Source organism: Hymenobacter amundsenii, assembly GCF_002204745.1.
Taxonomy (GTDB): Bacteria; Bacteroidota; Bacteroidia; order Cytophagales; family Hymenobacteraceae; genus Hymenobacter; species Hymenobacter amundsenii.
Map to the genome: position 1 here is coordinate 55910 of NZ_NIRR01000006.1, position 96295 is coordinate 152204.

General features: G+C 62.9%; 81 protein-coding genes, 2 pseudogenes and 1 riboswitch (1 of these 84 only partly in view). Of the genes and pseudogenes, 41 read left to right on the plus strand and 42 right to left on the minus strand.

Annotated features, from left to right (window positions below):
- The 4 genes from CDA63_RS05950 to CDA63_RS21845 all read right to left on the minus strand — a co-directional run.
- Positions 1-290, minus strand: partial view of a hypothetical protein gene (locus CDA63_RS05950; RefSeq protein WP_088463538.1) — the 5' portion only. The gene continues 235 nt to the left of window position 1, outside the view; the window shows 290 of its 525 coding nt (coding positions 1-290); the start codon lies at positions 288-290; the stop codon falls past the left edge of the window.
- A 187-nt stretch (positions 291-477) separates the two neighbouring features.
- Positions 478-2958 (minus strand): multicopper oxidase domain-containing protein, encoded by a 2481-nt coding sequence (locus CDA63_RS05955; protein WP_199797502.1) that lies wholly within the window; start codon positions 2956-2958, stop codon positions 478-480.
- Positions 2959-3157: 199 nt separating this feature from the next.
- Positions 3158-5128 (minus strand): molybdopterin-dependent oxidoreductase, encoded by a 1971-nt coding sequence (locus CDA63_RS05960; protein ID WP_242434568.1) that lies wholly within the window; start codon positions 5126-5128, stop codon positions 3158-3160.
- Positions 5059-5334 carry a hypothetical protein gene (locus tag CDA63_RS21845; protein ID WP_394335383.1) on the minus strand — a complete coding sequence of 92 codons (276 nt, stop codon included), beginning with the start codon at positions 5332-5334 and terminating at the stop codon, positions 5059-5061. The genes CDA63_RS05960 and CDA63_RS21845 overlap by 70 nt, the downstream gene beginning before the upstream one ends.
- Before the next feature lie 195 nt (positions 5335-5529).
- On the opposite strand from CDA63_RS21845, the gene CDA63_RS05965 reads away from it, so the two are divergent.
- Positions 5530-6129: a TlpA family protein disulfide reductase gene (locus CDA63_RS05965; RefSeq protein WP_088463539.1), complete on the plus strand. Its 600-nt coding sequence runs from the start codon at positions 5530-5532 to the stop codon at positions 6127-6129.
- Between the two features lie 145 nt (positions 6130-6274).
- Here the strand turns inward: CDA63_RS05965 and CDA63_RS05970 are convergent, their stop codons facing one another.
- Both CDA63_RS05970 and CDA63_RS05975 read right to left on the minus strand, forming a co-directional pair.
- The gene (locus CDA63_RS05970; RefSeq protein ID WP_088463540.1) at positions 6275-7156 is read right to left on the minus strand and encodes a DNA/RNA non-specific endonuclease; all 882 of its coding nucleotides are present in this window, start codon (positions 7154-7156) and stop codon (positions 6275-6277) included.
- Positions 7157-7301: 145 nt separating this feature from the next.
- Positions 7302-8729: a T9SS type A sorting domain-containing protein gene (locus CDA63_RS05975; protein WP_088463541.1), complete on the minus strand. Its 1428-nt coding sequence runs from the start codon at positions 8727-8729 to the stop codon at positions 7302-7304.
- A 422-nt stretch (positions 8730-9151) separates the two neighbouring features.
- On the opposite strand from CDA63_RS05975, the gene CDA63_RS05980 reads away from it, so the two are divergent.
- Positions 9152-11224, plus strand: coding sequence for a tetratricopeptide repeat-containing sensor histidine kinase (locus CDA63_RS05980; RefSeq protein ID WP_088463542.1), 2073 nt, complete (start codon positions 9152-9154; stop codon positions 11222-11224).
- Positions 11225-11595: 371 nt separating this feature from the next.
- Here the strand turns inward: CDA63_RS05980 and CDA63_RS05985 are convergent, their stop codons facing one another.
- Positions 11596-12606, minus strand: a complete 1011-nt coding sequence (locus CDA63_RS05985) for a chemotaxis protein CheB (RefSeq protein WP_088463543.1) — start codon at positions 12604-12606, stop codon at positions 11596-11598.
- 215 nt (positions 12607-12821) lie between these two features.
- On the opposite strand from CDA63_RS05985, the gene CDA63_RS05990 reads away from it, so the two are divergent.
- The 5 genes from CDA63_RS05990 (at position 12822) to CDA63_RS06010 (ending at position 22650) form a co-directional block, all read left to right on the plus strand.
- Positions 12822-15869 carry a CheR family methyltransferase gene (locus CDA63_RS05990; protein WP_088463544.1) on the plus strand — a complete coding sequence of 1016 codons (3048 nt, stop codon included), beginning with the start codon at positions 12822-12824 and terminating at the stop codon, positions 15867-15869.
- 302 nt (positions 15870-16171) lie between these two features.
- Positions 16172-16762, plus strand: coding sequence for a PAS domain-containing protein (locus CDA63_RS05995; protein ID WP_088463545.1), 591 nt, complete (start codon positions 16172-16174; stop codon positions 16760-16762).
- On the plus strand, positions 16762-18573 hold the full coding sequence (locus tag CDA63_RS06000) for a PAS domain-containing sensor histidine kinase (protein ID WP_088463546.1): 1812 nt from the start codon (positions 16762-16764) through the stop codon (positions 18571-18573). Before CDA63_RS05995 ends, CDA63_RS06000 begins: the two co-directional genes overlap by 1 nt.
- Before the next feature lie 312 nt (positions 18574-18885).
- On the plus strand, positions 18886-22221 hold the full coding sequence (locus CDA63_RS06005; protein WP_088463547.1) for a PAS domain-containing sensor histidine kinase: 3336 nt from the start codon (positions 18886-18888) through the stop codon (positions 22219-22221).
- Positions 22222-22236: 15 nt separating this feature from the next.
- Positions 22237-22650 carry a response regulator gene (locus tag CDA63_RS06010; RefSeq protein ID WP_088463548.1) on the plus strand — a complete coding sequence of 138 codons (414 nt, stop codon included), beginning with the start codon at positions 22237-22239 and terminating at the stop codon, positions 22648-22650.
- Positions 22651-22772: 122 nt separating this feature from the next.
- On the opposite strand, the gene CDA63_RS06015 is transcribed toward CDA63_RS06010, so the two are convergent.
- From CDA63_RS06015 to sdaAB, 7 genes are all read right to left on the minus strand, one after another.
- Positions 22773-23096, minus strand: coding sequence for a hypothetical protein (locus tag CDA63_RS06015; protein ID WP_199797503.1), 324 nt, complete (start codon positions 23094-23096; stop codon positions 22773-22775).
- A 106-nt stretch (positions 23097-23202) separates the two neighbouring features.
- Positions 23203-23607, minus strand: a complete 405-nt coding sequence (locus CDA63_RS06020; RefSeq protein ID WP_088463549.1) for a DUF4259 domain-containing protein — start codon at positions 23605-23607, stop codon at positions 23203-23205.
- A 150-nt stretch (positions 23608-23757) separates the two neighbouring features.
- The gene (locus CDA63_RS20775) at positions 23758-24207 is read right to left on the minus strand and encodes a hypothetical protein (RefSeq protein WP_088463550.1); all 450 of its coding nucleotides are present in this window, start codon (positions 24205-24207) and stop codon (positions 23758-23760) included.
- Position 24208: 1 nt separating this feature from the next.
- Positions 24209-25198: an NAD(P)H-dependent glycerol-3-phosphate dehydrogenase gene (locus CDA63_RS06030; RefSeq protein WP_088463551.1), complete on the minus strand. Its 990-nt coding sequence runs from the start codon at positions 25196-25198 to the stop codon at positions 24209-24211.
- Positions 25199-25377: 179 nt separating this feature from the next.
- The gene (locus tag CDA63_RS06035) at positions 25378-26778 is read right to left on the minus strand and encodes an efflux RND transporter periplasmic adaptor subunit (RefSeq protein ID WP_088463552.1); all 1401 of its coding nucleotides are present in this window, start codon (positions 26776-26778) and stop codon (positions 25378-25380) included.
- Positions 26779-26851: 73 nt separating this feature from the next.
- Entirely contained in the window at positions 26852-28366 is a 1515-nt protein-coding gene (locus CDA63_RS06040) for a TolC family protein (protein ID WP_165768213.1), read from the minus strand.
- 182 nt (positions 28367-28548) lie between these two features.
- Positions 28549-29229, minus strand: a complete 681-nt coding sequence (gene sdaAB / locus CDA63_RS06045; RefSeq protein ID WP_088463554.1) for an L-serine ammonia-lyase, iron-sulfur-dependent subunit beta — start codon at positions 29227-29229, stop codon at positions 28549-28551.
- A gap of 154 nt (positions 29230-29383) precedes the next feature.
- On the opposite strand from sdaAB, the gene CDA63_RS06050 reads away from it, so the two are divergent.
- From CDA63_RS06050 to CDA63_RS06065, 4 genes are all read left to right on the plus strand, one after another.
- A complete protein-coding gene (locus tag CDA63_RS06050; protein WP_088463555.1) occupies positions 29384-30373 on the plus strand; it encodes a tryptophan 2,3-dioxygenase family protein in 990 nt (329 codons plus the stop codon).
- Between the two features lie 223 nt (positions 30374-30596).
- A complete protein-coding gene (locus CDA63_RS06055; RefSeq protein WP_088463556.1) occupies positions 30597-33068 on the plus strand; it encodes a M1 family metallopeptidase in 2472 nt (823 codons plus the stop codon).
- Positions 33069-33215: 147 nt separating this feature from the next.
- Positions 33216-34211 carry an aldo/keto reductase gene (locus CDA63_RS06060; RefSeq protein ID WP_088463557.1) on the plus strand — a complete coding sequence of 332 codons (996 nt, stop codon included), beginning with the start codon at positions 33216-33218 and terminating at the stop codon, positions 34209-34211.
- 131 nt (positions 34212-34342) lie between these two features.
- A complete protein-coding gene (locus CDA63_RS06065; RefSeq protein WP_088463558.1) occupies positions 34343-35275 on the plus strand; it encodes a helix-turn-helix domain-containing protein in 933 nt (310 codons plus the stop codon).
- Between the two features lie 21 nt (positions 35276-35296).
- Here the strand turns inward: CDA63_RS06065 and CDA63_RS06070 are convergent, their stop codons facing one another.
- Positions 35297-35851 carry a DUF2911 domain-containing protein gene (locus CDA63_RS06070; RefSeq protein WP_088463559.1) on the minus strand — a complete coding sequence of 185 codons (555 nt, stop codon included), beginning with the start codon at positions 35849-35851 and terminating at the stop codon, positions 35297-35299.
- Between the two features lie 161 nt (positions 35852-36012).
- Positions 36013-36221, plus strand: a riboswitch (cobalamin riboswitch).
- 171 nt (positions 36222-36392) lie between these two features.
- On the opposite strand from CDA63_RS06070, the gene CDA63_RS06075 reads away from it, so the two are divergent.
- The 10 genes from CDA63_RS06075 (at position 36393) to CDA63_RS06120 (ending at position 46140) form a co-directional block, all read left to right on the plus strand.
- Positions 36393-36809, plus strand: a complete 417-nt coding sequence (locus CDA63_RS06075) for an acyl-CoA thioesterase (RefSeq protein WP_088463560.1) — start codon at positions 36393-36395, stop codon at positions 36807-36809.
- Positions 36810-36870: 61 nt separating this feature from the next.
- A complete protein-coding gene (locus CDA63_RS06080; RefSeq protein WP_088463561.1) occupies positions 36871-38460 on the plus strand; it encodes an NAD(P)/FAD-dependent oxidoreductase in 1590 nt (529 codons plus the stop codon).
- 59 nt (positions 38461-38519) lie between these two features.
- Positions 38520-38987 (plus strand): GNAT family N-acetyltransferase, encoded by a 468-nt coding sequence (locus tag CDA63_RS06085; RefSeq protein ID WP_088463562.1) that lies wholly within the window; start codon positions 38520-38522, stop codon positions 38985-38987.
- Between the two features lie 122 nt (positions 38988-39109).
- Positions 39110-39634, plus strand: a complete 525-nt coding sequence (locus CDA63_RS06090; protein ID WP_088463563.1) for a hypothetical protein — start codon at positions 39110-39112, stop codon at positions 39632-39634.
- Between the two features lie 546 nt (positions 39635-40180).
- Positions 40181-41860 carry a MutS-related protein gene (locus CDA63_RS06095; RefSeq protein WP_088463564.1) on the plus strand — a complete coding sequence of 560 codons (1680 nt, stop codon included), beginning with the start codon at positions 40181-40183 and terminating at the stop codon, positions 41858-41860.
- Between the two features lie 136 nt (positions 41861-41996).
- Entirely contained in the window at positions 41997-42731 is a 735-nt protein-coding gene (locus CDA63_RS06100; protein WP_088463565.1) for an SDR family oxidoreductase, read from the plus strand.
- Between the two features lie 236 nt (positions 42732-42967).
- A complete protein-coding gene (locus CDA63_RS06105; protein WP_088463566.1) occupies positions 42968-43327 on the plus strand; it encodes a CoA-binding protein in 360 nt (119 codons plus the stop codon).
- Positions 43328-43523: 196 nt separating this feature from the next.
- Positions 43524-44114, plus strand: coding sequence for an RNA polymerase sigma factor (locus tag CDA63_RS06110; protein ID WP_088463567.1), 591 nt, complete (start codon positions 43524-43526; stop codon positions 44112-44114).
- Complete coding sequence (locus tag CDA63_RS06115; protein WP_088463568.1) at positions 44095-44895, plus strand: hypothetical protein; 801 nt, start codon at positions 44095-44097, stop codon at positions 44893-44895. The genes CDA63_RS06110 and CDA63_RS06115 overlap by 20 nt, the downstream gene beginning before the upstream one ends.
- 27 nt (positions 44896-44922) lie before the next feature.
- On the plus strand, positions 44923-46140 hold the full coding sequence (locus CDA63_RS06120) for a porin family protein (protein WP_088463569.1): 1218 nt from the start codon (positions 44923-44925) through the stop codon (positions 46138-46140).
- A gap of 287 nt (positions 46141-46427) precedes the next feature.
- Here CDA63_RS06120 and CDA63_RS06125 read toward each other — a convergent pair whose 3' ends face one another.
- Complete coding sequence (locus tag CDA63_RS06125; RefSeq protein ID WP_088463570.1) at positions 46428-47174, minus strand: TrmH family RNA methyltransferase; 747 nt, start codon at positions 47172-47174, stop codon at positions 46428-46430.
- A gap of 47 nt (positions 47175-47221) precedes the next feature.
- Here CDA63_RS06125 and tamL point away from each other — a divergent pair, with 47 nt between their 5' ends.
- Positions 47222-49822 (plus strand): translocation and assembly module lipoprotein TamL, encoded by a 2601-nt coding sequence (gene tamL, locus CDA63_RS06130; RefSeq protein ID WP_088463571.1) that lies wholly within the window; start codon positions 47222-47224, stop codon positions 49820-49822.
- A 94-nt stretch (positions 49823-49916) separates the two neighbouring features.
- Here tamL and CDA63_RS06135 read toward each other — a convergent pair whose 3' ends face one another.
- Positions 49917-52106 (minus strand): alpha-ketoacid dehydrogenase subunit alpha/beta, encoded by a 2190-nt coding sequence (locus CDA63_RS06135; RefSeq protein WP_088463572.1) that lies wholly within the window; start codon positions 52104-52106, stop codon positions 49917-49919.
- 188 nt (positions 52107-52294) lie between these two features.
- On the opposite strand from CDA63_RS06135, the gene CDA63_RS06140 reads away from it, so the two are divergent.
- Complete coding sequence (locus CDA63_RS06140; RefSeq protein WP_088463573.1) at positions 52295-52822, plus strand: GNAT family N-acetyltransferase; 528 nt, start codon at positions 52295-52297, stop codon at positions 52820-52822.
- 57 nt (positions 52823-52879) lie between these two features.
- On the opposite strand, the gene CDA63_RS06145 is transcribed toward CDA63_RS06140, so the two are convergent.
- Positions 52880-54016, minus strand: coding sequence for an MBL fold metallo-hydrolase (locus CDA63_RS06145; RefSeq protein WP_088463574.1), 1137 nt, complete (start codon positions 54014-54016; stop codon positions 52880-52882).
- 209 nt (positions 54017-54225) lie between these two features.
- Complete coding sequence (locus tag CDA63_RS06150; RefSeq protein WP_088463575.1) at positions 54226-55254, minus strand: MBL fold metallo-hydrolase; 1029 nt, start codon at positions 55252-55254, stop codon at positions 54226-54228.
- A gap of 164 nt (positions 55255-55418) precedes the next feature.
- On the opposite strand from CDA63_RS06150, the gene hemF reads away from it, so the two are divergent.
- Together hemF and CDA63_RS06160 are read left to right on the plus strand one after the other, a co-directional pair.
- Complete coding sequence (hemF, locus tag CDA63_RS06155; protein WP_088463576.1) at positions 55419-56396, plus strand: oxygen-dependent coproporphyrinogen oxidase; 978 nt, start codon at positions 55419-55421, stop codon at positions 56394-56396.
- Positions 56393-56983: a phosphatase PAP2 family protein gene (locus CDA63_RS06160; protein WP_088463577.1), complete on the plus strand. Its 591-nt coding sequence runs from the start codon at positions 56393-56395 to the stop codon at positions 56981-56983. Before hemF ends, CDA63_RS06160 begins: the two co-directional genes overlap by 4 nt.
- Positions 56984-57069: 86 nt before the next feature.
- Here CDA63_RS06160 and CDA63_RS06165 read toward each other — a convergent pair whose 3' ends face one another.
- Complete coding sequence (locus CDA63_RS06165; protein ID WP_088463578.1) at positions 57070-57270, minus strand: hypothetical protein; 201 nt, start codon at positions 57268-57270, stop codon at positions 57070-57072.
- Between the two features lie 115 nt (positions 57271-57385).
- Here CDA63_RS06165 and CDA63_RS06170 point away from each other — a divergent pair, with 115 nt between their 5' ends.
- Positions 57386-57940, plus strand: coding sequence for a flavodoxin family protein (locus CDA63_RS06170; RefSeq protein ID WP_199797504.1), 555 nt, complete (start codon positions 57386-57388; stop codon positions 57938-57940).
- Positions 57941-57953: 13 nt separating this feature from the next.
- On the opposite strand, the gene CDA63_RS06175 is transcribed toward CDA63_RS06170, so the two are convergent.
- The 5 genes from CDA63_RS06175 to CDA63_RS06195 form a co-directional block, all read right to left on the minus strand.
- Positions 57954-59003: a serine hydrolase domain-containing protein gene (locus CDA63_RS06175; RefSeq protein ID WP_088463579.1), complete on the minus strand. Its 1050-nt coding sequence runs from the start codon at positions 59001-59003 to the stop codon at positions 57954-57956.
- Positions 59004-59068: 65 nt separating this feature from the next.
- Positions 59069-59659 carry a riboflavin synthase gene (locus CDA63_RS06180; RefSeq protein ID WP_088463580.1) on the minus strand — a complete coding sequence of 197 codons (591 nt, stop codon included), beginning with the start codon at positions 59657-59659 and terminating at the stop codon, positions 59069-59071.
- A 37-nt stretch (positions 59660-59696) separates the two neighbouring features.
- Positions 59697-60239: a hypothetical protein gene (locus tag CDA63_RS06185; RefSeq protein ID WP_126546751.1), complete on the minus strand. Its 543-nt coding sequence runs from the start codon at positions 60237-60239 to the stop codon at positions 59697-59699.
- Positions 60223-61344, minus strand: a complete 1122-nt coding sequence (locus tag CDA63_RS06190; protein ID WP_088463582.1) for an AAA family ATPase — start codon at positions 61342-61344, stop codon at positions 60223-60225. Before CDA63_RS06190 ends, CDA63_RS06185 begins: the two co-directional genes overlap by 17 nt.
- A 72-nt stretch (positions 61345-61416) precedes the next feature.
- Positions 61417-62835 carry a sugar transferase gene (locus CDA63_RS06195; RefSeq protein WP_242434569.1) on the minus strand — a complete coding sequence of 473 codons (1419 nt, stop codon included), beginning with the start codon at positions 62833-62835 and terminating at the stop codon, positions 61417-61419.
- A 203-nt stretch (positions 62836-63038) separates the two neighbouring features.
- Here CDA63_RS06195 and CDA63_RS06200 point away from each other — a divergent pair, with 203 nt between their 5' ends.
- The 4 genes from CDA63_RS06200 (at position 63039) to CDA63_RS06215 (ending at position 65854) form a co-directional block, all read left to right on the plus strand.
- A complete protein-coding gene (locus CDA63_RS06200) occupies positions 63039-63704 on the plus strand; it encodes a protein-L-isoaspartate(D-aspartate) O-methyltransferase (RefSeq protein WP_088463583.1) in 666 nt (221 codons plus the stop codon).
- Between the two features lie 64 nt (positions 63705-63768).
- Complete coding sequence (locus tag CDA63_RS06205; RefSeq protein ID WP_088463584.1) at positions 63769-64320, plus strand: acyl-CoA thioesterase; 552 nt, start codon at positions 63769-63771, stop codon at positions 64318-64320.
- Between the two features lie 125 nt (positions 64321-64445).
- On the plus strand, positions 64446-65258 hold the full coding sequence (locus CDA63_RS06210) for a hypothetical protein (protein ID WP_088463585.1): 813 nt from the start codon (positions 64446-64448) through the stop codon (positions 65256-65258).
- A 167-nt stretch (positions 65259-65425) separates the two neighbouring features.
- A complete protein-coding gene (locus CDA63_RS06215; protein ID WP_126546752.1) occupies positions 65426-65854 on the plus strand; it encodes a hypothetical protein in 429 nt (142 codons plus the stop codon).
- A 201-nt stretch (positions 65855-66055) separates the two neighbouring features.
- Here CDA63_RS06215 and CDA63_RS06220 read toward each other — a convergent pair whose 3' ends face one another.
- The 6 genes and pseudogenes from CDA63_RS06220 to alaS all read right to left on the minus strand — a co-directional run bounded on the left by CDA63_RS06220 (position 66056) and on the right by alaS (position 73286).
- Positions 66056-67210 (minus strand): TlpA disulfide reductase family protein, encoded by a 1155-nt coding sequence (locus CDA63_RS06220; RefSeq protein ID WP_206780451.1) that lies wholly within the window; start codon positions 67208-67210, stop codon positions 66056-66058.
- 149 nt (positions 67211-67359) lie between these two features.
- Positions 67360-67875, minus strand: a complete 516-nt coding sequence (locus CDA63_RS06225; RefSeq protein WP_088463588.1) for a peroxiredoxin family protein — start codon at positions 67873-67875, stop codon at positions 67360-67362.
- Between the two features lie 164 nt (positions 67876-68039).
- Positions 68040-69496 (minus strand): annotated as a pseudogene (gene gatB, locus CDA63_RS06230) (Asp-tRNA(Asn)/Glu-tRNA(Gln) amidotransferase subunit GatB).
- Positions 69497-70044: 548 nt separating this feature from the next.
- On the minus strand, positions 70045-70308 hold the full coding sequence (locus tag CDA63_RS06235) for a Txe/YoeB family addiction module toxin (protein ID WP_088463589.1): 264 nt from the start codon (positions 70306-70308) through the stop codon (positions 70045-70047).
- Entirely contained in the window at positions 70305-70538 is a 234-nt protein-coding gene (locus tag CDA63_RS21065; protein WP_088463590.1) for a type II toxin-antitoxin system Phd/YefM family antitoxin, read from the minus strand. Before CDA63_RS21065 ends, CDA63_RS06235 begins: the two co-directional genes overlap by 4 nt.
- 60 nt (positions 70539-70598) lie before the next feature.
- Complete coding sequence (gene alaS / locus CDA63_RS06245) at positions 70599-73286, minus strand: alanine--tRNA ligase (RefSeq protein ID WP_088463591.1); 2688 nt, start codon at positions 73284-73286, stop codon at positions 70599-70601.
- A gap of 245 nt (positions 73287-73531) precedes the next feature.
- Between alaS and CDA63_RS06250 the strand changes: the two genes are divergently transcribed.
- The 3 genes from CDA63_RS06250 (at position 73532) to CDA63_RS06260 (ending at position 76472) form a co-directional block, all read left to right on the plus strand.
- Positions 73532-73894 (plus strand): MerR family transcriptional regulator, encoded by a 363-nt coding sequence (locus tag CDA63_RS06250; protein ID WP_088463592.1) that lies wholly within the window; start codon positions 73532-73534, stop codon positions 73892-73894.
- A gap of 530 nt (positions 73895-74424) precedes the next feature.
- On the plus strand, positions 74425-75564 hold the full coding sequence (gene dprA, locus CDA63_RS06255; protein WP_088463593.1) for a DNA-processing protein DprA: 1140 nt from the start codon (positions 74425-74427) through the stop codon (positions 75562-75564).
- A gap of 74 nt (positions 75565-75638) precedes the next feature.
- Positions 75639-76472, plus strand: coding sequence for an aminotransferase class IV (locus CDA63_RS06260; protein WP_088463594.1), 834 nt, complete (start codon positions 75639-75641; stop codon positions 76470-76472).
- A 5-nt stretch (positions 76473-76477) separates the two neighbouring features.
- On the opposite strand, the gene CDA63_RS20780 is transcribed toward CDA63_RS06260, so the two are convergent.
- The 9 genes from CDA63_RS20780 to CDA63_RS06300 all read right to left on the minus strand — a co-directional run bounded on the left by CDA63_RS20780 (position 76478) and on the right by CDA63_RS06300 (position 81620).
- Positions 76478-76648 carry a hypothetical protein gene (locus CDA63_RS20780; RefSeq protein WP_165768214.1) on the minus strand — a complete coding sequence of 57 codons (171 nt, stop codon included), beginning with the start codon at positions 76646-76648 and terminating at the stop codon, positions 76478-76480.
- 398 nt (positions 76649-77046) lie between these two features.
- The gene (locus CDA63_RS06265; RefSeq protein ID WP_088463595.1) at positions 77047-77841 is read right to left on the minus strand and encodes a thymidylate synthase; all 795 of its coding nucleotides are present in this window, start codon (positions 77839-77841) and stop codon (positions 77047-77049) included.
- 148 nt (positions 77842-77989) lie between these two features.
- Positions 77990-79168, minus strand: coding sequence for an FAD-binding domain-containing protein (locus CDA63_RS06270; RefSeq protein ID WP_088463596.1), 1179 nt, complete (start codon positions 79166-79168; stop codon positions 77990-77992).
- A 26-nt stretch (positions 79169-79194) separates the two neighbouring features.
- A complete protein-coding gene (locus CDA63_RS06275) occupies positions 79195-79491 on the minus strand; it encodes a TIGR03643 family protein (protein WP_088463597.1) in 297 nt (98 codons plus the stop codon).
- A gap of 124 nt (positions 79492-79615) precedes the next feature.
- Positions 79616-79795 carry a hypothetical protein gene (locus CDA63_RS21270; RefSeq protein WP_088463598.1) on the minus strand — a complete coding sequence of 60 codons (180 nt, stop codon included), beginning with the start codon at positions 79793-79795 and terminating at the stop codon, positions 79616-79618.
- Between the two features lie 29 nt (positions 79796-79824).
- Entirely contained in the window at positions 79825-80193 is a 369-nt protein-coding gene (locus tag CDA63_RS06285) for a hypothetical protein (protein ID WP_088463599.1), read from the minus strand.
- Positions 80194-80264: 71 nt separating this feature from the next.
- Positions 80265-80747, minus strand: coding sequence for an SRPBCC family protein (locus CDA63_RS06290; RefSeq protein ID WP_088463600.1), 483 nt, complete (start codon positions 80745-80747; stop codon positions 80265-80267).
- Between the two features lie 2 nt (positions 80748-80749).
- Positions 80750-81226, minus strand: coding sequence for a TonB family protein (locus CDA63_RS06295; RefSeq protein ID WP_088463601.1), 477 nt, complete (start codon positions 81224-81226; stop codon positions 80750-80752).
- 142 nt (positions 81227-81368) lie between these two features.
- Positions 81369-81620, minus strand: a complete 252-nt coding sequence (locus tag CDA63_RS06300) for a hypothetical protein (protein ID WP_088463602.1) — start codon at positions 81618-81620, stop codon at positions 81369-81371.
- Between the two features lie 228 nt (positions 81621-81848).
- Here CDA63_RS06300 and CDA63_RS06305 point away from each other — a divergent pair, with 228 nt between their 5' ends.
- A complete protein-coding gene (locus tag CDA63_RS06305; RefSeq protein WP_088463603.1) occupies positions 81849-84143 on the plus strand; it encodes an efflux RND transporter permease subunit in 2295 nt (764 codons plus the stop codon).
- 115 nt (positions 84144-84258) lie between these two features.
- Positions 84259-84843, plus strand: a complete 585-nt coding sequence (locus tag CDA63_RS06310; RefSeq protein WP_088463604.1) for a hypothetical protein — start codon at positions 84259-84261, stop codon at positions 84841-84843.
- A gap of 91 nt (positions 84844-84934) precedes the next feature.
- Here the strand turns inward: CDA63_RS06310 and CDA63_RS06315 are convergent, their stop codons facing one another.
- Positions 84935-87556, minus strand: coding sequence for a M1 family metallopeptidase (locus CDA63_RS06315; RefSeq protein ID WP_088463605.1), 2622 nt, complete (start codon positions 87554-87556; stop codon positions 84935-84937).
- A 138-nt stretch (positions 87557-87694) separates the two neighbouring features.
- Between CDA63_RS06315 and pxpB the strand changes: the two genes are divergently transcribed.
- From pxpB to CDA63_RS06345, 6 genes and pseudogenes are all read left to right on the plus strand, one after another.
- On the plus strand, positions 87695-88528 hold the full coding sequence (gene pxpB / locus CDA63_RS06320) for a 5-oxoprolinase subunit PxpB (RefSeq protein WP_199797505.1): 834 nt from the start codon (positions 87695-87697) through the stop codon (positions 88526-88528).
- A pseudogene (locus CDA63_RS06325) lies at positions 88428-89449 on the plus strand (5-oxoprolinase subunit C family protein). Before pxpB ends, CDA63_RS06325 begins: the two are co-directional and overlap by 101 nt.
- 161 nt (positions 89450-89610) lie before the next feature.
- Positions 89611-90390 (plus strand): LamB/YcsF family protein, encoded by a 780-nt coding sequence (locus tag CDA63_RS06330; protein ID WP_088463606.1) that lies wholly within the window; start codon positions 89611-89613, stop codon positions 90388-90390.
- On the plus strand, positions 90387-91568 hold the full coding sequence (locus CDA63_RS06335) for an NRAMP family divalent metal transporter (protein WP_088463607.1): 1182 nt from the start codon (positions 90387-90389) through the stop codon (positions 91566-91568). Before CDA63_RS06330 ends, CDA63_RS06335 begins: the two co-directional genes overlap by 4 nt.
- A gap of 238 nt (positions 91569-91806) precedes the next feature.
- Positions 91807-93243, plus strand: coding sequence for an amidohydrolase family protein (locus tag CDA63_RS06340; RefSeq protein ID WP_088463608.1), 1437 nt, complete (start codon positions 91807-91809; stop codon positions 93241-93243).
- A gap of 229 nt (positions 93244-93472) precedes the next feature.
- Complete coding sequence (locus tag CDA63_RS06345) at positions 93473-95917, plus strand: TonB-dependent receptor (protein ID WP_088463609.1); 2445 nt, start codon at positions 93473-93475, stop codon at positions 95915-95917.
- Between the two features lie 132 nt (positions 95918-96049).
- Here the strand turns inward: CDA63_RS06345 and CDA63_RS06350 are convergent, their stop codons facing one another.
- The gene (locus CDA63_RS06350) at positions 96050-96265 is read right to left on the minus strand and encodes a transposase (RefSeq protein WP_394335384.1); all 216 of its coding nucleotides are present in this window, start codon (positions 96263-96265) and stop codon (positions 96050-96052) included.
- Between the last annotated feature and the right edge of the window lie 30 nt (positions 96266-96295).

A 96295-nucleotide genomic window follows, 5' to 3' on the forward strand; every position in this document is an offset into this window, starting at 1 on the left:
AGAAACCAGAGCGTGTGGAAGCTGAAGGGCATGATGGCTTTGGCCTCGGCGGCGTGGGCCCAGTAGTTTTCGGCCGTGGCCAGCACCGTGGCCCCGGCCCACACCCAGGCCAGGGCATTGCGCTTGTCGAGTAGCAGCGTCATCACCACCGGAATCAGCATGGCAATAATCCAGGTCCAGAGTACGGCACCGTGGCCGTGTTCCATTGTGCGGCCGAAATATTGGGTTAGCAGGTAGGCCACCGTGACGGTGAGGCCCCACCAGAGCAGTAAGGTTTGACGAGTAAACATGGGTAGAAAAACCAAGTAAAAGGCTGGAAAATAAGTATTTGTTCGCCCGGGAAAGTGTCTCCGGCTACTCCAGACTACGGCAGTTGCAACCGGCCGGCCGCTACCGTGCAGTTTAAATCATGCTGGCGGCTGAGTAGTAGTGCATAAATAACCGTAGCAAAAAAGACGGTTATTTATGCGTGATTACTTAAAACCGCACGCTCAGGCCGCCACCGCCGCCGAAACGGTTGTCGTAGCTGCCCATGAGCGAGAAATTGCGCGAAAGCATATACTCCAACCCAGTGTTCCAGACCACTTCCTTGCTGAAGCTGCGGTTGTTTTCCAGCTGGTTCACCCACCCAAAGTCGGCCTGAAACTCATAGTAACCGAAGGCCAGCAGGCGCGGAAAAATCATGATTTCGCGGCCCAGGCTCAGGCGGGGGCGCAGCTTGTTATCGATGCGGGCGTCGAGGCTGAACAGGTAGGGAGTGAGAAAGCGCAGGCCGGCCACGGCCGTAGTGGAGGTTTCGGTCATCATGCGACCGGGGCCCTGCTCGTTGGGAGCCGGCGCGGCGCGGCGGCGGGTACTTTCCACGTTCACGCCCCCAAACACGCGCAGGTAGTCGTAGAGGTAACGCTCGTAGGTGGCCTCGGTTTCCAGGTTGCGGTTCCAGCCGTACTCCACGCTCAGGTTGAACTGGTTGCGCAGGTCGGACGAGGTCAGGTTGAGACTACTCATATGCGAGGCTGCATCGAGCCTACCCCAGGTGTAGTAGCGGTTGGTTTCGGCCAGCAGCTGGCTCACCGGGTAGCCTTTCAGGCGTGGGTCGCGGGGCGTGTCGTAGCTCGCAATGCGGGCCATGCCACCCATCATGTGGTAAAGGATGTGGCAGTGCAGAAACCAGTCGCCCGGCTCGGTGCCCAACACCTCAATCGTGACCTGCTGCATGGGCGGCACGTTCACGGTGTGCTTGAGGGGCGAGTACTCCCCGTTTTTGTTGACGACCCGGAAAAAGTGCCCGTGCAGGTGCATGGGGTGGTGCATCATCGTCAGGTTGTTGTAAGTGATACGCGTGAGCTGATTGCTGCGAATCGGAATTTTGTCGGCCGACGACAACGGTACGCCGTTCATGCTCCAGATGTAGCGCTGCATGTTGCCGGTGAGGTTGAGCAGGATTTCGCGCACCGGCACCGTGTCGGCGTAGGCCGTTTTCTGGGGCGCGCGCAGGTAATCGTAGTTGTACTCGGCGAACATGTCCATACCGGCCATCGGCTTGGCAGTGTTCGTTTTCATGCCCTTTACCGGCATCTGGTGGCCAGCATGAGCTGTATCGGCGGGCATGTTCATACCCGCCATTTGCTGCGCGCCGGCCATATCCGACTTGGGGTTGGATTGCGCGGGCTGGTCGTTCATCTTCATGCCATCCATCTTCTGGCCACCGCCGCTCATGTCCATGCCGGCCATCGGCTTGTCGGCGCCCATGTTGTGGCCGCCCATCTTCATGCCGCCCATTTTGCCGGCCAGGCCCGGCATGTCCATCTGCATGCCCCAGTTTTCCTTCATCTGCTGGGCATCCACGTGGTTGGGGCGGAACTTGAGGGCCGGAGCGCCCATGCGCATCTTCATCTGGGCCATTTGCTGCATGAGCCCGATTTTATCGGGCCGGGGCAGCACGGCCGCCGCCAGCACCGGGCCGGTGCCCAGGTAGGCCGAAGTGGTGCCGGAGCCGTCCTGGGCCATGGCCCGGAGCTCCAACTGGCCGTTGGCGGGCACCGTTACCAGGAAATCGTAGGTTTCGGCCACCGCAATAAAGGTTTTGTTGTGCGGCACCGGCACCACGTCCTGGCCGTCGGCGGCTACCAGCAGCGGGTCCTGCGCGCCCCCGAACGTCATCCAGAACTGGGTCGAGGCCGAGCCATTGACAATGCGCAACCGCACCCGCTCGCCGGGCCGGAACTCGGGGTACTGCTGCACCGGCTGGCCATTCACCAAAAACGCATCATAGTAGATATCGGCAATGTCGAAGCCTTCCATGCGCTGCTTCCAGAAGTTGAGCTGGGCCCCGAAAGCCCCACGGGCTACCACCCGGTTGAGCGGCGTGGCCGTGCCCTTGGCGATGTTGTACCACTCGGTGCCCCGCTTGAGGAAGCGCAGCACGTTTTTAGGCTTCTGGTTGGTCCAGTCCGAGAGCACCAGCACCAGGTCCTTGTCGTAGGTCAGGCGCTCCTGCCGGGGCTCAATCACGATGGAACCGTACACGCCGCTCTGCTCCTGCAGCATGGTGTGCGAGTGGTACCAGTAGGTGCCGGCCTGCCGAATCGGGAAGGCGTATTTCTGGGTCTGGCCCGGCTTGATGGGCGGGGTATTGAGGTAGGGCACGCCGTCGTAGAAGTTGGGCACCAGCAGCCCGTGCCAGTGCACCGACGTTTCCACATCCATCTCATTCCGAACATAAATCACCGCGTAACCACCTTCCTTGAAACGGATGGTCGGGCCGGGAATGCCGCCGTTCACGGTCATGGCCGCCACGGTTTTGCCAGCTTTGGTCACCAACTCCTGGCGCAGCGTCAGGTTGTATACGACCGTATCCGTCTGGGCCCGGGCCGGCCAGCTTGTAAGCAGCAGCAGGGCTCCGACTAACACAAGAAGTTTATTGCATGTAACGGTAGCAGAACTCATCAGGGGCATACTATTGGTGGAAGCGCGGCCACCCGCGCCAGGCCCTAGCGGGCTGCCGCCCGCGGAGTGGGCCAGAGTATTTCAACCCTATTTCAGACGCGGTGGTTCTACACAATTACGCAGCAGACCTACAAGATTACCGGCTATCAATAGGTATCGGAGCTGTTTAGGAAGTCACAAGGACGGTCGGTCATGCTTGATCTGGAGGCTACTCCGCCCCTACCACCCACACGGGCACGGCCGAGAGGGCGGCGTTGCCGGTCAGGGCATCGAGGCGGGTTTCGTCGGTGAGGTCGTTGAGGCTGGCGCCGGGGTGGGCGCGGGCTACGGCCAAGCGGGTGCCGGGGCGCTGGTGGCCGTAGCCGTGGGGCAGGCTGGCCACGCCCGGCATCAGGGCCTCGGTAATTTCAACCGGCACCTGCACCTCTCCTACCCGGCTGCGCACCCGCACCAGCTGGCCCTCGGTGAGCTGGCGGGCAGCGGCATCCGGGGGGCTGATTTGGAGCGTGCAGCGGTTGCGGCCCTTGAGCAGGCGGGGCAGGTTGTGCATCCAGGAGTTGTTGGAGCGCAGCTCGCGCCGCCCGATAAGCAGCAGTTGGTCGGGCGCGGCTTCGGGGCCGGCGGCCAGCACTTGGCGGGCTCGCTCCAGGTCGGCCAGAAACAGCGGGGCCGCTAGCGGGATGCGCTGGTTTTCGGTGCGCAGGGCGGCGGGCAGGCGCGGTTGCAGCGCGCCCAGGTCGATGCCGTGGGGGTTTTCGCGCAGCTTATCGAGGTTCAAGCCGCCGTGCTCAGGCCGGCCGTAGGGGCCGTAGCGCAGGCCCAGGTCGATTTTAGCGGCTGGGTCGTCCGGTGGCGCGGCGGTGGCGGGGTCGTAGGCGGGGCCGGCTTCGAGGCGCTGGCGCAGGCCCTCGAAAATCTGCCAGTCGTAGCGGGCGTCGGGGCCTTTATCGAACAGCGGCTCGGCGTAGCGGCTGGTGTTACGGATGGCCAGGGCGTGAAACGAGACGTCGTAGTGGGCCGTTTCGAGGCCCGTGGCGGGCGGCAAAATGTAGTGGGCGTGGCGAGTAGTTTCGTTGAGGTAGATGTCGATGCTGACCATAAACTCCAGCCCGGCCAAGGCGGTATCGAGCTGACGGCCGTTGGGCGTGCTCAAAACCGGGTTGCCACAGCTCGTCACCAGGGCCAGTAGCTGGCCTTCGCCGGGCGTCAGTATTTCCTCGGCCAGGGCGGCCACCGGTAGCTCGCCCATAAACTCGGTCAGCCCCCGCACCCGGCTATGGTAGCGGGCGTGGCGGCGGTAAGGTCCGGGCTTGCCCAGCACGTCGAGGGCGGGCGTGGGCAGCATGTAGCCGCCGGGCTCGTCGAGGTGGCCCGTGAGCAGGTTCAGGGCATTAATCAGCCACAAACACAGCCCCCCAAACTCCTGGGTTGACACCCCAATGCGCCCATACACCACGGCCCGCTTGGCGGCGGCCAGCTCCCGGGCCAGGGCCCGCACCACGGCCGGGGCCACGCCCGTTACGGCCGCCACGCTTTCCGGTGTGAACCCGGCTACGGCCGCGCCCAGCTCCGGGATGCCGTCGGTAAACTCGCCCACCCGGCCGGGGTTCACCAGTTTTTCGGCGTAGAGTACCTGCACCATGGCCAGCAGCAGAAACACGTCGGTGCCGGGCCGTATGAAGTGGTGCTCGTCGGCGCGGGCAGCAGTTTCGGTGCGGCGCGGGTCGATAACGACCACCCGGCCACCCCGCTCCCGAATGGCGCGCAGGCGCTTGGCCACGTCGGGCGCGCTCATCAGGCTCCCGTTGCTCACGAGCGGGTTGCCGCCCAGGATCAGCCAGAAATCGGTGCGGTCGAGGTCGGGCACGGGCAGCAGCAGCGGGTGGCCATAGAGCTGCCAGGCTGCGAAATGATGGGGCAGCTGATCAACCGAAGAAGCCGAAAACAGGCTCCGGGAGCCCAGCGCCCGCAAAAATCCAGGCGCGGCGAGTTGGGTACCCGAGTTGTGGACGCTGGGGTTGCCGGCGTACCAGGCCACGGCATCGTCCCCGTGCCGGCCCTGCACTTGGCGCAGCCCGGCGGCCACTTCATCCAGGGCCACCTCCCAGCTCACTTCCTCCCAGCCCCCGGCAGTCGTGCGCCGCAACGGCCGGCGCAGGCGGTCGGGGTCCTCGTACACATCCTGCAAACCCAGGGCTTTGGGGCAGATGTGCCCCCGACTGAACGGGTCGCCGCGTCGCCGCGGATATGCAGCACCCGGCCGTTTTCGTGCTCGATTTCGAGGCCGCAGATGGCTTCGCAGAGGTTGCAGGCGCGGTAATGGGTTTGGGTTGGCATAGCGGCGAAGGGTTGGGGGAACAGCGGCCAAGATACCCCTGTTTGCATGGTTGCCAAAGCTGCCTGGGTTACCTTTAGCCTTTCGTTGCGGCCGTTCAGCGGCCGTAGCGCGACGCTTCAGCTGCGCGTATCGTTGCTGATGAACGCGCTAGATGCAACCGTTCTGCGATACGCGCAGCTGGAGCGTTGCGCTACGGCCGCAACGAAACACAGAGCCGGCACTACGCGATACACCTTACCTCCATGACCCGCAAAACCCTGTTCAACTGGCTGCCCTTCGTAGTTTTCGGCCTGATTTTCTTCACTGGCCTACGCCCCATCGTGCTGAGCGCGGCGCAACGGGCACTACTGGCCACCGGCCTCTGGCGGGCCGATGCGCCGGTTGCGCCTACTACTCCGGAAATGCCTGTCCTCGCCACCAGCCTGACCGCCACGAGCGGCCTGCAACTGGTGTCGGCCGACGGTGTGCCCCTCAACCTGAACAAATTTCGCGGCAAGGCTGTGTTCGTGAACCTGTGGGCCACTTGGTGCCCGCCCTGCCGGGCCGAAATGCCAGGCATCGAGGCCCTCTACGAACGGATTGATACCAGTAAGGTGGCCTTCGTAATGATTTCGCTGGATGAGCACCCCGACAAAGCCCAGAAGTTCGTGCGCCGCCAGGGCTTCCGGTTCCCGGTGTATTACCCGGCCGCGCCCTTGCCCGCCCCTTTCAATTCTCAATCCATCCCTACCACCGTCATCCTCACCCCCAACGGCCGCATTGCCGCCCGCTACGAAGGCATGGCCGACTACGACACCCCCAAGTTCCAGGCGGCCCTGGAAAAGCTGGCGAAGCGGCAGTAAGCGGCTGATTGGCTGTCAGTGAGAACGTCATTCAGAGCGCAGCGAAGAATCTCGCGTGCTGACGTTGTCACGCCAACCCAATGATTTCACGCGAGATTCCTCGCTCGCTCTGAATGACGTTCTTACTAACAACCAACGACTGACCTTACACCGGCCCGTCGTCCACGCGGGCCTCTATCACCCGCTGCACGGCCACGGGCACGGCCGAAAGCAAGTCGAGGCCGGTGGCGGCTTCAATGGCGTCGATGCTAACGCGGTACTGGCCCCAGTTGGAATTAAGGGCGTTGTCGTTGGGCGTATCGATGGCGATGACGCGGGTACTGCTGCTGACCCGGGCGGCATCGTTACCGGCAGCGGTGGGCAGCACCACCACCACTTTCCAGATGCGGGCGGGCACCGTGAGGCGGCCTTGGTCGAGGGTGGTGGCGAAGCCGTTGGCCCCGGTGCCGCCCCGGCCGTAGCTACCCATGAGAATGTACAGTTCGTTGCGGCCGCCGTCGAGCTGGGCGCGGCAGTAGTTTTCGAGGCCGACCCAGGTCTGGCGGTTATGGTTGGGGGCCTCGGGCACCATGTTGGTCATCAGGAAGGTGGCCGAATTCTGCGCTTGCGTAGCCGTGCGGTCGGCCGAGGGGCAGTTGTGGCCCCTATCGAAACCCGAGCCCGAATAGCTGCTGCTGCTCACCCGGTACCACCCGGCGGGCAGCGTGGCATCGGCCCGGAAATCGTCCTGGCGGTTGGCTGGGCCCTGGTCGGCAGCCGTCAGGTGCCAGCTCACCCAGTTGGGCTTGCCCTGGTCGCGGTGGTAGCTGAGGGCATATTCGGGTTTGAGCAGCAAGTAATTGGTGGGCTGCTGGGAGTTGGGGGTTGCGCCACTGGGGTTGCCCAAGGTGAGGTGTTCGGGCAGCGGGTTGGTGGGCGCGACTGTTGTGGGGTCGGGAGTGGTAGCGCAGGAAGTGGCCAGCAGGGCGGCACCTAGCAGCCAGGCCACGTTCCTGGGCCGCCGGGCGGCAGGCAGAAAAAAGAACATAGCCCGAAGGTACGCCCCCTCCAGATAATCCCCCCTTCTGCCACGCGCAAAAAAAAGCCCCCGGCTCCCGGACAGTCCCGCTGGGGGAACGTCCGGAAACCGGGGGCTTTAGAGGGTAGCCAGCCGCCGGGCGGCTGGCGCGGGGTTACTGAACGCTCAGGCGCTGGGTCAGCACCACACCATCCACCTCGAAACGAAGCAGGTAAAGACCCGGGGCGAAACCGACGGTTGGGATTTCGGCCTCGAAAGAACCAGCGGGGCGCAGGGCGGTGGGCAGCGGCGTGGCAACGCAACGGCCCAGGGCATCATGCACACTCAGGCCCACGGTAGCGGCCTTGCGCAACTGTACTGGCAACAGGGCGCGGCCATTGGCGGGGTTCGGGTACACTGGCTCCAGTAGGGCCGAGTTCGACACAACCGCGCGGACGCCGGTGGGCGTGAAGTTGGTTTTGCGCGGACCCGTCCAGTCGTCGAGGTAGAAGCGACGAGGCACGGTGGTGTTCGGGGCAATGAGCAGCACGATTTCGTTTACGCTGGTATTGCTCACGGCCGCGCTGGGGCGGTTGGCGTAGCTAAACACCAGCGTTTCCCAGGCGTTGGTAGCCGTGGTCACGGCCAGGTATTCGGAGTGGCGGCCGGCCGGGTAGTTGGTGGCTCCGGCCACGGTAGAATCCTGGAGCGTAATCTGGAAAGTAATGCCCGGAGCGGGGCTGTACACTTTCATGGTCATCTGCTTGGCCGAGCTCAGGAAAGGAGCCACATCGGCCAGCGGAGCACCGGTGGGGCTTACCACCAGCGCATCGTATTGGCTGGCCGAGCGGGTGTAGCGCATTACGCGGGCACTGGGGTTGGCGGCGCTAACCACCGGATTGAGCGTGTCGAGCTTGATGCTGCCGGAGGTCTTTTTGAAGCTGTAGCGGATGGCCCGGGTGCCTTCATAGTTGTCGTACAACTGGTCGGTGACGACGGGAGTGGTGCTGACGAGCAGCTCCGGACCCATAATGTCGTCGAGGTAGAACGTTTGGCCAGTTTTGGTATCGGGCGCGATGAGCAGCACGATCTGGTCCACATCCGTAGCCTTTACCGTTGCGTCGGAGGTGCCGGCCGTGTAGGTGAAGGTGAGCAGCTCCCAGGCGTTAGCCACCGTGGTTTTGGTATCGAAAGTACCCCCGAAGTTGCCGTTCGGATAGCCAGTTGTAGCCTTGACGGCGTTCTGCAACACGGCCTGCAGGGAGATGCCCACGGCCGGGCTCCAGAACTTAAGGGTGAGTTTTTTGGTCCCGGCAGCGTAAGCCGCCACATCGGCCAGCTTACCCGGGGCGGCGGTCGGCTTAAACCGAATCACGTCGAACTGAACGTCGGCATTGCGCACGTACTTGCCGCAGGTCGGGCTGCCGTTCACCGCATTGGCACCTGGGTTGGGCGCGTTCTGGGTGAAGACACCATCCGTGCTGAGGTAAGTCAGCAGCCGGGTGTTCTCAAAATTGTCGTAGAGTACCTGCGCCGATGCGCTGGCTACCGGGGCTGCTACGGCAAAAAGGGCCGCCGCAATTAATCGGGTAAAAAGGGTCATAGAGTAAACTGAAAAGTGTAGAAAAAAAGGACAATTACAGTCTATGTTAGTTTGCCAGCAACCCGTGCACAAGGCGTGGCAGGTTTCTGCGCCTTTTCAGCCCCAGAAAGCAAGCTCAATCATTAAGCAAACACGGTTTTCAAAGACAGGAAAGTGCTGGCCTGAACCATGAAATAAGCTTTTTTTCTTTGCCCTTAGCTCTTTTCCCTTTTCCAGTAACTGAGGGCGCATATCAAGTCAGGCAAGTTTTCTGAGTCGTTTGTGGCAGGCCTGATGGACAGAAAAATTAAGTGATTGGCAAGCAATTGGTTGATCCCGCATGAATTGTAAGTACACGCTTGGTTGAGCCGACCTGCTTTTAAAATTACTGCGCAGCATTCCCCGGCGTTAGGAGAATAGGGCCGCACTACCTACATTTCCTCATGCTTCACCTGCTCCTGCGGAGGCTGCTGACGGGTGGCGGACTGCTGTTGCTCTCGCTCGCCACCCGTGCCCAAAGTCCTCAAACCCGCCCCCTGCAACAAGCCCTGGGCCGTGCTTCCACCGACACGGCCCGCGTGCTGCTACTCGCCGATCTGGCCGCTACCTACCGGTACTCCCGCTTCGACTCAGTGGCCTACTACGCCCAGCGGGGGTTGCGGCTGGCCCGCCGCATCGGCTACGCCAAGGGGGCGGGGCGCTGCCTGTCGCGGCTCGGGATTCTGCCCGGCGAGCGGGGCAACCTGCCGCTGGCGCTGCGCCTGAACCTGCAAGCCCTGCGCCTCAACGAGCAGAGCCACGACCGCGAAGGCACGGCTCGCACCCTCAACCAGATGGGGCTGCTCTACTTCGCTCTCGACGATTTCCGGCCCTCGCTGCGCTACTACTTCCGGGCCCTGAAGCACTACCAGCAGGCCGGCGTCACCGATACGTCGCAGTTCATCAGCGTAATTACCAACCTGGGGGCCAGCTACGAGGGGTTGAACCGCTACGATTCGGCTGCCTTCTACCTGCGCCAGGCCTGGCAGCTCACGGCCCGCCACAGCCCCGCTACCTGGAGCTGCTGGGGCAACCCGGCGCCCTACGTGCTGCGCGAGCTGGGTTTATTGCAGCTGGTGCAGGGCCACCCCGATACGGCCCGCTCGTTTTACTGGCGCAGCGCCCGGGCCGCCGGGCCCGAGAACGACCAGCGCAGCGCCAGCCGGGCCTACCAGTACCTGGCCGAGCTGCACCAGCGCCACGGCCGGCCCGACTCCTGCATCTGGTATGCGCGCCGGGCTTTACCTTTAGCCGCCGCCCTGCCCTACATGCTGGGCGTGGTGCGCAACAGTGCGCTGCTGATGCAGTCCTTCGAGGCCCGCCAGCAGCCCGATAGCGCCCTGTACTACACCCACATCATGCTCCGGGCCCAGGAAAACCTGTATAGCCCGCAACGCATCAAGCAGCTCGATGCCATTGCCTTTGCTGAGCACAACCGGCTGCTGGCCCTGGAAACCGAACGCAACGAGTTGCTGGCCCGGCTGCGCACCATGCTACTGGCCGCGGGCATGGGGGCACTGCTGGTGGTGCTGGCGCTGCTCTGGCACCGCAGCCGCCGCCAGCAGCAAGCCAACAAACGGCTGCGGGGGCTACACGAGCAACTCAGCTGGCAGGCCGGGGAGCTCACGCGCCAGCGCGACGATTTGGTAAGGGCTCTCAAAGAGCTCAAAATAGCCCAGAGCCAGCTGGTGCTGCGCGAGAAAATGGCCTCCTTGGGCGAGTTGATGGCCGGCGTAGCCCACGAAATCCAGCACCCGGTGAACTCGGTGCGTCGGTTCGCGGCCGCCAGCATCGAGCGCTGCAACGAAATAGCGCACCGCGTCACAACGCTCGGCCTATCCCCCGCCCAGCAGCAGATCTGCGACGATTTTCTGGGCCACTTGCGCCGCCACCAGACGCTGATTATGCAGCACGGCCAGCGCGCCGAATCCATTGTGCGGGGCATGCTCGAATACTCCCAGGGCGGGGGCCGGGCCCGCCAGCTCACCGACCTCAACGTGCTGGCCGAGGAGTACCTGCGCCTGGTTTACCACGACCTGCGAGCCAAGCACGACTACTTCAGCTGCGCCCTGCTACTGCGCCTCGACCCTACCGTGGAACGTGCCCCGGTGGTGCGCCAGGACTTGGGCCGGGCATTGGTGGGCGTGTTTGGGGCGGCGCTACAGGCCGTGCGCCAGCGCCAGCTAATCCCCGACGACGACTACGTGCCCCAGGTCGAGCTCATTACCCGCCGCACCGCCGCCAGCCTCGAAATCCGGGTGCGCGACAACGGACTGGGCCTACCGCCCGAAACCCTGCTCACCCTGTTTCAGCGCTTCCCGGGTGGGGCCGAAGCCGACCTGGCCCTGGCCCTGAGCCACGACCTGATTACCAAGGGCCACGGCGGCACGCTGAACGTGAGCAGCCAGCCGGGCCAGGGCACCGAGTACTGCATCGTGCTGCCCCTCTCCGCTTGGCCGGAGCCTCTCCCGGCCTAAACTCGCCGGGGCGCGCGCGTCACAATCGGGGCGGCCGGCGCGGGCCGGAAGGGAGCTGGCGGGCCTTGAGGTGATTTACCGCGCCCCGGCTGGGCGCTGGTTCGCTACGGGGCCGTGTCACAAACCACCAGCCAACGACCTTGCCCGCAGCCGGGCGCGGCCGCACCTTTGAGCTATCCTCTGGCAAAAGCTGGCCCCTGCGGCCGGTCACTGCCAATTCCGTCCCCCTTTTCCACAACCAAACTACGGAGCGGCCCGGCACACCACGTGTGCCGGCGCTCGTGTTTAGCCGAATGTAGATAGCAGATAATCAGCAAATCATCCTTAGCCCAACAAATAGTGTTGGATCGAACCTACTGACTCTTGAAACGCTACGCTTCCAGCTCCGGGGGCAGCGGCTGGTCGAGGCCGTTGAGCAGGAACTCGCGCAGGCGGTTGATGTGGCGCTTGATTTCGACGAGGCGCTCCAGCTGCGGCGCGTTGCCAAGCTCGGCGGAATTGGTGGTCAGGCTGCTGAGCAGATTCTTGCGCTCCTCCATCATGCGCAGCGCCACCCACAGGCTTTCTTCCAGGCCCCGGCGCGAATCGTCGAGCAGGCCGGCCAGCGTGTAGGCGTGGCCGGTGTGGCAGCGGAAGCGGGCCACGCGGCCCTCGTTGAGCTGCCAGAGGGACCCGCCGCAGCCGGGGCAGGAAATGGGGGCGGGCGTCCCGATGCGGTCAATTTCCTCGGTGGTGCCCACGATGCGCTCCGCGATGGCAGCCTCCAGCCGAATGTCTTCGGGAATGGGGCCGGGGGCCAATGGCGCTTCGCTCACCAGCCGAATCAGCAAGGGGCCCATTTCGGCCAGCGGCACGGTATAATCGACGGCCACGTTGCTCAGCGCGCTTTCGGGCATACTCGGGAACTCGGCCTCCAGCGGGTCCTGCACCACGGCCCGGCCGCCCGCCCGCTTGATCTGTTCGAGTCCGGCGGTACCGTCGTGGAGCATGCCCGTGAGCACCACGCCCACCACGGCGGCGCCGTAGTAGGCCGCCGCCGAGCGAAACAGGGCGTCGGCGGCGGGGCGGTAGTTGTTCTCGCGCGGGCCCTTCGTTACCAGCAGCGTCCCCTCGTGCACCAGCAGGTGGCGGTCGGGGGGGGCCACGTAGAGGTGGCCAGCCCGTAGGAGCTGGCCGTGGGTGGCCAGTTCGCAAACCAATCCGGTACCAGCGGCCAGCCGCTCGACCAGGTGCTGGCCCGAAGAGTTGGGCGCCAGGTGCTGCACCACGAGTACGGCGGCGGGCAGCGTGGCCGGTAGCTGGCGCACGAGCCGGGCCAGGGCCGGCATCCCGCCGGCGGAGGCCCCCATGACAATCAGGTAACCAGGGAGCTCCGGGGTCATGCCTATTATAGTATCCAAATTATACAAGCTCAAAAACAAGAGTGGCTCGGTTAGCCCGCGCCCGCGCCAACCATACGTAAAACCCCGTCTCCGTTGTTATAGTCGAGCTGTTGGCCTTGCCCGGCAGGGTTTGGGTTTAGCCTTAGAGACTACCAGCATTCGTGCGTAAATTTGACGGTTACCCGCCCCCGGATGCCCCGCCCTTTCCTGCTCCCATGACGCCTCCCCACCCGCCCACTTCCGCCGCCTACGACGATGACGATCAGGAATATGACGTTGCCCAGGAAGCGCCCATTCGGGTAGAGGGGCCGCCGGTGGAAGACCAAGTGAGCACCACCCAGCGGCGCACGGCCCAGCGCCAGGAAGACGCGGCCGAGAAGTTTCCGATTGTGGGCCTGGGCGGCTCGGCCGGGGCGCTTGGGGCCTTCGATATCTTCTTCCGCCACCTGCCCGCCAACAGCGGCATGGCCTTCGTGGTGGTGATGCACCTGGTGCCCGACCAGCCGGGCGAGCTGCCGGCCGTGCTCCAGCGCTTCACGGCCATGCCCGTGCAGGAAGCCGCCGACGGCCTGAAAGTGCGGCCCAACCACGTGTACGTGATTCCGCCCGACCGCGACATGAGCATCCTGCACGGCACGCTGCTGCTGTTTCAGCCCACCCAGGCCCGGGGCCGGCGCCTGCCCATCGACTTCTTCTTCCAGAGCCTGGCCAAGGATGCCCGGGAGCGGGCCATCTGCATCATCTGCTCGGGCATGGGCTCCGACGGTACCATTGGCCTGAAAATGGTGATGGAAAACTTCGGCATGGTGATGGTGCAGAGCCCCGAAACGGCCGAGTACGACTCGATGCCCCGCTCGGCTATTGCCACCGAGTTTGTGGATTACGTGCTGCCCGCCGAGCAGCTGCCGGCCAAGCTGCTCGAATACCTCCACACGCCCCTCATCGAGCGCCCCCGCCGCGAGGCCGCCGAATCGGGTTCGCGCCCGGCCCACGCCCTCCAGAAAATCTTCCTCCTCATCCGGGCCCAGACGGGCCACGATTTCAGCTTCTACAAGCGCAACACGGTGTTTCGGCGCATCGAGCGGCGCATGAACGCCCACCAGATCCATGAGTTTCCGCAGTACGTGCGGTATTTGCAGGAGAACCCGGACGAGGTGGAGGCCCTGTTCCGGGAGCTGCTGATTGGGGTGACCAAGTTCTTCCGCGACCCCGAGGCGTTTCTGAGTTTGCGCGTACGGCTGCTGCCGTTGCTGCGCTCCAAGCCCGCCGACAGCGTGATTCGGGTGTGGGCCCCCGGCTGCTCGACCGGCGAGGAGGCCTATTCGCTGGCCATGGTGCTGCTCGAATGCCTCGACTCCATCGACCCAACCAAGTACCTCAAAATCCAGCTGTTCGCCACCGACATCAACCCCGCGGCCATCGACTTCGCCCGCGCCGGCCTGTACCCGACCAATATTACGGCCGACGTGAGCCCGGAGCGGTTGGAGCGGTTTTTCGGCCGCCAGCCCGACGGCAGCTACCAGATCAGCAAGGAAGTGCGCGACGTGGTGATTTTCGCCGTCCATAACCTGACCAAGGATGCGCCCTTCACCAAGCTCGACCTGCTGTGCTGCCGCAACCTGCTCATCTACCTGTCGGCCGAGTTGCAGAAGAGCCTGCTGCCGGTCTTCCACTACGCCCTCAACCCCAACGGGCTGCTGTTTCTGGGGCCGAGCGAAAACCTGACCGGCTACCACGACCTGTTCACGCCCCAGGACATCAAGTGGAAAATTTCGCGGCGTAACGATGCCTCGCCCTCCATTACCCGGGTCGTTAATTTCCCGTTTGCCCTTTCCCGCCACCACCCGGCCACCGCGCCGGGGGCCCAGCTTCCGATGACGTCCTCTTCGCCCCGCAAAACCGGCCCCTTCGCAGCCCTGATCCAGAAAACCCTGCTCCGTATTTACACGCCCCCGGCCGTGGTAGTAAACGCCAAGGGCGAAATCCTGTACGTGAACGGCCGCACCGGCCGCTACCTGGAGCCGGCTCCCGGAGTGGGCGGGCTCAATATTTTCGATATGGCCCGCGAGGAGCTCAACTACGAGCTCAGCGCCGCCGTGCACAAGGCCAGCACCACCCGCCAGCAGGTGGTGGCCGAGGGCGTGAAGGTAAAAACCGACGCCGGCTACCAGCTGCTGCGCCTCTCGGTGAAGTACCTCGAAGAGCCCGAGCAGCTGGCCGGCCTGCTGCTGGTGACCTTCGAAGACCAGCCCACGCCCCGCAAGGTGCGCACGGGCAAAACCGCCACCAGCACCGACCTGAGCCGCGACGCCGTGGTGGCCGCTCTCGAAAAGGAGCTGCAGTTCAACAAGCTGCGCCTGCAAACCACCATCGAGGAGATGGAGAGCAGCCTCGAAGAGCTGAAAAGCACCAACGAGGAGCTGCAGAGCGCCAACGAGGAGTTGCAAAGCACCAACGAGGAGGCCATGACTAACAAGGAGGAGATGCAGAGCCTGAACGAGGAGCTGATGACGCTCAATATGCAGTACCTGAGCAAAACCGAGGAGCTGAGCCAGGCCGCCAACGATATGAAGAACCTGCTCGACGCGACGGAAATTGCCACCGTTTTCCTCGACAACGACATGATCATCAAGCGATTCACCCCCTCGATGAGCCACATTATGCACCTGCAACCCGCCGACGTGGGCCGTCCCATCACGCACTTCGCCAGCAACCTGCACTACGATACGCTGGAGCAGGACGTACGCCAGGTGCTCGACCGGCTCACCAGCATCGAAACCACCATCCAGACCACCGCCAACGAGTGGTTTTCGATGCGGATTCTACCCTACCGCACCCTCGATAATTACATCAACGGGGCCGTGCTCACGTTCACCGAAGTATCGGACCTCAAGCACCTCGAAGCCCGACTGCGCGAGAGTACCCGCTTCGCCGAGAGCATCATCGAAACCATGCACGAGCCCTTGCTCGTGCTCGACGGGGAGCTGCGGATTCAGACCGTGAGCCAGACGCTGGCCGACCAGTTTCAGCTCGATGCCCAGCAGCTACGGGGCCAGCCGCTGGCCGCCCTCGGGCCGGGCGAGTGGGGCCACGCCCTGCTGGCCGAGCGGCTGCGGGGCCTGTTCGACAGCTCGGAACCCTCGTTCGAGGGCCTGCGCCTGCCTGGCCCCCAGGGCCGCCCGGTAGAGGCCTTCGCCCGCCGCATCTTCAGCCACGGCTCTCCTACCAACCACGTATTGCTGGGCCTCACGCTGGCCGAGTAGGCTGCCCGGGGGGATGAAGCTATATTTACGGGGCTTCCGCAATGCTTGTCGTCCTCCCCATTCGCCTCACCCCCTAGCCCCCTTCGCCGCTCAATGCGCGGAATGAAAAGGAGAGGGGGAACTAACTCATAATTTTTAGCTCTAAAAATCAATAATTCAGATCAAGTATCAGTGCTAGATCTAGTTCCCCCTCTCCTTTTCATTCCGCGCATTGAGCGGCGAAGGGGGCTAGGGGGTGAGGCGTACGTTAGAGCTGATTATATGCATATAAGTTACCCGCCCGCGCCTCCCTCCCAAACGCCATGTCCGACCTCCCCGCTCCTGCTCTCCCCGACGGCCCCGACTACGACGGCCTGACGCCGGCTTCCTCGGCGGCCCGGCAGGCGTTGCAGGAACTGCGCGACCGGGCCGAGCGGCGGCGGCTCGTGACCCAGAGCCCCGGGGCCGAAACGCCAGCCGAGATGCAGCGGCTGGTGCAGGAGCTGCAGGTGCACCAGATTGAGCTGGAAATGCAGTACGAGGAGCTGCTGCTGGCCCAGGCCGAGGCCGAAACCAGCCGCGCCCAGTACCTCGACCTGTACGAATTTGCGCCGGTGGGCTACTGCACCCTCGATGCGGGCGGTACCCTGCGCCAGCTGAACCTGCGCACGGCCCAGCTGCTGGGCCAGGTGCGCCAGCAGTTGCAGGGCCGCCGACTGGGTCTGTTCGTGGAGCCCGCCCGCCGGACCGAATTCGCCACGTTTCTGGCCCGGCTGCTGCAAACAACCGACCTCGACGCCTGCCAGACCATCATCTGCCCCTGGTTCGCCCCGACGGCCAGCCCCTGGAGCTGCGCTTCGAAGGCACGCCCGCCCTGGGTCCGCTGGGGGCCCGGCAGGTGCGGCTGGCCCTAATGAGCGTAACCGAACAGCAGCAGCAGGCCCGGGCGCTGGCCCTGAGCGAGCAGCGCCTGAGCCAGGCCCTGGGCGCGGCGGCCATGGGCATCATCGACTGGGACTTCGCGACCGGCCAGTGGTACAGCGATACCCGGGCCCAGGCCGTGCTGGGCCTGCCCTACTCCGCACGGCCCCACTCTACGGAAATCGTGGCGGCCCGGCTCCACCCCTCCGACCGCGCCCGGTTCCGGCAGCTGGCCGCCCGCCCGCCCGAGGAGCCGGCCGCCCCGCCCACCGAGCTGGACCTGGAGCTGCGCCTCATCCGGCCCGATGGTACCGATGGCTACCTCAGCCTCGTGGGCCGCGTGCTCTGCGACCCCGACCACCCCCGGGGCCGGTTGCTGGGCCTGGTGCGCGACCAGACGGTGCGCCGCCGTACCGAGCTGGAGCTGCGCTACAAAAACCGGCTGCTCGAAAATATTCTGGGCCACCTGCCCGTGCTGCTGGGCCGCCTCAGCCCCGGCGGCCACTACCGCGAGCTAGTGGGCGCGGGCCTGCGCCGCCTGCACCTGGCCGACAACGAGCTGGTGGGCGCTTCCATCTTTGAGGTGCTGCCGACCCTGGCCGAGCCCACCCGCCGCCTACTGGCCGGCGAGTCGGTCGATTTTGTAGGCATGGCTGACACGGCCGACGGACCAGTGTACTTCCAGAGCTACGGATTTTTCGACGCCGAGCGCCAGGAAGCCATTGTGTTTGCCATGGACATCACCGAGCGCGAACAGCAACGCACCGAGCTGGAGCAGCAGCAACAGTTCGCCCAGCGCCTGCTCGACAACAGCGTGGACGCTATTATTGCCTTTGATGCCGAGCTGCGTGTGACGGCCTGGAACCGCCAAGCCGCCGCCTACACCGGCATCGAAACCGCCCAGGCCCTGGGCCGGCCGTTTGAGGAGCTCATGCCCAAAGTCGCCCACGACCCGCAGTTCCGGGAGTCGGTGGTGCGGGCCCTGGCCGGCGAAACCACCGAGCTGCTGAGCTGGACCGGCCGCTACTTTCAGGGCACGCTCGACCTGAACCTGCGGCCCTTCACCTCGCCTACCCAGCCCCACGGCATGCTCCTCACGGCCCGCGACGTAACGCAGCGCGAGCAACTGCTGGCCGAAACCACCCGCCTGCAGCGGCGCCAGCAGCAGCTGGTGCTCACGGCCATCCTCACAACCCAGGAAGAGGAGCGCCGCCGCATTGCCGAAGCCCTGCACAACGGGGTGGGCCAGTTGCTCTACGCCACCAGCCTGCACCTCACCCAGCTCCCCGACTCGGCGCAGCTGCGCGCGGGCCAGCAGTTGCTTAAGGAGGCCATCCGGGCCACCCGTAGCATTTCGTTCGAGCTCACGCCCCGGATTCTGGAAGATTTCGGCCTGCCCGCCGCCCTGCGGGAGCTGGCCGACCGCATTCCGGCCGACTCCCTGCAACTGGAGCTCCACCTCGAAGGCCTCGACGCGCCCCTGGCGCCACCCGTGCAGATGGCCGTGTACCGCATGACGCAGGAGCTGCTCAACAACGTGATGAAGCACGCCCAGGCCTGCCGGGTAGTCCTCACCGTTGCCCGGCGGCCCGACCAACTCCACCTCAGCATTACCGATGATGGGGTGGGATTCGTGCCCGGCCCGGCCCCGGCCAGCGGCGGCATCGGGCTGGCCGGCATCCACAACCGCGTCGAGCTACTGGGCGGCACGCTGGCCATCGACTCGCGGCCCGGGCAGGGCACCACCATCACCATCGACCTACCCCTGCCCCTGGAGCTCACCCCGGAGCCGACCACCAGCTAAGCCCGCCGCAGTCCGCGCCGGTAGTTGCTGCTACTGGCCCACGCAACTCCCGCTGCGGCGCATTTTGCTGGTACGAGAAGAAGTTATGGCGGCGGCGTGGTTGGTTTACCTCCCTTCTGCGGCCGAAGCCGTACTACGCTCGTATTCAGGCCTGCCACCCGCCCAATAGACCCAGGAAGCTGCTACGCCCTCATTTACCGAGGAGTAAGCGGCAGCGTAAACTCAGCAGCCTACCTTTGCACGAAGCCAAGCGCCCTACCGCGCCAAGTGGCCGCCGCCGCCAGTCGTTGAATTTCCTCGTTGCCCTCCTTTATGTCTGCTCCCGCGTCCTCTTTCTCCGACCTAAACCCAGCCGGGTTGGTAGCGGTTTTAATGGCGACTTCCCTCAACGGCACCCTACTGCTGCGGCCCCTGTACGCGGCCGATGGGCAGGAGTTGGTTGATTTTGCCTGGGAGCACCTCAACCCCGCCGCCCAGCGCCTGCTCAGCCTGCCCGAGCGCCCCACCGCCTCCTTTCTGACCTTATTTCCGACGGCGCGGCAAACGGGGGTTTTTGAGTTTTACCGCGACGCCTTTCAGTCGGGCCAGCTGGCCCACCGCCAGAACCTCTACCAGCACGATGGGCTGGATGGCTATTACCTGCTACAGGCCCAGCGCTGCGAAGGCGTGCTGGTCGTCAGCTTCATCGATGGCAACGACCAGTCGCGGCCCCGCGTGGAGGAGGCGCTGCGCGAAAGCCAGGCCCGCGAGCGGGCCGCCCGGGCGGTGGCCGAGCGCCAGCAGGGCGAGTTGGAGCGCATGTTCGAGCAGGCCCCGGTGGCCATTGCCGTGTACCGAGGCCCGCAGTACATCATCGAGTTGGCCAACCCCACCGTGTGCCGGCTCTGGGGCCGCACCCCGGAGCAGATCATCGGCAAGGGGTTGTTTGAGGCCCTACCCGAAGTGGCCGGCATGGGCTACGAAGAACTGCTCGATGGCGTAATGGCCACCGGCGAACCGTACGTGGCCCACGCCATGCCGGCCGTGCACGACCGCGACGGCCGCCGCGACACCGTGTACTGGGATTTCGTGTACGTGGCCATGTACGAGGCCGACGGCAGCATTTACGGGGCCATGGTGGTGGCCACCGAAGTGACGGAGCAGGTGCTGGCTCGCCAGCAGGTGCAGCAGCTCAATGAGGAGCTGGAAGTGCGCGTGCGGGCGCGCACGGCCGAAGCCCACGCCGCCCTGCGCGAGGCCCAGGAACAGCGCGAGCAGCAGCGGGAACAGCAAAACCTGCTGCGCCAGATTCTGCGCCAGGTGCCCGCCTCGGTGGCCACCCTGATGGGACCGGAGCACCACTTCGCGTTTTTCAATGACCGGTACTACGCCCTTACCGGCAACCGGGCCGCCCTGGGCCGGAAGGTAGCCGACGTGCTGCCGGAACTGGTGGACCAGGGCTTCCTGTCGTTGCTCGACCGCGTGTATGCCACTGGTGAAGCATTCAGCGACCAGGAGATTTCCATTGTGCTGGAGCAGCCGACCGGCCCCGCTAGCCAGCAATACATCGACTTTTCTTACCAGCCCCTCACCGACCGCCAGGGCCAGGTACAGGGGATTCTGGTCTTTATTCTCGAAACCACCGAACAGGTACGCGCCCGCCGCCAGGCTGACACGTTGCAGGCCGCCGCGCTGGCCGCCGTGCAGCGCCGGGCCCAGCAGCGCCAGGAGCTCTACCAGATATTTGCCCAGACGCCAGTGGCCATTGTGCTGCTGCGCGAACCCGACCACCGCATCGACTACTTCAACCCGGCCTTTGCCGAGCTGTTCCCGCCCGACGAATGGCCGGGCCACGATATGCAGGGCCACGTGCTGGCCGAAGTGTATCCACGCATCAAAATAGCCGGCCTGGTCGAGCTGCTCGACCGCGTGTTTGAAACCGGCGAACCGCAGGCCGTGCTCGACATGCCCCTGGCCAACCTTCAACCCGGCAGCCCGCGCTACGTCACGTTTACTTACCAGGCCTACCGCGAGGAAGGCCGGATTGTGGGCGTGGCTGCCTTTGCTTACGACGTGACCGAGCAGGTAGTAAGCCGCCGCGATGCCGAAATTATGCAGGCCGCCCTATTGGCCAGCGCCCAGCGCAGCGCCGAGGAGCGCCAGGAGCTGCTTTCCCTTTTCGAGCACGCCCCGGTGGCCGTGGCCCTGTTGCGCGAGCCCGGCCACCGCATCGAGTACTTCAACACGGCCTTTGCCGAGCTGTATCCGGCCCAGAACATCCTCGGGCAGCCCTTAGTGGATGCTTACCCCGGCATGGCCTCGTCCGACGTTATCGGCCGCCTCGACCGGGTGTACACCAGCGGCGAAACATATCAGGGGCTGGAGCAGCCGCTGCGTACGGCCGTACCGGGCAGCAAGCCCCGTTACATCACGTTCACTTACCAGGCCTACCGCGAGCACGACCGTATTGCCGGGGTGGCCGTTTTCATTCATGAAGTAACCGAGCAGGTGCTGGCCCGCCAAGCTCGCGAGGCGCAGCAGCAGCTGGTCGAAGCGGTGTTCGAGCAGTCGCCTACCGCCATCTGGGTAGCCGAAGGACCGGAGTACATATTCAGCCTTGTCAATCCGCTCATGGAGCAGATCTTGGGTCGGACTCAGCAGCAGCTCATCGGCAAGCCCTACCTCGAGGTGATGACGGAACTGACCAGCCAGGGCCTGCCGGAGCTCCTTCGCCAGGCGTGGGAGAGCGGCGAAACACTGTTGGTGAAGGAGTTGGCCGTTCAGCTAGCCTATCACCAGCCCGACGAGGTGGGCTACTTCAGCTTCGTGTTCCAGCCCCTGCGCGACGAAGTGCGGAGTGAGGTCACGGGCGTTGCCTGCGTGGCCGTTGAGGTAACCGACCAGGTGCTGGCCCGCCAGCAGGTGCAGCAGCTCAACCAGGAAATGCAGCTCACTAACGCGGAGCTCCACGACACCAACACCCGCCTGACGCGCACCAACACCGACCTAGACACGTTTGTGTACACGGCCTCGCACGACCTCAAGGCCCCGATTTCCAACATCGAAGGCCTGTTGCTGGCCCTGCGCCAGCAGCTGCCCCCCGAGGCGCTGGAGGCTCCGCTGGTGCCGCGCCTGTTCGGGATGATGGAGGATTCGGTGATGCGCTTCCAGCAGACTATCGGCCACCTGACCGACATCTCGCAGCTGCAACAGGCCGAGGCCCCCGAAACAATCGACCTGTCCGAGCTTATCGCGGGCGTGCGCCTCGACCTGGCTCCGCTTATCGAAGCGGCCCCCGCAGCCCTCAGCGTAGCAGTGGAAAACTGCCAAGACGTGCGCGTGGCCCCCAAAACCCTGCGCTCGGTGGTGTACAACCTGCTCAGCAACGCCGTGAAGTACCGCGCCCCCGACCGGCCGGCCCAGGTGCAGCTGCGGGCCCACTGTACCCCCACCCAGCTGGTGCTGGCCGTCCAGGACAATGGCCTGGGCCTGAGCACCTCGCAGCAGGCCGAGCTATTCGGTATGTTCCGCCGCCTGCACGTGCACGTAGAAGGTTCGGGCGTGGGCTTGTTTATGGTGAAGCGCCTGGTAGAAAACGCCGGCGGTACTATTACCGTGGAAAGCCAGCCCGGCGTCGGCTCCACCTTTACCGTGTTTCTGCCCGCCTAATCCCCTCACCTACTCATGGAGAAGCTTTCAAGCGTGCTGCTGGTCGATGACGACTCGACCAATAATTTCTTAAACGAGCTGCTCTTCAAGCAGCTCGAAGTAACCGACCTGTTGCTGACGGCGGAGGACGGAGCCCAGGCCCTGGACTTAATTAGTAGCATGCCCGACCTCAACGAGCCCACCCTGTTGCTGCTCGACGTGAAGATGCCCGGGATGGGGGGAATTGCCTTTCTGGAAGCCTTCCGGCAGCTCCCGTTGGCCCAAAGCCGGGCCACCGTCATTATCATGCTCACGACCACCATGGATGCCCGCGACCTGAGCCGCCTGGAGGAGCTCAACATTGCCGGGCTGGTGAGCAAGCCGCTCACCAAAGAGAAAATCGACCAGATTCTGCAGCTGCACTTCCAGCGGAACCTGCCCGCCAGCTAGCCACTCGGCGGCCATCCGTTACCAACACCAACCGAACTGACTTCACAGCGCGCAGGTGACCGGGCCCCGCTGCTGCGAATAGGCACAGCCACCGCCTACCCGGGCCCTACCGAGCTACTTGGCTAGGCGCCCCGGGCCAGCAGCACAATGCCGCCTACGATACTGAGCAGCCCCAGCAGCTGCGACCACGACAACGTTTCGCGCAGCACCAGTAGCCCCAGCACGGCCGTGAGCAGCACCGAGCCGCCCACGATAACCGGCGTGCCCACCGACGACGGCACGCCCCGGCTGAATACCACGAAGGTCAGAATTTCGGCCAGCCCGACGCCCAGGCCAGCCAGCGCGGCCAGGCCCAGCCCCCGGGCGCTAAGGGTAATGGGCTGGCCCTTTAGGTATAGCAGCAGCAGCCAGCCGGCTCCCAGCGCGGCGGCCACCAATTGCAGCACCACCGCCCCGGCCGCGCCGAAATATGGTCGGCGGCCAGCTTGATAAAGAAATTATAGCCCGCCAGACACAGCGCCGTGAGCAGGGCCAGCCCCAGCCAGGGCCCCACTAGGCCGGCTTATCGAGGCGCTTAAGCAGCTGCCGCTGCAGGCCCTGCCAGTTGTCGAACTCGTCGCTGTCTTCCCACTGTTCGCGCAGCTCCGACTCTTCGCGCAACACGGCCATTACGGCGTGCTGGGCCGGGCGGCGCAGGGGCTCAATGTGGTCGATGGAAAGGCGCGGGATGATGCCCAGCAAATCGTTGGGGAAGTTGCGGGCCGGCTTGCCCAGGATGGCCACCACGATTTCGGCGGCGGCCAGGGCCTCGCTGGCCACGTCGGCGTCGAGGTATTCGCCATCCGTGACGGCGGTCAGGGCCTGCTCCAGCATATCGGCCGAAGGTTCGGCTTTGAAGTCTTCGGCAAAATCGGCGGCCGTATCGTTGTCGAAATTATAGTAGCCCCAGGCTCCCATGTGCGCTGTTTTTTGAGAAATGAAGGGAAAGATAGAAATCAGTGCAAAGAAGCTAATTACGGCGACATTGTTTGCAATCGGGCTGTTAGCGCCCTTATTACTCTGGACTGGAGGCCGCCGCTGACTCTTCCAAGGCTTCCAGCGAATCGTTTACCGCAACACGGCCCGCAACGAATCGAAGTTGGGCAGCGGGTGGCTGGCCGGGTCGTAAGGCTGGCGGAAGTGATACTCGTCGGCCCCGGCGTGCACGGCGGCAGGCAACGCCAGCAGCACCGGCAGCCAGCGCACCGGCCGCAACGCGCCCCGCCCCCAATCTCGCACCACGCTCACCAGCCAGCAGGATCCACTTGTTGCCATAGCTACTACTGCCGCCAGCATCAGCCCGTCATACCTCAGATTACTAATGTAATCAGGGCCGGCATGCGCTATGCTCTGGGGTAGATCAGCAAGCAAAGGATAAATGGTCCAGCCCTCCAAAGAGCCGTAACGGAGCCAGTAGCCTGCATCAGCCTTCAGGTAGGCTACCCCGATAATGGCCGCCGATACCGCGCTGGCGCCCAGCGCCGCGTACCACCAGCCTGTTCCGCGCCGCGCCTCCATCCTACTTCAACTTTTCTTTAAGCAGCTCGATTTCGATGGCCGGCGAAATCTTCTCGTAGAGAATGTGGTAGGCCGCCGACGTGATGGGCATGGAAACCTGGAGCTTGCGGTTTATTTCGTAGATGCTTTTCACGGCGTAGTAGCCCTCGGCCACCATGTTCATTTCCAGCTGGGCCGATTTCACCGAGTAGCCCCGGCCCACCATGTTGCCGAAGGTGCGGTTGCGCGAAAACTGCGAGTAGGCCGTTACCAGCAGGTCGCCGAGGTAGGCCGAGCCCGAGAGGTCGCGGGGCTGGGGGTTGAGCGCGTGCACGAAGCGGCGCATTTCCTGCACCGCGTTGCTCACCAGCACCGCCTGGAAGTTGTCGCCGTAGCCCAGGCCGTGGGCAATGCCGCCGGTCAGGGCAATGATGTTCTTCATCACGGCGCAGTACTCGATGCCGTCGAGGTCGGTGGCGGGGTTGGCCTTCACGTAGCGGTTGCGCAGCAGCTGGCTGAACTCCTCGGCCAGCTCGGCATCGGGCGAGCCGATGGTGAGGTAGCTCTGCTTTTCGAGGGCCACTTCCTCGGCGTGGCAGGGCCCGGCCACCACCCCCAGCCGGGTGTGGGGCAGCCGAAACCGCTCGGCTACGTAGTCGGTCACGAGCACATTTTTGCCCGGAATCATGCCCTTGATGGCCGAAATAACCCGCTTGTCCTTCAGCGCGTCGCGGTCGAGCTTATCGAGGCTGCTTTGCACGAAGGCGGCCGGCACGGCCAGCACCAGCCAGTCGGCGGCGGCCACGGCTTCGTTCAGGTCGGTGGTCGGCTGCACCCGGTCGAGGTCGAGGGCCACCGACGACAGGTAGCGCGGGTTGTGGCGGGTGCGCAGCAGGTGCTGCACGTCGTCTTTGCTGCGCATCCACCAGTGCACGCGGCTACCGTTTTCCGACAGAATTTTGGTGAGTGCGGTGGCCCAGGAGCCGCCGCCGAGCATGGCAATTTTTTCCAAAACAGGGAAGCAGTGAAGTAGTGAATGAGGGACTGAGTAATGCCTGATGAGAAGGGTGAAATTACGCTTGTCATCCTGACGGAGAAAGGACCTGAACAGAGGCTAATCAGCAGTGAAATTAGCTCCTGCTCAGGTCCTATCTTCGTCAGGACGACAGAATCACTTCCTCCCCGAGTCACCTATTGCGCTGCAACGTCTTCTTTCAGCGCTTCCTTGTTGAGGCTTTTAGCGTCCTTTATCACTACTAGGGCACCGTCTTTAAGGGTTTTGGAGACGGCTCGGAATGGTCCGCTTACCACTTGGTCGCCGGCCTGGATGCCGCTCAGGATTTCTACGTTCTGGAAGTCACTGATACCGGTCTTCACGGGTGTCATCACGGCCTTGCCGTTGCGGATCAGGAATACTACCTCCTGCACGCTGGGCTTGAGGCCGGTGGCGGCTTCCTTCTCCGGATCGGCGGCGCTGCCGCGGTTCACGCGCACCCCGGGGCCGTCCTTTTTCTCTGCCATCACACTGTCCGAACGGGTTGTCACGGCGGCCAGCGGCACGCTCAGTACGTTGCTTTTGCGGTTGGTGATGATGTCGACGGAAGCCGTCATGCCGGGCCGGAAGGGCACCACGGTGCGGCCTTGCTTCGACTCGACGAGGTGACCGTAGGAAGTGGGCAGCAGGCGGATTTTCACCTCGAACTCGGTCACGGCCTCGGCCGTGAGGGCATCTTTGGCCGTGTTGGCAATGCTGGTCACGACGCCCTTGAACCGCTCGTCTTGGCTGGCGTAGGAGTCTACTTCCACGTCCACCGAGTCGCCGAGGGTCACGTTGATGATGTCGTTTTCATTCACACTCACCCGCACCTCCATCTCGTTGAGGTTGGCGATGCGCATGATTTCGGTACCGGCCATCTGGCTGGTGCCCACCACCCGCTCGCCGCGCTTCACGTTGAGCTTGCTCACGGTGCCGCTTACGGGCGCGTAAATGGTGGTTTTGTCGAGGTTGCGGCGGGCATCTTCGAGGCCGGCCTGGGCGCTGCGCACGCTGCTTTGGGCCCCTCGGATACCCTGGCGGGCCGAGTTAATTTCCTCCTGCGAGGCGTCGTAGGCGGCTTTACTGGCCTCGTAGTCGGCCTGCGAAATCACCTTCTGCTTATAGAGCGAGGCGTTGCGGCGGTAGGTAAGCTCGGTTTGGCGGGCGCTGGCGATGAGCTGCTGGAGGCGGGCCCGGGTCTGGGCCACGTTGGCCTGCTGGGTACCCACCACGGCGCTCTGCTGGCTTACCACGGCCTGGTAGTTATCGGGCCGGATGCGCAGCAGCAGCTGGCCCTTGCGCACCGAGTCACCTTCCTTCACGTAGAGCTCCGTGATTTCACCCGACACGTCGGGCGAAATGTTGACCTCGGTTTCCGGCTGCACCTTACCCGAGGCGCTAACTTTCTCGACGATGGTAGCGGGCGCGGCCTTGTCGGCCAGCACTTCGGTGCCGGCGGGCTGGCCCACCCAGCCCTGCTTCTTGGCAATCACAAAGCCAATGAGCGCCACCGCCAACACGGCCAGCAGAATATACAGGGTACGGTTCTTTTTCATATCGGAATCTGGGAAGGGAGGGAGCTTAGGGGCGTTAGTGATGATGGAAGGCGTGGCGGGTGGCGCTTACCTGCTACAGCGTAATGGGTTTGCCCTGGTAGAAATCGAGCACCTTGCGGCGGAAGATGAAGCTGTACTTGGCCTGAATCATGCTTGATTCGGCGGCCGTGAGGTTGTTTTTGGCGATGTTAAACTCCGTGCCGTTGAGCAGGCCGTTGTTGAAGCGGATTTCGGCGTTGCGGTAGGCCAGCGTCAGGGATTCTACCTGCTGGCGCGAAGCCAGGTACTGGCGCTGGGCGGCCAGCGCGTCGGCGTACGACTGCTGAATCGTCTGGCGCAGCACCAACCGGGCTTGCTCGGCGCGCACCTCGGCCAGCTGCTGGTTGATTTTGGCCCGCTGCACATTGGTACGGGCCGTCAGGCCGTTGAGAATCGGGATTTGCAGCGTGAACTGCAACGATTTACCCAGGTTGTCCTGGAGCTGGCTGCTGAACGTGGACGACTCGGCCGCGCGGACGGCCTGCTTGGGCGAGAGGGCGAAGAAGGGCGTGGAAGTAGGCAGGCCCGTTATGGGGTCGGCCGTAAACACGGGAAACGGAATCTGCACCGAGTCGCCGGTGGAAATGGGCCGCACGTAGAGCGAGGAGTAACCCGTGAAAATGCTGGCTCCAAACGCCAGCCGCGGGTAGTAAGCCCCGCGGGCCAAGTCTACGCCCCGGATGCTGCTCTGCACCCGCAGATCAGAAGCCTTGATTTCGGGCTGCCGGGTCTGGGCCGACTCAAACAGCAACGCGGGCGTTACGTCGCTGAGCGCCGATTCGTCGGGGTCGCTCAGCGTAGGCGTGGCAATGGTCAGGGCTCCGCTGGCGGCCTCATCGAGGTTGAGGTACTGGGCCAGCTGGAGCTTGGCCAGCGTGAGCTGGTTTTCGGCCGTGATGTTGTTGAGCTGGTCGGTCGAGAACTGGGCCTGAATGTCGAGCAGATTGCTTTCGGCTACCGCGCCAGCCCGCAGCAGCTTCTGGGTGCGCTCGACCTGGAGCTGGGTGCTGGCGGCCCGCACCTGGTTGGTGCGGAGCAGCTCCTGGGCCAGCAGGGTTTGCAGAAACGCCGAGGCCACGTTGAGTGACAAGTCGTTGCGGGCCTTCTCTACATCGTTGAGGGCCGCCTCGTAATCGAGCACGTTGCGCTGGATGGTGTTGCGCAGCTGGAAGCCCGAAAAGAGCGTGATCTGCGAAGCAGCCGAGAAGTTGTTGATGCGCGTAGTCTGGTTCTGGAAAACGTTGGTCAGCTGGTTGACGCTCGTACCGTAGTTCCAGGTCTGCGTACCGTTGAGGTTGGCCGAGGGCAGCCGGGCGGCCCGGCTTTGCAGCAGCGCCGCATCAATGGTCTGGGCATTGAGCTGGCTCTGGCGCACGTTCAGGTTGTGGGCCAGGGCGTACTCCACGGCCGCGGGCAGCGTCCAGGGGGCAGTGGGCGCGGCGGCCGGGGCCATGCTGCCGGCGGGCGGCTGCACGGGCGGCTGGGTTTGGGCCTGGGCGGGTGGCAGGGCCAGCAAACCGGAGCTGAGCAACCAATAGAAACGCTTCATAGCGAGCAGGTAAACAACAAATAGATGATAGCCGGCCTGGGGAAAGCGGGGGCCAGCGGCGCGGCCCCGGCCCGGGCTAATGCCGTTAAAGGTACCAGTTACGGCCGATATAGCGTTTAGCCAATCAACCAACCTGCCCATTCGGGGCTACAACGCCCCCGGGGCCGCCCCAGCGGGGCCGTTTAGTCGAGCGTCGGAATGTAGGTCAGGTGGTGGACCCAGCGCAGTTGGCGCAGGTATTCCAGGGTGATGGGACGCAGGGCGGTATCCATTTCAATGAACTGCCGGGCCGCGTCGTGCTTGCCCTTACGCGACACGAACATGGTGGCAATGTTGCAATCATCGCGCGAAATCACGGAAGCAATGAAGGCAATGGAGCCCACCTCGTCGTCGGCATCGATGATGAGCGTGTGCAGCGAGGCCGAAAAATCGGACGAGAAGCCATCGACCTCCACAATCCGGATGACGCCCCCGCCCCGGCTCTGGCCAATCACCTCCACGGCCCTGCCCGTACGCTCGTCGCGCAGTTGCAGCCGGATGGTGTTGGGGTGCATGGTGGAGGCGTTGCCCACGCCCTGGAACGTGTAATTCAGGCCGGCAGCCTGGGCGTGGTCGAAGGCCTCGCGGATGCGCACGTCGTCGGTGTTCATGCCCAGCAGCCCGGCCACGATGGCGCGGTCGGAGCCGTGACCCTCGTAGGTACGGGCAAACGAGTTGTAGAACGTGATGATGGCGTGGGTCGGCGTGCTGCCCAGAATCCGGATGGCGGCCCGCGCAATGCGCACCACGCCCGCCGTATGCGAGGAGCTGGGCCCGATCATCACCGGCCCGATCATATCAAAAATGCTGGATTTCTCTGCCATGGAGTAAAGGTAGGTTTTTGACAGAAGTGATGAGGTGAGAAGGTGATGGAGTGAGGAAAGGAACCGGCATGCGGAGCACCCTGGCTCTATGCGCCACATGCTCCGCATGCCGGTTCCTTTCTCCCTGCCCCCAATTCTTACCTTTACCCCTGCTATGGAAAACCCCGCCCCCGCCCCTACCAATTTCTCGCCGGCCGTGCTGGCCCAGCTGCAACGCCTGCAACAGCGCTACGCCGCCGACGACCAGGACCTGGCCGCCTACCTCGAAGGCTTTTACCACACCCGTTACCTGGGCTACTGGGACTACATCCAGCTCGAAACGCTGCTCAGCCTGCAACGCCCGTTAACCAACATTCCCGACGAGCGGATTTTTATCATCTACCACCAGATTACGGAGCTGTATTTCAAGCTCTGCCTCTGCGAGTACGAGCAGCTCGGCGACCTGGCCCAGCCCACCACCGAGGAGGTAACGCTGCGCGTGGGCCGCATCAACCGCTACTTCGAAAACCTGATCGACTCGTTTGATGTGATGGTGGACGGCATGGACAAGCACCAGTTTCTGGAGTTCCGGCTGGCCCTGATGCCGGCCTCGGGCTTCCAGAGCGTGCAATACCGCATGATTGAGCTGGCCAGCACCAGCCTCCACAACCTCGTGCCCGAGGAGCAGCGCCGCCTGCTGGGCGAGGCCGCCGCCCACGACGAGCTGCTGGGCTGCATCTATTGGAAGGCCGGGGCCACGGTGGTTGAAACCGGCGCCAAAGCCCTCACGCTCACCGAATTTGAAAAGAAGTACACCCACCAACTCGCCGACCACGCCCGCCAGTACGCCGAGCGCAACCTCTGGGCCGTGGTGCAGCGCCTGCCCGCCGGCCCCGAAGGCCAGCAGCACCCGCGCCTGCTACACCAGCTGCGCCAGCTCGACGTGAACGTGAACGTGAACTGGCCCCTGATGCACTACAAATCGGCCGTGCGCTACCTGGAGCGCAACCCCGACGCCATTGCCGCCACCGGGGGTACCAACTGGCAGCAGTACCTGCCTCCCAAATTCCAGCGCCGCATCTTCTACCCCCAACTCTGGACCGCCCAGGAGATCCAGGACTGGGGTAAAGGCTGGGTGGAAAGCGTGCTGGGCAGCGCGGAGTAAGGGAGGGCGTGAAGACACCTATCTAATCCTCCAGTACGCGCTTGGGTTAGACAGCAGGGCCTTCAAGACCATTAAAATTGGGCAGCAGGCCTAAGCTGCTAGGTCACGGCCTGCGCGCTTTCTCCATGCTTGAAAATAAACAAGGAAGCAGGCAACGGTTGGCGGCGTAGCGGAATCATTGGCGTTATTGAATGCCGCTTATCTGTGTACCCTGGTTTGCCTCATGCCGAAGTCCCTGTTTTTCGTTTTCTGGTTCGCAATTGCCTGCCCGGCCCTGGCCCAGCAGCCCACGCCGCCAGCCGCTGCTACCTACCGCGTCACCCCGCGCAAAGCCAACGAACTGGTGCACACCAAGCTGGCCGTGCGCTTCGACTACGCCAAACGCTACCTCTACGGCCAGGCCGAACTGACCCTGAAGCCGCACGGCGTGGCTACCGATTCGCTGGTGCTCGATGCCCAGGGCATGGACATTAAAACCGTCGAGTTGCAGCAGGGAATAACCCGCCTGCCGGTGAAGTTCAACTACAACCAACGCCAATTACTCATTCAGCTGGGCCGGAAAATGCCCGCTGGCCAGGCCTACACCATCCGCATCGACTACACGGCCAAACCCGACGAGCTGGACGCGAAAGGCAGCACGGCTATTGGGGAGGCGAAGGGCCTGTACTTCATTAACCCCGATAGCGCCGTGGCCGGCAAGCCCGTACAAATCTGGACCCAGGGCGAGACGGAATCGAACTCCGCCTGGTTTCCCACCATCGACAAGCCCAACCAGAAAACCACCACCGAAATCAGCCTGACCGTGCCCGCCAAGTACGTCACGCTCAGCAACGGGCGCCTGACCGGCCAGACGCCCGCCGGCCCCGGCCTGCGCACCGATACCTGGCGCCTCGACGAGCCCTGCGCGCCCTATCTGGTGATGCTGGCCGTGGGCGACTTCCGCATTACCCGCGACACCTGGCGCGGCAAGGAAGTCAGCTACTACCTCGAACCGCAGTATGCGGCCCAGGCCCGGGCCATTTTCGGCCGCACGCCGGCCATGCTGGAATTTTTCTCGCAGCGCCTTGGCGTAGATTTTCCGTGGCCTAACTACCGCCAGGTGGTAGTGCGCGACTACACGGCCGGCGCCATGGAAAACGCGACGGCCTCGCTGTTTGGCGAGCAGGCCCAGGGCACCGCCCGCGAGCTGCTCGACTGGGAGTACAACGGCGTGGAGCGCGAAATTGCCCACGAGCTATTCCACCACTGGTTTGGCGACTACGTGACGGCCGAGAGCTGGAGCAACCTGACCATGAACGAGTCGTTTGCTAATTTCAGCGAGGTGCTGTGGGCTGAGCATGCCCACGGTCCTGATGCCGGCGCAGAACAGGCCGAGCGCAGCCGCCGCAACTACCTGCGCGACCTGAGCAACCATACCAAGCCCCTGGTGCGCTTCCAGTACGCCCACCAGGAAGACCTGTTCGACAACGTAACTTACCAGAAGGGCGGCAGCATCCTGAACATGCTGCGCGCCGAGCTAGGCGAGGACGTGTTTTTTCGGGGCTTGCAGCGCTACCTTACGCAAAACGCCTTCGGAACCGGCGAGCCCCACCAGCTGCGGCTGGCCCTGGAAGAAGCCTCGGGCCGCGATTTGAACTGGTTTTTCGAGCAGTGGTACTACCGGGCCGGCCACCCCATTGTAACCATTGACTACCACTGGGATGCCACCCGAAAGCGCGAGTCCGTAATAATACACCAGACGCAGGCCGGCACGCCGTTCAGGCTGCCGCTGCAGGTCGATATCTACACGAATGGCCGCGCCCGGCGCTATGCGGCCACCCTGCGCCACGCCGTGGATACGCTCTATTTCCCCGCCGCCACCCGGCCCGAGCTGGTGAACGTGGATGCCGAAAAGGTGCTGCTCTGGCAGAAGCAGGACCATAAGACGCTGGCGAATTTCGCCTACCAGTACCGCCACGCCCCGCACTACCTCGACCACCGTGAGGCCCTCACCGCCGCCCAAAACCAACCCACCGACCCGCTGGCCCACCAAATCCTGCTCGGCGGCCTCCGCGACCAATCGGCCGCGCTCCGGCAGTCGGCCATCGAAGCCCTCGACCTTAAAAATACCGCACTACGCCAGGCCGCTACACCGGAACTAGCCCGGCTGGCCACCACCGATTCGGTTCCGCGCGTGCGGGCGGCGGCCTTGCTGGCGCTGGGGAGCCTTCGGGAAAAACGCTATCTAGCCGTATTCAGCCAAGCACTGGGCAGCCGCTCCTACGCGGTGCAGGGGGCCGCGCTGCAAGGCCTACTGCCCCTCGACCCCGCCCAGGCGCTGGCCCGCGCCACGGCTTTCGAGGCCGATAACCAGGGAGCCCTGACGGTAGCGCTAGCGAATGTATATGGCGCGGCCGGCGGTCCGGCGCAGTGGCCGCTGATGCTGACCAAATTCGACGCCGCCGACCCCAACGGGCGCTTCGGAATGCTGGATGGCTTCATTGAAATCCTCGGCCGCCTCGACGATGCCACGGCATTGGAGCAGGGCCTCACCCGCCTCCGCGACCTGACGGTGAAGTTCAAGCCGTACGTCGATTCGCAGCGGATTATTGGGTTGCTCCGGCAGGTGCAGCAGCGGCAGGCCACGCGGCCCCAGGCAGCGCGGGCGGCGGCCCTGGTTGCGCAGGCCACAGCCGCTATTGAGGCCGCGAAATAGGCCTTCTTGTAGTTTAAGTGAGCGAGCACCTGGTTATCCGGGCCGGTGTTTTGTGTGGTAGAAACGCCGATTTGTGTGGCTGGCTAAGGAGTTGGGGGCCGGACCTTTGCTTTATAAAGCAACTCCTTCAGTTAATTCGTCCTCAATATGAGCACTATCAAAAAAGTAGCCCTGGGCCGCCAGGGCCTGGAAGTATCGGTTGAGGGGCTGGGCCTGATGGGCATGACCGGCATGGCCTCGGGCCAGATGAGCGTGTATGGGGCGGCCGACGAAACGGAGTGCATTGCCACCATTCACCGTGCGCTGGAGCTGGGCGTAACCATGCTCGACACGGCCGACATTTATGGGCCGCTCGAAAACGAGCGTCTGGTAGCTAAGGCCGTGGCCGGCAAGCGCAGCCAGTACACGATTGCCACCAAATTCGGCTACGAGATTAACGATGCGGGCCACATGACCAATGCCCTGAATGGCCGGCCCGAGTACGTGCGCAAATCCATCGAACGCTCGCTCCAAAACCTGGGCACCGACTACGTAGACCTGTATTACCTGCACCGACTGGACCCCCATACGCCCATTGAGGACACCGTAGGGGCCATGAGTCGCCTCGTGGAAGAAGGCAAAGTGCGCTACCTGGGCCTGAGTGAAGTGCCCGGCGACATCATCCGCCGGGCCCATGCCGTGCACCCCATCACGGCCCTGCAAACCGAGTATTCGCTCTTTGACCGCCGTCCCGAAGAGGAAGACCTGCTGGCCACGGTGCGTGCGCTGGGAATCGGCTTCGTGGCCTACTCGCCGCTGGGCCGGGGCTTTTTGTCAGGCGAGATTACATCGCCCGACGACTTCGCGGCCGACGACTTTCGCCGCTTTTTCCCGCGCTACCAGGGCGCGAATTTCTATAAAAACCTGGAGCTGGTGCAGCAGCTCCAGACCCTGGCCCAAGCCAAGGGCGTAACCTCGGCCCAGCTGGCCCTGGCCTGGGTGCTGGCCCAGGGCGTGGTGGCCATCCCCGGCACCCGCCAGCGCAAAAACCTGGAAGCCAACGTGGCCGCCGCCAGCCTCGTGCTGAGCCCCACCGAACTGGCCGGGCTCGACGCCATTCTGCCAGTGGGCAGCGCCGCGGGCGCGGCCTACCCCGTAGGTTGAGTGGGAACGTAATGCGGAGCGCAGTGTAGCCCCTCGCACGGACGACTAACTCAACCGCCGACTTAGCGTTGATTGTTTCCCCGAGCGAGTCGCTCCGCATGACGTTCTTGTGTAATTAGCTGGTGCATCACATGAAAAATTCCGCCAAAGACTTTCGCATATTAGCTACCGTCAGCGACTACACCCGCTTCTATGGGCTGCCGGCGCCGGCCCACCCACTGCTCACGCTCATCGACCTGGGGAAAGCGCGGGAGCAGGCGGGCGGCCTCGATTTGACCACCATGCTGGGCCCGGTGGTGCTGCAACTCTACACGGTGTTTCTCAAGCGCGGCCTGAACGGGCCACTCTACTATGGGCACCAGTCCTACGACTTTCGGGAGGGCGTGCTGGGCTTCTCGGCCCCCGGCCAGGTCTTCCAGGTCGATGAGGTGTCAGACACGTCTCTCTTAACGGGCTGGATGCTGGTTTTTCATCCCGATTTGCTTGCCCGCTACCCGCTGGCCCAGAAAATAGCGGGCTACAGTTTCTTCTCTTACGAGGTGCACGAGGCCCTGCACCTCTCGGCCCAGGAGGAAACCCTGCTCGACAGCCTGCTGCACGGCCTCCGGCTGGAATACGAGCGGCCCATCGACGCCTTCAGCCACGACGTGCTTATTTCGCAGCTCGAAGTGCTGCTCAACTACGCCAACCGGTTCTACCATCGCCAGTTCCTGACCCGGCGCACGCCCGAGCACGACCTGCTCAACCGCTTCGAAACGCTGCTGCGGGGCTATTTCGCGCAGGATGGGCAATTGGCTCTGCCCACGGTACAGTTTTTCGCCGACGCCCTGCACGTTTCGCCGGCCTACCTGGGCGACATGCTGCGCACCCTCACCGGCCAGACCACCCAGCAGCATATCCATCACCAGCTGATGGAGAAAGCTAAGCAACTGCTCCTGACCACCTCGCTGTCCATCAACGAAACGGCGTTTCAGCTCGGCTTCGAGTACCCGCACTATTTCAGCCGGCTTTTCAAAAGCAAAACCGGACTGAGCCCAGGCGCCTTTCGCTTCTCGGCGCAGTAAGCGGCCCGGTGGTTGGCCTGTTTACTTCACGGCAAATGTCACTTGGGTATTCTCCCAGGCCATTGTTACCTGGCCGGTGCTGTTGGTCGTGATGGTGAACTGCTCCACGCGTTTGGCCACCTGGGTGGGCTGGGCAGGTACACGCAGCGTGTCCTGGGCGGGCTCGTACTCGTAGGCCCCCCACTGGTTGGGCGTTTTGTTGAAGATGATGGTCCATTCCTTCTCGGCGGGAATCGTGAACAGCGCGTACTTGCCGGCTGGCAGCGGCTTACCCTGCACCGTTACGGGCTTATCCACGGCGAAGGTCGTCGCCTCGTTGGCCCCCGTGCGCCAGACCTGGCCGTAGGGCACGAGCCCACCGAATACTTTACGCTCGTTGGCCGAGGGGCGGCTGTAGCGAATAGTGAGCGTGGCCCCGCTGGGCACGGTGGTCGAAACTGTCGCGGGCGGGCTGGGCCGGGTGGTTTTTTCTTTCGGCGACTGCGGCGTCTGCTCGGAGCAGGCCGAGAGCAACAGGGCCGCGCCGAGTAACGGGGCCAGGAAAATCCGCAGGGGCAACGGACGGAGAGCGGGCATAGGGAGCGGTGAAGTGAAGCGGGAGCGGCTAGCCAGGCTGGCAGTTCCCGCTGGCCCGCAATAATTATACCCCAAGTTAGGCCGTTGGTTGCTTTCAGGCCGCCACGGCGGCCCCAACGCCGGATTTTGGCCTACCTTCGCCCCGTTCCCGGCCCCTAATGCGGGTCGGCTGAGCGGCAGGTGGCCGGCCCCGGTGGGGCGGGCTGAAAAGGGAACCGGGTGCAACTCCCGGACAGACGCGCTACTGTGAGGGCGGGCCGCTCCGGCGGCTCCGGCTCCCCTTCGCGACCCATTACCCGCCACGGCGGGTGGAGAAGGGCGGGGAGCCGGACACCCGAGTCAGGAGACCTGCCCGCCGCTTGTACGACGAAGGCGGCTCCGCGACCCGAGCCCCTTGTTGAAAGCGGGGCGGGCCCACGGGCCTGGCCGGCGGTGGGCGCGGAAATCCGCGCCCACCGCCGGCGCGCGTTCAGCAGGGGGCAGCAAGTAGCGGGGTGGTTCCGGGAACCGCTTGTTTTCCTCCACCCTTCCCATTTCTGCCATGCTCACGCTCGACGAAAAAATCAGCCGCGCCGAAACCCGCATCTTCAAGGCGGTTTTCCCCAACACCACCAACCACTACGACACCCTGTTCGGCGGCACCACCCTGCACCTCATGGACGAGGTGGCCTTCATCACGGCCACCCGGTTTTCGCGCCTGAAAATGGTCACGGTTTCCTCCGACAAAGTCGATTTCACCCACCCCATTCCCGGCGGCACGCTGGTCGAGCTCATCGGCCGCGTCGAGCACGTGGGCCGTACCAGCCTCAAGGTGCGGGTCGAGCTATTCGTGGAGCAGATGTACTCCGACGACCGCCACCGGGCCGTGTCGGGCCTGTTTACCTTCGTGGCCATTGATGAGGACAAGCGCCCGGTGCCCATTCTGCCCGCTGAGTTGCGGCCGGAATCGGCGGCGTAGGCTGGCGGCGGGTGCGTATCTTTGCGCCGCGTAAAAGGATAACTCCCTTTCCCCCATTTCTATGTCCCTCTCCCCTTCCACGGCTCAGGAAATTGAGCTGCTGCTGCCCCCCGAGCAAGCCTACGACGAGCTGGCCCGCTACGAAGCCCTGCTGGCCGCCGCCGGTCTGCGCCCCGGCCAGGCCGATTTCGTGCACCTGCGCAAGCGTTCCGTCGATGCCCGGGGCCGCCAGCCGCTGGTTCGCCTGCGGGCCGATATTTACCGCCAGCGTCCGCCGGCCGAGCTGTTCGGGCCCTGGTTCACGTTTCCGGATGTTCGCCAGGCCACCCGCACGGTCCTGATTGTGGGGGCCGGGCCGGCGGGGCTGTTTGCGGCATTGCGGGCCATTGAGCTGGGCATCCGGCCGATTGTGGTGGAGCGCGGCAAGGATGTGCGCACCCGCCGCCGCGATTTGGCCGCCCTTAATAAGGAGCACGTGGTGAACCCCGACAGCAACTACTGCTTTGGCGAGGGCGGGGCCGGTACTTACTCCGACGGCAAGCTGTACACCCGGGCCACCAAGCGCGGCGACGTGCAGCGCGTACTCCGCCTGCTGGTGCAGCACGGCGCCACGCCCGACATTCTGGTGGATGCCCACCCCCACATCGGGACCAACAAGCTGCCGGCCGTGGTAGCCGCCCTGCGCGACTCGGTGCGGGAAGCAGGCGGGCAGGTGCTGTTTGAAACGCGGGTCGATGACCTGATCCTCACCGACAACTGCCTGCGCGGCGTGGTAACGGCCGCCGGCGAGGAGCTGACGGCCGACGCCGTGATTCTGGCCACCGGCCACTCGGCCCGCGACATCTACGAGCTGCTCCACCGCCGGGACGTGCTCATCGAGGCCAAGCCGTTTGCGCTGGGCGTGCGCGTCGAGCACCCCCAGCAGCTCATCGACCAGGCCCAGTACCGCCGCCCCGACCGGGGCCCGCTGCCTGCCGCCTCGTATGCGCTGGTGCACCAAACGCAAGTGCAAAACGAGCAGCGCGGCGTGTTTTCGTTCTGCATGTGCCCGGGCGGCTTTATTGTGCCGGCCGCCACGGCCCCCGGCGAGGTGGTGGTAAACGGCATGAGCCCCAGCCGCCGCGACTCCCGGTTCGCCAACTCGGGTATCGTGGCGGCCGTGGAGCTGAGCGATATGGACCTGCGCCAGCACGGCCCGCTGGCCGGCCTGCACCTGCAGCAGCAAATCGAGCAGCGCGCCTGCCTGCTGGCCGGCAACTCCCAGCGTGCCCCGGCCCAGCTGCTGGGCGACTTTCTGAAGAAGAAAACTTCGGCCCAGCTGCTGGAAACCAGCTATCAGCCCGGCCTCGTATCGGTGCCCATGGACGAGGTGCTGGGCGCGAACCTGGCCGACCGATTGCGCCAGGGCTTTGCCAACTTCGGCCGCAAAATACCCGGCTACGCCACCAACGTGGCCCAGATTGTGGGCGTGGAAAGCCGCACCTCCTCGCCCGTGCGCATCCCCCGCGACCGGGACACGCTGGAGCACCCAGTAGTGCGCGGCCTGTTTCCGTGCGGCGAGGGCGCGGGCTACGCCGGCGGCATCGTGTCGGCGGCCATGGATGGCGAGCGGTGCGCCGAGGCGGTGCGGGCAATGGTGGGAGCGGCGTAGCATCCATTCTCCCACCTCGCGAACGTCCACTCCTACAACTCCCGTAACCGACTTTCCTGATGCTTCGCCTACTCCGTACCGATTCCGACAACCCCGATTTCCTGCGGCTGGTCCGGCTGCTCGATGCGGATTTGGCCGTGCGCGACGGGGCCGAGCACGCCTTTTACGCCCAACTCAACCAGGCCGCCATGGCCCACCTGCGCCACGCCGTGGTGGTCTACCAGGACGACGAGCCGGTGGCGTGCGGGGCCTTTAAGGAGTTCGCCCCCGATTTAGTGGAAATCAAGCGCGTGTTTGTGCAGCCGGCGTTTCGCGGATTGGGCGCGGCGCGGGCGGTACTGGCGGAGTTGGAGCAATGGGCCGACGAGTTGGACTACGCGGGCTACGTGCTTGAAACCGGCCAAAACCAGCCCGAGGCCATCCGGCTTTACGAAAGCAGCGGCTACCGGCGCACCCCCAATTTCGGGCAGTACGCGGGGGTGTACAACAGTGTGTGCATGCGCAAAAACGCAGATGGGTCGGCGTAGCTTGGCTACGTTATTATGGCCAGTTTAAAAACTGCCGTCTAAATAAACACAGACTGGCCTTCTCTTCTGCATTAACTCTGGTTAGGCATCTTTGCTCTGATGCTCTACCGTATTGCGCTGCCATGTTGACGATTAAAGAGTTTTTCGCCCTAGACGATATAATAAAGGTTCGGTGGGGGCGCCACGCCTTCCGGTACGTGGATTACTGCGGGCTTCATCCCCTGCGGCCCTTGGAAAGCGGCGCCTATCCTTGTACACCGACGAACACGCTCAGCTTCGCAAGAACGGGGGGCGATGGCGTCCACTTTGGCCTGCTCAACGCCCGCGACGAAACCGCCGCGGGTCCGGTGGTCATGACGGTGCCCATGAAGGAGGCAAACGTGGTGGTAGCCGAAACCTTGGCGGAGTTTTTGGGCATTGGGAACCGAATGGGCTGGTTTGAACTCGAACAACTGGCCTACGATGCCTCCCGAACCGTGGCCTGCTACGCCGCAGCGCCCGCGGAGATGTCGACCCAGGAGCAAACCTTTCTCGACCTAGTTCGCACCGAACTGTGCGTGGCTCCCGTGGTCCTCACGTCCGAGCGCCTCGCGGACCTCAACCGGCGCTACTTGCCCCAACTGCATGTTCCGCCTTTCGAGGGTTAGTTACGCTCCTTTGGGGCAACCCAACAAAGTGGTACGCCCGCCTGCTAGCACTCGACAAACCAGGGGCCGCAGTTGCACCTGGATTGCGGAAGAGGCTACCTGGTTGTCGACTTAGATTCTCGTTTGGAGTTGGACTCCTTGCTAAGCAGGGATACCCATACTGTGAGCAAGCGATTTTGCTAGGGCTATCAAAAATTGAGCGATGTGGTGCATGAGACCTCCCATATTTTTAGCTGATGAGTTTAGTTAGAAATAGTTGAGGAGTAATACTAACAGATTGCTTGCAAATATCGATGGCACTCTAAATTAGACAGGAAAGAGAAAACGGCCCGCTACGGGCGGGCTCCCTTAGGGGAAATTCCACTTAATATAACAGACGTTCTCAGCCACCTCCCGGAATCGTAGTGGTTTTCGAGCCGGCTAGCCGTTGTACCCGGCGTGGTATTTACCTTGATGCGTGTCGCTTCGCTACCTTTCGCGCTACGTTATAAAATACCAACGACGCCAGCTCACCGCTCGTCTTCCTAGCAGCTACTCTTACTTTTTATGTGGACTTCTTCCCGCAAGCGCTTACGCCGCCTGGAGGCGGCTTGGCAGCAGCCGGCAGCGCGCTCCTCCCACTTGCCCTGGGTAGCCCGCTACTACAACCAGGTGCAATACGAGCCCGCGTACCACCGCCTACCCGACCAAACCTGGGAGGACCTGAACGGCGAACTGCTCTTCGAACTGCTCGATGCCACGGTGAGCCGGGTGGGCCAGCAGTGCCTTTACCACCGCCTGCGCAGTCCGCTCGCCGATGAGGCCACTTTGCACGAGTTTGATGCCGCCGCGACCCTGCTGGCCCAGCAACCCGTGGCCCGTGGGCAGGCCCTGCTCGCCCTCGACCAGCTGACGGCCGACGAAACATACTTCCTGGCCGATTTGATTAGTGGGGAGCCCCTGCCCACATTGCCCGGCGCCCGCGTCGCGCCGCTGCTCGCGCTGGGGCTGTTGGCCACGTTGATCGGGGGCTTTTGGCTGCCCGTGCTCTGGTTGGGCACGGGGGTGTTTGCCCTCATCAATTCTGTGTTTCACTTCTGGCAGCGCACGCGAATTCAGCGCATAATTCGCCCGCTGATGCAACTGGGCCGCTTGCACCGGGCAGGGCGGGCGTTGTGCCAGGCGACCCTGCCCCTGCGGCCGCTCGAACAGCTGGCCACGCCCCTGGACCGGCTGGGAGGTATTTTGCGGCAAGTGACTTTCTTTCAGGTGGAGGATAATTTGGGGATACTGGAACTGCTCAAGCTACTGCTGATGCTCGACCAGTTGGTGTATGCCCGCTGCCGGGTGGCCGTGCAGCGGCAGGCGCCCGCCATTCGGACCATCTTTGAGGCAGTCGGCTACGTCGATTGTGCCCTGGCGGTGGCCAGCTTTCGGCAACGTTACGCCACCTGCGTGCCGCACTTTGGGCCGGCCGCCGAGGGCATCCGGCTGCAAGCCGGCTACCACCCGCTGGTGCCGGGCTGCGTGCCGAATGACCTCACCCTATCCGGGCAGGGCGTCTTACTTACCGGCTCGAACATGGCCGGCAAAACCACCTTTATGCGCACGCTGGGCGTGAATGCCCTGCTGGCTCAAACCGTGGCTACGTGCCCGGCCACCGCCTACCACGCCCCTTTTTGCCGGGTGCTCACCAGCCTCACGCTGGCCGACAGCCTGCCCACGGGCAAGAGCTATTACCTGGTGGAAGCCGAAACCATGCGGCAGCTGCTGCTGGCCTGCGACGCGGCCCCCGGCAGCTACCTATTGCTGCTCGATGAGCTGTTCAAAGGCACGAATACCCAGGAGCGCATCGCCGCTAATAAGGCCGTACTGGCCTACCTGCAGCCGCGCGGCTGGGTAGTGGCGGCCACCCACGATGGGGAGCTGGGGGCGCTGTTGGAGTCGTGCTACGTTGAATACCACTTCTGCGAGACCGTCACGGCGGAAGACTGGTACTTCGACTACCGTCTCAAAGCCGGGCCGCTCACCACGCGCAATGCCATCCGGTTGCTGGCCCGCCTGCACTACCCGGCGCAGGTGGTAGCCGATGCGCAGGCGCTCAGTGCCACGCTGGCCGCGCGGGCGCAAGCTGGCAGCGCGCGAACCACCACACCGGAAGAACTTATTTCCGTGGCTGGTTCGAACAGCTGGAGAGAAAATCAGTTAGACCAAGGGGTTCAGCACAGCGACAGTAGCCTGCGTTGAGCGCAGCTCTTTAGGCGCCGCAAATGGTTATTTGCAAGACGCTGTAAACAACCATTTCACGCACTCTTGACAACCGTGCGTATGACGTTACGAGCGCTCAACCCTCATCTAAACCATCCGTTTACTTCCTCCCCTCATGAACCTCACCAACAACATCATCCTGATTACCGGCGGCAGCGGCGGCATTGGCCTGGCCCTCACCGAGCGGCTGCACGCGGCGGGCAACACGCTGCTTATTTGTGGGCGCGACGAGGCCAAGCTGCGGGCCGCCGCCGAGCGGCTGCCGGGTTTGCGGACGCTGGTCTGCGACGTGGCCCGGGCCGAGGAACGGGTCCGGCTGTTCGAGTGGGCAACCGCCAAATGCCCCGCCCTGAACGTGCTGGTCAACAACGCCGGCATTCAGCGGCTCGTGGACCTGCACACCGCGCCCGCCGACTGGACCGTGCGGGCCGCCGAAATTGCCATCAACTTTGAAGCGCCGGTGCATTTGTGCCAGCTGTTTGCCGGGCACTTGGCGGGGCAAACGGCGCCCGCTATTCTCAACGTGTCGTCGGGGCTGGGTTTCGTGCCGCTGGCGTCGGTGCCGATTTACAGCGCCACCAAGGCCGCCATGCACTCGTTCACGCAGTCGTTGCGCTGGCAGCTGGCCGATTCGGGCATCACGGTGGTAGAAATTATTCCGCCGGCCGTGCACACGGATTTGGGCGAAACCGACCACTCCTTTGGCATGCCCCTGGACGCTTACGCCGACGACGTGCTGCGCCAGCTGGCCACCGACGCCCCGGAAGTGGCTACCGGCTTTGCCGCCCAGGCCCACCGGGCTTCGCGCGAGCAGCTGGATACGGCGTTTGCCGGCCTCAACAAGCGGTAATTCTCCTGGGTTCTGTTTTCTAAAGCCCGTTCTACTGCTGGCAGGGCGGGCTTTGCCGTTGGCCCCTGGCGGACGTGGAACAGTGGGGCGGGCGGCAGTTGTTGCACGGGCGAAAGGCGGCACCTGGTACTACTTTGCGGCTGGCCTTGCGTATAGCCCAACTAGTTTGCGGGGGTTGGGCACAGCTTCACGCGTCCAAATCTCCCCGTTCGCAATCATCCAATATTCTCCTTCCCATGAAAAAGACCCTCGTTCTTGGGGCTACCGATAACCCCGCCCGCTACGCTTACCGCGCCGTGCATCAGCTCAAGCAGCACGGCCACGAAGTGGTGCCGGTGGGCATCCGCAAGGGCCAAGTGGCCGGCCTCGATATTCGCAACGACCGCCCCGCCGCCGAAGCCGTGGACACGGTGACGCTCTACGTTGGCCCCCAGAACCAGCCCGGCTGGTACGACTACATCCTTGACCTGAACCCCAAACGCATCATCTTCAACCCCGGCACCGAAAACCCCGAGTTGGAGAAGCTGGCCCAGCAGCGCGGCATCGAAACCGAAGAAGCCTGCACGCTGGTGATGCTGAGCGTGGGGCAGTATTAAGTTAGCAACTTAAAAGGCAGAGATTAAAAACCGCCTGTCATCCGGAGCGTAGCATGCTCCGGATGACAGGCGGTTTCTGTTTTCCTCAGTTTCCGTGCTTTTTTCTTCTCACAGGCAACCCTTCCCGCTTACCTTGCATCTGACGCCCCAAACGACCTGCTTCTGACCTGAATTTTACGCTGCTGCCGCTGTCATCATGACGGAAACCGAATTAATAGCCGCTTGCCGCCAGGGCAGCAGCCGGGCCCAGAAACAGCTCTACGAGCAGTTTTCGGGTTTGATGCTGAGCGTGTGCCTGCGCTACCTGCGCCGGCGCGAGGATGCCGAAGAAGCCCTGATTGTGGGTTTTACCAAGGTGTTTCGCGCCCTCGACCAGTACCGGCACGAGGGCTCGTTCGAGGGTTGGATCCGGCGCATTGTAGTCAACGAGGCCCTCGGGATGCTGCGCCGCAAGGAGCCCCTGCACATGGCCATCGATGATTTGACCTACGATGTGCCGGCGGTGGCCGCTACGGCCGAAAGCCAGCTCAACGCCGACGATATGCTGGCGCTGCTGGCAGGGCTGCCGGCCGGCTACCGCACCGTATTCAACCTGTATGCCCTGGAGGGCTACTCCCACCCCGAAATCGGCGAGCTGCTCGGTATATCGGAGGGCACCAGCAAGTCGCAGCTCAGTAAGGCCCGGGGCATGCTCCAGCGCCGCCTCGCGGTAGCCAACGCCCAAGCCCGCCCCGCCGCTCCCACCTCCTCCTCACCGAAAGAACTGTATGCAACCGGAAGATATTGATAAGCTGTTTCGCGAGCGGCTGGCGGGCCACGCCCCCACGCCGCCCGCCTTCGTGTGGGCCGAAATTGAGGCCGAAATCCAGCCCGCCAAGCGCCGCCCCATTATGTGGCTGGCGGCCGCGGCCGTGGCATTGCTCACGCTGCTGGGCGGGGCCTGGTGGTTGCTTTCGGGCTCCAGCCTAAACCCGGCCGGCCGGCCCGAGCTAGCGGCTACCGCGCCCGCCACTTCGGCCACGCCCGAAAAAAATACGGTGGCCCAGGCAACGCCGGCCCTGGCTCCTACATCTAGCCTCCCAGAAGCAGCAGCAACTGCTCCGGCCCGGCGGCCGGCTACCGTAGTGGCCACTACGGCGTCCGCCTCGGCGGCCCGGCCCGGGGGTGTACAACCCGGCCCTGGCCCCGACCGCCAGCCCTCGGTGCCGGCCCTTGTTGCTGCTTCCGGTTCGCCAGCCAACGGGCTGGCCCCGGTGAAAGCCCTGGCCCTCACCCCTACCGACCTGCCCGAGCCTGCCCTGACGGCAGTGCACCGCCCGGCTACGCTGCCCACCCGGGTGGTGGCCTTTACCGGCCCCATTGAGGTGGACGTACGGCCCGGTGCCGAACCGGAGCAGGCCCTGGCGGCCGGACCAGCCCGGCGCGGGGGCTTGCTCTCGGTGCTCCGGCAGGCCCGCAACGTGGTAAAAGGCGACCCAGTGGATCTGACCGCCACCGGCCTACCAGAGTCGGTGACAGTGCAGGCCCGCATTGCCGGCCGGACGCTCACGAAAACCATTCAACTCTAATTCTCCCGCTTTTCAGCGCATCTTCTTATGAAACCCTCCTCCCTATTCCCCGCTTTGCTGATTCTGGGCCTGGCTACGGCCAGCCTCGCTGGCCCCCGGCCCGCCACCGCGCCGGCCGCTGCTGCCCCCACGTTGCGCCCTACTGCTGCCCCGCGCCCCGCCAACGACGATACGATTCTGGTGCGTTTGCCCAACCAGGCTACCATGACGCTCTATGTAAAAAACAAGGCCCAGCTGCGCGAGCTGCGCAACTATAAACTCGATTCGCTGATTGTGCTGCTCGATACTTATATCACGCAGGCTGAGAAGGCCAGCCAGAACTCCACTTCCGAGCAGGTGACGATGGAGTTTTACCCCGCCAAGGACCAGCCCGGCAAGCAGGTGCCCGAGCAGATCCGCATCACGATGCACAACGAGCCCGGCAAACCGGCGGATCGAACCGCCAAATCGGGCGACCACGTGGACGTGACGCTGGGCCGGGTGTTTGGCGTGTCGGTGGAGGAAAATGCCGATGGCAGCGGCAGCGACCGGGTATCGGTGCGGGTGGGCACCTCGGCCAAGTCCGACTCGGTACGGACAGCCGAGCGCAAGGCCAAGCAGGAAGAAAGGGCCAACCGGGCCGTACACAGTAACTTCGATATTGACCTTGGCCTGAACGCGCTGACCAATAAGCAGCGCGACCTCAACGGCAACACCCTGGATCTGCGGCCCGTGGCCTCACGCTACATCAGTCTCAACTGGCACTACGATATTCGCCTGGGCCGCGTGGGCTCGCCGCTGCTGCTGCGCACCGGTCCCGAGCTGGCCTTCAACAACTACATGCTCGACAACAACTTCCAGTTCGTGGTGAACCCAGATGGCGTGACGGTGCTGCAAAAGCCCGCCGAAGTGGGCCGGAGCCTGGAGAAAAGCAAGCTGTCGGTTTCCAGCATTAACCTGCCCCTGATGCCCATGCTCAGCTTCCAGGACAAGAAGGGCCACGACTCGTTCCGGATTGGGGCCGGCGGGTTCGTGGGCTACCGCCTGGGCTCGCACACCAAGCTTAAGTACGAGGAAAACGGCAGCACCAAGAAGGACAAGGACCGCGGCAACTACAACCTGGAGGACTTCCAGTACGGCGTGCAGGGCACCATCGGCATCCGCAGCATCGACCTGTTCGCCAAGTACAACCTCAACAATACATTCAAAGACAACCGCGGCCCCCAGGCCCAGACCATCAGCTTCGGCCTCTCGATTCTGCAGTAGAATTTTCTGCCGGTCATCCTGACGCCGGAAGGACCTTATCCCGCTAAAACGACAATCGTAACAACGAATCGGTTTAGCAGGATAAGGTCCTTCCGGCGTCAGGATGACCGGGAAGCTGTTTACGAAGTCGAAAGAACGTCATGCTGAGCCTGCCGAAGCATCTCTATCGCTTCTGTTGCAATAGCTCAACGAAGCGGTAGAGATGCTTCGGCAGGCTCAGTATGACGTTCTGATTGATTCCGGATACTTTCTAAACAGCTTCAGGCAGATTTTTTTCAATTCAGTAATCAACCATTCCGAAAGAAATTATCCAGCAGAATGGCGGCCGACACGGCCACGTTCAGGCTTTCGGCCTGGCCCCGGCCGGGGATGTGCAGGCGCTGGGTGAGGCAGGCCTCGACGGGCGGCGTAAGGCCGTGGCTTTCGGAGCCCATAATGAGCACGCCGCTGGGCCGCAGCGTGAGGCGGTGCACGTTGTCGCCGTGCAGGTCGGCCCCGTACACGGGCAGCCCGTCTGGCAGCGTGCCCAGCCACTCGGGCAGGTTGCGCTGCCAGACGGGTACGCGGGTGAACGAGCCCATGGTGGCCACTACCGTTTTGGGGGCCCAGGGGTCGGCGCAGGTGTCAGAGCAGACTACGCCGGCCAGCCCATACCAGTCGGCCAGCCGGATGAGGGTGCCCACGTTGCCGGGGTCGCGCACGTCGTCGAGGGCCAGCAGGAGCTGGTTGGGGGCCGGCCGGAGCGGCGTTTCGGCGGGCAGGCGGGCAACGGCCAGGGCCGTGTTGTTGGTGCTCAGAGAGCTGAGGCGGGTTAGCTCGCCTTCGGAAACGAGGTCGAGCGGGAGGCCGGCGGGCAGCTCGGCGGCAATTTTCTCGGCGAATTCGGCGGTGGCTATCAGTCGTTCGGTCGAAATGCCAGAACTTAGCAGCTCCCGTACGCTCTTGCCCCCCTCGACCAGGAAGGCTGCGTGGCGGGTCCGATACTTCTTCAGGTGCAGCGCGTGCACGTATTTCGCTACTGCTTTTGAGACCATCTGCGCATAATAACGCCCCGTTTGATGGGGGCTTTTCGTCGAGTAAAATGCCCCGCCGGCTTTCGTGGCGGCGGGTGGTAGCCGTGGGGTTGCTGGCCGGCGGCGGCCTGCTGGGCGCCTGTTCGCCCCTGCGCCTGCTGGCCCCCGGCCAGCGGCTGCTGAGCGAGGTGGAAATTAAAGGCACCGAAAATGCCGACGCCGAGCGGTTGCTAACGCTGGTGCAGCAGCAGCCCAACAGCACGTTTCCGCTGCCAAAGGTAACTATCTACCAGTTCGGCCGCTCGTTCTACGACGCCGAGCGCATCGCTCGCAAGCTCGAAGCGGACAAAAACAAGTACGATCAGCTCATCAAGGAGGCCGGCACCGACTCTTCGCGGGTAGGCCAGCTGCTGCGCAAGCGCGAGCGGCACGTGCGCCGCCATCAGCTGGCCCTCGACAAGGGCAACGCCATTATGCGCCTGGGCGAGCCGCCAGTGGTCTACGATTCGTCGCTCACGGCCACCTCAGTCGATCAGCTGCGGATTTTCCTGCGCTCGAAGGGCTTTTTCCGCAGCTCCGTCACCGTTACCGACACCGTGCCCACCCGCCGGTTTACGCCCCTGCGGCTGCTGGCGTTCCAGGCCCCCTACACCACCGACTCGCAGCGGGTTACGGTTACCTACCACATTCAGGAAGGGCCCGTATTTCACTATTCGCAGCTTGATTACGAGGTGGCCGACTCGGCCGTGGCCCGCCAGGTGCTGGCCAGCCAGCCCCGGAGCCTGCTCCGGGTGGGCGACCAGTACGACGAGGAGGTGATTGGCAACGAGCGGGCTCGCCTCGAAACGCTGCTCAAAAACCAGGGCTACTACGATTTCCGCCAGCAGTATGTATCCTTCGAGGCCGACACCAGCTTTCGGCCCACCACCGTGCGCCTGCGCACGCTGCTGGCCGATCCGCCCCGGGGCCCGCACCGCCGCTACACCCTGCGCCACGTCGATTTTATCAGCGACGCGGGTCTGGTGCGCTTTGGCCGCGACCGGGATACGCTCGTGCGCGACTCGGTGAATTATCTGGCCTACCAGCACCGCATCGGCACCAAAGTGCTCAACCGTAAGCTGGCCCTCCGACCCGGCGATAGGTACAGCCTTCTCAATACCCAGCTCACCCAGCGCCAGCTCGGCAGCCTGGACATGTTCCGCTTCACCACCATTAATTACCGGCGAGTGCGCGGCCCCGAGGCGCCGGCCGATTCGGCCCGGGGCCTGCTCGATGCCACCGTGAATGCCTCGCCGGCCAAGAAATTCCAGGAAACCACCGAGTTTGGGGGCACCTACGTGGCCCAGCAGGTGGGGCCCTTCGGCAACGTGCGCCTAAAGGTGCGCAATGTGTTTGGCGGGGCCGAAATTCTGGAGTTCGGGCTGCGCGCCGGCTTCGAGGGCCAGTACAACATCACGGGCACGGGGGCCACCGACGGCACGTCGAGCCAGAAGAGCGTGCTCACTACCCAGCTCGGGGCCAACGTAAACCTGGTACTGCCCCAATTTCTGCTGCCGGGGCGGGCCAACCGTTTCCTGAGCCAGTACAACCCCCGCACCCGCCTCAACGCCTCCTATACCTACGTCAACCGGCCCGACTACATCCGCACCAACGTGGAGGGCACCTTCGACTACATCTGGCAGCGCTCGGCCTTTCATCAGTACGTACTCACGCCCATTGATGTAAGTGTTATTCGCACGGCCAAGCTGAGCGAACGGTTCCAGACGGTACTCCAGAACCTGCTGCTCCAGCAGGGCTCGCCGCTTTTCCGCAGCTTCGACAACCTGTTCATTCCCAGCTTCAACGCCACCTCGCTCTATAACTCCAACGATTTCAACGAAACCCGCGACGCCAAGTACCTGCGCCTGTTTGCCGAAGTCGGCGGCCTCACCCGGAGCTTCTACCAGACCCAGCCCCTGCTCACCGACACCCGCGATCTGCAGGGCAACCGGCTCAAAATCTACGACTTCGGCAAGTTCACGGCCGATTACCGCCGCTACTACAAGCTCACCTCCGACTCTTACCTGGTGTACCGGCTGGCGGGCGGCCTGGCGGCGGCCCTGAGCCCGACCCAGGTCACGACCATCGGTCAGGACGGCGGCCAAACCACCAGTACCTCCTACCTCATCCCCTACGACAAGTACCTGTTTGTGGGGGGCAGTTCCAGCGTGCGGGCCTGGAAACCACGGCGCCTGGGCACCGGCTCGTTTACCCAGTACAAGTTCGACCCTGATAACCCCAGTCAGTTCCTGCTCGACGACCAGGGCCGCAAAATCCGCGACTACGACTTGGAGCAGCCCGGTGAGTTGCTGCTCGAAGGCAACGTGGAGTACCGCTTTCCGCTCTATAACTTCATTAAGGGGGCCGTATTCACCGATTTTGGCAACGTCTGGACCCTGCGCTCCGACCCGCGGCCGGGCGCGCAGTTCGCGCTCGGCAAGTTCTACCGGCAGTTCGCGGTGGGCTCGGGCTTCGGCTTCCGCTTCGACTTCAGCTTCCTGATCATGCGCCTCGACGTGGCCACCAAGGTTTACGACCCCACGGCCCCGGGTAGCAAATGGGTGATTCGCGACTTCAGCTTCCGTGAAAACCAGACGGCATTTAACCTGGGCATCGGGTATCCCTTCTAAGTGTTGAGATAGTGAGATGGTGAGTTTATGTTCGTGGGGCCCGGCGGCGCAAATGGCGCAATCGGGCCCTACGAACATAAACTCACCATCTCACCTAATACCCCAGCAACTCTACTAACGCAGTGGCCACTTTGTCGGGGTTAGGCAGCATTTGCTTTTCCAGCTCCACGTTGAGGGCAATGGCGGGCAGGTTGGCGGCCCCGAGGGTGAACACGGGCGCGTCGAGCTGCTGGAAGCAATGGCGCTGGATGCGGCCGGCCAGGCTCTCGGCGAAGGAGTTCATCAGAGGCTCTTCGGTGAGCACCAGGGCCTTGCCGTGGCGGCGCACGGCCGCCTGCACGGCGTCCCAGTCGAGGGGGTTGAGGGTGCGCAGGTCCAGGATTTCGACCTGGCCGGGGAACTGCCGGCTGGCCGTGCGGGCCCAGTGCACGCCCATACCGTAGGTGATGACGACGCAGGTTTCGCCGTTGGCCAGCTTCTGCTCATCGGCAGCCTGGAAGATGTTGGCATGGCCCAGCGGGATGACGTAGCCGGCGGCCGGTTCGATGGTTTTGGCTTCCTCGGTGCCGGGTACCTTGCTCCAGTACAGGCCCTTGTGCTCCAGCAGTACCACGGGGTTGGGGTCGAGAAAGGCGGCCCGCAGCAGGCCCTTCATGTCGGCCGCGTTGCTGGGATACACCACCTTGATGCCCCGGATGGTGAGCAGCGTGCTTTCAATGGAGCCCGAGTGGTAGGGCCCGCCCCCGCCGTAGGCCCCGATGGGCACCCGAATCAGGCTCTGGACCGGGAACTGCCCGTTGCTGAGGTAACACGACTTGCTGAGCTCCTCCACCAGCTGGTTGAGGCCGGGCCAGATGTAGTCGGCAAACTGGATTTCGACGATGGGCTTGGCCCCCACGGCGCTCATGCCGGCCGTGCTGCCAATGATGTAAGCTTCCTGAATGGGCGTGTTGAAGACGCGGGTGTCGCCGTACTTTTTGGCCAGCAATGCGGCCTCCCGGAACACGCCGCCCAGCTCCCCGCCCACGTCCTGGCCGTAGAACAGGGCCTCGGGGAACTCGCGCAGAATATCGTCGACGGCGTGCAGGGCCGCGTCCACCATCAGGGCCTTTTCGGCCCCGGCGGGGGCGCGCTCACCGGTTTCGGCGGTTACGGCCGGGGGGGCAAACTCGTGGTCGGCGAAGGTGGCCGGGTCGGGGTTGGGGGCGGCCAGGGCGCGCTCGTAGTCGGTTTGCACGGTGGCGCGGGCCTCGTCGGCCAGCTGCTGCAGTTCGTCTTCCGCGAAACCCAGCTCTAGCAGTTGCGCGTGAAAGCGAGGCAGCGGGTCCTGGAGGGTGTGCTGGGCCAGGTCATCGCCGCGGTACCACTCGCGGCGCACGCCGCTGGTGTGGTGGCCCAACAGCGGGCATTTGGCATGCACCAGCACCGGCCCGCGGCGCTGGCGCACGTAGTCGGCGGCCTCCTGCATGGTAGCGTAGCTGGCCAGGAAATCGGCCCCGTCGGTCTGCAGACGGTGTAACCCTTTAAACCCGGCGGCAAACTCGTAGGCGTTCATCGTGCGCATCTCGCGGCCGGTAGCCGAAATGCCCCAATCGTTGTCCTGCACCAGGTAAATAATGGGCAGCTGGTGCAGCGCGGCCATTTGCAAAGCCTCGCTCACCTCGCCCTCAGTCATGGCCCCGTCGCCAATCGAGCACAGCGTTAAAGGCTTCGCCTGTGGCGAATCAAGCATTAACAAGGAAGAACGACGGTTTGCTTCGCCCTGAACTCCGGAGGCTTCCGGCTGATTGCCAGGCTGACCGTTGCTGGTCACATCACGCTTAATTGATTCCAGATACTTCATCCCCTGAGCCACGCCGGTAGCCGGAATAGCCTGCATGCCGGTGGCCGAGCTCTGGTGCGGAATAGTAGGGAAACCCGCCCGCCGCAACGAAGGGTGCGAGTAATACGTGCGGCCGCCCGAAAATGGGTCGTCGCGCTTGGCCATGAGCTGGAGCATGAGCTCGTAGGGCGTCAGGCCCATGCCGAGCAGCAGCGCGTCGTCGCGGTAATACGGCGCGGCGTAGTCCTGGGGCATCAGGCAGGCAGCGGCAGCCAGCTGAATGGCCTCGTGGCCCCGGGCCGTGGCGTGCACATACTTGGCCGTTACGGCCTTATTTTCCTCGTAGAGGCGGGCCAGCTCGTCGCCGGTGCGCAGCAGGCGGTAGGCGCGACGGAGGATGTCGGGGTTGGGATGGGCAGTGGTGAAGTCGGTTTCCGGGGCGGGGGCGGTTTCGGAGGTCATGGGCGGGGGTTGGGTGCTGGGGCGAAGTTACGAAAGGCAAGGCGGGTAGATAGTGGAATAGTGTTTTTGACGTTCTATCGGCCCAACTTGCGCCATCCTTACCTGTTTGCTCCTTCGCTGGCCGCACTGGCTAGGTCCATCCTCCGCCCCAGCCTACTATCTACTCGCCATTTCACCGCCTCTGTCTGATGCTCCATTTTGCCCCCGCCACCGCCGCCGACGTGCCTGCGCTCAACCGCCTCGTGAACCGGGCCTACCGGGGCGAGGCCTCGGAGCAGGGCTGGACCACCGAATCGGGCCTGCTGGCCGGCCAGCGCACCGACGAGGCCGATCTGCTGGAGCAACTGGCGTTACCCGGCGCCACCTTCCTGCTGGCCCGCCAAGCTGCCGACGGCATGTTGGTGGGCAGTGTATTCCTGCAAATTAAGGGGCCCGAATTGTACCTGGGCATGCTCTCCGTGGAGCCCACGCTCCAGGCCGGCGGCATCGGCCGGCAGCTGGTGCAGGCCGCCGAAAGTCACGCCCGCACCCACGGCTGCACGGCCGTCCGCATGACCGTTATTTCGGTGCGCTCTGAGCTGCTGGCCTGGTACGCGCGCCTGGGCTACCAGCACACCCCGGCAACCGTAGCCTTCCCCACCGATACCCGCTTCGGCACGCCCCGCCAGCCCGAGCCGCTGGTGCTGCAAGTATTGCGGAAGGAAATAAGGGAATGAGTGGGGTAGGTAGGCACCTGAAAATCGAAAGACCATCCCACTCACTCCCCGCTTCACTCATTTCCTCACCGTTTCCCACCACCGCGTCTGGGGCAGTGGGCCGGCCCCTATCGTGACGGGCTGGCCTAGCTCGGGGGTGGTGAGCGTCTGGCCGAGGCGGATGGCGGCGGCTGAGGCCCGCTGCACGGAGCCGTTCCAGGGGTGGTTGGCCTCGGTGAACGCGCCCCAGTGCACGGGCAGCATCGCGGCGGCCCGCACGTCGAGGGAGGCCTGCACGCTCTGCTCGGGCAGCATGTGGATGTCGGCCCAGTGAGGGTCGTACTGGCCGCATTCCATCAGGGCCAGATCGAAGGGGCCGTGCTGGCGGCCGATGGCGGCGAAGTGCGGCCCGTAGCCCCCGTCGCCGCTGTAGAACACGCGGTGGCCGGGCGCTTTTACCACCCAGGAGCTCCAGGACGTGGAATTGCGGTTGGTGAGCCCCCGCCCCGAAAAGTGTCGGGCCGGGGTGCTGATGATGGTCAGGCCGGATACCTGCACCGAGTCGTTCCAGTCCAGCTCCCGGATGCGGGCGGTGTCCACGCCCCAGGCCCGCAGGTGGGCCGCCACGCCCAGCGGCACGAAGAACAGGCCCGTTTTGCCCTTGAGCTTGCCGATGGTTTCGTAGTCGAGGTGGTCGTAGTGGTCGTGGGAAATCAGCACGGCATCAATGGGTGGCAGCTGCTCGGTGCGGATGGGCACCCGGGAGTTGTAGCGGTTGGGCGTCAGCCACGCAACCGGGCCCATATCCTGGCTCAGCATGGGGTCGATAAGGATATTGCGCCCCCCGATTTCAAGCAGGCTGGCCGAGTGTCCGAACCAGGTTACGCGTAGCAGTTCGGGCGTTTTGCGGGTGAGGCTAAGCGAATCGAGCAGGCGCATGGGCAGCGGACCGGGTGGGTTTTTGCCGGGCGTTTTCTTGAACAGAAACTCCCACATCACCGAGGCCATACTGCTGCCAGTCATCAGCTCGGTCGGAATCAGGTTCTTAAACTCCCCGTCCGCGTAATGGCCGCTGCGGGCAAACCGGGCCTTATCCGCCTTAGTCGGTTTGCCCCCGAACTGCGGACTCAGGCCCGCAAATGCCGCCCCGGCCACCAGTAGAATGGCCAGCAGGCTAATGAGGACTCGGAAAACGGGACGGCGGGTACGCTTCATGCGGGCAGGCTAAAGGAGAAGGTAATTACAAATTCTAGAGAACGTCATGCTTGATCTGGCGTCCGCGCAGTCGAAGCATCTCTACCGCTTCGTAGCAGTCGTTCAACGAAGCGGTAGAGATGCTTCGACTTCGCTTAGCATGACGCCCTGATTGATTTCAAGCACTTTCTAAACAGCTTCAACGACGCGACGCGAATACGCGTCCCTTGTCAATCAAAATCCCACCACGCTTCCCGCCGCGGTGGCTGGCCCAGGGTGTAGGGCTCCCCGATGCGGGGCACCGTGACGGGCTGGCCAGCCGCGTCGGCGGCAACCAGCAGGCGCCGGATGGGCTCGTTCCAGGGGTGATAGGCCAGCGTGAACTTGGCCCAGTGCACCGGCAGCAGCGTGGCCGCGCCCAGGTCGCGGGCGGCCTGCACTGTTTCTTCGGGCAAGGTATGGATGAGGTGCCAGTGCAGGTTGTACTGGCCGTTTTCGAGCAGGGCCAGATCGAACGGGCCGTACTGCTCCCCAATGGCTTTAAAGTGCGGGCCGTAGCCACTGTCGCCGCCCAGAAACAGGCGCGCCCCGGGCAGTTCCAGCACGTAGGAGGCCCACAGCGTCTGGCGCTGGGCCAGGCGGCCCGACATATGCTGGGCTGGGGTGGCCGTGAGCCGCACGCCCGGGGCCAGCTCCGTGGCTTCGTGCCAGTTGAGTTCCGTCAGCAGTTCGGGGGCGAAGTGCCAGGCCCGCAGGTGGCCCCCCACGCCCAGGGGCATCACCACCCGCTTCACCTTGCCGCGCAGCGCCAGCAGGGTAGCGTAGTCGAGGTGGTCGTAGTGGTCGTGGGTGAGCACCAGTACATCAATGGGCGGCAGGTCGGATACGCCGTAGGCATCGGCCCCGGGGTAGGCTTTCACGGCGAAGGCGAAGGGCGAAGCGGCCCCGCTGAACACGGGGTCGACCAGGATAGTGAGCCCAGCGGCCCGAATCAGGTAAGACGAATGGCCGAACCAGACGATGTTGGGCGCGGCCGGGGCGGGCGCCCGCAAATCGGTGCGGACGGTGGGCACGGGCCGGGAGGGCGTCACGGTGGCGGGCTTGCGCAGGAAATCGAGCAGCATCCGGCTCATCGGGGCGTCGGAGGGGCTGAACCGGACGCCGTCCAGGTTCTCGAACCGCCCATCGGCGTAGTTGGGCAGGGCGGCAAACCGGCGTTGAGTTTCGCGCGACGGGGCCGCGCCAAAAGTTTTGAGCATCAGAGGCAGTAAAAGCAGGTGGTCCAGTAACAGGACGAAAACCAGCGGGTTTTACTTTAACGGTGGGCAGAAGCTAGCCTAAGCTGCGGAGTGGGTTGGCTGTTATACCCTCGCTCCGGTCGGCTACTGGCCGAAACCCACCAGCGTTTTTTACCTTTGCGCCGATGTCCATTATGCCTGCTTCCGCTCCATTTCCTACGCCTACCACGCAGCCCCGTTTCCGCGACACCGTGGAGGCCTGGATGCGCCAGTTTCAGGACTGGCTCTGCGCCGAATTGGAGGCCACCGACGGCACTGGCCGTTTCCGCGAAGACGCCTGGCAGCACCACGGCGGCGGTGGCGGGCGCAGCCGGGTGCTTACCGAAGGCACCATTATCGAAAAGGGTGGGGTGAATTTTTCGGGCGTGGAGGGCACCATGAGTGAGCAGGCTGCCCGGGTGCTGCTCATGCCCGACCCGAACTACTTCGCCACCGGCGTGAGCGTGGTGCAGCACCCGCGCAGTCCCTGGGTGCCGATATCGCACATGAACGTGCGCTACTTCGAGGCCGGCAATGGCGAAGCCTGGTTCGGCGGCGGCCTCGACCTGACCCCCATTTACGTGGACGAGCAGCAGGCCCACTGGTTCCACGCCCAGATTGCCGCTGTCTGCCAGCAGCACCACCCTGACTACTACCCGCGCTTTAAAAAGTGGGCCGACGAGTACTTCTTCATCCCGCACCGCCAGGAAACCCGGGGCGTGGGCGGCATCTTCTTCGACCGCCTGCTAGTGGGCAAGGAAGCCGACGCCGAAAGCCTGTTCGCCTTCGTGCGGGCCGTGGCCGAGGTGTATGGCCGTACCTACACGGAGCTCATGCGCCGCAATGCCGCCCGCTCCTACTCCGCCGCCGAAAAGCAGTGGCAGCTGGTGCGCCGGGGCCGCTACGCCGAGTTCAACCTGGCCATCGACCGCGGCACCCGCTTCGGCCTCGAAACCGGGGGCCGCACCGAAAGCATCCTCATGAGCCTGCCGCCCCAGTGCGAGTGGCATTACAACCAGCCGCCCGCCCCCGGCTCGCCGGAAGAAGCCACCCAGCAGTGGCTGCGCCCGGGTATCGACTGGCTCGGGCAGCCGGCTACCGCCCCTGAAACCGCCGGCCAGTGATTGAGCAGCTCCAGGCCCTGGACCGCTGGCTGCTGGTGGCGGCCAACTCCCACCGCACCCCCGCCCTCGATAAGTGGATGGTGTTTTTCACTGAGCGCTTCGTCTGGTTTCCGGCCTACCTGATGCTGATTGTGGTGCTCAGCTACTATTACGGCCGCCGCGTGCGGTTGCTGCTGCCGCTGCTGCTGCTGAGCGTGGGCCTAGCCGATGCCATTTCCAGCCGCTTCTTCAAGCCCTACTTTGGCCGCCTCCGCCCCTGCCACGACCCCGATTTGTCGGCGGCCCTCAACCTGGTGAACGGCTGCGGTGGGCAGTTCGGCTTCATTTCCTCCCACGCTGCCAATGCCTTTGCCCTGGCCGTGTTCATGGCGCTGGTGCTGCCCCGACGTTTCCGGGTGGCCAAATGGCTGTTTTTCGGCTGGGCTGCAATCGTGAGCTACAGCCGTATCTATCTGGCCGCCCACTACACCTCCGACGTGCTGGCCGGGGCCCTGCTCGGTACGCTCACGGCCTGGGCCTGCGCCACCGCCTACGAGCGGCTGGCTGCCCGCTTCTGGCCGGCCCAGGAGGTTGAATCAGGGGTTTGAACGGACGGTGTCCGATGATCTTATAATCCAGCAAAAAGCCACTTCCGTTGAACCGGAAGTGGCTTTTTCACGCGTGGCAACCGGCTTTATTCGGCTGGCTCGCGGTTGCCGGTGTGGCCGTCGCCCTCGTCGCCGTGGCCTGGCTGGCTGGTTTCCTTGGAGTTGTGGCGGTCGTCCTGGGAGAGGGAGCGGTTTAAGTCCACCGACTCCTTAATTTTGCCGTCTTCGTCGCGGCGGATGTAGCGCTTATCGCCCGGGGTAGGTTCTATTTCTTCGCGTTTCGACATGGCGTTGGTTTTTTGGTATGGTTAACTGTACGCAGTAGACAGCCAATGTGTTAGCTTCGTCCGGCGGCAGACGGTGTTCGGCAAGTCGCGGCCCCAATTTTTCGCAATTACCCGCGTGCCCAAACTGCCTCCCCGCCGCTTCCTGTTCCTGCTCGGCAGTACTCGCCGCGCCGGCAACAGCGAATTGCTGGCCCGCCACGCGGCCCGGTTTCTGCCCGCCACCACCGAGCAACAATGGCTGTTTCTGGCTGATTTCGACCTGCCGCCGTTCGTAGATCTACGCCACGATGCCCCCTATCCCGTCCCCACCGAACCGGCCAAAACACTGCTCGACGCCACGCTGTGGGCCACCGATCTGGTGCTGGTAACGCCCCTCTACTGGTACACCGTTTCAGTACCGGCCAAGCTCTACCTCGATTACTGGAGTGCCTGGCTACGCACGCCCGGCGTGGAGTTTAAGGGCCGGATGCGGGATAAAACCTTCTGGGCCGTAGTCGTCAGCAGCGGCAGCGCCGAGGAAGCCCTGCCCCTGCGCGAAACCCTCCAGCTCAGCGCTAACTACATGGGCATGCCCTGGGGTGGCTACTTGCTGGGCAACGGCTCCCGCCCCGGCGACGTGCTCCGGGATGCGGCCGCGTTACGGACGGCGGAAAGCTTCTTCGGCGGCTAGGCCGACCTTCCGCTCACTTGATGGCCCCGTACACGGCATCTCCTATTTTTTCCAGGTCGCCGGTGTCGGTGTTGCAGAGGATGATGACGGCAGTGGTGAAATCGGGCGTGGTCAGGAGCAGAGAGTTGAAGCCATCGATGCTGCCGCGGCGCTCCAGCACCGGACGGGGAAACGTACGGTCGTTGTAGTAAAAACCGATGGTGGGGCGGCCCCGGGTGTAATCAAGAAAGTCAGGCTGCTGGGGCTGGGTCAGGAGCCGTTGGGTGGTTTGGGGCCGGAGCAGGCGGTTGGTTTGCAACGCTTCCACCAGCTTAGCCAAGTCGCCGACTGTTGAATAAACGGCCCCCGCGCCCGCGTAATTCGAAAGCTCCCGCGAATCATTTTGCAGTGGTTCTTTGGGGTTTCCCTCCCCGAAAGTATAGTTGTGGTAGCCGTAGGCCAGGTTCGGAACGATGCGGCTGTCAGTCAGAACGCCGGTGTTTTTCATGTCCAGCGGCGTCAGAATGGCTTCCTGCAAGAGCACCGGAAACGACTTACCAGAAACTACTTCCAGCACCCGGGTCAGCAGGATATAATCGACGTTGTTGTAATTAAAAACGGGGGTTGGCTTTGCCTCATCCCGAACCACGTAAGTCCGCACAAATTCCGCCGTTGGCAGCCGGGTGGTGTAGACGTTTACCGGCTCATTTTTTAAACCGGAGTAATGAGTCAACAGACTCAAAAGCGTAACATTCCGGCAGTCGGGCGGGAGGTCGGGCAGGTAAGCCGCCGCTTTATCCGTCAGCTTCAGCCGGCCCTGCTCCTGCAGTTGCAGCACCAGCAGCGCGGTCAGCGTCTTGGTCATGGAGGCAATCGGGAACCGGGTGCTGTCAGTAACCGGCACTGCAAATTGCCAGTTGGCCCGGCCCCGGTTCACGCGGGCCACCACCCGGCCGTGCTGCACCACCAGCGCCGCCCCGCTGAAACGGCCGGCAGCCGCCTCAGCGGCCAGGATGTCTTCCACCGGATGCTGGGCGGCCACGGGCCAGGGAAGCAGTAGTAAAACCAGTAACAGATAGCGCATAAGGCGCTGAAAGTACGACGGCCGTTTCGATTACGCCTCACTTGGCGGGCGCGTGCAACACGCCCCTACTTCCCTAATAGCTTGGCCACGTACTTGCCCACGATGTCGAATTCCAGGTTCACCCGGTCGCCGGGGCGCAGGTCCTGGAAGGTGGTGTGCTCGTAGGTGTAGGGAATGATGGCGACGCTGAAACCGTCGTCGGTGCTGTTGAAGCAGGTGAGGCTGGTGCCGTTGATGCAGATGGAGCCTTTTTCCACCGTCACGCGGCCGGGGCCGGCTTCGTGGCGGAAGCGGTAGAGCCAGCTGCCGTTCTGGTCCTCCACCGACTCGCAGGTGGCGGTCAGGTCGACGTGACCCTGCACGATGTGGCCGTCGAAGCGGCCGTTGGCGGCCAGGCAGCGCTCCAGGTTCACGCGGCGGCCGGGGGTCCAACTGCTCAGGTTGGTCTTTTGCAGCGTTTCATCAATGGCCGTGACGACGTGGGTGCCGGCCGCGCCTTCGAGGGCTACCACCGTCAGGCATACGCCATCGTGGGCCACGCTCTGGTCAATTTTGAGCTCCGCAGCGAAGTCAGATTCAACCGTGAAATGGATGTTGGTACCCTCGCGCCGCACATCGGTAATGGTGCCTAAAGTTTCGATGATGCCAGTGAACATGAAGTGTTGTGTTGGTTTTCGTGATTTGACAATCCATCTATATAACCGTCCAACCAGCCCGAATTGGTATGTTCCCGCGATTATAGATATGGCTTTGGATTTTCAGTGGCTTAAACATTGTCTTAATTTTTGTGACAAGATTTTGCCGATTAGTTACCCGATTCTGCCGCTTAAATCTGGATTCGTTAGCAAACAAGTCTTCTTCAAGAAACAGTACTAGTTCCAACTTGTCAGGCAGCGGCACCAGATATTCTGCCAGGGGCAATATATCTGCGCGTCCTGTTCTGAGTCCTAAGTATAGTCCGCTGATAGTATGCAAGGTTTTTTGTCCAACCTCCTCAGCTAATTCGCCGGTAGTGATGCGTTTACGATTCTCAACGTCATAGCCTCGAAAGTCCTTTATCTCCACTAATATTAGCCGCCGGTTACGCGGGTCAGCGGCTACGATATCTACTGCTTTCAGGTCTCTGAAATGCCGGTCAAGCTCTTGCTTGTAGAACCCATTTTCCGCGTCGTACTTCAATGCGACCCACTCGTTCGGAAAAGAAAGCGTCAGATTACCTTCAGTTATCGTTGGCATCCTCCCGATCTAATACCTCCTGAAAACGATCAGCCAAATCCAGTTCCGCATCCAGTGAGGTAACATCTGGCAGTTGCTCCAGGTCATCAGTGGTCGTGACTACGGACCCGTGGCCCGGTTGGTCATTAAGCCCGAAATAGCGAACTGGCAGAGAGTGTTGAACAGATTGAATGTGCAGCTCTTTCAGCAAGAACAGGCTATGCGTTGCCAGAATAACCTGAAAACCCTGTTGCGCTAATGCGGCCAGTATTGCCGCTATCTTCTTTATTAGCGCCGGGTTTAAATTAGCTTCCGGCTCATCCCAGAATAGGGTTGAACGTGGCGTGAGGCTACCATTAGCCAATAGTTTTTGTAGGGTGCCAAACTTACGTAGCCCTTCAGCCACCAAATTCATCTCCACCCGTTTCTGCCTGGCAGTAGCTAAGTAGTACCGCCCACCCTCTTCTTCAACTTCGCCGCCTAGTAAATTGGTCAGCGTTGCTATGGCCATTTTTGCCGCTGATTCTGGCCGTTGGAGTGAAAGCCGGCTGAGTTGTTTTAGCAGATCCAGGTAGGTTTCGTCGATAGGCAACTTGAGCTGTTCAGAAGCTTGCACCATCCAACCAAGTGTTAATATTTCTTTTGCAGGAATGAATACAGGCGGAGCTAACTGCTGCAATAATTCTGCAAATAGCACTGACTTTATTCGCTTATTCTTCCACGTTCTTTTTTCTGAGAATCCTAACTGTCGCGTTAGGTCCGATAACTCAGAACGATTGCCCACAGTATAGGTTACTGAACATGATACAGGCAAAGTTTCACGTCGGATAAGTTCACTGCTTGGGTGCTGAAACGACCTTTCTAACTTCGTTTCCAGCTTTATGTCAAGATTATTAAGATCCCAGGATTCTACTAAGACAGGCACTTCTGTTCCTCGCCTTAGTTTCTGCAATTCACGTAGCTTCTGTAACTCATTCATTACATTAGATAGCACCGCATAGCCTACTTTCAGTACGTGGCTCTTGCCCGTACCATTGGTACCCACTACCACGTTCAGTCCGGGGCCAAACTCAAACTCAGCCTTGGCAAAAACAGTGAAATTTTCTAGTTGCAGGCGTTTCAGCATAAGTCAAAAGTACGAAATCAAACCGGGCTGGTAGGATACAAACTCAGCTTTTTACACCCACTCTCTGCCACCTCACTTACCCCGGCCCTCAATAATAATCTTGAGCGTGTAGAGCAGTACCCGGAAGTCCATGGCCAGGCTCATGTTTTCGATGTAGAGGATGTCGAATTTGAGACGCTCGACCATCTGGGCTACGGTTTCGGCATAGCCGTACTTAACTTGGCCAAGGCTGGTGAGGCCGGGGCGCACGCGGTGCAGGTGGCGGTAGTGGGGCGCGATTTGCACAATCTGGTCGATAAAGAAGCGGCGCTCGGGACGCGGGCCGACGATGCTCATATCGCCCTTAATCACATTCCAGAACTGGGGCAACTCATCGAGGCGGACCCGGCGCATGAACCGGCCCCACTTGGTGATGCGCGGGTCGTGGTCGGACGACAATGCCGGCCCCTGCTTCTCGGCATCGACGAACATGGAGCGAAACTTATAGATGCGAAAAGGCTCGGCGTTGCGCCCGATGCGCTCCTGCGAATAGAACACCGGCCCCGGCGAAGACAGCTTCACCATAATGGCCGTAAAGGCGTACACCGGCCAGGCCAGCAGCAGAAACAGCACCGAGCCTACCACATCGATCAGGCGCTTGGCCACCTTCTGCCAGAGCGGCAGCAGGTCCTGCTTGATTTCGATCAGGGGCGTGCCGAACACGTGGCTCACTTTCACCGAGCCGAGCAGCATCTGGTAGAGGTCGGGCAGGATGCTGATGCGGGCGGGCGTGCCTTCGAGTAGGGTTAAGATTTCTTCAATCACGCGGTGCTCGCCGGGCTCAATGGCAATCACAATCTGCTCTACGTTGAGTTGCGCCACTAGGGCCGGCAGCTGGCGGTAGGAGCCGCAGTCGGGGAGCTCGGCGGCCAGCTGGGCATCGGCGGCGGCTCCGGCCACGGGCGTAAAGCCCACCAGCCGCAGGCCCAGGTGGCGGCCGGTGCGGCGCAGCTCCTCGAATGTATCGCGGGCCAGCACGCCGGAACCCACCAGCAGTGTATTGAAGCTGATGACGCCCCCCCGCACGAGCCCCTGCACGCTGCTCACGGCCCAAACCCGCAGCAACACTGTGATGGTGAAGTGCAGCAGAAAGTAGGCGGAAATCGTTTTGTAGTAGTTGTGGTAGTTCTGCACGCCCTGGTCGTCGAGCAGCAGCACGAAGAAGATGATGATGGCCCCCAGAAAGGATACTTGGCTCAGGCGGATGACTTCGCCCAGGCGCGACTTGCGAAAAATGTCGCTGTACTCGCCCAGCAGGGCATAAAGGCCCGTCCAGAAGGCGGCAATCATCAGGGCCGAACCGGCCAGAAAGGCGGCATCGGCGGCGAAGTGATAATCGGAGCTGATTTCGCGCAGCAGGTACTTGCGCACCAGAAAAAAGCATACCCACGCCAACAGCGCCCCTGCGAAGTCGGCGGCTATCAGCTTCAGTTTTTGGAGAGTACGAATCAAGGGTGGGCGGGGTAAACGAATCGGCGGACCAAGGAAGGGCTTTTTTGGCCACAAAGCCGTATTTTTACGCTTTAGCCAAATCTAACCCGTTGGCCGGGACTTTTTTTCGGCGTTGCGCAAAGGTAGGAAATACCCGTTAGCCACCCCCACGGCCCGGCTGATGTCCGGCACCCGCTTCCTCTGCTCCCTGGCCCTTCCCGCTTATGTCCGCCGACGCCGATACCTACCGCCACCGAGGAATGCGCCGCGCTCTGGTAGAAGAGCTGCGCCGCAAGGGCATCCGCGACGCGCAGGTGCTGGCCGCCATCGGTACCGTGCCGCGCCACCAGTTTTTTGCCTCGGCCTTCCAGCCTCACGCCTACCACGACAAAGCCTTTCCCATCGGCGAGGGCCAAACCATTTCGCAGCCCTATACGGTGGCCTACCAGACCGAGCTGCTGAACATCGGGCCCCACGACCGGGTGCTCGAAATCGGGACGGGCTCGGGCTACCAGTGCTGCGTGCTGCTCGAACTCACGCCCCACGTGTTCAGCATCGAGTACAACCCGGTGCTGTTCGAGCGCACCGCCCGCCGCCTGGCCCTGCTGCCCCACCCGCCCCAACTGTTCTGCGGCGACGGCTCGCTGGGCCTGCCCCAGCACGCGCCGTTCGATAAAATCCTCGTCACGGCCGGCTCGCCCACGCTGCCCCGGCCCCTGCTGCGCCAGCTGCGCGTGGGCGGGGCGCTGGTGATTCCGGTCGGCGACGCCGTCAGCCAGCGCATGGTGCGGGTGGTACGCGAGAGTGAGAACGAGTTTTCGCGCCAGGAGCTGGAAGAGTTCCGCTTTGTGCCCCTGCTGGGCAAAGCCGGCTGGGGCAGCGGTGACTGAGTGACTCAGTCACTCAGTCACCGCTTACCTTTGTCCTTTCTTTAGTTGAAATCAATCTTCCCTGATGACCCGCAAACCCAAGCCCGTTAAAGACTCGTTCGTTCGGATGACCGAGTTGGTACTGCCCAACGATACCAACACGCTCAACAACCTGATGGGCGGCCGCATGATGCACCTGATGGACGTGGCCGCCGCCATTTCGGCCCAGCGCCACTCCAACCGCATCGTCGTTACGGCCTCGGTCGACAACGTGTCGTTCCGCGAAGGCATCAAGCTCGGGAGCGTTATCACGCTCGAAGCCCAGGTGACCCGCTCGTTCAGCTCCAGCATGGAGGTGCACATCAACGTGTGGTCGGAAGACATTCCGAGCGGCACGAAGGTGAAGTCCAACGAAGCCTTCTTCACCTTCGTGGCCGTCGACCAGTCGGGCCGCCCGATTGATGTGCCCGATGCCGTGCCCGAAACGGCCGAGGAGCAGGCGATGTTCGAGGGGGCGTTGCGCCGCCGCCAGCTGCGCCTGGTGCTGGGTGGCCGCATGGCCCCCCAGGAGGCCACCGAGCTCAAAGCCCTCTTCGACCTGGTTGCCCAAGCCGCCGAAGACGAGCCAGCGGGCTGAGTTGCCAGTTGCCAGTTGCCAGAGTGATACGTCAGGCGGAGCATGGCCTACCACTCTGGCAACTGTTACAGAATCTCAGCTCCGCTACCACATATTGCCCTGACGCCTTTCTTTCGCTGTAACTTATGGATAATGCTGCCACGCTCGCTTTCTTCCAGAACTTCTACACCGAAGCGTCTCTCTACGTAGCGCCGGCCGTTGCTGATGCTTTGGCTACGGCGCCGCTGGTCGTTCCCGCGGTTGCGCCTCTGGCCCCAGCCGCCGCGGCCCCGCTACCGCCCAAACCCGAGCCAGTTCCACTGCCACCGTTGCCCCCGGCCGTAGCGCCCATCGTGGCTCCGCGGCCCACGCCGGTAGCGGCCCCGGTGGCCGCCGCCCCAGTGCCAGCGGCGCCCGCTGCTACTCCCACCGAAACTACCGCACCGGCTCCCAACCGGGCCGCCGTAACGCTTACGCTGGCCCAATTACCGGCGGCGCCCACCGCGCCGCCTTCCCAGCCGGGCCGGGTGCAGCCCACGCCCACCCAGTCGCCGGTGGCGCACATCCCGTTTTCCACGCTGGGCAGCAACGTTGGCGGCCTCGTGGTGCTGGTACGGCTCCCCGACGAGCAGTTCCGCAAGCTGCCGCGCAATGTGTTCCTCAACAACCTGCTCAAAGCCCTGCGCCTGATCGTGGAGGACGTGGTGCTGGTAAACGTGGAGCACGCCAGCTACCCGGTAGCCCTGTGCAGCCTGCGCCAGCAGCTGGCAGCCCGGCAGTTCCTGGCCTTCGGCAAGAACCTGCTCGACGTGGCCGTGTACACGACGCAGCCCTACGAACCGGTACTACTCTACGGCGACACGGCCTTCCTCGGGGGCAGCGAAATCGAGCTCCTCGAATACGACGCCGGCCGCAAAAAGAAGCTCTGGCAGGGCGTGCAGCGGATGTTTGGGGTGTAGTGAGATAAAAAGAAATTCAGGCCAGTAACTACGCGGCCAGCGGGCAGTATATGAGCATCCGAGTCTCTTATCTCGCGGCGGGCCTGTTCCTGCCGCTGCTGCTCTCGTGCAGCACCAGCCCTACCCCAGTCGGTTCATCCAGTAGTCCGATAGTTCCATCCCAGGAATTGTATACCATCCTACAGCAATTCCTGGCTGCCGATACGCTGAATGATTATCCTAAAATCCATGCGGCACTTATCGCGCAGGACACCATAGCAGGTAAGCTTTCAATCCAGCTTTGGGACGAATATAACTCCGGCGGGGAGATTAGGTCATTTCCTCTGACGGCCTGGAAAGTTGACGGGAAGATCATCTTTGTTTTTACCGGTCTGGAAACGGTAGCCGTAGGTGGTGATACCACCTATCACCACCTGATAAGAGAAACCGCTTTAGCCAACGAGGATAAAATATGGTCGCCGCATTTCCGATGTTGGCGCATTGATATGCAGGACCAAAAGATTATCCGCATCAATAAGCAGGTCGCCTTTTCCTCTTTTAATAGCCTCAACCGTTTAGCTCCGCCGCCTCCACCGCCAGTTCTTATCCACCCTTAACGCCTAACCGGCTGCTACTTTGACGTTATTCCCAGATAACTGCAGACATGAAAGCTCCATAAAAAACGGCCAGCCGCTCCCGCGACTGGCCGTTTCTGTGTTGCTGATTAGACTATCTGTCAACCGACATCTTTCTGCGATGCGCGAAGCTGGAGCTTCGCGCTACAATCGTTTTGCGTCAGTCCTATCCGGCCGAAACCACTACTTCAACACCGAGGCCAGCTTGGCTTCCAGCTCGGCACCGCGCAGGTTTTTGCCCACGATGCGGCCCTGAGGGTCGAGCAGAATGGAGGCCGGGATGGACTTGATGCCGTAGGTCTGGCCGGCGGCCGATTCCCAGCCTTTCAGGTCCGAAACGTGCTTCCAGGTGAGGCCATCGGCCTGAATGGCTTTGAGCCATTTGGCCCGGTCCTGGTCGAAGCTCACGCCGTAGATTTCAAAGCCCGGGCCCATATTCTTATACTTGTTGTAAGCCCGCACCACGTTAGGATTCTCGCGGCGGCAGGGGCCGCACCAGCTGGCCCAGAAGTCGATGAGCACGTACTTGCCGCGCAGGCTGGTGAGGGCCAGTGGCGCCCCCTCGGGCGTAGCCAGGCTGATTTCGGGCGCCGTAGCGCCCATCGTCGTCGTCCGCAGCCCATCGAGGCGGGTAACCAGGCTCTTGGTATAGCGGGAGTTAGGGGCGGTAACCTTCAACTGAGTCGCTACGGAGTCGGCCAAGGCGAAGCTTTCGTCGGGGTTGAGCACGTTGGCCACCACGAAACCCGACACGATAGAACCGGGGTTCTGGCGCACGAGCCGCATAATCTGCTGCTGGCCCTGGCGCTGCAGCGTTTCGGCCTGCTGCTGGATGGCCTGCATCGAATCGGTACGGCCGGCCTGGGCGGCGGCGGCGTAGCGCTGCTCCAAGCGGGGCATGGTTTGCTGCAACTGCCGCTGATTGGCTTCGGCAGCCTGGTTGATGCGGCGTAGCAGCTCCGAATCGGGGGAGCCCTGCACGGTGTAGGTGGCGGGCAGCTTTTGGGCGTCGCCGGCGAGCTGCACCCGCTGGCCGGGGCCGAGCACCACCAAGGCCTGGTTCTGGTCGGTGGTTTTCACCTGGTAGAGACCGGCCTCAGCCACCGTCCCGGCAAACTTAAACTGCCCTTTGTCGTCGGTGGTAGCCGTGTCGCGCGATACGAACTGGGTGTCGCCCAGCTCGGCCAGGTACACCTTGGTGCCCGCCGGCGCGTTCTGGAGCTGCCCGCGCAGCTCGTAGCCGCTGGCATCGGCCGCACTGGCCGTGGTGGGGGTCGACGTCTTGTTGCAGGCGTTAGTCATGCCCAGCAGGGCACCAAAATAGAGCAGGCTCTTCATAGTCGTCATTGATCAGGAAGCAAGTCGACCGGCGGGCCGGTCGGGAGGTTGGGTCGAAGGACGCGGAAACGGTCCGCAAGTTGCCCAATTCGGGCGAACTTCCGGCCCCGCCCGCCCAACGCTGCCAGCGCCGCAGTGGGTTCCCACCGCTAATCGAGGGGAATGAATTCGGCAATCTTCTGCCCCAACGCACGGCCGCGCAGGTCGCGGGCCAGCTCGTGGCCCTGGGGGTCGAGCAGCACGGTCAGGGGTACTTGCTGCACGCCGTAGGCCCGGGCAATGGTTCCATCTAGCCCCTGGGCCGCGGACACCACAGGCCATTCCAGCGAATCAGCTGCCACCGAGCCGGCCGGATTATCATCGAGAAACACGCTCACCACTTCCAGCCCCCGACTATGAAACTGGCCGTATACTTTACGCAGGTTCGCGTTTTCGGCCCGGCAGGCGGCGCAGTTGTGGGCCCGAAAATCGAGCAGCACGTAGCTGCCCCGCAGCTGGTGCAGCATACGCGGCGCGCCGGCTGTAGTAGAAAGAGCGAAATCGGGCGACAGGGGCCGGGTTTGTTCGCGCGTAACGGCGGCCGTGCCCGACCGGGCCGGGGCCCCGAGCCGCTGGCAGGCAGCCGTAAATAGTAGCAGCAGAAGTCCCGAGCAGAGGCCGCGCATAGTGTAAGAGGGGGTGTAGGAGGGCGTAATAAACGTAATTCCCCGCTTATACTCGTCGCACACAGAGGTCCTGCCCGCCCCAGGAACCGCCAACGCCACCAGCTGAACTGGTGCGTTGGCGGAAAAGCAACAGTCTTACCTAATTCGATAGGACATAGCCGCAGCTACCCGTCGAGGTGCTGGCGCAGGAGCTGGTTGGCGAGTTTGGGGTCGGCCTTGCCGCCGGTGAGCTTCATCAACTCGCCCATAAACATGCCGGTCAGGCTCTTTTTACCGGCCCGGTACTCGGCTACCTTGGCCGGGTTGGCGTCGAGCACTTGGGCAATCATGGCTTCCAGCGCCCCGGAGTCCGACTGCTGCAACAGGCCCTGGGCCTCAGCGGCCGCAGCGGCCGACTGGCCGGGGTTGTCGAGCAGGTAGGGGAACAACTGCTTGCTGGCCACCGACTGGCCAACCTTGTTTGCATCGATGAGCCCAATGATATCGGCCAGGTGCTGGGCCGAAAGCGGGAACTGGTCGAGGGTGAGGGCCCGCTCGTTGAGGAAGGCCTTTACCGGGCCGGTTACCCAGTTGGCAGCAGCTTTGGCGTTGGGCGTGAGGCGGGTCAGCTCGTCGAAATACAGGGCCAGCTCCTTCTCGGCCGTGAGCACCGAGGCGTCGTAATCCGAGAGGCCCAGCTCGCCGGTAAAGCGGGCGTAGAGCTGCTGGGGCAGCGCGGGCATCTGCTGCTGCATCCGGTGCAGCCAGGCGTCGTCGATGATAACCGGTGGCAGGTCGGGCTCGGGGAAGTAGCGGTAATCGTTAAGCGTTTCCTTGCTGCGCTGCCCGACGGTAGTTCCGCTCGGCGCGTCGAAACCGCGGGTCTGGCTGTCGATAACCTCGCCGGCTTCGAGCAGCTCAATCTGGCGCTCAATCTCGTACTCGATGGCCCGCTGCACGTTACGGAAGGAGTTCATGTTCTTCACCTCCACCTTCACCCCGAACTCGGGGGCGCCGTGCAGCATCACGCTCACGTTGGCATCGCAGCGCAGCGAGCCTTCCTCCATGTTGCCGTCGCAGATGCCCAGATACTCCACCAGCTTCTTGATTTCGGCCAGGTAGGCGTAGGCTTCCTCCGAGTTGCGGATGTCGGGTTCGCTCACGATTTCGATGAGCGGCACGCCGGCCCGGTTCAAATCCACGAGCGTTTCCACTTCGCCGGCCAGGTGCATGCTCTTGCCCGCGTCCTCCTCCATGTGGATGCGCGTCACGCCGATTTGCTTGGTCGAGCCATCGGCGAGGCGGATTTCCACGTGGCCGTCGTGGCAGATCGGGGTTTTGTCCTGGGTTATCTGGTAGCCCTTGGGCAGATCGGGGTAGAAGTAGTTCTTGCGCGCAAACAGGTTGTCGCGCCGGATGTGGCAGTTGGTGGCCAGGCCCATTTTCATGGCAAACTCGATGGCCGAGTGGTTGACCTTGGGCAGCGTGCCGGGGTGGCCGAGCGTAATGACGCTCAAGTTATGGTTGGGCAGGGCGCCGTACTCGTTTTCATCCGAGGAGTACATTTTGCTGCGTGTAAGCAGCTGGGCGTGTACTTCGAGCCGATGACGGGCTGGTATTTGGCTTTGATATGTTCGTGCATGAATCACAGATTACCGCTGATTTTACCGCGGATTGCGCTGATTGAGGGTGCTAAGGTAGATAGATGGAGACTGGGAGCTATCAATAATCTTCTCTATTAAAGAAATGACAAAAGCGTAACACTCGAGAATTATGCTGTTCAATGTAAAGAAGTATAACGTAATGGCCCTCTAAACTTCCCCATTTTGAGCGCAGTCCACGCGACGTTCTTACGATTACCGGATAATAGCGCATTGCCTATCCACATACAGTGACCCATCTGGATTAGGTGGTTCAACTAGTTCCTTAATGAGCCTATGAAAGTCTTCAAATTCACGGTTCTTCGCCTCCCGAGCTCGCACTCATAAAAACTGAATAACTGTCCAATCAAAAGCAATTCCAGCACCTAATGCACTTATAGCATGTCCATACTTAGTTAACAGTCGAAGTATCTCATTCATCTAATACGAAACTTTGACTTAGTACTGATTAACTGCTTTACTGACGTTATACCTTGGTATTGAGTTGATGGTAACCCCCAAAAGGCATAATACTAAAATATGAAGTCAGCTATTTCTCATAGTGGTACCGACAGGAAACGACGAACAGGTTGACATCATCGACGCGGTACACCAACCGGTGCTCCTGCGTAATCCGGCGTGACCACAGACCCGCCAGTTGCCCCCGCAGGCCTTCCGGCTTGCCGGTTCCCTCAAACGGCATCCGTTGACACTCCTTCAATAGTTGATTCAGCTTGCGCAGTGCGGTCTTATCGGTTTGCTGCCAATACTGATATTGTTCGAAAGCATCGGGGGAGAAAACCACGTTTCTCATTCCGACGCTGATAAGTCGACGGTGATTCCTTCGCCGCGCTCCAAATGGGCCAGCGACCGGGCCAGATGCGCCGCATTGGCCGGTGAAGCCAGCAGGTAATCGGTTGTGTCCGGCTCCGTTTTACCAACTGCTTTGGCGGCTTGCCCACGCAGACTCACAAACGGCAAGCTCCGCAACAACTCCAATATAAAGCTGGCACGGTGGTCGGGAACATCGAAGCTGATACGCATGGACAGTGAATATAATGAGAAAGTAAGTCACGAAAACAACGGAGCCTCCCGTTGGGGTTCCTAACCCGCCAGCTTCTCCCCCACCAGCGCCTCCGCCTTGCTGATGGCGTCGCTCAGGCCGGCCGCGTTCTTGCCGCCGGCCGTGGCGAAGAACGGCTGGCCACCGCCGCCGCCCTGGATTTCCTTGGCCAGCTCGCGCACCAAGGTGCTGGCGTTGAGCTTGCCGCCCTGCACCAGCTCGTCGTCGAGCATCACAGCCAGCTGGGGCTTGCCGTCGATTTCGGCGCCGAGCACGGCCACCAGGTTCGGCACTGACTGACGGAGGTTGAAGGCCAGGGTTTTGAGGCCGTCGGCAGAGGTTACCTGCACCTGGGCGGCCAGGAAGTTCACACCGTGCAGCGCCTTCACCTGCCCCACTAGCTGGTCTTTCTGCTGGTTGATGCTCTGCTGGGCGAAGCTCTCGATTTGCTTGCGCAGGGTGGCAATTTCCTCGGTCTGCTTCTCGATGCCGGGCAGCAGGTGCTGGGGGTTGCCAAGCGCCTCGCGCACCTGGGCCAGCAAATCCAGCTGCTGGTTCACGAAGGTTTCAGCGGCCTCGGCCGTTACGGCCTCAATGCGGCGCACGCCCGCCCCCACGGCGCTTTCAGAAGTTATTTTAAAGAAGCCGATGTCGCCGGTGGTGCGCACGTGGCAGCCACCGCAGAGCTCCACGGAGAAGTCGCGGTTGAAGGTGATGACACGCACGAACTCGCCGTACTTCTCCCCAAACAGCGCCGTGGCGCCCAGGTTCTTGGCCTCGTCGATGGGCACATTCCGGCGCTCATCCAGCGGAATCTGCTCCCGGATGCGCTCATTGACCAGCGTTTCCACCTGCCGCAGCTGGTCGTCGGTTACTTTGGTAAAGTGCGAGAAGTCGAAGCGCAGCAGCTTCTCGTTCACCAGCGAGCCTTTCTGAGCCACGTGGGAGCCCACTATTTCGCGCAATGCGGCCTGCAACAGGTGGGTGGCCGTGTGGTTGCGCATGATCTGGGCGCGGCGGGCGTGGTCGTAGCGGGCCGTGAACTCGGCGGTCAGGTCCTCGGGCAGCTCCAGCACGGTGTGCACAATCAGGTCGTTCTCCTTCTTAGTATCGAGCACGCGCACCTTGCTCAGGGGCGATTCGAGGTAGCCAGTGTCGCCAATCTGCCCGCCCGACTCGGCGTAGAACGGCGTCTGGTCGAGCACCACCTGGTACTCGGTTTTGCCTTTGCGGTCGGTGCGGCGGTAGCGCAGGATGCGGGCCGGGGCCTCGTCCTGGTCGTAGCCCACGAAGGCAGGCTGCTCCTCCGATTCGAGCACGATGGTCCAGTCGCTCTGCTCGGCCTCCTGGGCGTTGCGGGAGCGGTTTTTCTGGGCTGCCAGCGCCTGCTGAAAGCCTTCCTCATCCACCGTCAGGCCCTTTTCGCGGGCAATCAGGGCGGTGAGGTCGAGGGGAAAACCGAAGGTGTCCGACAGCTCGAAGGCCGTGGGGCCATCGATGCGGTTGCCCTGCTGGCGGAAGCCTTCTTCCAGGGAATCAATTCGGCGCAAACCGTTTTCGAGCGTCTTCAGAAAGCTAATTTCTTCCTCCTCAATCACGCGCTGCACAAACTGCTGCTGGGCCTTGAGCTCGGGGAAGATGTTGCGCATCTGGTCGGCCAGCACAGGCACGATTTTGTACAAAAACGGCTGTTTTTGGTTCAGGCTCGAAAACGCGTAGCGCACGGCCCGCCGCAGAATGCGCCGGATCACGTAGCCGGCCTTCACGTTGCTCGGCAGCTGCCCGTCGGCGATGGTGAAGCTGATGGTGCGGATGTGGTCGGCAATGACCCGGATGGCAATGTCGGTTTTCTCGTTCTCGGTGGTCGGCTGGTCGGTGACGGTGGCGGGGGAAGTGCCGTGGTACTCGATGCCGACTTCCTTGGCGATGAACTGAATGAGCGGCTGGAAGACGTCGGTATCGTAGTTGGATTTCACGCCCGATACAGCCATCATCAAACGCTCGAAGCCCATGCCCGTATCTACGTGCTGAGCAGGCAGTTTTACCAACGATTTGTCGGCCAGGCGCTGGAATTCCATGAACACGTTGTTCCAGATTTCCACTACTTGCGGGTGGTCGGCATTCACCAGCTCGGCCCCGGGTTTGGCGGCCCGCTCCTCGTCGGAGCGCAGGTCGATGTGGATTTCGGTGCAGGGGCCGCAGGGGCCGGTATCACCCATTTCCCAGAAGTTATCCTTCTTGTTGCCGGGCAGAATCCGGTCGTCGGTGGTGTAGATGCGCCACAGTTCCTGGGTTTCCGTATCGGGACCGAGGCCGTCGCCTTGGTCGCCCTCAAAGTAGGTTACGTAAAGGCGGTCCTTGTCGAGCTTGAACACGTCGGTGAGCAATTCCCAGGCCCAGGCAATGGCGTCCTTCTTGAAATAATCCCCAAACGACCAGTTGCCGAGCATCTCGAACATGGTGTGGTGGTAGGTGTCGTAGCCCACCTCTTCGAGGTCGTTGTGCTTACCGCTCACGCGCAGGCACTTCTGGGTATCGGCGATGCGCTTGAAGGGCGCGGGCTTGTTGCCCAGGAAGTAATCCTTGAACGGGGCCATGCCCGAGTTGATGAACAGCAGCGTGGGGTCGTCTTTGACCACGATGGGCGCCGAGGGCACGATGTGGTGGCCCTTGGAGGCGAAGAAGTCCAGGAACTGCTGGCGGACGTGGGCGGCGGTGGGGAGTGACATAGCGGAGGGGCGCATGGAAAGCACCCAGTCGGTGAACGGTGGAAACGGCCGGCTAAAACCAGAAATTGGCAGCGGCCGGGATTTTGGTTACTTTTCGCAAAAATAGGGATTAGGTATTAGCGCTTGGGAATTAGTTGCGGTGGGGCCTCTTTTTCAACCGCTACTTCCTGCTCCTCACCAGCCAGTATCAGTCCTCGGCAGTTACCCTCCTAAGCCCTAACTACCTACGCCCTAAGCCCTGCTAAATGCCCTACAAAGACCGCGAAATCGAGAAACAGTACTTCACCATCGGCGAAGTGGCCCAGCAGTTCAACGTGGCCCCCTCGCTGATCCGGTTCTGGGAAACCGAGTTCGACGAGCTGCGCCCCCGCAAAAGCAAGAAGGGCAACCGCCTGTACACGCCCCAGGACATCGATATTTTCCGCACCATTTACCACCTCGTCAAGGAGCGCGGCTACACGATACCCGGCGCCCGCGACCTGCTCAAGCAGAAAGGCCCCCAGCTCAAGGAAAAAATCGACGTGATTCAGAGCCTGGAAAAGGTGCGCAAGTTTATGGTGACCATGAAAAAGGAACTAGACGCCATTGGGAAGACACAGCAAGGGTAACATATAAATACGGAGCCAAACAAATAAAAATGTACTACACCCTGCTCGATGCATTTTTAATATTAATTAAATTTTTTATTCTATTTCTCTTGTTGATTAACAATAGAAATAGAATAAAAAACACAATAAATTTTATTGCATTTTTCAGAGGTAAGGAGTTGTCAGAGACTGAATCTAATGCACTTATTCATGAATACAATTCATTGCCAGGTTTCGTTAAATGGTTTCCAGACAAGAATAGATACGCAGCATTGTATAAACATACAGAATTCTACGCGTTTTATCGAAGTTCAGAGTCGAAAATCAAATTCTTGATTTATTTATTTACAGCAATATTATTACTATCTTTTTTTATTGATTTTCTGAAATTTATGGCTTATATATAAAATATCATATTTAAAAAGCAAAAATACACACTCTTCATTGCTCTTTTCGGAAACTATTTTCAACTCCAAGCTCCTTCTCTGAATTTCAAATCGTTCCTTGGCAATAAGCATCAGCAATATTTACTAGGCGCTACTTATTATATTATGCTGATTGCCCCCCCTGACGATACCCTCCTCCACGAAGTCGCCCTGACGCTGTTCCCGAACGTGGGCCCGCAGCTCACGCGGCAGCTGATGAGCTACGCGGGCTCGGCCCGCAACGCGTTGCACCTGCCGGCCGGCAAGCTGCTGAAGATTCCGGGCGTGGGGCCGGCTACGGTGGCCATCCTGACCGGCAAGCCGCGCGCCGAGGCCCTGAACCAAGCCGAAGCGGCCGTGCGCAGGGCTGAGAAAGAGGGTGTCCAACTCCTGTTTTACACGAGCAAGCAGTTTCCAACCCGCCTCAAGCAGCTACCCGATGCGCCGGTGCTGCTCTACTACCAGGGCACGGCCGACCTCAACCAGCCCAAAACCCTGGCCCTGGTGGGCACCCGCCAAGCCACCGACTACGGCCGCGAACAAACGGAACGGCTCATCAAGGGTATTGCCCCACACCGCCCCCTAATTGTGAGTGGCCTGGCCTACGGCATCGACATTGCCGCCCACCGCGCCGCCCTGCAGGAAGGACTGGAAACGGTAGGCGTGATGGCCACGGGCCTCGATGTGCTCTACCCGACCATCCACCGCAAAACGGCCGAGAAGATGCTGACCCAGGGCGGTTTACTTACCGAATTTCCCTTCGGCACCCCGCCCGACAAGTACAACTTCCCGTCGAGAAACAGGATTATTGCGGGCCTGTCGGATGGTACGGTGGTCGTAGAAGCCGCCAAAAAAGGTGGCGCCCTCATCACGGCCGACCTGGCCCAGGGCTATGACCGCGACGTGCTGGCGTTGCCGGGCCCCCTGGGCTCGGCCGCTTCAGAGGGCTGCCATGAGCTCATCAAGAACAACAAGGCGGCTCTCTACTCCGAGCCCCGCGACATTGAGCAGCTCCTCAACTGGGACCTGGCCCTGCACCTGAATGGCCGGCCCAAAGCTCCCACCACCTACGATCCGCTGGACTTCACGACGGAAGAATTCAGCATCGTGATGGTGCTGCAAGCCGCGCCCAACCGCGAAGAACAGCTGGATACACTGGCCTGGAAAGCCCAATTGCCGGTGCATCAGGTAGCCGGGCTGCTGCTGGGGCTGGAATTTCGGGGCATCGTGAAAGCCCTGCCGGGTAAACGGTTTGCGCTGGTTTAGGCTTTCCGGGTAGCCAATAGCCATTGGCCATAAGCGTCCGTTTCTCTGGCTAATAGCCATCAGCTTAAACCACTATGTTGCTTTACAACGACACCCTGCACGCCGCCGCTACCTTTTCGTTGCCGCTGCCCAATCGGGGCCTGTTTTTCAACGATGGTTTTTTCGAGACGATGGTGTGGGCCGGCGGCGCACTACGCTACCAGCCCCACCATCTGGCCCGCATGCACCGCGCCGCGGCCGTGCTGGGTCTGCCGCTGCCAGCCGCCCTGGCCACACCTGCGGCCCTGACGGCCACACTGGGCCAGTTGGTAGCCGCTCAGCCTATACCGGGGCTACCTCAGCGAGTGCGCGTCCAGTTCTGGCGGGCGGGAGCCGGCCTGTATACCGCACCGGAACCGGCCGCCACCCAATGGCTGGCCACCGCGCAGCCATTCGAGGCCCGCGACACCCCCCTAGCATCGGTTGACTTTGCCACGACCGTGCACGCGCAGCTTTCCCCGGTATCGTTCTGCAAGGGCCCCAACGCCCTGCTCTATGTGCTGGCGGCCCGCGAACGGGAACAACGAGGTTTGGATGACATAGTACTGCTCTCGGCCCAGGGGTACGTGGCCGAGGCCGGGGCGGCGGCCGTGGGCTGGATTCGGGACGGCGCCGTGTACGTGCCAGCTGAAGCGGCGGGCGGCGTAGCCGGCACCCGACTGGCGCACCTAAAGGCCGTAGCCGCAACGCTTGACATTGCTTGGCACGAGGGCCTCTACGAACCCGCTGATATGCTGGCGGCCGAAGCCGTATTTACCGCTAACGTGGCCAGCATACGGCCCGTACTGCGCCTGGGCACCGTTCGCTTAACTTCCGGCCAACATCCGCTACTAAAGCAGTTGCGGCTAGCCGACAGCGCGGCGGGGTAACCCGATCAGGCGCGCCGTAGGTTGAACCAGCTATCGAAGTACTGCCAGAGGTCGTGCTCCGTGACGTTGTTTTGGCGCAGTACTTCGGCCAGATTCTGGTGGCCGGCATCGAGCGAGTAAAGCGCTATCCAAGCGCGATGACGGCGGCTTAAAGTAGGTAGAGGACAAGCTAGCACGGAGAAGTTGGTCAGATAGTGATTCAATCCATCATCCCAACTACGATTTTATCTACTGATTTGGATTATGCTAATATACTTGAAATATTCTGTTTCCCGAATTGGGCCAATTCAACGCCGGCCCCTAAATTGGTGGCGCCGCCGTAATTCAAGCCAGCTCTCCAGGTAATGGCTCAGATCTTCTTCGGTTACTTCGTTCTGCTTAAGTACCAACTGGCGGTCAGTCGACTGGCTTTCCAGGCAGTACAAGGCAATCCAGGCGCGGTGTTCGCGCGGAAGGCCAGAACCGGAAGTGGACATAGCGGGCATAATTGACATGCCATACATACGTTTTTATTCCTATTCGTAGATTTGAATTTCCCGAAAAGATTTCTCGCGTCAGTCCTGTTTCAGCCCGTCTATACCGCCACCGGGGCCTTAATGGCGGGCCAAGGGTCGTAGTTTTCCAGGGTGAAATCCTCGTACCGAAAAGCAAAAATATCCGTTGCGGCCGGGTTGAGGCGCATAAGGGGGAGCGGGCGGAACTCGCGGGTGAGCTGGAGACGGGCTTGCTCCAAGTGGTTGCTGTAGAGGTGGGTGTCGCCGCCGGTCCAGATGAATTCGCCGGGCTGCAGGCCGGTCACCTGGGCCATCATGAGCGTGAGCAGGGCGTAGCTGGCAATGTTGAAGGGCACGCCCAGAAATACGTCGGCCGAGCGCTGGTAAAGCTGGCAGCTCAACTTACCATCGGCCACGTAGAACTGGAACAGCGCGTGGCAGGGCGTGAGACGCATGAGCGGCAACTCAGCCACGTTCCAGGCACTCACTACCATCCGGCGCGAGTCGGGCTGGGTGCGCAGCAGGTGCACCATCTGAGCAATCTGGTCGATGCTCTGGCCATCGGGAGCCTGCCAGCTGCGCCACTGCTGGCCGTAAATCGGACCCAGCTCGCCGTGCTCGTCGGCCCATTCGCGCCAGATGCTTACACCCACTTCTTCCAACGACTGGTTGCTGGTGTCGCCGCGCAGAAACCAGAGCAGCTCGTGGATGATGCTTTTGAGGTGGACCTTTTTGGTGGTTACCAGTGGGAAGCCCTGCTGCAAATCGAACCGCATCTGGTAGCCGAACACCGACAGCGTACCAGTGCCGGTGCGGTCGGTTTTGCGGGTGCCATGGTCGAGGATATGCTGGAGTAGGGTGTGGTAGGGGCGCATAAGGCAAAGTAGCAGAAGCGTGGGCCGGGCCGGCGGCCGGGCAGCTTGTGAAGCTATCCTAAAAATAGACGGTCGGCAAAGCAGGAGGCCAAAAGTAGACAATTTGCTACTCGTTCGAAGCAGATTCTTCGCCCCCTAACGGCTCCTGTCACGACCCTACCTCCTGCCGGCGCAGCACCTTTTCGCACCTTTTCCAGTAGTTGAAGAAGCCGGGGAAGTAGCCGGTCACTTCCGGCACCAGCCAGACGCGGGCGTCGTGGGTACCGGGGTAGTGGCCCGACGACGGGTGCTGGCGGGTATAGATGGCAGGTACCTGGGCCAGCTGCACCAACTCGGCTACTTCGCCCACGAATACCTGCACGCCAGCAATATTGTCGAGGGCCAGTTGCCGGATGAAGGCCAGCACGGCTTCACTCACCGGGAAGCGCCGGAAGTGCGAGGGCTCCAGCAGCAGCACCCGGTTGGCGGGCTCCTCGGCGCGCCATTGCGGGTCGAGGTGGTAGCTGTGGTAGAGCAGCAGCGGCAGCGCCGGATCAATCACCGGGGCGGGCGTAACGGGCAGCGGCGTGGTGAAATCGGGCACGAGGGTGGCCTGAAGCGCTGGGGGCACGGGTAGCGCGGGCAGCTCCTCGTAGGCCACATCGAGGTAGGTGTGGCGCTGCTGGCTGCCGGTGTAGTGGTTGATGTTTTCCTGGTTGCAGTAGTACTGCTTGCTGGCAAATGCGCCCGCCACCCACTGCCAGCTGCACGTGTTGCTGGCCAAGTCGCCGTCGAGCAGGTGGTAGTAGAGCCAGGCCGCTGGGGCCGCCCAGTACGCCCGCCCGATGTTGCAGGCCAGGCTGGCCACGTACATGCGCAGATGGTTGTGCAGGTAGCCGGTGGCGTAGAGGCGGCCGATGTGAGCATCGACGGCCGCAATGCCGGTACTGGCCGCGGGCAGGGCGGCCGGCAGCTGCCGGTGCTGGACACCGGGCTGGGGCTGGCGCAGATCGGTGAACAGGTCCTCCCCTTTCGCCTCCCACACCCGCTGGAAAAAGTCGCGCCAGCCCAGCTCACTGGCCAGCTTCTGCATGTCGTCGAAGGCGAAGCCGCGGGCCAGCAGGGCGTCGTACACCTGCCGGGTACTGATAACGCCCCGGCTCAGGTAGGGCGAGAGGTAGGTAAGGGCGCCGTTGAGAAAGTTGCGCGAGCGGCCGTAGCGGCCCGGGTCGATGGCCGCCACCCGGGCCAGCACCTCCTCGTAGCGGGTCGGAAAGCTGATTTCGGGGGCAGCGGCGGCCTCGGGCTGGGCCTGGCCGGCGTGCAGTTTGGGCAGGTGCTTGCTCATGGCGGCAGTCGGGCGCGGCAGCCGCGCTACCGCTTGCTGATTTTGTTAAGCGAAATGTTGCGCTGTTGGTCGCTCTTGAAGCCAGTTACATCGGCGGGGCGCAGCGCCCTGTGCTTGGTGGCCCGGCCGGTCACCCGCGCCCGCCACATCCGGAACGAGGACGCCTTCATTTCGCGGCGCATGAGGGCAATAACATCCTTTTCGGCCAAGCCAAACTGCGCCTCAATGGCGTCGAAGGGCGTGCGGTCTTCCCAACCCATTTCAATAACGCGGTCAATGTCGGCAGGAGACAGGATGATGGGTTGCGCGGGATTTTTGGACATAAGGCGGCGGGTTGAATCGGGGCAGCTTCGCCCGGCGCTTGTGCAAACACCGGGTTTCGGCAGATGTTTTCGGCCAGCGGTCTAGCCTCTCCACTACCCAGCTCAGCAAGCCCAGTGAGAAGCTCTACTGCAAATTGAACCACATCTGGTAGCTGAACACCGGGAGCGTGCTAGTGCCGATGCGGTCGGTTTTGCGGGTGCCGCAGTCGAGGATGTGCTGGAGCAGAGTAGTACTAATGAATTGGGGAAAGAAGAACAGGTGGGAGAGATAATAACAGAGAAAACCGCCTAAACACCAAGGCATCAGGCGGGTCTTCTACCTAATAACCGCCGCTAACGGGCGCTGGCGCTGGTTATTTCAAGGGCGTAATATTTTGATCCAGCTGCCAGGATTTGTCCCGACCCCGGATGGTCGCGGTAGTTACCACTGAACTCTACCTTCTGTCCTTCGCTTTGCAACGCTTCCGGCAGCCCACAGGCAACCCCGTAGTAGACCGAATCAAAGGTCCCGGGCACTGCATACCGCACCACGAAGGCATTTAGTGCTGAGTCGAACTTGACCAGCCCCTGCCAGTTGTCGGCCCGCATCCGTATCGGCCCCTCCGTTGCGCATCCAGCAGGAGATATTCCACAATCCTTTTTACAGCTGCCAAAGCTTAAAAGGGCCATTAGGAGCAGCAGATAGTAACGGTTGTAAAGCATAATGTTCAAGACAGGATTGATACTACAACATGAGTTAAACTCTAGTGGCAAAGTTGCATGAGACTCTATTCTTAGTTGGCCGGTAGCACCGTGCGCCAGGCCTCCGTTTCGGCGTATTCCTTCACCACGCGCCCACGCTCCTCCAGAAACGCCCGCAGGTAGCGCCCCAGCACCAACGCATCAACCAGCCGACCCAGCCAGCCCAGCGGGGAGGCAAACTCAAATACGTCTCGCATCAATGTACCACCCGACTCCTGGGCCTCGAAATAGTGCTCGTGCCGCATGTACTGGAACGCGCCGCGCTGCATTTCGTCGCAGAAGTAGCGGGGCGCATCCAGCGCGGTTATCTGGCTTGTCAGCGTCTGCCACACGCCGAAGTGGCGGGCCCGGAACGTGACCGAGTCGCCGAGTTGCAGCACGCCGCTGCGGACGCCGGCCACGATGGTTTCGCCGGTTTGGCGGGTGGAAATGGCGTGCAGGTCCACGCTCAAGGCCCACCGGAAGCAGCGTTCCGGTGGGGCGTTGATGTGGGTTAGGATTTCGAGGGTGGGCATTTCTATTGTACGATGAACGATACCTTCACTTCTTCCTCGGTAGCCCCGGCGGCGGGCTCGAACCGTAGCTGCCGGAAAACTCGCCGGGCCTCCTCCTGCAGAGCCGCCTCTCCGACTGCCCCGGCCGGAACAGTGCTGCCGACTACCTGGGCACTCAGCACATTCCCAGCCTCATCAACGGCAAGGCGCAGGGTTATCACGCCTTCCGTTTGAGCTTTCAGGGCTTCAATAGGCCATTTTATGTTATTCCCGACAAAGTGCGCGTAGCCTGTAGCCTTAGCTGCCGCTAGCTCGTTGCGGGTGGGTTGGCTAATACCACGCTTCACCAACGGACTTTTCGCCCATAATTCCGCGCGGCGCAACGAGTCCTGGTGGCCCTTGGTGCTCGGTGGCGGGGCGGCCACCGGCAGGGCTTCCCACCGATTATAGCTACTCTGCGCCACGGCTGGTAGGCCCGGCAGCAGCAGCAACAGCAGCAAGCCTGGCCTACCAGCCGTATTTAGGGAGGAAGGAGTGCGCCAGCAATCTGAGTAGCTTCCAGTCCATAATTGTCTGGTAAGTCAAATGCCCCATGTGCTTTCCGCGCATGGGGCATTTTCGTTCTTATGATTCCGTAGTTTTCTACAACGACTTCCCTACCACCTTGGTGGCCGGAGCCGGCGTAGCGGCGGCAGTGCTGGCTTTGGCATCCTTTTTCATGCAGCACGAAGGCGTACCGGCCGAACCCATGCTCCCGGCCATATCGCAGTGGGCTTTGGCTTCGGTAGTGGCGGCCTTCTTGGCTTTCTTGCCTTTGGCGTCCTTCTCACCTTCGTGGGCGGAAGCGGTACCAACGAAAGCAAACAGGGCGAGGGCGAGCAGGGCGTTTTTCATGGGAGGGCAATAAGTAAGAGAGGAAACAAATGGTGGAAACCGGCGGTTGGCTTTCGGCTGCTCTAAAGTAAGCACATAGCGCCGTAATTCCACCCGGTTGCGGGACTTACTTCCGGCTTCCGCCGCCAGATACCCCGCCGCCCCGCGCAGCAGCAGCTTCGTGCTATTTTTGCTCCCCGATTTGCCAAGCGCAAGCTTCGCTTCGCCTACCTTCGGTTCACGCTCCCTATGCCCCTTCGCCGACTCGCACACCTGACGCTACTGGCCCTCGCGCTGCTCACGGCGCTGGCCGTTTTTTTCGTAGCCCAACTGCGCTTCAACTACAATTTCAACGATTTCTACCCTGCCGGCGACCCCGACCTCGACTATTATGAGGAGTACTCGGCCCGCTTCGGCAACGACAACGACTACGTGCTGCTGGGCCTCGAAGCCCCGAAAGGCCAGACGGTGTTCGCGCCCTCGTTTCTGGTCCGGGTCGACTCGCTGACCCGGTTTCTGGGCGGGCGGGCGCACGTACTGCGGGTATCGTCGCCGACCAATGCCAGCAACCCGGTGGTGGAAGGACCGGGCGTGTTCAACATCCCCTACCTGCACCCCCAGGACCCCAGCCGCCGGGCCCTCGATTCGGCGCTGGTTTACCGCACGCCGGGGCTGGTGGGCAACCTGATTTCCCAGGATGCCCGCGCCGCCACCATCCTGTTCCAGACCTCGCCCAACCTGAGCAAGCCGCCCGGCGACTCGCTGCTCAACGCCTTGCGCCGGGAGCTGGGCCGCCAGGGTTTCGCCGAAGCCGACTACCACCTGGCCGGCAAGCAGGTGGCTCAATCGGTGTTCGTAGACCGGCTCCAGGACGAGCTGGTGCTATTTATGAGCCTTTCGGTGCTGCTCGTGACGGGGCTGCTGTGGTTTGCGCTGCGCACCTGGTGGGGCGTGGTGCTGCCGCTGGTGGTGGTGTTGGGGGCCATTTTGTGGGGGCTGGCCGTGATGTCGGCCGCCGGCATCAGCATCGATTTGATGACGGCCCTGCTGCCGGTGATGCTGTTCGTGGTGGGCATGTCCGACACCATTCACCTCATCACCCGCTACGTGACGGAGCTGGGCTACGGGGCCGAGAAAAAGCAGGCCCTGCTGGTGGCCATGCGCGAATCGGCCTTCGGCTCGGGGCTGTCGGCCCTGACGACGAGCATCGGCTTTTTCTCGCTGATGACCAGCTCCATCCGGCCCATTTACAACTTCGGGCTGTTTACGGGCATTGCCATTCTGCTCACGTTTGGGCTGAGCTTCACGCTGCTGCCGGCCCTGCTGCTGCTGCTTAAAAAGCCTCAGCTACGGGTGCCGCGCGCGCAGGGCCACAGCTGGGACGGCGTGCTGGGCCGGTTATTCCGGCAGGTACTGGCCCGGCGGCACTGGGTGGTGGGCATCAGCGCCGTGGTGCTGGTGGTCTCGATCGGGTCGGCCTCTACCATCCGCATCAACTCGGCCCTGCTCGACGACCTCTCGAAAAACGACCCGGTGAAGCTGGATTTCCGGTTTTTCGAGCGGCAGTTTGCCGGCGTGCGGCCCTTCGAGCTGGCCCTCAGCCCCGGCCCCGGCCGCACGGTGTTCGATCTGGAAGTGCTGCGCGAAACCGAGCAGATTGAGAACTACCTGCAAAAAAGCTACGGCCTCAACTTCGTGGCCTCGCCCGTCACCATCATCAAATCGGTGCGCAAGGCCCTGAACGGGGGCATGGTAGAAGAATACCGCCTACCTGCTACCGAGGACGAGCTGGCGCGGCTGCTGCGCAAGGTGAAGCTGTTTCGGCGCAAGCCCGAGTTCCGGGCCCTGGCCCTGCCCGATGCCACCGCCGGCCGCCTCACCGGCCGCATGGCCGACGTGGGCAGCATCAAAATCCACGCCCTCAACGGCGGCCTGCGGCAGTTTCTGCGCACCGCCGTCGATTCGACGGTGCTCCGAACCCGGCTCACCGGTTCGGCCAACCTCATCGACAAAAACAACGAAAACCTGAGCCGCGACATGATTACGGGCATGACCCTCGACATCGTGATGGTGACCATCATTGTACTGGCCCTGTTCCGGAGCCTGCGCATGACGGCCGTGGTGCTCATTCCTAACTTGGTGCCGATTCTGATTGTGGCTGGCGTGATGGGCGCGGCCGGGGTGAGCATGAAGGTGAGCACGAGCATCATCTTTACCATCGCCTTCGGCATTGCCGTCGACGACACCATCCACTTCATGAGCAAGCTCAAGCTGATGCTGCTCAAGGAAGACGACCTATTCAAGGCCGTGCGCAAAACCTACCTCATGGCCGGCAAAGCCGTTATCGTGACGTCGCTGATTCTGGTCGGCGGCTTCTCGACGTTGCTATTCTCCTCGTTCGACGGCACGTTTTACGTGGGCTTCCTGATTGGCCTGACGCTGCTGTTCGGCGTAGTGGCCGAGCTGACGCTGCTGCCAATTCTCATTCTGTGGCTCTACAAGCACAAGCCCAAAGCCATTCGGGAGGCGGTGGTGGTTCCCTGACATTGTAGCGAAAGCAGGCGCGGTGGGCGCCGGGTCGTTCCTGGAACTGCCCGGCGCTTTTTGCGTACACACCGCGCCCCCTGCGGCCTGAAATTACCTCCCCATCTTTGCGCCCATGAAATTCCTGCTGCCCGTTCTGCTCGCCTTTTCCTGCACCGCCGCCCTCGCCCAATCGCCCCCGACAACCCCACCCGCCGCCCCCGACCCGCTGCCTGCCCTTATTCAGGAGCGCCAGCAGCTAGTGAGCCAGTACGAGGCTGCCAACCGCCAGCGCAACGCTTTTTTGGCCAATAAACCCAGTAAAAAAGATCTGGAAGAAGTTGTGGATGCGCTCAAGGGCATCATCCGCAAAGACACTGAGCTGATCCAGGCCGTACAGGAAGCCACCCTGCGCCGCACCGCCGCCGTAACGGCCGAAAACCAGCAGGTGAAACAGCAGGTATCCGTGGCCCAAACCGACCAAACGACCACTCGCCAACGCTTCTACGACCTGGAAAACCAGATTACCAACCTCCAGGAACGCGACCGGCAGCGCGACAAAAAGCTCCGCGACCTGCAAGCCACCGCTGATGCCGCCACCAGCGCCCGCACCTCCCGCGAACTGCTGGCCGTAGCTCTGGCCCTGCTTGCGGCCGGCCTGCTGTTCTACGTACTCAAGTTGCGCGGCCAGTCATCGGCCCGGCCAGCGCGACGGAAGTAGTTATCAGTTATTGGTTGTCAGTAAAAAGAACGTCATGCTTCGACTGCGCGGACGCCAGATGAGGCATGACGTTCTTTTTTACCCTAAAAATCTACTCCCGTACCAACTTCTCGGCCCGGAATACATCGTCAGCGGCTTGTAGCAGCTTGGCGCGGAGTTGGGGGTTGTAGCTGGGGTGGGCCGCCAGGAACTCGCGGACGGTGCGGGCGGCGGTGGGCGTCTGGTAGCTGCCGAGCGTGGACTGGAGCCAGGAATAGGGAAAGAAGATGTCGCCGGTCTGCTGAATTTCTTCGAGCAGCGCCAGGCTCTGGGGCAGGTATTTTTCGGAGGTGGCGGCCCGGAGCGGATGGTGCAGGTAGCCCAGCGCGGCCGTCACCCAGGCTTCCTTTTCGCGGTTCTTTTCATCGGAGAGCGAGGCGAAGAAGGCGTCGCGGGTGGCCACGTCGAGCGAGAGGGCGGGCAGCAGGAACTCCATGCGCTTGCGGCGGTCGGGGTTGGGGATGCGGGTGAGTTGGCGGGCCAGGATGGGCGCGGGGGCCGGGTAGTCGCGCACGGCCAGGGCCAGCGCTAGGCTAGTGTAGTCGTCCTCGGTCAGCTTGACGCCCGCCGGAGCCTGCTGGGTGTCCCAGATGCGGTAGAGCCGCGTTTGGGCCGCCTGGCTTAGGGCTATACTCTGGTAGGTTTTGAACAGCAGTTTTTTGGCGTTGGGCGCGGGGTTTTGGGCTAGCGCCGCCCATAGGTCCTTCTCCAACTCCGGCCCCACGGCCTGCCGCTGAGCGGGCGTGAGGAACTGCCAGAATATGGCGCTGGCTTGGCCCGTGAGCAATTTCAGGTTCAACTCTTCGGGCTCGCGGGTGAGGGCCTGGCGGTAGGTCGTGAGCAATTCAAGCGGCTTGACGACTTCACCGCGGAGCATGTTCTCGTAGAGGTTCACGTAGCTGGCGGCCCGCGCCACGGGGTCTTTCAGCCCGGTAAGCGCGGGTAGCACTTGCGGACTCACCGGAAAAACGCCGTAGCCCAGGCCCGTGGAGTTGAACAGAATAAACGCGGGGGCCGGCTCGCCCACGGCGGCGGGTACCGCCACTTCGCGGGCGTTCTGGTTCACCGTCAACTCGCGGGTGCGGCCGTTGGGGTACACCAGCAACACCTCGAACAGCTGGGGCCAGATCCGCTCGGAGCCGTCTTCAGCCTGCTGGCGCAGGCGCAGGCTGGTAATCTTACCTTGGGCGGTTTGCAGGTCGTAATTGAACACCGGGCGGCCGGGCTGGTTCACCCAAACCTGGTTCCAGGCCTGCAAATCGGCAGGCGTACGTTCGTCCAGTATGCGGATGAGGTCGGGCCAGGTGGCGTTGCCGTGGGCGTACTGGCGCAGGTAGGCGCGCAGCCCGTCGCGGAAGGGCTCCTCCCCCATCAACCGCTCCAGTTGGCGCATCATAATGGGCGCTTTGTGGTAGATGATGCCCCCGTAGAGCGAGCCCGCGTCGCTCAGATTCTCCAGGTTCTGGCGGATGGGGTTGGCCCCGCTGGTGCGGTCCACGCCGTAGGCAGCCGGGTAGTGGTCGATGACGAACTTGAGGTCGTAGTTCGACTCCGGCAACGCCACCTGGGTGATTTTATCGGCCATGAAGTTGGCAAACACCTCCTTCATCCACACGTCGTTGAACCACTGCATGGTCACCAAATCGCCGAACCACATGTGGGCCGTTTCGTGGGCCAGCAGGTTGGAGCGGGCAATTTTCTGGTCCTGGGTCGCGCCCTCATCCAGAAACAGCGAGCTGGCCTTGTAGTCGATGGCGCCCACGTGCTCCATGCCGCCGTACTGGAAATCGGGCAGGGCCACGAAATCGAACTTCTGAAATGGGTACGGGATGCCGGTATAGCCCTCCAGAAACCTTAGCGCGTCGGCATGAATCTGGAAGATGGGGTCCAGGCTCAGGGCCAGCTTGCTTTGGTCGGTTTCGCGGTGCAGCAGCTGCATGGGGCGGCCCGCCGGACTGCGCACGAGGCGCGAGAACCGGCCCGCCGCAAACGAGAACAGGTAGGTGCTGATGGTATCGGAGGGCGCGAAGCGGTAGGTTTTGCGGCCGTTTGCGCTGGTCGAATCCTGCAATGGGCCGTTGGCCAGGGCCTGCCAAGTGTCGGGCAACGTGAGCGTGAGCGTGAAGGCGGCCTTCAGGTTGGGCTGATCGAAGACCGGAAATACTGTGCGGGCGCGGTCGGGCACGAGTAGGGTGTAGAGGTAATCATCGTTGCGGTTGAGGCTCTGGTTACCGGCCGTAAAGTTTATTTCCACCGTATTGGGGCCGGTTTGCAGCGCGGCGGCGGGCAGCACCAGGTGCTCGTCGTGGTGGTCAATGGGCACCGGCCGGCCGTTCACGCGCAGGGCGCGCAGGTTGGCCGTTCGCTCCTTAAAGTCGAGCTGCAGCGGCTGACCAGCATCGGAGAGGCGGAAACGGATGGTTTCGGTGGCCGCGATGGGCGCGGCCTTGTCGGCGGGCACGTTCAAGCTCAACTCGTAGCCCAGCCGCGAAACCCGGCGGGCCCGGTCCTCGGCCAGCTCCCGGCTCACGCCCGCCACCACGGCCGGGGCGGCAGTTGCAGCAGCAGCGACGGGCGTAACCCCCGATATCAGCGGGGCGCGGGTGCAGGCCGCCAGCGAAAGGGGCAGAGAAAGCAATGGATAAACGGCGCGCGGGAAGGCGGAAAATGTCATGTCGAGGGGAAAAGCGGCAGCCCAAGATACCGCCGTTTAGCCGCTGTGGCCCGGACTTTAGTCTGTAGCCCCCAAGTAGCCCGGGTAACGGCTGAGCTACGGACTAAAGTCCGGGCCACAGACCTATCTTGTCCACCGATGCCCGCTCCTTCTCCCCTGCCCGCTCCCATCCTCCCGCACCTCTACCCGCTAGGCGAAACGGCCGTAGTGCTGGAATTCGGCACGCTCATCAGCAACGCCACCAACACCACCATTCAGGCCGTCGCCGATTACCTGCTGGCCCAGCCTTTTGTGGGTTTCACCGAACTGGTACCTGCCTTTACCACGCTCACCGTTTTCTACGACCCCTGGCAGGTACGCTCGGCCGGGGCCGGGTCGCCATATGAAGTCGTGGCCGCCACCTTACGGGAACGGCTGGCCCAACTGCCTACTGCCGCGGCCGCCGCGGAAACCGGGCCGGTGGTAGAAATACCGGTGTGCTACGGGGGTGAGTTCGGGCCTGATTTAGAGGCGGTGGCCCAGCACTGCGGGCTGAACCCGGCAGACGTAGTGGCCCGCCACGCCGGGGCCGATTACCGGGTGTATTTCATCGGTTTCGCGCCCGGCTTTCCCTATCTGGGCGGGCTGCCCACCGAGTTGGCCACGCCCCGGCGCGCCAGCCCCCGGGCCGCAGTGCCGGCCGGAGCAGTGGGCATTGCCGGGGCACAGACCGGTATTTATTCCTTGCCCACGCCAGGTGGCTGGCAGCTGATCGGCCGCACTCCGGCCCGGCTGTTCCAGCCCGAAGCCCCCGACCCCAGCCTGCTGCGGGCGGGCAGCGGCTGCGATTCGTACCCATCACGGCGGAGCAGTTCCATCAGTGGCCCGCCGCATGAGCCTGCACATTTTACGTCCCGGCCTGCTCACCACTATTCAGGACGCTGGCCGGCCCGGCTACCGGCGGGCGGGCGTGAGCGTGGGCGGCCCTGTTGATGCCCGAAGCCTGCGCGTGGCCAACCTGCTGGTGGGCAACCCGCCCGGCGCGGCGGCCCTCGAAATCACCCTGCTCGGCCCCACCCTGCGCTTCGAGGCCGACCATCTGCTGGCCCTCACTGGTGCCGACCTCAGTATCACGCTCAACGGCCAGCCTTTACCCCTGAACCGGGCCGTGGCCGTGCGGGCCGGCACCGAACTCACCTTTGGCCGGCCCCAAGCGGGCTGCCGGGCCTACCTGGCCGTGGCCGGCGGGCTGGCGTGCCGCTGGTGCTGGGTAGCCGCGCTACCTACCTGGCGGCCGGCATCGGGGGGCTGGCGGGCCGGGCTTTGCGGACCGATGATGTGCTGCCCGTAGCGGAACCCGCTCCTGCCGCCGCTAGCCTGCGCCAGCACCTGCTGGCCCGCTCGCCCGAATTGCCCTGCGTAGCCGCGCCCTGGTTCGCCGACCCGGCCCTGACGCCCCAGCCCGAAGCCGCGCCCGTGCTGCGGGCGGTGCGCGGACCGGAATACGGGCAGTTTACGGCGACCAGCCAGCAGGCTTTCTGGACCGAGGAATTCCAGATGACGCCGGCCTCCAACCGCATGGGCAGCCGGCTGGCGGGCCCACCCTTGCTCCGCTCCGCCGATGCGCCCGAGCTGCTGTCTGCGGCCGTTACATTCGGCACGGTGCAGGTGCCGCCCGGGGGCCAGCCCATCGTGCTGCTGGCCGACCACCAGACCACCGGCGGCTACCCCCGCCTGGCCCTGGTAGCCGCCGCCGACTGGTCCCGCCTGGCCCAAGTGCCTCCGGGCGGTACGTTGCGGTTCCAGGAAATCGGTTTGGAGGAGGCGCAGCAACTGTATATGGCCCAGGAAGACCAGCTGCGCCAGCTGGAACGGGCCGTGGCGTTGCAGTTCAGCCAGCACCTCACCCCCTAGCCCCCTCTCCTCGGGAGAGGGGGGACTAATTCTTAATTTCTAGAGTTAAGGCAGCTAGAAATAGAGTAGGATTCTATTTTTTAGTCCCCCCTCTCCCAAGGAGACTAGGGGGTGAGGTGCCGGTGAGGCGACCAAAATAACTTCCGCCTATCTTACTGCCCATGAATCCAACCCTTACCATTGACCTCAACTGCGACCTGGGGGAAAGCTTCGGTGCTTACTCCCTGGGGCAGGATGAAGCCATTTTGCCCTTGATAACGTCGGCCAATATTGCCTGCGGCTACCACGCCGGCGACCCGGCCGTGATGAAGCACACCGTGCGCCGGGCCCTGCACCACGGCGTGGCCCTGGGGGCCCACCCCGGCCTGCCCGATCTGGTGGGTTTCGGCCGCCGCGAAATGGCCATTTCGGCCGAGGAAGCCTATGATATGACCGTGTACCAGATTGGGGCGCTGCTGGCGTTTGTGCGGGCCGAGGGCGGCACATTGCACCACGTAAAGCCCCACGGCGCGCTCTACAACATGGCCGCCGGAAACCCCGCCCTGGCCGAGGCCCTGGCCGAAGCCGTGTACCGGGTGGCCCCCGAAGCCTGCCTCTACGGGCTGGCCGGCAGCGCCCTGCCCCAGGCCGCCGAAAAGCTGGGTCTGCGCACCGCCCACGAGGTTTTCGCCGACCGTAGCTACCAGCCCGACGGCACGCTCACGCCCCGCCGCCAGCCCGGCGCGCTGCTCACCGACCCTGCCGAAGCCGAGGCCCAGGTGCTACGCATGGTCCGCGAGGGCCGGGTGCGGGCGCTGTCGGGCGGGGACGTCGTGATTCAGGCCGATACAGTGTGCCTGCACGGCGATGGACCCCACGCCCTGGACTTCGCCCGGCGGCTGCGGGCCGCGCTGGCAGTGGCCGGCGTGGCGGTGCAAACGCCTTCCGGGCTCCGCGTATGAAGCCGGCCCGCAACTGGGGCGTGCTGCTGGGAGCCGCTTTTCTGATGGCCACTTCGGCCGTGGGGCCGGGCTTTCTCACCCAGACCACCGTGTTTACCGAGCGGCTCGGAGCCAGCTTCGGGTTTGTTATCCTGGCTTCTATCTTGCTCGATATCGGGGTGCAGCTGAACGTGTGGCGGGTAATTGCCGTGGCCGAGCTGCGGGCCCCCGACATTGCCAACCGCGTGCTGCCGGGCCTGGGCAGCGTCATTTCGGTGCTGATTGTGCTCGGCGGCCTGGCCTTCAATGTGGGTAACGTGGGCGGAGCCGGCCTGGGCCTCTCGGCCCTCACGGGCCTGCCGGTGCCGGTGTGCGCCGTGCTGGGGGCCGGGGTGGCGCTGGGAATTTTTCTGGTGCGGGAGGCCGGGCGGCTCATGGACCGCTTCGCCCAGGTAATGGGCCTGGTGCTGGTGCTCACTATCGTGTACGTGGCCTTTTCCACCCACCCACCTCTGGCCGAAGCGGCGCGTCGCACCCTCGTTCCTACCCAGCTCGACCTCACCTCCATCATCACGCTGGTGGGCGGCACGGTGGGCGGCTACATCACCTTTTCCGGCGGCCACCGCCTGCTCGACGCCGGCATACGGGGCGAGGCTGCCCTGCCCGAAGTGACGCGCAGCGCCGTGCTGGGCATTTCGGTGGCCTCGCTGGTGCGGGTGTTCCTGTTTCTGGCTACGCTGGGCGTGGTGAGCCAGGGCTTGGCCATTGATGCGGCTAACCCGCCCGCCTCCGTGTTCCGGCTGGCGGCCGGGGAGCTGGGCTATCGGCTGTTTGGGGTCGTCATGTTCGCGGCGGCCGTCACGTCCATCATCGGCTCGGCCTACACCTCCATTTCCTTCCTCAAAGTCCTGCTGCCACAAGTAGCGGCCCGCGAAAACCGCTGGATTATCGGCTTTATCGTGCTTTCCACGCTGCTATTCCTCACCATCGGCCAGCCAGTGCAGGTGCTGCTTTGGGCTGGGGCACTCAACGGTTTCATCCTGCCTCTCACCCTGGGCACCCTGCTGGTAGCGGCCTACCGCCCGGCCATTGTAGGCTCCTACCGCCACCCGCTGGTACTGGCCGTATTTGGGGTACTGGTGGTGCTGGTGATGACTTGGCTCAGCGGCTCGGTGCTGCTGAAGGCGCTGGGAGTTTAGGGCGAAGCTCCAGCTTCGCGTATCGTTGCTGACGACCACACGACTTCGTTCAACGGTACGCGAAGCCGTAGTTTCGCGCTACTTGGAGCGCTTATCAAGTCACTGTACGGTCTGTAGAGACACGACCCATCGCGTCTCGGCGTTGCGCAATAACCGTTCAACGAGGAGACGCGATGGGTCGCGTCTCTACAGACTTACAGACCGGATACTAACCCGAGAATCGCTCTACCTTCGCCGCATGCCCTACCCCGCCCGACTCCTGTTCGCCGCCACCCTGCTACTGGCCGCCGGCTGCACCACCCCACCCGCCACTACGGCCTACGACTTGGTTATCACCCACGCCAACGTGGTGGACGTGGAGACCGGCACCATCCGGCCCGACCAGACGGTGGCCGTTTCAGATGGCGTCATCCGCCAGCTCGGTGCCACTACGGCTAGCACCCCGCGGGCCACGCGCACCATCGACGCCCAGGGGCGCTACCTCATGCCGGGCCTCTGGGACATGCACGTGCATTTTAGGGGCGGCGACTCGCTGATAACGGCCAACCGCAACCTGCTGCCCCTGTACCTGGCCCACGGCATTACCACCGTGCGCGACGCGGGCGGCGACCTGACTCCGGCCGTACAGCAGTGGCAGCGGCAGATTACGGCCGGCCAGCTGGCGGGTCCCACCATCTTCACTTCGGGTCCGAAAATAGACGGACCGGGCGCATTCTGGGCCGGTTCGCTGGAAGTAGAAACGCCCGCCCAGATTGCCCGCGCCCTCGATTCGTTGCAGGCGCTACGGGTTGATTACGTGAAGATTTACGAGAGCACGATTTCGCGGGAGGCGTTTCTGGGCACCATTGCGCAGGCCGAAAAGCGGGGGATGCTGACCACCGGCCACATGCCTTACACCGCCACGCTGGCCGAGGCGTCCGCGGCGGGCCTCGACGCCTCCGAGCACCTCTATTACGTGTTCAAGGCCTGCTCTAATCGGGAAGACAGCATCACGGCCGCTATCCGCCAGAGCCAGGGCTCCGCGAAGCCCATCGGGCTGTTTGCGGCCCTACCGGCCGTGTACCGCACCTACGACCCGGCCACCGCCGCCCGCACGTTCCGGATGCTGGCCGAGCGGCGTACGGCCGTGGTGCCCACGCTCTACATTCAGCAGCTATTGGCCGATTTGCCCACCATCGACCACTCCCGCGACTCGCTGCTGGCCTACATCGACCCCAGAATTGAGGCCACTTACACCCGCCGACTGGCCGGGGCCCGGCAGCAATCGGCTGCCACCCGGGCGTTCAACCAGCAGCTCGGAGCCCGGTTCCGGAGCCTGATTCCGGGCATGCAAAAAGCCGGCGTGCTGCTGCTGGCCGGCTCCGACAGCGGGGCTTCGAACTCCTACGTGTACCCCGGTGCGGCTTTACTTGGGGAGCTCGACCAGCTGGTGCGCGCCGGCCTCACGCCCGCCGAGGCACTACGCACGGCCACTATCAACGGGGCCATCTTCTTTCACCAGGAAGCCACCGCCGGCTCCATCGCCCCCGGCAAAGCGGCCGATTTGTTGCTGCTCGACCAAAACCCGCTGACCAACCTATCGGCCCTCCGCGGCCCGCACACCGTGGTGGCCCGGGGCCGGGTGTATTCGGCCGCCGAGTTGCGGCAGATGCTACAAGCCGTGCGGCGGCGGTAGCAACGGGCTATGTGCTGGTTGGGGCAGCGTAAGCAGCCCGCCCGAAACCTCTCCGCGGCGGTCGGGTTTGGGTTGAACAATCGAAAAGCTGACGCAGAACAGCTGTAGCGCGAAGCTCCAGCTTCGGGTGTCGCTGAACGAAGTCGTGTGGCAGTCAGCAACGATACGCGAAGCTGGAGCTTCGCGCTACGGCCGTTCTGCCCCTTTTTAATCATCCCTCCACTACCCTATGCGCTTTCTCTACCTCCTGTTACTCTGGCTGCTGCCGCTCCTCAGCCTAGCCCAAACGGGTGTGCTGAGCGGCACGGTGCGCGACCGGGCCACCCAGCAGCCGGTGCCGGGCGCCACCATCACGCTGGAAGGTAGCACGCTGGGCACGGCCGCCGATGAGCAGGGCCGCTTCCGGCTGGCTGATATTCCGACGGGCAGCTACAACGTGCGGGCCTCGTTTATTGGCTACGAGCCGCTGCTGCGGGCTAACATTGTTATCACCAGCGGCAACGCCAACATTGTGGGCCTGGAGCTGGTGGCCAGTCAGCAGCAGCTGGGCGAGGTGACCGTGACGGCCAGTCGGGCCATTCGGGTGGCTACGGCCGAAACACCGCTGAGCGTGCAGCGCCTGAGCGCCCAGGAAATCAAGAGCAACCCCGGCGGCAACTTCGACATTTCGAAGGTGGTGCAGGTGCTGCCCGGCGTGGGCGGCGGCGGCACGGGCGGCACCGCCGGCTTCCGCAACGACATCATCATCCGGGGCGGCGCGCCCAACGAAAACGTGTACTACCTCGACGGCATCGAGGTGCCGGTCATCAACCACTTCCAGACCCAGGGCAGCGCCGGCGGGCCGGCCGGCATGCTCAACGTGAGCTTTATTGAGGACGTGACGCTGAGCACCTCGGCCTTCGAGGCCCGCTACGACAACGTGCTGAGCAGCGTGCTGCAGTTCCGGCAGCGCGAGGGCAACCCCGACCGCGTGCAGGGCAACATCCGCCTGAGCGGCACCGAGGTGGCTGGCACGCTCGAAGGCCCGCTGGCCCCCAATACCACATTTCTAGCCTCCGTGCGCCGCTCCTATTTGCAGGTGCTCTTCAAGCTGATTGACCTGCCCATCCGGCCCGATTACTGGGATTCGCAGTTCAAAATCACCTCCAAGCTCGGCCCCAAGACCACCCTCACGGCCCTGGGCCTGGGCGCTTTGGACCACTTCGAGGTGGCCGTGCCGCGCACCACCACCCCCGAGAAGGCCTACATCATCCGCAACACGCCCACCATCGACCAGTGGAACTACACCGTGGGCCTGAGTCTACGCCAGCTGCTGCCGCAAGGCTACCTCAACCTGGCCCTCAGCCGCACCCAGCTCAGCAACCAAGTCGACTTTTTTGAGGGCGGTTCGGTTAACCGGGGCGATGAAAGCAAACGGGTGCTGCTCACGCGCTCGGGCGAAACCGAGAACAAGCTGCGCCTCGACGTGAACCGCAGCGCCGGCCGCTGGCGCTACGCTTACGGGGCCGTGGGCCAGCTCATCCACTACGACAACCGCTTTTTCAACCGCCTGCGCCAGGCCGTACTGGCCCCCGATGGTACCGAGCAGCAGCCGGCCGTTACCGTCAATTTCAACTCCAGCCTCGACTTCGCCCGCTTCGGCGCGTTTGCCCAACTCACCCGCTCCTTTCTGGATGCCGACCGGCTCACGCTCTCGGCCGGCGTACGCACCGATGGCAACAGCTTCACTGATGGCGGGGCTAATTTGCTGCGCACGATTTCGCCCCGGATTTCGGCCACCTACGCTCTCACGCCACGCTGGAACGCCAGCGCCAGTGTGGGCCGCTACTACAAAATTCCGCCCTCCACCCTGCTAGGCTTCCGCGATAATGCCGGCCAGCTGGTGAATAAATCCAACCGCTACATCGGCAGCACGCACTACGTGGCGGGCCTGGAGTTTCTGCCCAGCGCCAGCCGCCGCCTCACGCTCGAAGGCTTCTGGAAGCAGTACGACCACTACCCGGTGAACGTGCGCGACGGTATTTCGCTGGCCAACCTAGGTGGCGACTTTATTGCCCTCGGCAACGAGGCCGTGACCAGCACCGGCCGGGGCCGGGCCTTCGGGGGCGAGCTGTTCTTTCAGCAACAGCTCACCCGCAACCTCTACGCGGTGGCCTCCTACACGCTGTTCAACAGCGAGTTCACCGGCGCCGATGGCCGCTACAAGCCCTCGGCCTGGGACACCCGCCACCTGGCCTCGGCGCTGCTGGGTCGCAAATTCGGCCGGGGCTGGGAGCTGGGCCTGAAGTACCGCCTGGCCGGCGGCGCGCCCTTCACGCCCTTCGACAACGCCGCCTCCCGGGCCAATTACCTCACCGTGGGCAACGGTGTGCTCGACTACGACCGCCTGAACACCCAACGCCTGGGCACCTTCCAGCAGCTCGATTTCCGGCTCGACAAGAAAATCAACCTGCGCCGCTTCACCTTCGATTTCTACGTCGACATCCAGAACGCGCTGGCCCTGAAGTCGCCCGCCACACCCAGCTACGCCTTCCAGCGCACCCCCGACAACACCGAGTTCGTCTCCATCGACGGCCAGCCCCTGCGCCCCGACGGCAGCAACGGCATCCCCGTGCTGCTCGACAACAACGCCGCAACCGTACTGCCCACCATCGGCTTTATCGTGGAGTTTTAGTGGTAGAGCTATTTAGGTAGCCCTGCGCTCAGCATGACCGCCTTGTGCTTTCTAATAGGTTCGAACCGAGAATCCGGCCCAAAGGCACCGGCCGGCCTATTTGGTCGGCGCTTGGCTGAGGTCTAGAGCCTGTTATGGACTGGTGGCGCGAAAAACGCCTTTTGCCAGTAAGAGTGTAGCGAAGGCCAAGAAGTGGAATTGGTGCATGGTCAGGGCCAGCCGTTCGTAGTCGCGGGCCAGACGCCGGAAACGGGCCGCCCAGCCGAAGCTGCGCTCGACGACCCAGCGGCGAGGCAGCAGCACAAAGCCGGTCTGGCCTTCGGGCTTGGCAATAACCTGTAAGTCAATGTCGTGTACGGCCGCGGCATACGCGGCGTC

What these genes read in the sequence shown, in the direction of transcription:
- CDA63_RS05955 (WP_199797502.1), bottom strand. Translation starts at nt 2,958, where the DNA reads ATGCCCCTGATGAGTTCTGCTACCGTTACATGCAATAAACTTCTTGTG.
- CDA63_RS21845 (WP_394335383.1), bottom strand. Translation starts at nt 5,334, where the DNA reads ATGCAAACAGGGGTATCTTGGCCGCTGTTCCCCCAACCCTTCGCCGCT.
- CDA63_RS05965 (WP_088463539.1), top strand. Translation starts at nt 5,530, where the DNA reads ATGACCCGCAAAACCCTGTTCAACTGGCTGCCCTTCGTAGTTTTCGGC.
- CDA63_RS05970 (WP_088463540.1), bottom strand. Translation starts at nt 7,156, where the DNA reads ATGTTCTTTTTTCTGCCTGCCGCCCGGCGGCCCAGGAACGTGGCCTGG.
- CDA63_RS05975 (WP_088463541.1), bottom strand. Translation starts at nt 8,729, where the DNA reads ATGACCCTTTTTACCCGATTAATTGCGGCGGCCCTTTTTGCCGTAGCA.
- CDA63_RS05980 (WP_088463542.1), top strand. Translation starts at nt 9,152, where the DNA reads ATGCTTCACCTGCTCCTGCGGAGGCTGCTGACGGGTGGCGGACTGCTG.
- CDA63_RS05985 (WP_088463543.1), bottom strand. Translation starts at nt 12,606, where the DNA reads ATGACCCCGGAGCTCCCTGGTTACCTGATTGTCATGGGGGCCTCCGCC.
- CDA63_RS05990 (WP_088463544.1), top strand. Translation starts at nt 12,822, where the DNA reads ATGACGCCTCCCCACCCGCCCACTTCCGCCGCCTACGACGATGACGAT.
- CDA63_RS05995 (WP_088463545.1), top strand. Translation starts at nt 16,172, where the DNA reads ATGTCCGACCTCCCCGCTCCTGCTCTCCCCGACGGCCCCGACTACGAC.
- CDA63_RS06000 (WP_088463546.1), top strand. Translation starts at nt 16,762, where the DNA reads ATGAGCGTAACCGAACAGCAGCAGCAGGCCCGGGCGCTGGCCCTGAGC.
- CDA63_RS06005 (WP_088463547.1), top strand. Translation starts at nt 18,886, where the DNA reads ATGTCTGCTCCCGCGTCCTCTTTCTCCGACCTAAACCCAGCCGGGTTG.
- CDA63_RS06010 (WP_088463548.1), top strand. Translation starts at nt 22,237, where the DNA reads ATGGAGAAGCTTTCAAGCGTGCTGCTGGTCGATGACGACTCGACCAAT.
- CDA63_RS06020 (WP_088463549.1), bottom strand. Translation starts at nt 23,607, where the DNA reads ATGGGAGCCTGGGGCTACTATAATTTCGACAACGATACGGCCGCCGAT.
- CDA63_RS20775 (WP_088463550.1), bottom strand. Translation starts at nt 24,207, where the DNA reads ATGGAGGCGCGGCGCGGAACAGGCTGGTGGTACGCGGCGCTGGGCGCC.
- CDA63_RS06035 (WP_088463552.1), bottom strand. Translation starts at nt 26,778, where the DNA reads ATGAAAAAGAACCGTACCCTGTATATTCTGCTGGCCGTGTTGGCGGTG.
- CDA63_RS06040 (WP_165768213.1), bottom strand. Translation starts at nt 28,366, where the DNA reads ATGAAGCGTTTCTATTGGTTGCTCAGCTCCGGTTTGCTGGCCCTGCCA.
- sdaAB (WP_088463554.1), bottom strand. Translation starts at nt 29,229, where the DNA reads ATGGCAGAGAAATCCAGCATTTTTGATATGATCGGGCCGGTGATGATC.
- CDA63_RS06050 (WP_088463555.1), top strand. Translation starts at nt 29,384, where the DNA reads ATGGAAAACCCCGCCCCCGCCCCTACCAATTTCTCGCCGGCCGTGCTG.
- CDA63_RS06055 (WP_088463556.1), top strand. Translation starts at nt 30,597, where the DNA reads ATGCCGAAGTCCCTGTTTTTCGTTTTCTGGTTCGCAATTGCCTGCCCG.
- CDA63_RS06060 (WP_088463557.1), top strand. Translation starts at nt 33,216, where the DNA reads ATGAGCACTATCAAAAAAGTAGCCCTGGGCCGCCAGGGCCTGGAAGTA.
- CDA63_RS06065 (WP_088463558.1), top strand. Translation starts at nt 34,343, where the DNA reads ATGAAAAATTCCGCCAAAGACTTTCGCATATTAGCTACCGTCAGCGAC.
- CDA63_RS06070 (WP_088463559.1), bottom strand. Translation starts at nt 35,851, where the DNA reads ATGCCCGCTCTCCGTCCGTTGCCCCTGCGGATTTTCCTGGCCCCGTTA.
- CDA63_RS06075 (WP_088463560.1), top strand. Translation starts at nt 36,393, where the DNA reads ATGCTCACGCTCGACGAAAAAATCAGCCGCGCCGAAACCCGCATCTTC.
- CDA63_RS06080 (WP_088463561.1), top strand. Translation starts at nt 36,871, where the DNA reads ATGTCCCTCTCCCCTTCCACGGCTCAGGAAATTGAGCTGCTGCTGCCC.
- CDA63_RS06085 (WP_088463562.1), top strand. Translation starts at nt 38,520, where the DNA reads ATGCTTCGCCTACTCCGTACCGATTCCGACAACCCCGATTTCCTGCGG.
- CDA63_RS06090 (WP_088463563.1), top strand. Translation starts at nt 39,110, where the DNA reads ATGTTGACGATTAAAGAGTTTTTCGCCCTAGACGATATAATAAAGGTT.
- CDA63_RS06095 (WP_088463564.1), top strand. Translation starts at nt 40,181, where the DNA reads ATGTGGACTTCTTCCCGCAAGCGCTTACGCCGCCTGGAGGCGGCTTGG.
- CDA63_RS06100 (WP_088463565.1), top strand. Translation starts at nt 41,997, where the DNA reads ATGAACCTCACCAACAACATCATCCTGATTACCGGCGGCAGCGGCGGC.
- CDA63_RS06105 (WP_088463566.1), top strand. Translation starts at nt 42,968, where the DNA reads ATGAAAAAGACCCTCGTTCTTGGGGCTACCGATAACCCCGCCCGCTAC.
- CDA63_RS06110 (WP_088463567.1), top strand. Translation starts at nt 43,524, where the DNA reads ATGACGGAAACCGAATTAATAGCCGCTTGCCGCCAGGGCAGCAGCCGG.
- CDA63_RS06115 (WP_088463568.1), top strand. Translation starts at nt 44,095, where the DNA reads ATGCAACCGGAAGATATTGATAAGCTGTTTCGCGAGCGGCTGGCGGGC.
- CDA63_RS06120 (WP_088463569.1), top strand. Translation starts at nt 44,923, where the DNA reads ATGAAACCCTCCTCCCTATTCCCCGCTTTGCTGATTCTGGGCCTGGCT.
- CDA63_RS06125 (WP_088463570.1), bottom strand. Translation starts at nt 47,174, where the DNA reads ATGGTCTCAAAAGCAGTAGCGAAATACGTGCACGCGCTGCACCTGAAG.
- tamL (WP_088463571.1), top strand. Translation starts at nt 47,222, where the DNA reads ATGCCCCGCCGGCTTTCGTGGCGGCGGGTGGTAGCCGTGGGGTTGCTG.
- CDA63_RS06135 (WP_088463572.1), bottom strand. Translation starts at nt 52,106, where the DNA reads ATGACCTCCGAAACCGCCCCCGCCCCGGAAACCGACTTCACCACTGCC.
- CDA63_RS06140 (WP_088463573.1), top strand. Translation starts at nt 52,295, where the DNA reads ATGCTCCATTTTGCCCCCGCCACCGCCGCCGACGTGCCTGCGCTCAAC.
- CDA63_RS06145 (WP_088463574.1), bottom strand. Translation starts at nt 54,016, where the DNA reads ATGAAGCGTACCCGCCGTCCCGTTTTCCGAGTCCTCATTAGCCTGCTG.
- CDA63_RS06150 (WP_088463575.1), bottom strand. Translation starts at nt 55,254, where the DNA reads ATGCTCAAAACTTTTGGCGCGGCCCCGTCGCGCGAAACTCAACGCCGG.
- hemF (WP_088463576.1), top strand. Translation starts at nt 55,419, where the DNA reads ATGTCCATTATGCCTGCTTCCGCTCCATTTCCTACGCCTACCACGCAG.
- CDA63_RS06165 (WP_088463578.1), bottom strand. Translation starts at nt 57,270, where the DNA reads ATGTCGAAACGCGAAGAAATAGAACCTACCCCGGGCGATAAGCGCTAC.
- CDA63_RS06175 (WP_088463579.1), bottom strand. Translation starts at nt 59,003, where the DNA reads ATGCGCTATCTGTTACTGGTTTTACTACTGCTTCCCTGGCCCGTGGCC.
- CDA63_RS06180 (WP_088463580.1), bottom strand. Translation starts at nt 59,659, where the DNA reads ATGTTCACTGGCATCATCGAAACTTTAGGCACCATTACCGATGTGCGG.
- CDA63_RS06185 (WP_126546751.1), bottom strand. Translation starts at nt 60,239, where the DNA reads ATGCCAACGATAACTGAAGGTAATCTGACGCTTTCTTTTCCGAACGAG.
- CDA63_RS06190 (WP_088463582.1), bottom strand. Translation starts at nt 61,344, where the DNA reads ATGCTGAAACGCCTGCAACTAGAAAATTTCACTGTTTTTGCCAAGGCT.
- CDA63_RS06200 (WP_088463583.1), top strand. Translation starts at nt 63,039, where the DNA reads ATGTCCGCCGACGCCGATACCTACCGCCACCGAGGAATGCGCCGCGCT.
- CDA63_RS06205 (WP_088463584.1), top strand. Translation starts at nt 63,769, where the DNA reads ATGACCCGCAAACCCAAGCCCGTTAAAGACTCGTTCGTTCGGATGACC.
- CDA63_RS06210 (WP_088463585.1), top strand. Translation starts at nt 64,446, where the DNA reads ATGGATAATGCTGCCACGCTCGCTTTCTTCCAGAACTTCTACACCGAA.
- CDA63_RS06220 (WP_206780451.1), bottom strand. Translation starts at nt 67,210, where the DNA reads ATGAAGAGCCTGCTCTATTTTGGTGCCCTGCTGGGCATGACTAACGCC.
- CDA63_RS06225 (WP_088463588.1), bottom strand. Translation starts at nt 67,875, where the DNA reads ATGCGCGGCCTCTGCTCGGGACTTCTGCTGCTACTATTTACGGCTGCC.
- CDA63_RS06235 (WP_088463589.1), bottom strand. Translation starts at nt 70,308, where the DNA reads ATGAGAAACGTGGTTTTCTCCCCCGATGCTTTCGAACAATATCAGTAT.
- CDA63_RS21065 (WP_088463590.1), bottom strand. Translation starts at nt 70,538, where the DNA reads ATGCGTATCAGCTTCGATGTTCCCGACCACCGTGCCAGCTTTATATTG.
- alaS (WP_088463591.1), bottom strand. Translation starts at nt 73,286, where the DNA reads ATGTCACTCCCCACCGCCGCCCACGTCCGCCAGCAGTTCCTGGACTTC.
- CDA63_RS06250 (WP_088463592.1), top strand. Translation starts at nt 73,532, where the DNA reads ATGCCCTACAAAGACCGCGAAATCGAGAAACAGTACTTCACCATCGGC.
- dprA (WP_088463593.1), top strand. Translation starts at nt 74,425, where the DNA reads ATGCTGATTGCCCCCCCTGACGATACCCTCCTCCACGAAGTCGCCCTG.
- CDA63_RS06260 (WP_088463594.1), top strand. Translation starts at nt 75,639, where the DNA reads ATGTTGCTTTACAACGACACCCTGCACGCCGCCGCTACCTTTTCGTTG.
- CDA63_RS06265 (WP_088463595.1), bottom strand. Translation starts at nt 77,841, where the DNA reads ATGCGCCCCTACCACACCCTACTCCAGCATATCCTCGACCATGGCACC.
- CDA63_RS06270 (WP_088463596.1), bottom strand. Translation starts at nt 79,168, where the DNA reads ATGAGCAAGCACCTGCCCAAACTGCACGCCGGCCAGGCCCAGCCCGAG.
- CDA63_RS06275 (WP_088463597.1), bottom strand. Translation starts at nt 79,491, where the DNA reads ATGTCCAAAAATCCCGCGCAACCCATCATCCTGTCTCCTGCCGACATT.
- CDA63_RS21270 (WP_088463598.1), bottom strand. Translation starts at nt 79,795, where the DNA reads ATGCCTTGGTGTTTAGGCGGTTTTCTCTGTTATTATCTCTCCCACCTG.
- CDA63_RS06285 (WP_088463599.1), bottom strand. Translation starts at nt 80,193, where the DNA reads ATGCTTTACAACCGTTACTATCTGCTGCTCCTAATGGCCCTTTTAAGC.
- CDA63_RS06290 (WP_088463600.1), bottom strand. Translation starts at nt 80,747, where the DNA reads ATGCCCACCCTCGAAATCCTAACCCACATCAACGCCCCACCGGAACGC.
- CDA63_RS06300 (WP_088463602.1), bottom strand. Translation starts at nt 81,620, where the DNA reads ATGAAAAACGCCCTGCTCGCCCTCGCCCTGTTTGCTTTCGTTGGTACC.
- CDA63_RS06305 (WP_088463603.1), top strand. Translation starts at nt 81,849, where the DNA reads ATGCCCCTTCGCCGACTCGCACACCTGACGCTACTGGCCCTCGCGCTG.
- CDA63_RS06310 (WP_088463604.1), top strand. Translation starts at nt 84,259, where the DNA reads ATGAAATTCCTGCTGCCCGTTCTGCTCGCCTTTTCCTGCACCGCCGCC.
- CDA63_RS06315 (WP_088463605.1), bottom strand. Translation starts at nt 87,556, where the DNA reads ATGACATTTTCCGCCTTCCCGCGCGCCGTTTATCCATTGCTTTCTCTG.
- pxpB (WP_199797505.1), top strand. Translation starts at nt 87,695, where the DNA reads ATGCCCGCTCCTTCTCCCCTGCCCGCTCCCATCCTCCCGCACCTCTAC.
- CDA63_RS06330 (WP_088463606.1), top strand. Translation starts at nt 89,611, where the DNA reads ATGAATCCAACCCTTACCATTGACCTCAACTGCGACCTGGGGGAAAGC.
- CDA63_RS06335 (WP_088463607.1), top strand. Translation starts at nt 90,387, where the DNA reads ATGAAGCCGGCCCGCAACTGGGGCGTGCTGCTGGGAGCCGCTTTTCTG.
- CDA63_RS06340 (WP_088463608.1), top strand. Translation starts at nt 91,807, where the DNA reads ATGCCCTACCCCGCCCGACTCCTGTTCGCCGCCACCCTGCTACTGGCC.
- CDA63_RS06345 (WP_088463609.1), top strand. Translation starts at nt 93,473, where the DNA reads ATGCGCTTTCTCTACCTCCTGTTACTCTGGCTGCTGCCGCTCCTCAGC.